Origin of the sequence: Streptomyces sp. NPDC050549 (assembly GCF_040655035.1) — a bacterium.
Classification (GTDB): Bacteria; Actinomycetota; Actinomycetes; order Streptomycetales; family Streptomycetaceae; genus Streptomyces.
In genome coordinates this window covers 173,015-285,531 of the sequence record NZ_JBFAJD010000005.1, presented here as the reverse complement: position 1 = coordinate 285,531, position 112,517 = coordinate 173,015, and the positions used below count along the sequence as shown (strand labels likewise).

General features: G+C 70.0%; 104 protein-coding genes and 5 tRNA genes (2 of these 109 running past the window's edge). 73 read left to right on the top strand and 36 right to left on the bottom strand.

Annotation, left to right across the window (positions count from 1 at the left end):
* The 4 genes from AB0I51_RS11005 to serA form a co-directional block, all read left to right on the top strand.
* Positions 1-1,132 carry the 3' portion of an acetolactate synthase large subunit gene (locus AB0I51_RS11005; RefSeq protein WP_362973568.1) on the top strand. It extends 722 nt beyond the left edge of the window, so the window shows 1,132 of its 1,854 coding nt (coding positions 723-1,854); the start codon falls outside the window, past its left edge; its stop codon occupies positions 1,130-1,132.
* Positions 1,133-1,152: 20 nt separating this feature from the next.
* Positions 1,153-1,680, top strand: coding sequence for an acetolactate synthase small subunit (gene ilvN / locus AB0I51_RS11000; protein ID WP_200683066.1), 528 nt, complete (start codon positions 1,153-1,155; stop codon positions 1,678-1,680).
* A 111-nt stretch (positions 1,681-1,791) separates the two neighbouring features.
* The gene (gene ilvC / locus AB0I51_RS10995) at positions 1,792-2,790 is read left to right on the top strand and encodes a ketol-acid reductoisomerase (protein ID WP_362973566.1); all 999 of its coding nucleotides are present in this window, start codon (positions 1,792-1,794) and stop codon (positions 2,788-2,790) included.
* Between the two features lie 269 nt (positions 2,791-3,059).
* A complete protein-coding gene (gene serA / locus AB0I51_RS10990) occupies positions 3,060-4,649 on the top strand; it encodes a phosphoglycerate dehydrogenase (RefSeq protein ID WP_362973564.1) in 1,590 nt (529 codons plus the stop codon).
* A gap of 295 nt (positions 4,650-4,944) precedes the next feature.
* Here the strand turns inward: serA and AB0I51_RS10985 are convergent, their stop codons facing one another.
* Positions 4,945-6,507, bottom strand: coding sequence for an MFS transporter (locus tag AB0I51_RS10985; protein ID WP_362973562.1), 1,563 nt, complete (start codon positions 6,505-6,507; stop codon positions 4,945-4,947).
* Between the two features lie 97 nt (positions 6,508-6,604).
* On the opposite strand from AB0I51_RS10985, the gene AB0I51_RS10980 reads away from it, so the two are divergent.
* Complete coding sequence (locus tag AB0I51_RS10980; protein WP_362973560.1) at positions 6,605-7,180, top strand: TetR/AcrR family transcriptional regulator; 576 nt, start codon at positions 6,605-6,607, stop codon at positions 7,178-7,180.
* On the opposite strand, the gene AB0I51_RS10975 is transcribed toward AB0I51_RS10980, so the two are convergent.
* Complete coding sequence (locus AB0I51_RS10975) at positions 7,131-8,387, bottom strand: MFS transporter (protein WP_362973558.1); 1,257 nt, start codon at positions 8,385-8,387, stop codon at positions 7,131-7,133. The two genes, AB0I51_RS10980 and AB0I51_RS10975, sit on opposite strands and share 50 nt — an antisense overlap.
* A 328-nt stretch (positions 8,388-8,715) precedes the next feature.
* On the opposite strand from AB0I51_RS10975, the gene AB0I51_RS10970 reads away from it, so the two are divergent.
* Complete coding sequence (locus AB0I51_RS10970; protein ID WP_362973556.1) at positions 8,716-8,997, top strand: DUF6355 family natural product biosynthesis protein; 282 nt, start codon at positions 8,716-8,718, stop codon at positions 8,995-8,997.
* A 40-nt stretch (positions 8,998-9,037) separates the two neighbouring features.
* On the opposite strand, the gene AB0I51_RS10965 is transcribed toward AB0I51_RS10970, so the two are convergent.
* On the bottom strand, positions 9,038-10,234 hold the full coding sequence (locus tag AB0I51_RS10965; RefSeq protein ID WP_362973554.1) for a helix-turn-helix domain-containing protein: 1,197 nt from the start codon (positions 10,232-10,234) through the stop codon (positions 9,038-9,040).
* A 132-nt stretch (positions 10,235-10,366) separates the two neighbouring features.
* Here AB0I51_RS10965 and AB0I51_RS10960 point away from each other — a divergent pair, with 132 nt between their 5' ends.
* From AB0I51_RS10960 to AB0I51_RS10940, 5 genes are all read left to right on the top strand, one after another.
* Complete coding sequence (locus tag AB0I51_RS10960; protein WP_362973552.1) at positions 10,367-11,293, top strand: proline dehydrogenase family protein; 927 nt, start codon at positions 10,367-10,369, stop codon at positions 11,291-11,293.
* Between the two features lie 37 nt (positions 11,294-11,330).
* Positions 11,331-12,962, top strand: coding sequence for an L-glutamate gamma-semialdehyde dehydrogenase (pruA, locus tag AB0I51_RS10955; protein WP_362973550.1), 1,632 nt, complete (start codon positions 11,331-11,333; stop codon positions 12,960-12,962).
* A 54-nt stretch (positions 12,963-13,016) separates the two neighbouring features.
* Positions 13,017-13,865 (top strand): alpha/beta hydrolase, encoded by an 849-nt coding sequence (locus AB0I51_RS10950; RefSeq protein ID WP_362973669.1) that lies wholly within the window; start codon positions 13,017-13,019, stop codon positions 13,863-13,865.
* A gap of 100 nt (positions 13,866-13,965) precedes the next feature.
* Positions 13,966-14,505, top strand: a complete 540-nt coding sequence (locus AB0I51_RS10945; protein WP_362973548.1) for a GNAT family N-acetyltransferase — start codon at positions 13,966-13,968, stop codon at positions 14,503-14,505.
* A 267-nt stretch (positions 14,506-14,772) separates the two neighbouring features.
* Positions 14,773-14,904, top strand: a complete 132-nt coding sequence (locus tag AB0I51_RS10940) for a hypothetical protein (protein WP_019068673.1) — start codon at positions 14,773-14,775, stop codon at positions 14,902-14,904.
* Between the two features lie 64 nt (positions 14,905-14,968).
* Here the strand turns inward: AB0I51_RS10940 and AB0I51_RS10935 are convergent, their stop codons facing one another.
* On the bottom strand, positions 14,969-16,531 hold the full coding sequence (locus AB0I51_RS10935) for a metallophosphoesterase family protein (RefSeq protein ID WP_362973545.1): 1,563 nt from the start codon (positions 16,529-16,531) through the stop codon (positions 14,969-14,971).
* 142 nt (positions 16,532-16,673) lie between these two features.
* On the opposite strand from AB0I51_RS10935, the gene AB0I51_RS10930 reads away from it, so the two are divergent.
* The 13 genes from AB0I51_RS10930 (at position 16,674) to cimA (ending at position 32,573) form a co-directional block, all read left to right on the top strand.
* Positions 16,674-17,717 (top strand): 3-isopropylmalate dehydrogenase, encoded by a 1,044-nt coding sequence (locus AB0I51_RS10930; protein ID WP_043680300.1) that lies wholly within the window; start codon positions 16,674-16,676, stop codon positions 17,715-17,717.
* Between the two features lie 263 nt (positions 17,718-17,980).
* On the top strand, positions 17,981-19,069 hold the full coding sequence (locus tag AB0I51_RS10925; RefSeq protein WP_362973543.1) for a branched-chain amino acid aminotransferase: 1,089 nt from the start codon (positions 17,981-17,983) through the stop codon (positions 19,067-19,069).
* 106 nt (positions 19,070-19,175) lie between these two features.
* Positions 19,176-20,246, top strand: a complete 1,071-nt coding sequence (locus AB0I51_RS10920) for a hypothetical protein (protein ID WP_362973541.1) — start codon at positions 19,176-19,178, stop codon at positions 20,244-20,246.
* Between the two features lie 15 nt (positions 20,247-20,261).
* Positions 20,262-21,563: a lysine 2,3-aminomutase gene (locus AB0I51_RS10915; protein ID WP_362973539.1), complete on the top strand. Its 1,302-nt coding sequence runs from the start codon at positions 20,262-20,264 to the stop codon at positions 21,561-21,563.
* Between the two features lie 214 nt (positions 21,564-21,777).
* Positions 21,778-22,458, top strand: a complete 681-nt coding sequence (gene ureA, locus AB0I51_RS10910; RefSeq protein WP_362973537.1) for an urease subunit gamma — start codon at positions 21,778-21,780, stop codon at positions 22,456-22,458.
* On the top strand, positions 22,455-24,125 hold the full coding sequence (locus AB0I51_RS10905) for an urease subunit alpha (RefSeq protein WP_362973535.1): 1,671 nt from the start codon (positions 22,455-22,457) through the stop codon (positions 24,123-24,125). The genes ureA and AB0I51_RS10905 overlap by 4 nt, the downstream gene beginning before the upstream one ends.
* A 23-nt stretch (positions 24,126-24,148) precedes the next feature.
* On the top strand, positions 24,149-25,162 hold the full coding sequence (locus AB0I51_RS10900; RefSeq protein WP_362973533.1) for an agmatine deiminase family protein: 1,014 nt from the start codon (positions 24,149-24,151) through the stop codon (positions 25,160-25,162).
* 17 nt (positions 25,163-25,179) lie between these two features.
* Entirely contained in the window at positions 25,180-25,782 is a 603-nt protein-coding gene (locus tag AB0I51_RS10895) for a TetR/AcrR family transcriptional regulator (protein ID WP_362973529.1), read from the top strand.
* A gap of 120 nt (positions 25,783-25,902) precedes the next feature.
* Positions 25,903-26,955 (top strand): protein TolB, encoded by a 1,053-nt coding sequence (locus tag AB0I51_RS10890; RefSeq protein ID WP_362973527.1) that lies wholly within the window; start codon positions 25,903-25,905, stop codon positions 26,953-26,955.
* Positions 26,956-27,017: 62 nt separating this feature from the next.
* Positions 27,018-28,286, top strand: a complete 1,269-nt coding sequence (locus AB0I51_RS10885; protein WP_362973525.1) for a hypothetical protein — start codon at positions 27,018-27,020, stop codon at positions 28,284-28,286.
* Complete coding sequence (locus AB0I51_RS10880) at positions 28,286-29,359, top strand: hypothetical protein (RefSeq protein WP_362973523.1); 1,074 nt, start codon at positions 28,286-28,288, stop codon at positions 29,357-29,359. The genes AB0I51_RS10885 and AB0I51_RS10880 overlap by 1 nt, the downstream gene beginning before the upstream one ends.
* Entirely contained in the window at positions 29,356-30,666 is a 1,311-nt protein-coding gene (locus AB0I51_RS10875) for a hypothetical protein (protein WP_362973521.1), read from the top strand. The genes AB0I51_RS10880 and AB0I51_RS10875 overlap by 4 nt, the downstream gene beginning before the upstream one ends.
* Positions 30,667-30,968: 302 nt before the next feature.
* Positions 30,969-32,573 (top strand): citramalate synthase, encoded by a 1,605-nt coding sequence (gene cimA, locus AB0I51_RS10870; RefSeq protein WP_362973519.1) that lies wholly within the window; start codon positions 30,969-30,971, stop codon positions 32,571-32,573.
* A 7-nt stretch (positions 32,574-32,580) separates the two neighbouring features.
* Here cimA and AB0I51_RS10865 read toward each other — a convergent pair whose 3' ends face one another.
* On the bottom strand, positions 32,581-33,075 hold the full coding sequence (locus AB0I51_RS10865; protein ID WP_362973517.1) for a hypothetical protein: 495 nt from the start codon (positions 33,073-33,075) through the stop codon (positions 32,581-32,583).
* 7 nt (positions 33,076-33,082) lie between these two features.
* Positions 33,083-34,957, bottom strand: a complete 1,875-nt coding sequence (locus tag AB0I51_RS10860) for a ricin-type beta-trefoil lectin domain protein (protein ID WP_362973515.1) — start codon at positions 34,955-34,957, stop codon at positions 33,083-33,085.
* 133 nt (positions 34,958-35,090) lie between these two features.
* Between AB0I51_RS10860 and AB0I51_RS10855 the strand changes: the two genes are divergently transcribed.
* Together AB0I51_RS10855 and AB0I51_RS10850 are read left to right on the top strand one after the other, a co-directional pair.
* Positions 35,091-38,102, top strand: coding sequence for a glycoside hydrolase family 3 N-terminal domain-containing protein (locus AB0I51_RS10855; RefSeq protein ID WP_362973513.1), 3,012 nt, complete (start codon positions 35,091-35,093; stop codon positions 38,100-38,102).
* Between the two features lie 106 nt (positions 38,103-38,208).
* Positions 38,209-39,558, top strand: coding sequence for a hypothetical protein (locus AB0I51_RS10850; RefSeq protein WP_362973511.1), 1,350 nt, complete (start codon positions 38,209-38,211; stop codon positions 39,556-39,558).
* On the opposite strand, the gene AB0I51_RS10845 is transcribed toward AB0I51_RS10850, so the two are convergent.
* Positions 39,555-39,980: a MarR family transcriptional regulator gene (locus AB0I51_RS10845; protein ID WP_362973509.1), complete on the bottom strand. Its 426-nt coding sequence runs from the start codon at positions 39,978-39,980 to the stop codon at positions 39,555-39,557. The two genes, AB0I51_RS10850 and AB0I51_RS10845, sit on opposite strands and share 4 nt — an antisense overlap.
* Positions 39,981-40,042: 62 nt before the next feature.
* Here AB0I51_RS10845 and AB0I51_RS10840 point away from each other — a divergent pair, with 62 nt between their 5' ends.
* The gene (locus AB0I51_RS10840) at positions 40,043-41,110 is read left to right on the top strand and encodes an FUSC family protein (protein ID WP_362973507.1); all 1,068 of its coding nucleotides are present in this window, start codon (positions 40,043-40,045) and stop codon (positions 41,108-41,110) included.
* Here AB0I51_RS10840 and AB0I51_RS10835 read toward each other — a convergent pair.
* Positions 41,074-41,733: a response regulator transcription factor gene (locus AB0I51_RS10835; RefSeq protein ID WP_362973505.1), complete on the bottom strand. Its 660-nt coding sequence runs from the start codon at positions 41,731-41,733 to the stop codon at positions 41,074-41,076. The genes AB0I51_RS10840 and AB0I51_RS10835 overlap by 37 nt on opposite strands.
* Complete coding sequence (locus AB0I51_RS10830; RefSeq protein ID WP_362973667.1) at positions 41,730-42,878, bottom strand: sensor histidine kinase; 1,149 nt, start codon at positions 42,876-42,878, stop codon at positions 41,730-41,732. Before AB0I51_RS10830 ends, AB0I51_RS10835 begins: the two co-directional genes overlap by 4 nt.
* A gap of 135 nt (positions 42,879-43,013) precedes the next feature.
* Between AB0I51_RS10830 and AB0I51_RS10825 the strand changes: the two genes are divergently transcribed.
* The 3 genes from AB0I51_RS10825 to AB0I51_RS10815 are packed head-to-tail and all read left to right on the top strand — an operon-like array spanning position 43,014 to position 46,236.
* On the top strand, positions 43,014-43,958 hold the full coding sequence (locus AB0I51_RS10825) for an ATP-binding cassette domain-containing protein (protein ID WP_362973503.1): 945 nt from the start codon (positions 43,014-43,016) through the stop codon (positions 43,956-43,958).
* The gene (locus AB0I51_RS10820) at positions 43,955-45,493 is read left to right on the top strand and encodes a hypothetical protein (protein ID WP_362973501.1); all 1,539 of its coding nucleotides are present in this window, start codon (positions 43,955-43,957) and stop codon (positions 45,491-45,493) included. The genes AB0I51_RS10825 and AB0I51_RS10820 overlap by 4 nt, the downstream gene beginning before the upstream one ends.
* Positions 45,490-46,236 (top strand): ABC transporter permease subunit, encoded by a 747-nt coding sequence (locus tag AB0I51_RS10815; RefSeq protein WP_362973499.1) that lies wholly within the window; start codon positions 45,490-45,492, stop codon positions 46,234-46,236. Before AB0I51_RS10820 ends, AB0I51_RS10815 begins: the two co-directional genes overlap by 4 nt.
* On the opposite strand, the gene AB0I51_RS10810 is transcribed toward AB0I51_RS10815, so the two are convergent.
* The gene (locus AB0I51_RS10810) at positions 46,217-46,432 is read right to left on the bottom strand and encodes a DUF397 domain-containing protein (protein ID WP_362973497.1); all 216 of its coding nucleotides are present in this window, start codon (positions 46,430-46,432) and stop codon (positions 46,217-46,219) included. The two genes, AB0I51_RS10815 and AB0I51_RS10810, sit on opposite strands and share 20 nt — an antisense overlap.
* A complete protein-coding gene (locus tag AB0I51_RS10805) occupies positions 46,432-47,250 on the bottom strand; it encodes a helix-turn-helix transcriptional regulator (protein WP_362973495.1) in 819 nt (272 codons plus the stop codon). Before AB0I51_RS10805 ends, AB0I51_RS10810 begins: the two co-directional genes overlap by 1 nt.
* 112 nt (positions 47,251-47,362) lie before the next feature.
* Between AB0I51_RS10805 and AB0I51_RS10800 the strand changes: the two genes are divergently transcribed.
* Positions 47,363-47,776, top strand: a complete 414-nt coding sequence (locus tag AB0I51_RS10800) for an ATP-binding protein (protein WP_362973493.1) — start codon at positions 47,363-47,365, stop codon at positions 47,774-47,776.
* Here the strand turns inward: AB0I51_RS10800 and AB0I51_RS10795 are convergent.
* A complete protein-coding gene (locus AB0I51_RS10795; RefSeq protein ID WP_362973665.1) occupies positions 47,769-48,215 on the bottom strand; it encodes a DUF1772 domain-containing protein in 447 nt (148 codons plus the stop codon). The two genes, AB0I51_RS10800 and AB0I51_RS10795, sit on opposite strands and share 8 nt — an antisense overlap.
* A 91-nt stretch (positions 48,216-48,306) precedes the next feature.
* On the opposite strand from AB0I51_RS10795, the gene AB0I51_RS10790 reads away from it, so the two are divergent.
* On the top strand, positions 48,307-48,885 hold the full coding sequence (locus AB0I51_RS10790) for a TetR/AcrR family transcriptional regulator (protein ID WP_362973491.1): 579 nt from the start codon (positions 48,307-48,309) through the stop codon (positions 48,883-48,885).
* Positions 48,886-49,012: 127 nt separating this feature from the next.
* A complete protein-coding gene (locus tag AB0I51_RS10785; RefSeq protein WP_362973489.1) occupies positions 49,013-50,191 on the top strand; it encodes a hypothetical protein in 1,179 nt (392 codons plus the stop codon).
* Positions 50,192-50,215: 24 nt separating this feature from the next.
* On the opposite strand, the gene AB0I51_RS10780 is transcribed toward AB0I51_RS10785, so the two are convergent.
* Entirely contained in the window at positions 50,216-51,397 is a 1,182-nt protein-coding gene (locus AB0I51_RS10780) for an MFS transporter (RefSeq protein ID WP_362973487.1), read from the bottom strand.
* 54 nt (positions 51,398-51,451) lie between these two features.
* Here AB0I51_RS10780 and AB0I51_RS10775 point away from each other — a divergent pair, with 54 nt between their 5' ends.
* A complete protein-coding gene (locus AB0I51_RS10775) occupies positions 51,452-52,198 on the top strand; it encodes a helix-turn-helix transcriptional regulator (RefSeq protein WP_362973485.1) in 747 nt (248 codons plus the stop codon).
* Entirely contained in the window at positions 52,191-53,261 is a 1,071-nt protein-coding gene (locus AB0I51_RS10770) for a crosslink repair DNA glycosylase YcaQ family protein (RefSeq protein ID WP_362973483.1), read from the top strand. The genes AB0I51_RS10775 and AB0I51_RS10770 overlap by 8 nt, the downstream gene beginning before the upstream one ends.
* On the opposite strand, the gene AB0I51_RS10765 is transcribed toward AB0I51_RS10770, so the two are convergent.
* On the bottom strand, positions 53,248-53,856 hold the full coding sequence (locus tag AB0I51_RS10765) for a YceI family protein (RefSeq protein ID WP_362973481.1): 609 nt from the start codon (positions 53,854-53,856) through the stop codon (positions 53,248-53,250). The two genes, AB0I51_RS10770 and AB0I51_RS10765, sit on opposite strands and share 14 nt — an antisense overlap.
* A 402-nt stretch (positions 53,857-54,258) precedes the next feature.
* On the opposite strand from AB0I51_RS10765, the gene AB0I51_RS10760 reads away from it, so the two are divergent.
* The 3 genes from AB0I51_RS10760 (at position 54,259) to AB0I51_RS10750 (ending at position 56,715) form a co-directional block, all read left to right on the top strand.
* Positions 54,259-55,842, top strand: coding sequence for an acyl-CoA carboxylase subunit beta (locus tag AB0I51_RS10760; protein WP_043259487.1), 1,584 nt, complete (start codon positions 54,259-54,261; stop codon positions 55,840-55,842).
* A gap of 57 nt (positions 55,843-55,899) precedes the next feature.
* A complete protein-coding gene (locus tag AB0I51_RS10755; protein WP_019068709.1) occupies positions 55,900-56,088 on the top strand; it encodes an acyl-CoA carboxylase subunit epsilon in 189 nt (62 codons plus the stop codon).
* Positions 56,089-56,187: 99 nt separating this feature from the next.
* Positions 56,188-56,715 (top strand): hypothetical protein, encoded by a 528-nt coding sequence (locus AB0I51_RS10750; RefSeq protein ID WP_362973478.1) that lies wholly within the window; start codon positions 56,188-56,190, stop codon positions 56,713-56,715.
* Positions 56,716-56,771: 56 nt separating this feature from the next.
* On the opposite strand, the gene AB0I51_RS10745 is transcribed toward AB0I51_RS10750, so the two are convergent.
* The 8 genes from AB0I51_RS10745 to AB0I51_RS10710 form a co-directional block, all read right to left on the bottom strand.
* Positions 56,772-57,353, bottom strand: a complete 582-nt coding sequence (locus AB0I51_RS10745) for an ATP/GTP-binding protein (protein WP_009314218.1) — start codon at positions 57,351-57,353, stop codon at positions 56,772-56,774.
* Entirely contained in the window at positions 57,334-57,906 is a 573-nt protein-coding gene (locus AB0I51_RS10740; RefSeq protein ID WP_026178547.1) for a DUF742 domain-containing protein, read from the bottom strand. The genes AB0I51_RS10745 and AB0I51_RS10740 overlap by 20 nt, the downstream gene beginning before the upstream one ends.
* A 94-nt stretch (positions 57,907-58,000) precedes the next feature.
* The gene (locus AB0I51_RS10735; RefSeq protein WP_005479603.1) at positions 58,001-58,414 is read right to left on the bottom strand and encodes a roadblock/LC7 domain-containing protein; all 414 of its coding nucleotides are present in this window, start codon (positions 58,412-58,414) and stop codon (positions 58,001-58,003) included.
* Positions 58,415-58,424: 10 nt separating this feature from the next.
* Positions 58,425-61,745, bottom strand: a complete 3,321-nt coding sequence (locus AB0I51_RS10730) for a nitrate- and nitrite sensing domain-containing protein (RefSeq protein WP_362973475.1) — start codon at positions 61,743-61,745, stop codon at positions 58,425-58,427.
* 401 nt (positions 61,746-62,146) lie between these two features.
* Positions 62,147-62,722 (bottom strand): ATP/GTP-binding protein, encoded by a 576-nt coding sequence (locus AB0I51_RS10725; protein ID WP_006375318.1) that lies wholly within the window; start codon positions 62,720-62,722, stop codon positions 62,147-62,149.
* Entirely contained in the window at positions 62,703-63,101 is a 399-nt protein-coding gene (locus AB0I51_RS10720) for a DUF742 domain-containing protein (RefSeq protein ID WP_019058642.1), read from the bottom strand. Before AB0I51_RS10720 ends, AB0I51_RS10725 begins: the two co-directional genes overlap by 20 nt.
* A gap of 111 nt (positions 63,102-63,212) precedes the next feature.
* Complete coding sequence (locus AB0I51_RS10715; protein WP_030851929.1) at positions 63,213-63,626, bottom strand: roadblock/LC7 domain-containing protein; 414 nt, start codon at positions 63,624-63,626, stop codon at positions 63,213-63,215.
* Positions 63,627-63,635: 9 nt separating this feature from the next.
* Positions 63,636-67,535 carry a nitrate- and nitrite sensing domain-containing protein gene (locus AB0I51_RS10710; protein WP_362973473.1) on the bottom strand — a complete coding sequence of 1,300 codons (3,900 nt, stop codon included), beginning with the start codon at positions 67,533-67,535 and terminating at the stop codon, positions 63,636-63,638.
* A gap of 570 nt (positions 67,536-68,105) precedes the next feature.
* Between AB0I51_RS10710 and AB0I51_RS10705 the strand changes: the two genes are divergently transcribed.
* The 10 genes from AB0I51_RS10705 (at position 68,106) to AB0I51_RS10660 (ending at position 72,557) form a co-directional block, all read left to right on the top strand.
* Complete coding sequence (locus AB0I51_RS10705) at positions 68,106-68,291, top strand: hypothetical protein (RefSeq protein ID WP_019068714.1); 186 nt, start codon at positions 68,106-68,108, stop codon at positions 68,289-68,291.
* Between the two features lie 80 nt (positions 68,292-68,371).
* Positions 68,372-69,148 (top strand): fumarylacetoacetate hydrolase family protein, encoded by a 777-nt coding sequence (locus AB0I51_RS10700; RefSeq protein ID WP_019068715.1) that lies wholly within the window; start codon positions 68,372-68,374, stop codon positions 69,146-69,148.
* Positions 69,141-70,625, top strand: a complete 1,485-nt coding sequence (gltX, locus tag AB0I51_RS10695; protein WP_362973470.1) for a glutamate--tRNA ligase — start codon at positions 69,141-69,143, stop codon at positions 70,623-70,625. The genes AB0I51_RS10700 and gltX overlap by 8 nt, the downstream gene beginning before the upstream one ends.
* A gap of 146 nt (positions 70,626-70,771) precedes the next feature.
* Positions 70,772-71,170, top strand: a complete 399-nt coding sequence (locus AB0I51_RS10690) for a hypothetical protein (protein ID WP_362973468.1) — start codon at positions 70,772-70,774, stop codon at positions 71,168-71,170.
* 71 nt (positions 71,171-71,241) lie between these two features.
* Positions 71,242-71,973: an HAD family hydrolase gene (locus AB0I51_RS10685; RefSeq protein ID WP_362973466.1), complete on the top strand. Its 732-nt coding sequence runs from the start codon at positions 71,242-71,244 to the stop codon at positions 71,971-71,973.
* Positions 71,974-72,064: 91 nt separating this feature from the next.
* Positions 72,065-72,136, top strand: a tRNA-Gln gene (locus tag AB0I51_RS10680).
* A gap of 21 nt (positions 72,137-72,157) precedes the next feature.
* Positions 72,158-72,230 (top strand) — tRNA-Glu (locus tag AB0I51_RS10675).
* A 61-nt stretch (positions 72,231-72,291) separates the two neighbouring features.
* Positions 72,292-72,364 (top strand) — tRNA-Glu (locus AB0I51_RS10670).
* Between the two features lie 20 nt (positions 72,365-72,384).
* Positions 72,385-72,456, top strand: a tRNA-Gln gene (locus AB0I51_RS10665).
* 28 nt (positions 72,457-72,484) lie between these two features.
* A tRNA-Glu gene (locus AB0I51_RS10660) sits at positions 72,485-72,557 on the top strand.
* 50 nt (positions 72,558-72,607) lie between these two features.
* On the opposite strand, the gene AB0I51_RS10655 is transcribed toward AB0I51_RS10660, so the two are convergent.
* A complete protein-coding gene (locus AB0I51_RS10655; protein ID WP_362973464.1) occupies positions 72,608-73,252 on the bottom strand; it encodes a MerR family transcriptional regulator in 645 nt (214 codons plus the stop codon).
* Positions 73,253-73,331: 79 nt separating this feature from the next.
* Between AB0I51_RS10655 and AB0I51_RS10650 the strand changes: the two genes are divergently transcribed.
* The gene (locus AB0I51_RS10650; protein ID WP_362973462.1) at positions 73,332-73,844 is read left to right on the top strand and encodes a DUF4188 domain-containing protein; all 513 of its coding nucleotides are present in this window, start codon (positions 73,332-73,334) and stop codon (positions 73,842-73,844) included.
* A 64-nt stretch (positions 73,845-73,908) separates the two neighbouring features.
* Here the strand turns inward: AB0I51_RS10650 and ndgR are convergent, their stop codons facing one another.
* Positions 73,909-74,625: an IclR family transcriptional regulator NdgR gene (ndgR, locus tag AB0I51_RS10645; RefSeq protein WP_019068721.1), complete on the bottom strand. Its 717-nt coding sequence runs from the start codon at positions 74,623-74,625 to the stop codon at positions 73,909-73,911.
* A 190-nt stretch (positions 74,626-74,815) separates the two neighbouring features.
* Here ndgR and leuC point away from each other — a divergent pair, with 190 nt between their 5' ends.
* The 4 genes from leuC to AB0I51_RS10625 all read left to right on the top strand — a co-directional run bounded on the left by leuC (position 74,816) and on the right by AB0I51_RS10625 (position 78,121).
* Positions 74,816-76,240: a 3-isopropylmalate dehydratase large subunit gene (gene leuC / locus AB0I51_RS10640; RefSeq protein ID WP_362973460.1), complete on the top strand. Its 1,425-nt coding sequence runs from the start codon at positions 74,816-74,818 to the stop codon at positions 76,238-76,240.
* A 5-nt stretch (positions 76,241-76,245) separates the two neighbouring features.
* The gene (leuD, locus tag AB0I51_RS10635; RefSeq protein ID WP_362973458.1) at positions 76,246-76,839 is read left to right on the top strand and encodes a 3-isopropylmalate dehydratase small subunit; all 594 of its coding nucleotides are present in this window, start codon (positions 76,246-76,248) and stop codon (positions 76,837-76,839) included.
* 263 nt (positions 76,840-77,102) lie between these two features.
* A complete protein-coding gene (locus tag AB0I51_RS10630; protein WP_362973456.1) occupies positions 77,103-77,333 on the top strand; it encodes a hypothetical protein in 231 nt (76 codons plus the stop codon).
* A gap of 137 nt (positions 77,334-77,470) precedes the next feature.
* Positions 77,471-78,121 (top strand): HU family DNA-binding protein, encoded by a 651-nt coding sequence (locus AB0I51_RS10625; RefSeq protein WP_362973454.1) that lies wholly within the window; start codon positions 77,471-77,473, stop codon positions 78,119-78,121.
* A gap of 87 nt (positions 78,122-78,208) precedes the next feature.
* On the opposite strand, the gene AB0I51_RS10620 is transcribed toward AB0I51_RS10625, so the two are convergent.
* The gene (locus AB0I51_RS10620; protein WP_362973452.1) at positions 78,209-78,412 is read right to left on the bottom strand and encodes a hypothetical protein; all 204 of its coding nucleotides are present in this window, start codon (positions 78,410-78,412) and stop codon (positions 78,209-78,211) included.
* A 9-nt stretch (positions 78,413-78,421) separates the two neighbouring features.
* Positions 78,422-79,081 carry a 2-phospho-L-lactate guanylyltransferase gene (cofC, locus tag AB0I51_RS10615; protein ID WP_362973450.1) on the bottom strand — a complete coding sequence of 220 codons (660 nt, stop codon included), beginning with the start codon at positions 79,079-79,081 and terminating at the stop codon, positions 78,422-78,424.
* Between the two features lie 144 nt (positions 79,082-79,225).
* Between cofC and AB0I51_RS10610 the strand changes: the two genes are divergently transcribed.
* From AB0I51_RS10610 to AB0I51_RS10600, 3 genes are all read left to right on the top strand, one after another.
* On the top strand, positions 79,226-80,035 hold the full coding sequence (locus AB0I51_RS10610) for a lysophospholipid acyltransferase family protein (RefSeq protein WP_362973448.1): 810 nt from the start codon (positions 79,226-79,228) through the stop codon (positions 80,033-80,035).
* Positions 80,032-81,042 carry an NAD(P)H-dependent glycerol-3-phosphate dehydrogenase gene (locus AB0I51_RS10605; protein WP_362973446.1) on the top strand — a complete coding sequence of 337 codons (1,011 nt, stop codon included), beginning with the start codon at positions 80,032-80,034 and terminating at the stop codon, positions 81,040-81,042. Before AB0I51_RS10610 ends, AB0I51_RS10605 begins: the two co-directional genes overlap by 4 nt.
* Before the next feature lie 183 nt (positions 81,043-81,225).
* Complete coding sequence (locus AB0I51_RS10600) at positions 81,226-82,383, top strand: D-alanine--D-alanine ligase family protein (protein WP_362973444.1); 1,158 nt, start codon at positions 81,226-81,228, stop codon at positions 82,381-82,383.
* Positions 82,384-82,402: 19 nt separating this feature from the next.
* Here AB0I51_RS10600 and AB0I51_RS10595 read toward each other — a convergent pair whose 3' ends face one another.
* Together AB0I51_RS10595 and AB0I51_RS10590 are read right to left on the bottom strand one after the other, a co-directional pair.
* Positions 82,403-82,894, bottom strand: a complete 492-nt coding sequence (locus tag AB0I51_RS10595; RefSeq protein WP_362973442.1) for a DUF3515 domain-containing protein — start codon at positions 82,892-82,894, stop codon at positions 82,403-82,405.
* Between the two features lie 20 nt (positions 82,895-82,914).
* On the bottom strand, positions 82,915-83,148 hold the full coding sequence (locus AB0I51_RS10590; protein ID WP_003997603.1) for an Lrp/AsnC ligand binding domain-containing protein: 234 nt from the start codon (positions 83,146-83,148) through the stop codon (positions 82,915-82,917).
* A gap of 203 nt (positions 83,149-83,351) precedes the next feature.
* Here AB0I51_RS10590 and AB0I51_RS10585 point away from each other — a divergent pair, with 203 nt between their 5' ends.
* Both AB0I51_RS10585 and thiD read left to right on the top strand, forming a co-directional pair.
* Complete coding sequence (locus AB0I51_RS10585; RefSeq protein WP_019068733.1) at positions 83,352-84,317, top strand: thiamine-phosphate kinase; 966 nt, start codon at positions 83,352-83,354, stop codon at positions 84,315-84,317.
* Positions 84,314-85,099, top strand: a complete 786-nt coding sequence (gene thiD, locus AB0I51_RS10580) for a bifunctional hydroxymethylpyrimidine kinase/phosphomethylpyrimidine kinase (RefSeq protein WP_362973440.1) — start codon at positions 84,314-84,316, stop codon at positions 85,097-85,099. The genes AB0I51_RS10585 and thiD overlap by 4 nt, the downstream gene beginning before the upstream one ends.
* 90 nt (positions 85,100-85,189) lie before the next feature.
* Here the strand turns inward: thiD and rpmB are convergent, their stop codons facing one another.
* Entirely contained in the window at positions 85,190-85,375 is a 186-nt protein-coding gene (gene rpmB / locus AB0I51_RS10575; RefSeq protein WP_356404139.1) for a 50S ribosomal protein L28, read from the bottom strand.
* Between the two features lie 257 nt (positions 85,376-85,632).
* Here rpmB and AB0I51_RS10570 point away from each other — a divergent pair, with 257 nt between their 5' ends.
* Entirely contained in the window at positions 85,633-87,339 is a 1,707-nt protein-coding gene (locus tag AB0I51_RS10570; protein WP_362973663.1) for a DAK2 domain-containing protein, read from the top strand.
* Positions 87,340-87,341: 2 nt separating this feature from the next.
* Here AB0I51_RS10570 and AB0I51_RS10565 read toward each other — a convergent pair whose 3' ends face one another.
* Positions 87,342-90,293 (bottom strand): tetratricopeptide repeat protein, encoded by a 2,952-nt coding sequence (locus AB0I51_RS10565; protein ID WP_362973437.1) that lies wholly within the window; start codon positions 90,291-90,293, stop codon positions 87,342-87,344.
* Positions 90,293-92,119: an HSP90 family protein gene (locus AB0I51_RS10560; RefSeq protein ID WP_362973435.1), complete on the bottom strand. Its 1,827-nt coding sequence runs from the start codon at positions 92,117-92,119 to the stop codon at positions 90,293-90,295. Before AB0I51_RS10560 ends, AB0I51_RS10565 begins: the two co-directional genes overlap by 1 nt.
* Before the next feature lie 168 nt (positions 92,120-92,287).
* Here AB0I51_RS10560 and recG point away from each other — a divergent pair, with 168 nt between their 5' ends.
* The 8 genes from recG (at position 92,288) to mutM (ending at position 99,656) form a co-directional block, all read left to right on the top strand.
* Positions 92,288-94,507, top strand: a complete 2,220-nt coding sequence (gene recG / locus AB0I51_RS10555) for an ATP-dependent DNA helicase RecG (RefSeq protein ID WP_362973433.1) — start codon at positions 92,288-92,290, stop codon at positions 94,505-94,507.
* A 106-nt stretch (positions 94,508-94,613) separates the two neighbouring features.
* A complete protein-coding gene (rsmD, locus tag AB0I51_RS10550) occupies positions 94,614-95,201 on the top strand; it encodes a 16S rRNA (guanine(966)-N(2))-methyltransferase RsmD (protein WP_362973431.1) in 588 nt (195 codons plus the stop codon).
* A gap of 26 nt (positions 95,202-95,227) precedes the next feature.
* On the top strand, positions 95,228-95,707 hold the full coding sequence (gene coaD, locus AB0I51_RS10545; RefSeq protein ID WP_362973429.1) for a pantetheine-phosphate adenylyltransferase: 480 nt from the start codon (positions 95,228-95,230) through the stop codon (positions 95,705-95,707).
* A gap of 99 nt (positions 95,708-95,806) precedes the next feature.
* Positions 95,807-96,886 (top strand): ATP synthase F0 subunit B, encoded by a 1,080-nt coding sequence (locus tag AB0I51_RS10540; protein ID WP_362973427.1) that lies wholly within the window; start codon positions 95,807-95,809, stop codon positions 96,884-96,886.
* A gap of 133 nt (positions 96,887-97,019) precedes the next feature.
* Positions 97,020-97,682 carry a YceD family protein gene (locus tag AB0I51_RS10535; RefSeq protein WP_362973661.1) on the top strand — a complete coding sequence of 221 codons (663 nt, stop codon included), beginning with the start codon at positions 97,020-97,022 and terminating at the stop codon, positions 97,680-97,682.
* Positions 97,683-97,684: 2 nt separating this feature from the next.
* On the top strand, positions 97,685-97,858 hold the full coding sequence (gene rpmF / locus AB0I51_RS10530) for a 50S ribosomal protein L32 (RefSeq protein ID WP_015657589.1): 174 nt from the start codon (positions 97,685-97,687) through the stop codon (positions 97,856-97,858).
* A 7-nt stretch (positions 97,859-97,865) separates the two neighbouring features.
* Complete coding sequence (gene rnc, locus AB0I51_RS10525) at positions 97,866-98,723, top strand: ribonuclease III (protein WP_362973425.1); 858 nt, start codon at positions 97,866-97,868, stop codon at positions 98,721-98,723.
* Between the two features lie 78 nt (positions 98,724-98,801).
* On the top strand, positions 98,802-99,656 hold the full coding sequence (gene mutM, locus AB0I51_RS10520) for a bifunctional DNA-formamidopyrimidine glycosylase/DNA-(apurinic or apyrimidinic site) lyase (RefSeq protein ID WP_362973423.1): 855 nt from the start codon (positions 98,802-98,804) through the stop codon (positions 99,654-99,656).
* A 19-nt stretch (positions 99,657-99,675) separates the two neighbouring features.
* Here the strand turns inward: mutM and AB0I51_RS10515 are convergent, their stop codons facing one another.
* Entirely contained in the window at positions 99,676-100,077 is a 402-nt protein-coding gene (locus tag AB0I51_RS10515; protein WP_362973421.1) for a helix-turn-helix domain-containing protein, read from the bottom strand.
* Between the two features lie 81 nt (positions 100,078-100,158).
* A complete protein-coding gene (locus tag AB0I51_RS10510) occupies positions 100,159-101,400 on the bottom strand; it encodes a CAP domain-containing protein (RefSeq protein ID WP_362973419.1) in 1,242 nt (413 codons plus the stop codon).
* Between the two features lie 155 nt (positions 101,401-101,555).
* Here AB0I51_RS10510 and AB0I51_RS10505 point away from each other — a divergent pair, with 155 nt between their 5' ends.
* From AB0I51_RS10505 to AB0I51_RS10490, 4 genes are all read left to right on the top strand, one after another.
* The gene (locus tag AB0I51_RS10505; protein ID WP_026178551.1) at positions 101,556-101,837 is read left to right on the top strand and encodes an acylphosphatase; all 282 of its coding nucleotides are present in this window, start codon (positions 101,556-101,558) and stop codon (positions 101,835-101,837) included.
* 392 nt (positions 101,838-102,229) lie between these two features.
* On the top strand, positions 102,230-102,430 hold the full coding sequence (locus AB0I51_RS10500; RefSeq protein ID WP_019068749.1) for a hypothetical protein: 201 nt from the start codon (positions 102,230-102,232) through the stop codon (positions 102,428-102,430).
* A 216-nt stretch (positions 102,431-102,646) separates the two neighbouring features.
* Positions 102,647-106,252, top strand: coding sequence for a chromosome segregation protein SMC (gene smc / locus AB0I51_RS10495; protein ID WP_362973416.1), 3,606 nt, complete (start codon positions 102,647-102,649; stop codon positions 106,250-106,252).
* Between the two features lie 207 nt (positions 106,253-106,459).
* Positions 106,460-107,881 (top strand): sugar porter family MFS transporter, encoded by a 1,422-nt coding sequence (locus AB0I51_RS10490; protein ID WP_362973414.1) that lies wholly within the window; start codon positions 106,460-106,462, stop codon positions 107,879-107,881.
* A 67-nt stretch (positions 107,882-107,948) separates the two neighbouring features.
* On the opposite strand, the gene AB0I51_RS10485 is transcribed toward AB0I51_RS10490, so the two are convergent.
* On the bottom strand, positions 107,949-108,308 hold the full coding sequence (locus tag AB0I51_RS10485) for a hypothetical protein (protein WP_362973412.1): 360 nt from the start codon (positions 108,306-108,308) through the stop codon (positions 107,949-107,951).
* A gap of 63 nt (positions 108,309-108,371) precedes the next feature.
* Positions 108,372-109,343 carry an LLM class flavin-dependent oxidoreductase gene (locus tag AB0I51_RS10480; RefSeq protein ID WP_362973410.1) on the bottom strand — a complete coding sequence of 324 codons (972 nt, stop codon included), beginning with the start codon at positions 109,341-109,343 and terminating at the stop codon, positions 108,372-108,374.
* Between the two features lie 161 nt (positions 109,344-109,504).
* On the opposite strand from AB0I51_RS10480, the gene ftsY reads away from it, so the two are divergent.
* Positions 109,505-110,692: a signal recognition particle-docking protein FtsY gene (ftsY, locus tag AB0I51_RS10475; RefSeq protein WP_362973408.1), complete on the top strand. Its 1,188-nt coding sequence runs from the start codon at positions 109,505-109,507 to the stop codon at positions 110,690-110,692.
* A gap of 160 nt (positions 110,693-110,852) precedes the next feature.
* Here ftsY and AB0I51_RS10470 read toward each other — a convergent pair whose 3' ends face one another.
* On the bottom strand, positions 110,853-111,518 hold the full coding sequence (locus AB0I51_RS10470) for a bifunctional DNA primase/polymerase (RefSeq protein ID WP_362973406.1): 666 nt from the start codon (positions 111,516-111,518) through the stop codon (positions 110,853-110,855).
* A gap of 446 nt (positions 111,519-111,964) precedes the next feature.
* On the opposite strand from AB0I51_RS10470, the gene AB0I51_RS10465 reads away from it, so the two are divergent.
* Positions 111,965-112,517, top strand: the 5' portion of a protein-coding gene (locus AB0I51_RS10465; RefSeq protein ID WP_362973404.1) for a hypothetical protein. It continues 932 nt past the right edge of the window; only the first 553 of its 1,485 coding nucleotides appear in the window; its start codon is at positions 111,965-111,967; the stop codon falls past the right edge of the window.

Below are 112,517 nucleotides of genomic sequence, written 5' to 3'. Positions count from 1 at the left end.
GGCGCACGCCACCGCCGAGCTGAAGGTCCTCGCGGAACTCACCGGAGCGCCCGTCGTCACCACCCTGATGGCGCGCGGCGCATTCCCCGACAGTCACGAGCTGCACGTGGGAATGCCGGGCATGCACGGTTCGGTCACCGCCGTCACCGCGCTGCAGAAGAGCGACCTGATCGTCGCCCTCGGAGCCCGCTTCGACGACCGCGTCACCGGCAAGCTGGACAGCTTCGCGCCGTACGCCAAGATCGTCCACGCCGACATCGACCCCGCGGAGATCGGCAAGAACCGCGCCGCCGACGTGCCGATCGTCGGGGACGCCCGCGAGGTCATCGCCGACCTGGTCCAGGCCGTCCAGAAGGAGCACAGCGAGGGTCACACCGGCGACTACACCGCCTGGTGGAAGGACCTCAACCGCTGGCGCGAGACCTACCCCCTCGGCTACGACCAGCCCGAGGACGGCTCGCTCTCCCCGCAACAGGTCATCGAGCGGATCGGCCGGCTCGCCCCGGAGAACACGATCTTCGCCGCGGGCGTCGGCCAGCACCAGATGTGGGCCTCGCAGTTCATCAAGTACGAGAAGCCCGCGACCTGGCTCAACTCCGGCGGCGCCGGGACGATGGGCTACGCGGTCCCGGCCGCGATGGGCGCCAAGGCCGGGGCTCCCGAGCAGACGGTCTGGGCGATCGACGGCGACGGCTGCTTCCAGATGACCAACCAGGAACTCACCACCTGCGCCCTGAACAACATCCCGATCAAGGTCGCCATCATCAACAACGGCGCCCTCGGCATGGTCCGCCAGTGGCAGACCCTGTTCTACAACCAGCGCTACTCCAACACCGTGCTGCACAGCGGCCCGGAGGCGGACGGCAAGCAGCCGAGCGCGGGCACCCGCATCCCCGACTTCGTCAAGCTGTCGGAGGCGATGGGCTGTTACGCGATCCGCTGCGAGTCCCCCGACGACCTCGACAAGGTCATCGAGGAGGCGAACTCGATCAACGACCGCCCCGTCGTGATCGACTTCATCGTCCACGAGGACGCCATGGTGTGGCCGATGGTCGCCGCCGGCACCTCCAACGACGAGGTCATGTTCGCCCGGGACGTCCGCCCCGACTTCGGCGACAACGAAGACGACTGAGCGAGAGAGACAACAGAGAAATGTCCAAGCACACGCTCTCCGTCCTGGTCGAGAACAAGCCTGGTGTCCTCGCCCGGATCACCGCCCTGTTCTCCCGGCGCGGCTTCAACATCGACTCCCTCGCCGTCGGCGTCACCGAGCACCCCGACATCTCGCGCATCACGATCGTGGTGAACGTGATCGAGGCACTCCCGCTCGAACAGGTCACCAAACAGCTCAACAAGCTCGTCAACGTGCTGAAGATCGTCGAACTGGAGCCGGGTTCCGCCGTTCAGCGCGAACTCGTTCTGGTGAAGGTGCGCGCCGACAACGAGACGCGCTCCCAGATCGTCGAGATCGTCCAGCTCTTCCGCGCCAAGACCGTCGACGTCTCCCCGGAGGCCGTCACCGTCGAGGCCACCGGCTCCAGCGACAAGCTGACCGCCATGCTCAAGATGCTGGAGCCGTACGGCATCAAGGAGCTGGTCCAGTCCGGCACGATCGCCATCGGCCGCGGCGCCCGCTCCATCACCGACCGCTCGCTGCGCGCGCTCGACCGCTCCGCGTAGCCCCGTGTGCGGGCGGCCCCGGCCGCCCGCATTCCGAGACCCCCGAACTTCGATTCCCGCCGCCGTCATACGGTGGGACGCAACACCTGCACACCAAGGAGAGAACCCAAAGTGGCCGAGCTGTTCTACGACGCCGACGCCGACCTGTCCATCATCCAGGGCCGCAAGGTCGCGGTCATCGGCTACGGCAGCCAGGGCCACGCCCACGCGCTGTCGCTCCGTGACTCCGGCGTCGACGTGCGCGTCGGTCTGCACGAGGGCTCCAAGTCCAAGGCGAAGGCCGAGGAGCAGGGCCTGCGCGTGGTGACGCCGTCCGAGGCAGCCGCCGAGGCCGACGTCATCATGATCCTCGTGCCCGACCCGATCCAGGCCCAGGTCTACGAGGAGTCCATCAAGGACAACCTCAAGGACGGCGACGCGCTGTTCTTCGGCCACGGCCTCAACATCCGCTTCGACTTCATCAAGCCGCCGGCCAACGTCGACGTCTGCATGGTCGCCCCCAAGGGCCCGGGGCACCTGGTCCGCCGCCAGTACGAGGAGGGCCGCGGCGTTCCGTGTATCGCGGCCGTCGAGCAGGACGCCAGCGGCAACGCCTTCGCGCTCGCCCTGTCGTACGCGAAGGGCATCGGCGGCACCCGCGCCGGCGTCATCAAGACGACCTTCACCGAGGAGACCGAGACCGACCTGTTCGGTGAGCAGGCCGTCCTCTGCGGTGGTACGGCCGCGCTGGTCAAGGCCGGTTTCGAGACGCTGACCGAGGCCGGCTACCAGCCCGAGATCGCGTACTTCGAGTGCCTGCACGAGCTGAAGCTCATCGTCGACCTCATGTACGAGGGCGGCCTGGAGAAGATGCGCTGGTCGATCTCCGAGACCGCCGAGTGGGGCGACTACGTCACCGGCCCGCGGATCATCACGGACGAGACCAAGGCCACGATGAAGCAGGTCCTCGCCGAGATCCAGGACGGCACCTTCGCGCGTGAGTGGATGGCCGAGTACCACGGCGGCCTGAAGAAGTACAACGAGTACAAGCAGAAGGACGCCGAGTCCCTGCTGGAGACCACCGGCAAGCAGCTCCGCAAGCTGATGAGCTGGGTCGACGAAGAGGCGTAAGTCCTGAGGCCGAGGGGCCGGAGTGAGCACTCCGGCCCCTTTGTCCAACCCGTCCAGCCTCGGACGGGTGATCCTTCCGCAGAGGCGTAAGACGAGTGTCGGCGCGCCACTACACTGCCGTACTACATACGCGTCAGGCCCACAGCGTCGTGCGTCTCCGCGGCAAAGCGACACCGAGGAATGTCAGGCACACCCCGGCGCCGCTTCCCCTCCACCGCCTGCGGCCGTCGGGACGGCCGTCCGCACGCAATGGACTTGTGAGGACTCACGTGAGCTCGAAACCTGTCGTACTCATCGCTGAAGAGCTGTCGCCCGCGACGGTGGACGCCCTCGGCCCGGACTTCGAGATCCGCCACTGCAACGGCGCCGACCGGGGCGAGTTGCTCCCCGCGATCGCCGACGTGGACGCGATCCTGATCCGCTCGGCCACCAAGGTCGACGCCGAGGCGGTCGCCGCCGCACGGAAGCTGAAGGTCGTCGCACGAGCCGGCGTCGGCCTGGACAACGTGGACGTCTCCGCCGCCACCAAGGCCGGCGTGATGGTCGTCAACGCCCCCACCTCGAACATCGTCACCGCCGCCGAACTGGCCTGCGGTCTGCTGCTGGCGACCGCACGCCACATCCCGCAGGCCAACGCCGCGCTGAAGAACGGCGAGTGGAAGCGCAGCAAGTACACGGGCGTCGAGCTGGCCGAGAAGACCCTGGGCGTCGTGGGCCTGGGACGTATCGGCGCCCTCGTGGCGCAGCGCATGTCCGCGTTCGGGATGAAGGTCGTCGCCTACGACCCCTACATCCAGCCCGCGCGGGCCGCCCAGATGGGCGTCAAGATCCTGTCGCTCGACGAGCTGCTCGAAGTCTCCGACTTCATCACCGTGCACCTGCCCAAGACCCCGGAGACGGTCGGTCTGATCGGCGACGAGGCGCTGCGCAAGGTCAAGCCGACCGTCCGCATCGTCAACGCCGCGCGCGGCGGGATCGTCGACGAGGCGGCGCTGTACTCGGCGCTCAAGGAGGGCCGCGTCGCCGGCGCCGGCCTCGACGTGTACGCGAAGGAGCCCTGCACGGACTCCCCGCTCTTCGAGTTCGACCAGGTCGTCTCCACCCCGCACCTCGGCGCCTCCACGGACGAGGCGCAGGAGAAGGCCGGTGTCTCGGTCGCCAAGTCGGTGCGCCTCGCGCTCGCCGGCGAACTCGTCCCCGACGCGGTCAACGTCCAGGGCGGAGTCATCGCCGAGGACGTCAAGCCCGGCCTCCCGCTCGCCGAGAAGCTCGGCCGCATCTTCACCGCGCTGGCGGGCGAGGTCGCGGTCCGCCTCGACGTCGAGGTCTACGGCGAGATCACCCAGCACGACGTCAAGGTGCTCGAACTCTCCGCGCTCAAGGGCGTGTTCGAGGACGTCGTCGACGAGACCGTGTCGTACGTCAACGCCCCGCTGTTCGCGCAGGAGCGCGGCGTCGAGGTCCGCCTGACGACCAGCTCCGAGTCCGCCGACCACCGCAACGTCGTCACCGTGCGCGGCACGCTGAGCAGCGGCGAGGAGGTCGCGGTCTCCGGCACGCTGGCCGGCCCCAAGAACCTCCAGAAGATCGTCGCGGTCGGCGACTACGACGTCGACCTCGCGCTCGCCGACCACATGGTGGTGCTGCGGTACGAGGACCGTCCCGGTGTCGTCGGCACGGTCGGTCGTATCTTCGGTGAGTCCGGGATCAACATCGCCGGTATGCAGGTCTCGCGGTCGGTCGCGGGCGGCGAGGCGCTGGCCGTGCTGACCGTCGACGACACGGTGGCGGTGAATGTGCTGGCCGAGGTGGCGGAGGAGATCGGCGCGACGTCGGCTCGTTCGGTGAACCTCGTCTGATCCTGGTCGGAGGCTGAGGTGGTGCTGGGGGCTCCGCCCCCAGACCCCCGACCGGCCCTGAAGGGGCCTCGTCCTCAAACGCCGGACGGGCTGGGATTCGGCGGCCGGCGTTGAAGGCGCCAGGCGGGCTGGGATCTGGCGGCCTGGGTTGAAAAGCGCCAGGTGGGCTGGATGTTGGCGCCCTGTTGAGAAGGCGCCGGACGGACTGAGTCGTGCCGGTCGCGTTTGTATGTGAACGCCGGGCGGGTTGAGGAGGGAATCCTCAACCCGCCCGGCGTTCCTGTGTGTCGGGTCCTCACGCCTGCGCTTCCTGCGGCTCCGCCGCCACCCGCTCAGGCGCCTGCACCCGCAGCCCCCGCAGGGTCCGCGCCGCCGCGACCGCCGCGCCCAGCAGCAGTACCGCACCCGCGATCGCCGCGCCGTGCATGCCGTCGGTGAAGGCCTGCCGTGCGGTCGCCGTCAGGGCATCTCCCGTGTGCCCCGGCAGTCGGCGGGCGACGGCGAGGGCGCCGCCGAGGGTCTCGTGGGCCGGGGCGGGGGCCGAGGCCGGGATGCCGTGGCGGTAGACGGCCGTACCGATGGAGCCGAGGACCGCCATGCCCAGCGCGCCGCCGAACTCCGCGCCCGTCTCCATCAGCGAGGACGCGACGCCCGCCTTCTCCACCGGGGCGCTGCCCATCGCGAGGTCCATGATCTGGGACATCACCATGACGATCCCGGAGGCGAGGACACCGGCGGCGGCCAGGGCGAACCAGCGGGAGTCGGTGCCGGTGAGGGCCAGCATGCCGTAGCCGCAGGCGGCGATCGCGAACCCGGAGGCGACGACGTAGGCGCGGTCGACTCCCTTCTGCACAAGGGCTGTTGCCAGCGGCGCCGCCGCACCGATCGGTACCGAGGGGAGCAGTGCCCACAGGGCCGCCTCCATCGCGCTCTTGCCGAGCACCGACTGCAGGTACTGCGTGGTGAAGAAGGCCGAGCCCATCATGCCGAACGCGGAGACCAGGTTGAGGACGACGGAGGGGGCGAAGCCGCGGCCCCGGAAGAGTGCGGGGTCGATCATCGGGGACGCCGCCGTGCGCTGGCGGTGGACGAACAGGGTCGCGAAGAGCAGGCCCACGGTGACCGAGACGACGTACTCGACGTGCCAGCCCTCGGACGGGATCTCCTTGAGGCCGTAGATCACGGGCAGTACGGCGGCCAGGGACAGCGGGACGCTCGGCCAGTCGAAGCGGCCGGGGGACGGGTTCCTCGACTCGGGGAGCAGGAACGGGCCGATGAGCAGGAGCAGGGCCATCGCGGGGAGGTTGATCAGGAAGACCGAGCCCCACCAGAAGTACTGGACCAGCACCCCGCTCAGCACCGAGCCGAGCGCGATACCGGCGGTCATCACGCCGGACCACAGACCGATCGCCTTCGCGCGCTGTCCGGGGTCGGTGAACATCGTGCGCAGCAGCGCCATGGTCGAGGGCATCAGGGTGGCGCCGCCGATGCCGAGGACCGCGCGGGCGGCGATCAGGGTCTCCGCGCTGTTCGCGTAGGCGGCGATGAGGGAGGCGGTGCCGAAGGCCGCCGCGCCGATCAGGAGGAGCCGGCGGCGGCCGATGCGGTCGCCGATCGAGCCCATCGTCATCAGCAGGCCGGCCAGAACGAAGGCGTAGATGTCGAAGATCCACAGCTGCTGGGTGCCGCTGGGCTCCAGGTCCGCACTGATCGCCGGGATGGCGAAGTAGAGGACGGAGACGTCCATCGAGACGAGGAGCAGCGGGAGCATCAGGACGCCGAGGGCGGTCCATTCGCGGCGCCCGGCACGGGAGTTGGGGGTGCTCGCGGGGTTCGTCGAGCTCGTCGAGTTCGTCATGAGGGTGAATGTACGCGCGTATTAAACGCTTGTCTAGAACGTTTGTGTAAGTCGCGTGTATGGGACGACCGTATGGATCGGCGCTAGGGTGGTGGGTATGGGACACCGTGAGGATCTGCTCGAAGGCGCGAAGCGCTGTCTGCTGGCGAAGGGGTTCGCGCGCACCACGGCGCGCGACATCGTGAAGGAGTCGGGGACGAACCTCGCGTCCATCGGCTACCACTACGGCTCGAAGGACGCGCTGCTCGCGCAGGCGTACGTCTCACTGGTGGACGACATGTCCTTCGAGTGGGGGGATGGGCTCGAAGGGGCGCCGGGCTCGCTGGAGCGGTTCAGGGAAGTGTGGTCGAACGTCGTCGCCTCCCTCCGCCAGCCCGGCTCGATGTGGCGGCTCAGCGGGGAGATCATGGCGATGGGCGACCAACTGCCGGAGGCCCGCGACCAGTTGGCGCTCGCGCAGCGCGAGGGCGGCCGGGGGCTGGTCTCGATGCTCATGGGGGTGCCGGAGGGGGAGGTGTCTGACGAGACCGCCGACACGCTCGGCTCGTTCTACCTGGTCCTGATGTCCGGGCTCATCATGCAGTGGACCTTCGACCCGAAGACCGCGCCGGACGCGGACCGGCTCACCGAGGGGCTCCGTCAGTTGCTGGAGGGTGCGCGGCAGACGCCGTGACCCGCAGGTCCCGCACCGCCGGTGCCAGCGCCGTCAGCATCAGCAGCGCGGTCAGTGCGAAGGCCCACGGATAGCCGGTCAGGCCGGCCGTGATGCCGAAGCCGGCCGCGCCGACGCCCATGCCGCCGTCGTAGGCCAGGTTCCACAGCGCGCTGACCGTGCCGTACGAGACGGCGGAAGCGCGGGCGTACATCAGGGTCAGCGTGGCGTTCTGGGTGATGCCGAAGCCCGCGCCGAACAGGGCGGTCCCCGCGATGACGGCGACCGGGTTCGCGGTCGGGGCGATGACCAGGACGCCCGCCGCCGACAGGAGCAGCCCGGGCAGCACGAGCCGGCCGTTGCCGCCCCGGTCGCCGTGGCGGCCCGCCAGCCAGCGGGTCACGGTGGAGACCGCGGTCTGCACGAACAGGGCCGCCGCGACGACTCCGGCGGACGCGGAGGGCACGGCCAGCGGCAGGAACGTGACGACGATCCCGGCGGCGGTGGCGGTGGCCGCGAACACCAGAACCGGTCGTAGCAGAGCGCCGGTTCGCAGCCCTCCTACGACACCCATCGGCTCATCGGGGTCCGCCTTGCTCGCCCGGTCCGGCAGGCCGGTGACGAAGGGGATCGCGGCCAGTGCCGCGAGGCCCCCGGCGGCGGCGACCGGCCCGAATCCCAGGTGTCCGGCCAGCCACAGGCCCAGCGGCAGCGCGACCAGCGACGGTACACCGGACACCAGGCCCACCAACGCGAGCCCCTCGCCCCGGCGTTGGTCCGGGATCAGCGACGCGGTCAGGGCGCCGCCCGCGACGATCGTCAGCGCGAAGCCGAGTCCGCGGACGAAGCAGACCGCGACGACCCAGGCGGTGTTGCCCGAGACGGTCAGCACCAGGGCCGGGGCACCGAGCAGCAACAGCCCTGCCATCAGGGTGAGTCGGTATCCGAAACGGTTCACGAGCCGGGGCGTGACCAGTTCGCCGAGCACCGTCGCGAGCATCAACGAACCGGTCGCGAGCCCTGCCGCGCCCCCGCCGCCGCGCTCGGCGGCATACGCCGGTACGACCGAGAGCAGCAGGAAGAAACTGAGGCTGGCGCCGACCACGCTGACGAAGCGGAGGACCAGGGGGCGGGTCATGAGCGGGGGGCGACTGCCCGAAGTGACCTCGGAGGAAGGGCAGTCGGGCGTTGCGGGGGTCGGGGAGCCGGAGGTCTGGCCGGTCGTCATGGCTTCGACACTAGGATCCGGCCGGGGCGCGGGGCAGGTCCAATTCCGGGCCACTGGACCGGCCCCGGTCGCTCGGGGCCGCGCGGCGACACGGGTGCCGTCGGCGATCTGCGCGGCGGTCGTGCCGTATCCGCTCGTCGTGGAGACGGCACCGCTCCTCGGGTGGGTGTCACTCGATCGGTGCAGCGACAAATCGATTCCCCGGGTGAACGGCCCCGCCTTCGATCAACCGCACCGGCCGACGCGGCGATCGTGGGGCCGGTACCAGACCGTCCGAACGCCCAACCGGTCGCCGACCAAGGAGTTTCCTTTGCGAGTTCGTCGTGTCATGACCAGCGCCCTCGGTGCCGCAGCCCTCGTGCTCACCTCTCTCGGCACCGTGGCCGCCGCCCCCGCGTCCGCCACCCCCGCGTCCGCCACCATCTGCGGCTTCTTCAAGACCAGTACCGACGCCTACTACCGCCACTGCACCAGGGACGGCTCGCATGTCGTCATCAAGGTGAAGGTCGCCCTGGCCCGCGACCACGAGCTGTGCGTCCGGCCCGGCACGACCTGGCTGGGCTCCGCCCGGAAGATCCAGGGCGCCTACTACGTCGGACGGACCTGCTGACGCGTCACGGCGCGTCGCCCAGTAGCGCCCCCCAACGGCCTTACAGCCGCGCCCCTTTCAGCACCATGTGCAGCAACAGCCGGTCCTCCCCGTCGTCCAGGTCAAGACCCGTCAGCTGTTCCACCCGTGACAGGCGGTAGTAGAGCGTCTGGCGGTGGATGCCCAACTCGGCTGCCGTGCGCCCCGCTTGGCCCGCTCGGTCGAGGTACACCTCGGCGGTGCGGGCCAGTTCGTGGTGGGCGGGGGAGAGGAGGGGGCCGACCGCCGGGTCGTGGGCGGAGTCCGGGGGGAGGCTGGTCAGGAGGCGGTACGGGCCGATGCGGGACCAGTCGGCGACGGGGGCGAAACGGGGTTCCGCGAGGGCGGTGCGGGCCGCTGCCGCTGCCTCCTGCCAGGCGGTGGCGAGGTCGGTGAGGCCGACGCGGGGCCGGGCGACGCCCGCCGCACGGCGGGCGCCGGGCGGGCCGTCCTTCAGCAGACGGGTCGCCGCCGCCTCCGCCGAACTTCCCGCGTCCGTCGACCGCAGCCGTACCAGCACCGCCAGGCACTGCTGCTCCGCCGACCCCCACGGAACCGTGCACAGCGCCGTCGCGTGCGGCACCGTACGGGCCGAGGGGGCGTCGTCCGGGTCGGCTGACGGCCAGGGGGCGACGCACACCAGCGTGTACGGCCCGTCGCCGCGCGGGCCGAGGGCCGTGCGCAGGGCCGCCACCGCCATGTCGCCCTGCCAGCCGCGCCCGGCGGTCAGCACCGCCCGCAGCTCCCGGCTGAGATCCGCCCCGTGCTGCGCCTCGTCCGCGAGCAGCGCGCCGATCCGGGACGTCACCTCCATGGCCGCGTCCAGCTGCGGGGCGGTGGGCCCGGGATCGTCGGCCAGGAGCCAGACGTAGCCGAGGACGACGCCCCGATGGCGTACCGGGAGGCAGATGCGGCCCCGGTAGACCCCGGCCTCCGGAGTCGGCGGGATGCGGACCGGGCCGGTCGCCCGGGTGATGCCGAAGCCCTCGAACCAGGTGCGGATCGCCGCCGTGGAGCGCCGGGTCAGGATCGAGCGGGTGCGGACGGGGTCCAGGGCGGTCGGGTCCAGGTCGCCCTCACCGTCGTAGGCCCCGAAGGCGATCAGCTCGAAGTCGCGGTTCTCCAGGGTCGCCGGGGCGCCGAGCAACTCGGAGATCTCGTCGACGAGCTCCTGGTAGTCGCCTCTGGAATCGGATGTCACCCGGGCATTCTCGCGCATTCCCCCGTCGGCTTCATACATCTGTCTGAGATCTGCGGCACGGATGCGTGACAGCTGTCGATGGTCGACGATCGGAGACAACCCTAGGTTTCACGGTGGTTCCCCGTATGTCCGACCGCTTGGAGGTACCCCGTGCTGGGTCCCGTGATTCTCGCCGCCTCGCGCAGCGAACAGATGCGTCGGCTGATCTCGGCGGCCCCGGTGACCAAGCAGGTCGTGGACCGCTTCATCCCCGGCGAGACCGTCGACGAGATCGTGCCGATCATCCAGGACCTGACCGCCAGGGGCCTGGAGCTGACCATGGACGTCGTCGGCGAGGACATCACCACCCCCGAGCAGGCCGCCGCCGCCCGCGACGCCTACCTCCTGCTCGTCGACCGGCTCGAGGAACTGGAACTGGGTACCCGGGCCGAGATGTCGATCAAGCTCTCCATGTTCGGGCAGGCGCTGGACGGCGGTCACGAACTGGCCCTCGCCAACGTCCGGCCCGTCGTCGAGGCCGCCGCCGCCATCGGAACCACCGTCACGCTCGACGCCGAGGACCACACCACCCTCGACTCGATGTTCGCGATCCACGAGGAGCTGCGGAAGGACTTCCCGCAGACCGGCTGCGTCATCCAGGCCTACCTCTTCCGCACCGAGTCCGACGCCCGCCGCCTCGCCGGGGCCGGCAGCCGCGTCCGGCTCGTGAAGGGCGCCTACAAGGAGCCCGCCGAGGTCGCCCACCAGCAGAAACACGAGATCGACAAGGCGTACGTCCGGATTCTGCGGATCCTGATGGAAGGTTCCGGCTACCCGATGATCGGGTCCCACGACCCGCGCCTCATCTCCATCGCGCAGGAACTGGCCCGGCGCGCCGGGCGCAAGCCCGACGAGTACGAGTTCCAGATGCTGTACGGCATCAGGAGCGACGAGCACCTGCGCCTCGCCGCCGAGGGCCACCGCATGCGCGTCTACACCGCCTACGGCACCGACTGGTACGGGTACTTCATGCGCCGCCTGGCGGAGAAGCCGGCCAACCTCCTCTTCTTCGCCCGATCCACCCTCACCAAGGGCTGACCGAACACCCGCTCACGTACAAGGAGTTACGGATCTCATGGACGCTGTGACCCAGGTCCCCACCCCCGTCAACGAGCCGGTGCACGGCTACGCGCCCGGCTCTCCCGAGCGCGCCCGTCTGGAGGTCAAGCTCAAGGAGCTGGCCGAGAACCCGATCGACCTGCCGATGACCATCGGCGGCGAGAAGCGGATGGGCGGCGGCGAGCGCGTCGACGTCGTCCAGCCGCACAACCACAAGGCGCGGCTGGGCACTTACGCCAACGCGACCCAGGGCGACGCCCAGGACGCGATCGACGCGGCCCTCGCCGCCGCGCCCGCCTGGCGCGCGATGTCCTTCGACGACCGTGCCGCGATCATCCTGCGCGCCGCCGAACTGCTCTCCGGCCCCTGGCGCGAGACCCTCGCGGCCTCCACCATGCTCGGCCAGTCCAAGACCGCCCAGCAGGCCGAGATCGACTGTCCCTGCGAACTGGTCGACTTCTGGCGCTTCAACGTCAAGTACGCCCGCGACCTGCTCGCCGAGCAGCCCCCGGCCAACTCCCCGGGCGTCTGGAACCGCCTCGACCACCGCCCGCTCGAAGGCTTCGTCTACGCGATCACGCCCTTCAACTTCACCGCGATCGCGGGCAACCTGCCGACGGCGCCCGCGCTGATGGGCAACGTCGTGGTCTGGAAGCCGTCGCCGACTCAGACCCACTCCGCCGTGCTCCTCATGCAGTTGCTGGAGGAGGCGGGGCTCCCCAAGGGCGTCATCAACCTTGTCACCGGTGACGGCATCGAGGTGTCCAAGGTGGCCCTTGAGCACCGCGACCTCGCGGCCATCCACTTCACCGGGTCCACCAAGACCTTCCAGTACCTGTGGAAGACGGTCGGCACCAACATCGAGAAGTACCGCTCCTACCCGCGCCTGGTCGGCGAGACCGGCGGCAAGGACTTCGTCGTCGCCCACCCGAGCGCCGACCGCGCGGTGTTGAAGACCGCGCTGACCCGCGGTGCCTTCGAGTACCAGGGCCAGAAGTGCTCCGCGACCTCCCGGGCGTACATCCCGGCGTCGATCTGGAACTCCGGTTTCAAGGAGGAATTCGCCGCCGAGGTCGACTACTTGACGATGGGTGACGTCACCGACCTGTCGAACTTCATCGGCGCGGTCATCGACGAGCGCGCCTTCGCCAAGAACAAGGCGGCCATCGACCGCGCCAAGGCGGACCCCAACTGCACGATCGTCGCGGGCGGTTCGTACGACGACTCGGTCGGCTGGTTCGTCCGCCCGACCGTCGTCGAGTGCACCGACCCGGCCAACGAGGTGTTCACCACCGAGTACTTCGGCCCGTTCCTCGCCGTGCACGTCTACGAGGACGAGAACTACGACGAGATGCTGACCCAGATGGAGTCGGTGTCCGACTACGCCCTCACCGGCTCGGTCATCTCCAACGACCGTGCGGCGGCGGCCCACACGATGGAGAAGCTGCGCTACGCGGCCGGCAACTTCTACATCAACGACAAGTCCACCGGCGCCGTCGTCGGCCAGCAGCCCTTCGGCGGCGGCCGCTCCTCCGGCACCAACGACAAGGCCGGCGCCCCGCAGAACCTGATGCGCTGGACCCTGACCCGCGCCATCAAGGAGACCCTGGTCGCGCCGACCGACTACACCTACCCACACATGGGCTGACCGCCGCACAGAGTGCCCGCAGCGGGCAGACTCCCCGTCATGACCCCAACCCGTATGCAGGACACGGTGGTTACGGCGGACGACGGAGTGCGGCTGTGGGCCTCCCGGTCCGGCCGTGGCACCCCCGGCACCCCACCCCTGGTGCTGTGCCACGGCGGACCCGGACTGTGGGACATGTCCGAGGACGTGGCCGGGATGTTCGACTCCCGTACCGCGGTGGTCCGTTGGGACCAGCGCGGCTGCGGCCGGTCCGAGCCGTGCGCGGGCCCGTGGACCACCGAACGGTTCGTGGCCGATCTCGACGCCGTACGACGGCACTTCGCGCTGGAACGGCCGGTGCTGCTCGGCCACTCCTGGGGCGCCTCACTCGCCCTGAGCCATGCCCTCGCCCACCCGGACCGGGTCGCCGCCCTCATCTACGTGAGCGGCACCGGCATCGGACCGGACGCCGACTGGCACGGCGCCTTCGAGGAGAACATCCTCGCCCGGCTCGGCGAGGACCCCGGGCGGCTCGCCCGCTGGCGGGAGTTGCCCGACGGCAGCCGCGAACGGGCCGTGCTCCAGTGGTCCGCCGAGTTCGAGGACCGGGAGCGGGCCGTCGAGCACGCGGCGCGGATGGCCGACCCCTGGTTCCCCATCAACTTCCCCTGCAACAAGGCCCTGAACGCCGAGGAGAGACAGACCGCCGGCACCCCCGCCCGCTACGCCGCCTGCGAGGCCCTCGACCTCCCCGTGCTCATCGTCGACGGGGAGCGGGACATCCGCCCCCGGTCGGCCGTCGACTCGCTGGAGCGGGCGCTGCCCCGGGTGCGTCGGGTGACCTTGGCGGGCGCCGGGCACCTGCCGTGGGTCGAGGACCCGGACGGGTTCCGCGCAGCAGTGCTGGCGGCGATGCGGTCATGACAGCCATGGCGTCGTCATGACAGCCATGGCGTCAACGTGGTCATGACAGCGATGCGCCGATGACGGCACGCCACGAGCCCGTGTCTCCGATACTGACCCCGTGACCATCCGTATGCGCATCGCTCACACGGCCGACCTCACGCCGGCCGACCTCCGCGCCGCCCGCGCCCTGCTGGACGCCGCCTTCGCCGGTGACCTCACCGACCAGGACTTCGAGCACGGCCTCGGCGGCCTCCACGCCCTGCTCGCCGACGAGGAGGGGCTCGTCGCGCACGGTTCGGTCGTGATGCGCCGGGTGCGGTATCAGGGACGCTGGCTGCGGGTCGGATACGTCGAGGGGGTCGGCGTACGGCCCGACGCCCGGCGCCGGGGGCACGGCGGCCGGATCATGGCCGAGCTGGAGCGGATCGTCGACCACGCCTACGACGTCGGCCTGCTCGGCGCCAGCGACGACGGCGCCCGCCTCTACACCGCGCGCGGCTGGCGGCTGTGGGGCGGCAAGATCTCCGCCCTCGGCCCGGACGGCATCGTCCATCTGCCCGAGGAGGAGGACAGCACCTACGTCCGCCCCGCGCTCGCCGGACCCCTCGACCTGGAGGCCGATCTCCTCTTTGACTGGCGTGACGGGGACGTGCTCTGACGCCTCGCCGCGTTTTGTGAAACCGCAGGTCAGCACCACGTGACTCGTTTCACCGTCTCAGATAGTAGGAAGTCCGAGTAATTGTGGAGACAGATGCGCGGTCCTGTCCTAGCTTTGTAGGAGCCGAACGTCTCGCTAGACCAAGCGAATGGCGGCCGTGAGCCGGACAGCATGCAGGCAACCCCTGTGGTCCGTGGCTCCCCGCCTCTTCCGGCGTCTCGTAACCCCCTTCAGTACTCCAGGAATCATCGAAGGAGTCGGTTCCCCATGGCCGAGACGACCGTCCGCCGCCGCGTCCGCCACGTGACCCGCACCAGCGAGTCCGAGCGCAAGAACGCCGCCGCCGCTCTCCAGCGCGCCCTCGACCGCAGGGACAACGGCGGCGAGACCGGCCACTGAGCCACCTGACCGTCGACAGTCACCAATTGCCGGGAGCCGCGCCCGCACGGGGTGCGGCGCGGTCTCACCGACCGCGCCGCACCTCGAAGTGGTCGATGCGCCTGCCGTTCTGGTCCAGCGCCGACACCCTGAGCCTCGGCGTGCTGCCGCTCTCCGCCTCCACCGAGAGGAGGGAGAAGCCCCGGTAGCGCACCCGCGACCACTCCACCGTCTCCGCCTTCGTGTGCCGGCCCTTCACCCACTGCATCGTGTCGACCGTCCCGTGCCGGGTGACGTGCCCCTCGTAGCTCTCCTTGACGCCCGCCGGGAACCCGTACAGATCCCGGCCGCCGCCGCCCGCCGTGACGTAGACGATCCCGTCCTTCGTCGGATCGGTGGACGCGCCGATCGGAACCGCCCTGCCGACCGCGCCCTTCCTGATGGCGTCGGTCCGCTCGTACACGTGGTTGTGCCCGTTGATCACCAGGTCCACCTGGTGCTTCGCGAACAGCGGCAGCCACTCCGCCCGTACCCCGCCGTCCGAGGCGTGCGTGGAGGTCGAGTAGGCGCAGTGGTGGAAGAAGACCACGACGAAGTCGATCCCCTTGGCCGCGCGCAGTTCGCGCAGTCTGCGGTCCAGCCACTTCGTCTGCTTTCCGCCTGTGTAGCCGAGGTTGGCGGTGATCTCGTACGACACGTCGTTCGCGTCGAGCGCCACGACGCCGACGTTGCCGTAGACGAAGGAGTACACGCCCGGCGCGTGCGGCGGGTCGAAGCCGTTGTCCGGGAGGGACCAGCGGGCGAGCTGGCCGCCGTAGCCGTCGGGGGAGTACCAGGCTTCCATGTCGTGGTTGCCGGTCGTCACCATCCACGGGACGGACCGGGAGACGCCCTCGTTCTGCTTGAGGAACAGGTCCCAGTACGTCGGGTCGTAGCCGTCGCTCGTCCTGCCCTGGCCGTTGGTGTCGGCGTAGCAGATGTCACCGGCGTGCAGGTGGAACGCGGGGTTCTCGCGCAGGACCACCTGGTCGTTGGCGGCTGCCGCGTTGCTCACGCCCTGGTCGCCGAAGGCTGTGAACACGAACTTCTCCGGGCTCGCCGGCGCGGTACGGAACGAGCCGATCGTCGAGCGGTGGGCCTGGGCGGCCGGGTCGAAGCCCTCGTGGCCGACGCCGTAGTAGTACGTCGTGCCGGGGCGGAGGTCGTCCAGGGCCGCGTGGACGTAGTACTGCTCGACGGCGGGGCGGACGCCGGTCAGGCCGGGGGTGTGCAGGGCGCGCATCTCGGCGGTGATCCGGTGGGTGAGGTCGTCGGGCCTGGAACCCACCCGTACGTACGGCTTCCTGACCGCGAAGGGCACCTGCCAGGAGATCCGCATCTCCGTCTTCGGGTCGGTGCCGAAGGCGAGATGGCGGCCGAAGGGGGTGACGACGGCGCCAGGCACCTTCGACGTGGCGGGGGTGGGTGTCGCCGACTTGCTGTCGGTGGCGCTCCTTCCCGCGCACCCCGTCAGCAGCCCGCCCGCCACCGCGCCCGCCGTCACCAGCGTGCGGCGCCGGGACAGCTTGGTGCGCAGGTACTCGTACTGCTCGGCCATGCTCATCCGGGCCGCGAGGTGCTCCGGGATGCCGACGTCAGGTGTCTCCATGTCGATGAAGCTCCCCCAGGAGTCCGACGGGCGCCATGCGTAAGGATGAACGTACATCGAACGGCCGACGCCGGCGGCCGAGGCGCGTCCGCATCATGGACACCCGGTGTCATCCCATGGGACGCGGAGTACGGTGTCGGGCATGTCTCGCAGCATCGATCTCGCAGTGATCCCCGGTGACGGCATCGGTCAGGAAGTCGTGGCCGAAGGTCTCAAGGTCCTCTCCGCCGTCCTTCCGCAGGACGTGAAGCTGGAGACCAAGGAGTTCGACTTCGGCGCCCGCCGCTACCACGCGACCGGTGAGACCCTCACCGACGCCGACCTGGCCGCGCTGAAGCCGCACGACGCGATCCTGCTGGGTGCGATCGGTGACCCGAGCGTTCCGTCCGGGGTCCTTGAGCGCGGCTTCCTGCTGAAGCTCCGCTTCGCCTTCGACCACCACGTCAACCTGCGGCCGAGCAAGCTGCTCCCGGGAGTGGCGACCCCGCTCGCCGGTGAGCCGGAGATCGACTTCGTCGTGGTCCGTGAGGGCACCGAGGGCCCGTACACCGGCAACGGCGGCACCATCCGCAAGGGCACCGAGCACGAGGTCGCCACCGAGGTCTCCGTCAACACGGCCTTCGGTGTCGAGCGCGTGGTCCGGGACGCCTTCGCCCGCGCCCAGGCCCGTCCGCGCAAGAAGCTCACGCTGGTCCACAAGAACAACGTGCTGACCTTCGCGGGCCACCTGTGGACGAACGTCTTCAACAAGGTCGCGGCCGAGTTCCCCGAGGTCACCACCGACTACATCCACGTCGACGCGGCGACGATCTACCTCGTCACCGACCCGGCCCGCTTCGACGTGATCGTCACCGACAACCTCTTCGGTGACATCATCACCGACCTCGCCGCGGCCGTCTCCGGCGGCATCGGCGTCGCCGCGAGCGGGAACATCAACCCGTCCGGCGAGTTCCCCTCGATGTTCGAGCCCGTGCACGGCTCGGCCCCGGACATCGCGGGCCAGGGCAAGGCCGACCCCACCGCCACGGTCCTGTCCGTCGCCCTCCTGCTGCGCCACCTCGGCTACGAGTCCGAGGCCGTCCGCATCGAGGACGCCGTCTCCGCCGACCTCGCGGACCGCACCGGCAAGCCCGCCCGCAGCACCACCGAGATCGGCGACGCGCTCGCCGTACGAGTAGCCGGCTGACCCGCCGCCTCACTCGAAATCTCTCGCAGTATTTCGAAGCCGCCGGGTCGCGACCGCACCCGGCGGCTTTTCTTACGTCCCCGCCGGGTGCCACCATCATCCCTGGGTCGCATTCACGCCGTTTTCGTCCACGGTCCACCACGCGCGATAATCGAACGCGGAGCCGCGGAGTGAGGCAATGCTCGGACGTCCTAACACTGGCCACTGGCAGTCGAGGGCGTGAGCGCGGCCCGTCACACACAACCGGTGAAGGACAACCACTCATGACGACGCCCACGATCGAGCTCAAGCCCTCGGCCTCGCCACTTTCCGCCGCCGAGCGCGACGCGATTCTGGCGAACCCCGGGTTCGGCCGCCACTTCACCGACCACATGGTGACGATCAAGTGGACCGAGGGCCGCGGCTGGCACGACGGCGAGCTCGTGCCGTACGGCCCGCTCTCCCTCGACCCCGCGAACATGACCCTGCACTACGCGCAGGAGATCTTCGAGGGCCTCAAGGCCTACCGCCAGGCCGACGGCTCGGTGGCCACCTTCCGCCCCGAGAAGAACGCCCGCCGTTTCCAGACCTCCGCCCGCCGCCTCGGCATGCCCGAGCTGCCGGCCGAGACGTTCATCGAGGCCTGTGACGTGCTGGTCCAGCAGGACCGCGACTGGGTCCCGGCGCACGGCGGCGAGGAGTCCCTTTACCTGCGCCCGTTCATGATCGCGACCGAGGTCGGCCTGGGCGTGAAGCCCGCCAACGAGTACCTCTTCCTGGTCATCGCCTCCCCGGCCGGCGCCTACTTCCCCGGCGGCGTGAAGCCCGTCTCCATCTGGGTCTCCGAGGACCACGTCCGCGCCGTCCCCGGCGGCATGGGCGACGCCAAGACCGGCGGCAACTACGCCGCGTCCCTCCTCGCCCAGGCCGAGGCCGCCGAGCAGGGCTGCGCCCAGGTCTGCTACCTCGACGCGGTCGAGCGCAAGTGGGTCGAGGAACTCGGCGGCATGAACCTGTACTTCGTGTACGGCAACAGGATCGTCACCCCCACCCTGACCGGCTCCATTCTGGAGGGCGTCACCCGCGACTCCCTCCTCACCCTCGCCCGCGACCTCGGCTACGAGCCCGAAGAGGGCCGTATCTCCATCGACCAGTGGCAGCGCGACTCGGAGAACGGCACGCTGACCGAGGTCTTCGCCTGCGGCACGGCCGCGGTCATCACCCCGGTCGGCACGGTCAAGCGCACCGGCGCCGAGTGGCGGCAGTCCGGCGGCGAGCCCGGCGAGGTGACTCTGCGGCTGCGCGGCGCCCTCCTGGACATCCAGCGCGGCGACACCGTGGACAAGCACGGCTGGATGCACCCCCTGGGCTGAGCCGGGCTCCCGGTCGACGGCCGGAAGCCGGTTCGACGCGTATCGCCTCCCCCGTGCGGGTATCCACTGATTCCGCAGGAGACGGGAACACGGGGGAGGGGACGCGGTGAGTGGTGGGCCGATACCGCGACTGCGCTGGCTGCTGCGCGCGTTACGCACTCCGCGCCGCCCGCAGAGCCTCACCGTGCTGGTGCTGCTCGCCGCTTCCGCCGGGCTGCTGCTCTGGCGGGCCGACACGATGGCCAACTACAGCGAGAACCTCGCCCTCAACCTGGGCACCGACCTGGTCGGCGTGGTCATCACCGTCTTCGTGATCGGCCCGCTGATCTCCCGGGCTCAGGAGGGCCGGGTCCGCGAACACACCCGGCTCGACTACGAGTGGTTCGCCGCGCAGGTGTACGGCTCCACGTCCAACGTGAAGGTCCTCGACACCTTCTCCAACCTCTTCGGCCCGCAGTTCTCCGAGCGCCTCTACCGCGGTGTCCGCTCGGCCACCGCGCACGGCGCCCGGGTGCAGATCCTGCTCCTGGACCCCGACTCCCTCGCCGTGATCCTGCGCGGGCGTGAACTCGGCGAGCAGAGCGCCGACATCCGCCGCGACATCATGCGCAACCTGCGCACCCTGGACCGGTTCGCCGAGCGGCTCGACGAGCACTCCCGGAGTCTGCTGGAGGTACGGCTGTGCTCGACCTCCCCCGGAGTGACCCTCTACCGCTGGGACGAGCGCTGTCTCGTCTCTTTCCTCACCGTCGGCCGACTCTCGGGCGAGGGCGTTCAGTTGGAGGTCGCCGTCCGCTCCCCGCTCGGCACCTTCGTCGAGCAGCGCTTCGACGAGCTGTGGCAGCAGGGCAAACCGATGGACCGTTTCACCCATCTGCCGGTCACCCTGGTCGACGCGGCCGACGGACGGCGGGAGTTCAGCTGCCGCTTCGTCTACGTCGGCGACCGCCTGTACGTCGAGGCCCCCGACCTCGTCACCTACCTGGCGCGCCGCCGCCTCGACCAACTCTCCGCCCACAGCGGGGCCCTGGGCCCGGGCGAGGCGCACGAGGTCATCGTCGTGGACGACCGCAGCGAGCTGCACGGGCGGCTCATCCACCACTTCACGGAGAAGTACGATGCGCAGGCGGCGGCCTTCGTGGAACTACGGCCGCCTACGGTCCTGGTCACGGAATAGAGGGCCCCGGCACACATGAGCTCAGCGCACCACCCCCGCTTTCGCGCCTTCACGCCCCGTGACCTGGACGGACTGCTGAAACGCGTGTCCCTGACGGCTGCCGAACGGCTCGCCCTGCGGGCCGTCTCCACGGTGCTGCCCTTCCGCACGAACAGCCACGTCGTCGACGAGCTGATCGACTGGGCGGCGGTGCCCGACGACCCGATCTTCCGGCTGACGTTCCCGCAGGCCGGGATGTTGCCCGAACCCGATCTCAAGCAGATGGCCGACCTCCTCTCCCAGGAGGCACCGAAGGCCGAAGTCCTGCGCGCGGCCCACGAGATCAGGATGCGGCTCAACCCGCACCCCTCGGGCCAGCTCGACGCCAACGTGCCCGTGCACGAGGGCGAGCGCCTGGAAGGCCTCCAGCACAAGTACCCCGAAACCGTGCTGGTCTTCCCGCGCCAGGGTCAGACCTGCCACGCCTACTGCACGTACTGCTTCCGCTGGCCCCAGTTCGTCGGCGAGTCCGAACTCCGCATCGCCACCGACGACATCGCGACCACGTCCGCCTACCTCCGCGCCCACCCCGAGGTCACCAGCACGCTGATCACCGGCGGCGACCCCCTGGTCATGAGCACGGAGGTCCTTCGCCGCTACGTCGACCCCCTCCTCGAGATCGACACGATCCGCTCGATCCGCATCGGCACCAAGTCCCTCGCGTTCTGGCCGTACCGCTTCACGACCGAGCGCGACGCCGACGACCTGCTGCGCCTCTTCGAGAAGGTGGTGGCAAGCGGCCGTCACCTCGCCCTGATGGCCCACTTCACCCACCCCCAGGAACTGCGCCCGCCGGTCGTACGGGAGGCGATGCGCCGGGTGCGGGGCACGGGCGCCGTGATCCGCTGCCAGGGCCCGCTGGTGGCCGGCATCAACGACAACGCCGAGGCCTGGGCCGAACTGTGGGACGAGACGACCACGCTCGGCGCGGTGCCGTACTACCAGTTCGTCGAGCGCGACACCGGCCCCCAGGGCTACTTCGGCGTCCCGCTGGCCCGCGGCCACCAGATCTTCCGCGACGCCTACGCCCGTGTCTCCGGCCTCGCCCGCACGGTCCGCGGCCCGGTCATGTCCGCGATGCCGGGCAAGGTCGGCGTCGACGGCGTCGCGGAGGTCGCCGGGGAGAAGGTCTTCGTCCTCCACCTGATCCAGGCCCGCGACCCGTCCCTGGTCGACCGCCCGTTCTTCGCGGCCTACGACGAGACCGCGACATGGTTCACGGACCTGAAGCCGGCGTTCGGGGCGAGTGAGTTCCTGCCGGGGCTGGAGGTGGGGTGAACGGGCGCCGCATCCTCACGACCGTCGGCCGCGGTGGCCGGTCCTTCTCTGGCCTTGGCCTTCTTGGAACCGGATGTCGGCGCGAGCGAACCCCTGCCGGGGCTGGGGCATCTAGAGCACCGCACAAGCTGACATCGAACCACTTCAAACGGACTTGTTTCCCTTTTTCGCGACCCGCGTTTAGAGTGCTGCTCTAAACGAAGGGACGACCCCTATGCGGCTCACTCCCACCGAACGCGACCGCCTGCTGCTCTTCGGTGCCGCCGAGCTGGCCCGCGCCCGCAAGGCGCGCGGCCTGCGGCTCAATGTGCCGGAGGCGACCGCGCTGATCGCGGACACCGTGTGCGAGGCCGCCCGGGACGGTCTCGGGCTCGCTCTCGCGATCGAGCGTGCCCGGTCCGTATTGGGGCCCGACGACGTCCTGCCGGGTGTCGCGGACGTCGTCACCGAGGTCCATGTCGAGGCCGTCTTCGACGACGGTTCCCGGCTGGCGGTCGTCTCCGACCCCATCGGCGGCGGACTCGGCGGCGAGGCCCCGGGCGCGCTCCTCCCCGGACCCGCGCACGCCGATCCCGAGGCCGTCGTCCGGCTCACCGTCACCAACACCGCGACCGTCCCCGTCTCCGTGACCTCCCACTTCCACTTCTTCGAGGCCAACCCGCGCCTCGACTTCCCGCGCGCCGAGGCCTACGGCATGCGGCTCGCCGTACCCGCAGGGTCGTCCGTCCGTTTCGGCCCGGGAGAGAGCGCCGAGGTCGGTCTGCTGCCGATCGGCGGCTCGCGGATCGCCATCGGCTTCGCCGGTCTCGTCGACGGGCCGCTGGACGCGCCGGGCGCGAGGGAAGAGGCGCTGCGCCGGGCAACTGCCTGCGGTTATCTGGGAGTTGAGCTGTGAACCCGTACGAGTACGCCGCCACCCACGGCCCCCGCGCCGGCGACCGTGTCCGTCTCGGCGACTCGGGTCTGACCGTCCGCGTGGAGTCCGACTCGCAGCGCTACGGCGACGAGTTCCTCGCCGGCTTCGGCAAGACGGCCCGCGACGGACTCCATCTCAAGGCCGCCGCGGTGCGGGAGACGTGCGATGTCGTGGTCAGCAATGTCGTCGTGATCGACGCGGTGCAGGGTGTCCGGAAAGTGTCCATCGGGATCAGGGAAGGGCGCATCTGCTCCATCGGGCGGGCCGGGAACCCCGACACCCTCGACGGGGTCGACGTCGTCGTCGGCACCGGTACCTCGATCGTCTCCGGCGAGGGGCTCATCGCCACCGCCGGTGCCGTCGACACGCATGTCCATCTGCTGTCGCCGCGCATCATGGAGGCCTCCCTCGCCTCCGGGGTCACCACGATCATCGGGCAGGAGTTCGGCCCGGTGTGGGGCGTCGGCGTCAACTCGCCCTGGGCGCTGCGCCACGCCTTCAACGCCTTCGACGCCTGGCCGGTCAACATCGGCTTCCTGGGCCGGGGTTCGTCGTCCTCGGACGCCCCGCTGATCGAGGCGCTGGCCGAAGGCGGGGCCAGCGGCTTCAAGGTGCACGAGGACATGGGTGCCCACACCCGCGCGCTGGACACGGCGTTGCGGGTCGCCGAGGAGCACGATGTCCAAGTCGCCCTGCACAGCGACGGGTTGAACGAGTGCCTGTCCGTCGAGGACACCCTGCGCGTGCTGGAGGGCCGGACGATCCACGCCTTCCACATCGAGGGCTGCGGCGGCGGACACGTCCCGAACGTGTTGAAGATGGCGGGAGTTCCGAACGTCATCGGCTCCTCCACCAACCCCACCCTCCCCTTCGGCCGGGACGCGGTCGCCGAGCACTACGGCATGATCGTCTCCGTCCACGACCTGAAGACCGACCTGCCCGGCGACGCCGCGATGGCCCGCGACCGGATCCGCGCCGGGACGATGGGTGCCGAGGACGTGCTGCACGACCTGGGCGCGATCGGCATCACCTCGTCCGACGCGCAGGGCATGGGGCGGGCGGGTGAGACGGTCCGCCGTACGTTCGCGATGGCCGGGAAGATGAAGGCCGAACTCGGCGCCCCGGAGGACCACGACAACGAACGCGTCCTGCGCTACATCGCCAAGCTGACCATCAACCCCGCGATCGCGCACGGACTTTCGCACGAGGTCGGTTCCATCGAGGTCGGCAAGCTCGCCGACCTCGTGCTGTGGCGGCCCGAGTACTTCGGTGCGAAACCGCAGCTCGTGCTGAAGTCCGGATTCCCGGCGTACGGAGTCGTCGGCGACCCGAACGCGGCGACCGACACCTGCGAACCCCTGGTCCTGGGACCGCAGTTCGGCGCGCACGGCAGCACGCCCGCCGACATCTCCGTGGCCTTCGTCGCGCAGGCGGCCCTGGACCAGGGCGGGGACTCCATGCCAACTCGCCGTCGCCGGGTGGCCGTTCGTGGCACGCGCGGCATCGGCCCCGCCGACCTGCGCCTCAACTCCCGTACCGGAGCGGTCGACGTCGACCAGCGCACCGGCCTGGTCACCCTCGACGGCGAGCCGATCCGCTCGGAGCCCGCCGACTCGGTCTCCCTCAACCGCCTCTACTTCCTCTAGAACACTAGGACCTGGGACTTCTGATGAGCTTCCGTATGCCGCCCGAGTGGGCCCCGCACGAGCGCACCTGGATGGCCTGGCCAGGACCCAACCCCACCTTCACGACCGACGAGGAGTTGACGGAGGCCCGCGCCGCCTGGGCGTCCGTGGCCCGGGCCGTGCGCCGCTTCGAACCGGTGACGATGGTGCACGGGCCGGGCCAGGGCGGGTCGGCGCGCGAACTGCTCGGCCCGGACGTCGATCTGGTCGAGCGCGACCTCGACGACGCCTGGATGCGGGACATCGGCCCCACCTTCGTCACGGACGGCCGTGAACTGGCCGCCGTGGACTGGACGTTCAACGGCTGGGGCGCCCAGGACTGGGCCCGCTGGGAGCACGACTCCAAGATCGCCCGCCAGGTCGCGGACCTCGCCGGGGTGCCGGCCCTGAGCAGCACCCTCGTCAACGAGGGCGGCGCGATCCACGTCGACGGCGAGGGCACGGTCCTGCTCACCGAGACGGTCCAGCTCGGCGAAGGCCGCAACCCCGGCTGGACCCGGGAGCAGGTCGAGGCGGAGATCCACGCCAGGCTCGGCACCACCAAGGCCATCTGGCTCCCGCACGGCCTCACCGGCGACTACGGCGTCTACGGCACCCAGGGCCACGTCGACATCGTCGCGGCCTTCGCCCGGCCCGGCACCGTACTGGTCCACAGCCAGCGCGACCCGGCCCACCCGGACCACGCCCGCTCCCAGGAGTACCTCGCTCTGCTGCGCGCCGAGACCGATGCGAAGGGCCGCCCCCTGGAGGTCGTGGAGATCCCCGCACCGACCGTGCTGGAGGCCGACGGGCACTGGGTCGACTACTCCTACATCAACCACTACCTCTGCAACGGCGGAGTCGTGCTCTGCGCCTTCGACGACCCGCACGACGAGATCGCGGCCGGTATCTTCCGGGGCCTCTTCCCCGAGCGGACGGTCACGCCGGTGGACGCCCGTACGATCTTCGCGGGCGGTGGCGGCATCCACTGCATCACGCAACAGCAGCCGAGGATCTAGCAGAGCCGGAGGATCAGATGGCCGGTGGGCGCAGACAGGCCCCGCCCCGCGAGGACGTGCTCGCCGCCGCCATGGAGATGATCGCCGAACGCGGTCTGGAGCAGCTCACCATGGCGGCGCTCGGCCGCGAGGTCGGCATGAGCAGCGGCCATCTCCTCTACTACTTCCACTCCAAGGACGAACTGCTCCTCCAGACCCTGGAGTGGAGCGAGGGCAGACTCGGCGCCGAACGCGGACGCCTGCTCACCCGCACGGCGGCAACGGTCCGGGAACGCCTCGACGCGTACGTCGACCTGTACGTCCCCGACGGCCACCACGACCCGCACTGGACGCTCTGGCTGGAGGTCTGGAACCGCTCGCAGAACGCCGACGACGAGGCTCGCGACCGGCAGGCCGCCATCGAGGGCGTCTGGCACCGCGACCTCGTCGCCCTGATCGCGGAGGGCGTCTCGCGCGGCGAGTTCCGCCCCGTGGACCCCGACCGCTTCGCCGCCCGCCTCCGCGCCCTCCTCGACGGCTTCTCCATCCACGTCGCGATCGGCCTGCGCGGCACGGACCGCACGCAAGTTCTCGGCCACGTAAGGGAGTTCGTGGAGGAAGGGCTTCTCGCGGACGCGTGAGGGGGCGCCCGGGTTGTACGCAGACGAGCGCATTGACCCGGGGTGCCCGGTGCGCTTGCATCCTTGTGAGTCCCCGGTGCGGGACCGGGGGAAAGCAAGGTTTCGGGGGGAACCATGTTCATGTCCACACGCACCTCAAGCATCTCCTCGGGGGCCGGGCTGCTCCTCGTGTTCGCCGTGGGCGTCGTCCCGGCCGCCGCGGCACCGCACGCGCCCCGCCTGCAACGGATCAGTACCGCCGCCGACGGCACCCAGGCCGACGGGGCCTCCGGCGGCGCGTCGATCACTCCGAATGGCCGCTTCGTCGCCTTCCGTTCCTCGGCGACCGACCTCGTCCCCGATCCGGGCCACGGCCCGGACAGCCAGGCGTACGTCCGTGACCTGCGCACCGGCACGGTCGGCAGAGTGGCGGCCCTCGGCACCCCGGTGCTCAGCACCGACGGCCGCTGGGCCGCCTCCACCGACTGGGGCACACACGACATCGATGTCTTCCTGACCGACCGCACGACCGGTACGCGTACCCGGATCGACGGCGCCGCGCTCAGGGACAGCGCGTACGACCCGACGATCAGCGCGGACGGCCGGTATGTGGCCTACCAGTACGTCACCCACCCGCAGTTCCCGACCCGCATCGACGTCTACGACCGGATCACGGGCACCCACGAGACCGTCAGCGCCGGCCCGCAGGACGACGGGAGCCGGGACATGTCCCACCCGTCGATCAGCGGCGACGGCCGGCTCGTCGCCTACCAGGACGACGGCACCGGTGACGTGTGGGTCGCCGACCGCAGGAGCGGCGGGCAGACCGAGGCCGACGACGGCACCCGCTCCACTCTCGTCCAGCTCAGCGCCGACGGCCGCACGCTGGCGATGAATTCCGCGGACGGCGCGTATGTGCGGGACCTGCGCACCGGCCGGGTGCGACACCTCCCCGGCGTCCAGGCCCGGGCGGTCAGCCCCGACGGGCGCCAACTCCTGTACGCCGACGGGCAGTCGGCCCTGCACCTGCGCGACCTGCGCACCGGAGCCGACCACACCGTCGCCGACGCCACGGCCGCCGCGAGCGCGGGAGCGGGTGCGGTGAGTGACAGGGGAGTCGTCTTCTCGTCGGCCGCGTCCGACCTGGTGCCCGACGACACGAACGCGGTGGCGGACGTCTTCGTGCGCCGCTGACCGAGCCGATGCACAACATCAATTGTTCGCAAGGGACTTGCAGGAAACTCAGGGGGATCTCCATGCACATCGCACGACGTACGGTCCTGGGCGCCGCCATGGTGGCCGCGCTCACGGGTGCGGCGCTGCCGGCAGCCGCGCAGTCGTCACCGCATACCTCACGGATCAGCGGCGGCACCGGTGGACGTGAGGCGGACGGCGCCTCCGCCGCACCTGCGATCAGCGCGAACGGCCGCTATGTGGCGTTCACTTCGGCCGCGACCAACCTCGTCCCCGGCGACCGGAACGGCGTCGCCGACCTGTTCGTCCGCGACCTGCGTACGGGGCGTACCCAGCGCGTGGCCGAGGGCCCGGCGAGCGATCCCGCGCTGAGCGCGGACGGCCGGTACGTCGTCTTCGCCACCGAGGCCGCACTCACCAAGGGGGACCACAACGATGCGGCCGACATCTATCTCCGTGATCTGAGGACCCACCGCACCGAGCGCATCAGCACCGGCCACGCGGCGAGCCCGCCCCTGTTCGAGCTCAACTACCTGCCCACCATCAGCGGGAACGGCCGCTACGTCGCCTACAGCACCGCGTCTCCGGACGCCGCGCCCGGTGACACCAACGGGCGGGACGACGTGATCGTCCACGACCGCAGGACCGGCCGGAACGAACTGGTCCAGTTCACCACCGACGGTACCCAGGGCGACAGCGACTCGTTCCAGGCCTCGTTGAGCGCCGACGGCCGCTGTGTGGCCTTCGTGACGGCCGCCCAACTGGATCCGGCGCACGACTGGACCCACGCCACGAACGTGTATGTGCGTGACCGGGCCAAGGGCACCACCGAGCAGGTCAGCATCCCCACCCGCTTCGTCTACAAGAACAGCTCATGGGGACCGTCGATGAGCGCGAACGCCCGCTTGGTCGCCTTCTCCTCCAACGTCGCCAACCTCGTCCCCGACGACACGAACAAGACCACCGACGTGTTCCTGTTCGACCGGAAGGCGCGGACGACCGTCAGGCTGAGCACCGCGGCCGACGGCACCCAGGCCGACGGCGCGAGCCAGGGCGTGAGCCTGAGCGCGGACGGCCGCTACGCGGCGTTCGGTTCGGCGGCCACGAATCTCGTCCCGGGCGACACGAACGGCGTCGCCGACATCTTCGTCAAGGACCTCCGTACCGGAGCGATCCGCCTGGTGACCGATGCCGCCGACGGCGCCTCCGACACCGTCGCCCTCGACGCGCACGGCCGGACCGCCGTGTTCTCGTCCACGGCCACGAATCTCGTCCCGCGCGACACGAACGGCGTCGCCGACATCTTCGTACGGCACCTGGGGGCCAAGTGATGAGGCGGCTGCTTCCCGGTGCCGCCCTGGTCGGCGCCCTCACCCTGACGGTGACCCCGGCGCACGCAGCGCCACGCCTGATCGTGCGCGTGAGCACCGGCGCCCACGGCGCCCAACTGGCGACGGCATCACGCGGCGGGACCGTCAGCGCCGACGGACGCTACGCGGTCTACGGAACGCTCGGCCCCGCGGACGGCTGCTCGGCCGACTTCTCCACCTGCGTCTTCGTCACCGATCTGCGCTCCGGCGCCCGGCAGCAGATTCCGGGCACCGGCACGGAGACGTCGGGCATGACGATCAGTGCCGACGGGCGTCGCGTCGGCTATACGACGGGCACGTACCACTTCTTCAAGGCGAACGTGTACGACCGCGCGACCGGCGGACTCCAGCAGCTCTGGCCGGCGAACCCGCCGACGGACACGTCGTACGAGCGCAGCGACCTCGTCGGATTCAGTGCCGACGGCCGCCAGGTGTCGTACACCATCGGCAACCGCAACGGGAGCAATGGCGTACGACACCTCCTGGTCCGCGATCTGTCCACCGGCACCGAGGAGTTGATCGACCCGGTGGACCACCCGGGCAATGTCACCGGGGGACAACTCAGCGCGGACGGCCGGTTCGTGGCGTACGGAATCCAGGCCGGGTCCGACAGCGCCCTTTACGTCAAGGACCGCCGCACGGGCGCGACGACCCGCGTCGACACGGGTGCCCCGGCGGGACTCGTCCAGCTCTCCGCGGACGGGCACCGGGTGCTCTTCAACGCCCTTTCCGACGGGGGGACTTGGCAGGCCCGCGTCCGTGACCTGCGCACCGGACAGGTCCGGCCGCTCGGCGCCGCCACCGCCGAGGCCGCCGACGCCTCCCTCCGGTACGTCGTGCTCGCCGAGGACACCGGGCTGGTCCTGCTCGACTCCCGGACGGGCGCGCGGACCACGGTGGCCCCGCCCGGCTCCACCGTCGTACCGGGCTCCGTCACCCGCCACGGCCGTGCCGTCGTCTTCGCCTCCACGGCCGACGACCTCGTCCGGGACGACACCAACGGGGTCTCGGACGTGTTCGTCCATCGCCAGTGACCGACCGACCGGCATCACAGGGGGCACAGATCGTACACATCAGCAATACACGCACCCGCACACGCGCCACGCTGGCCACCGCCCTTGTCACCGCCGCGGTGACCCTGGCGGGAACGCCGGCGAGCGCCGCAGCCGAGGTTCCGTACACCGAGCGCGCCAGCGTCGCTCCGGACGACGTTCAGCTGAACGACGCGTCGTTCGGGGCTGCCGCGACGGACAGGGGTGTCGTGTTCACCTCGAACGCGGCCGTGCACAGCGGGGACACCAACGGGCAGTCCGACGTGTACTACCGGGACCCGTCCGGGACGCATGAGGTCAGTTACGACGCGCTGCCCGGTGACCTCATGGGCGACGGCCCCTCCTACGAGCCGTCGGGCTGTGCCAACGGCCGGTTCATCGCCTTCGTCTCACAGGCGGCCAACCTGACGACGACCCCGCGAGAGGACCACGAACCGCTGATCCATCTGCGCAACCGGAGCGTCGGCAAGATCAGCGTGCTCCCGCGCAGCTACCAGGGCGTGCCGTTCACCTCGATGGGGCAGCCGGCGATCAGCTTCGACTGCCAGTGGGTGGCGTTCGTGGCGACGCTGCCGTCCACACCCGAGCACGTCGAGCAGTCGCGCGTCTACCGCTACCGCGTCTACGACGGCTCGATCGCGCCGGTCAGCCAGGTGTCCGAAGACGGCTCGCGCGCCGCCGGCCGGCCCTCGATCAGCGCCGACGGCCGTCACATCGCCTACCAGTACGCGATCCCGCACCCGGGAGGACCCGCCAACGACAGCGACATCTACGTCCGCGACATGGAGACCGGAGCCCTGGAGAAGGCGTCCGTGGCGCGCACCGGAGGACCGGCGAACCGCGAGTCCACCGGACCGTCGATCAGCGCCGACGGCCGAGTGGTGGCCTTCGACTCCTACGCCTCGAATCTCGTGCACGGGGACACCAACGGCAGTGCGAACGTATTCGTCCGCGACCTCGACAAGGGCCGCACGCGACTGGTCAAGGGGACGGGCCGAGGCGTCTTCACTCACGGGGCCTCGCTCAGCGCGGACGGGCTCCGGGTCGCCTACGAGTCCGGGACCCTGGCCGATCCGGAGGCGCCGCGCCAGGTCTGGCTCGCGGACCTGACGGACGGCTCGGCACAGCTGGTCAGCGCGAACGCGCAGGGCGCCCCGGGCGACGGGTCGTCGACGAGCCCGTCCGTCCAGCCCGACGGACTGGCGGTCTCCTTCACGTCGTACGCCGACGACCTGGTGCCCGACGACACCAACGGCACCCTCGACGTGTTCGTACGTCACCTCAAGTGATCGACCGCATCCTGAGACGCACATGAGCGAGGCACGGGGGCTGTGCCAGACTGCCTCCGTGTTCTCGTTCGCCACGATTATTGGCAGCAGGCGCGCCGGTCCGCAGTGACCGCCTCGTACGACCAGGTACGGGCGATCACCGTCGTCTCTCGACCCGCGCGCAGACCTCTCGCACCCGCGAGGGGTTTTTCGCTTTTCTGGCCCACCTTCAGCCGGGAAAGCAGTGCGAGGGACCATTGAGGGACGGTGGAGCCGGTCATTCCGGTACAGACCGAGATTCAGATCCTCAGGAGCCAGACACCATGACGGAAACCAGCGCACTCGACGATGCGTTCCACGTCTTCGACACGACCCTGCGTGACGGCGCGCAGCGGGAGGGCATCAACCTCACCGTCGCGGACAAGCTGGCCATCGCCCGGCACCTGGACGACTTCGGCGTTGGCTTCATCGAGGGCGGCTGGCCGGGCGCCAACCCGCGGGACACCGAGTTCTTCGCCCGTGCCCGGCAGGAGATCGACTTCAAGCACGCGCAGCTCGTCGCGTTCGGCGCCACCCGCCGCGCCGGCGCCAAGGCGGCCGAGGACCCGCAGGTCAAGGCGCTCCTGGACTCCGGCGCCGATGTCATCACCCTCGTCGCCAAGTCCCACGACCGGCATGTCGAGCTGGCCCTGCGCACCACCCTCGACGAGAACCTGGAGATGGTCCGCGACACCGTCTCCCACCTGGTCGCGCAGGGCCGCCGTGTCTTCGTCGACTGCGAGCACTTCTTCGACGGTTACCGCGCCAACCCCGAGTACGCGAAGGCCGTCGTCCGTGCGGCGTCCGAGGCCGGCGCGTCCGTCGTGATCCTCTGCGACACCAACGGCGGGATGCTCCCGGCGCAGGTCCAGGCGGTCGTCGCCACCGTCCTCGCCGACACCGGCGCCAGGCTCGGCATCCACACCCAGGACGACACCGGCTGCGCGGTTGCCAACACCCTCGCCGCCGTCGACGCGGGCGCGACCCACGTCCAGTGCACGGCGAACGGCTACGGCGAGCGCGTCGGCAACGCCAACCTGTTCCCGGTGGTCGCCGCGCTGGAGCTGAAGTACGGCAAGAAGGTCCTGCCCGACGGCAAGCTGCGTGAGATGACCCGCATCTCCCACGCGATCGCCGAGGTCGTGAACCTCACGCCGTCCACGCACCAGCCCTACGTCGGCGTATCGGCCTTCGCGCACAAGGCCGGCCTGCACGCCTCCGCGATCAAGGTCGACCCCGACCTGTACCAGCACATCGACCCCGAGCAGGTCGGCAACACCATGCGGATGCTGGTCTCCGACATGGCCGGCCGCGCCTCCATCGAGCTCAAGGGCAAGGAACTCGGCGTCGACATCAGCGGTGACCGCGAACTGGTCGGCCGGGTCGTGGACCGCGTCAAGGAGCGCGAACTCAAGGGCTACACCTACGAAGCGGCCGACGCGTCCTTCGAACTCCTGCTGCGCGCCGAGACGGAGGGCAAGGCCCGCTCCTACTTCCAGGTCGAGTCCTGGCGCGCGATCGTCGAGGACCGCCCCGACGGAAGCCACGCCAACGAGGCCACGGTCAAGCTGTACGCCAAGGGCGAGCGCATCGTCGCCACCGCCGAGGGCAACGGCCCGGTCAACGCGCTGGACCGTGCCCTGCGCGTGGCCCTGGAGAAGATCTACCCCCAGCTCGCCAAGCTCGACCTCGTCGACTACAAGGTCCGCATCCTGGAAGGCGTCCACGGCACGTCCTCCACGACCCGCGTCCTGATCTCCACGTCCGACGGCTCGGGCGAGTGGTCGACGGTGGGCGTCGCGGAGAACGTCATCGCCGCGTCCTGGCAGGCCCTGGAGGACGCGTACACCTACGGCCTCCTCCGCGCGGGCGTCGAGCCCGCCAAGTAGGCCGTCCTCAGCAGGAGTCCTCGGCGAGTTTCTCGAACTCGCCGAGGCTCATGGCCTTGTCGTCGGCCCAGACCCGGCCGGGTTTCAGGGCGGTGATCTGCTCGGTGGAGAACTCCACGACCCCGTTGTACGAGTCGCCCGTGATGTAGTGCCCGAAGGTCAGCGAGTAGTGGTGCTTCGGCAGGAGCCGCTGCTCGCCCCGGTGCCGTGCCTTCCAGGCGGCCGGCGGCGAGAACAGCGGGAACTCGGCGTCTCCGCTCAGCTTCTCCTTCCGCACGTCCCACCCCGCGGTGACCGGTCCCTCGTCGATCCCCCTGGCCCACCCGTCGAGCGACGGAGACCGGTAACTGTCGTCCCCGCACGGCCGGATCAGCGCCTGCGGCACCCCGTCCGCCCCGAGCCGCACCCCGGCCAGCGGCAGATCGACGGCCGTGCACCCGCCCAACAACAACGCACCGGCGGCCGTGCCCAGCACGGCCGCCGTCCCCCGAGTACGTCTCATGACTCCCCTACTGCAGATGCCACTTCTGGTTCGCGGCCCCCGAGCACGTCCAGATCTGCGCCCGCGCCCCGTTCGCCGACGAGTTGTCCGTGACGTCGAGGCACTTGTTGGCCGCCGTATTCACGACATCACCGGTGGAGGAGTTGTACGACCACTGTTGCGCGGCGGTTCCGTTGCAGTCGTACAACTGCACCTTGGCCCCGTCGGCGGTGGAAGCCGACGTCACGTCGAGGCACTTGCCGAGGGCGCGCACCGTGCCGTCGGTCCCCACGGTCCACTGCTGGGCGGTCGAGCCGTTGCAGTCGTAGAGCTGGACGGCCGTGCCGTTGGCGGTCGAACCCCCGGCCACGTCGAGGCACTTGCTCGCGAGTCCGACGAACGCCCCGGTCCGGCTGCCGCCGCCGGACTGCGTCCCCGTCCAGGTGAACGTGGCGGAGGTCTTGCCGGGGAGGGAGTAAGTCGCGTGCTGGCCGCCCCAGTTGATGGTGACGGTCTTCGCGGTGGACGCGTCGTTGTATGCGATCAGCGCCTTCGAACCGTCCGGGTTGCGCCACGCCACGTTCGGCACGCTGGTGGACGCCGTGGAAGCGATCCGCTGCGCTCCCGGCCGTACGAACTTCGTCAGCTGGCCCATCGTGTAGTACTCGACGGTGTAGTCGACGGTTCCGCTCGCGCCGTCCCCGTTGTGCACGGTGATGAGGCCCGTGCAGGTGCCGCAACCGCCGTTGTGCGGGCCCATGTTCTGGTCCACCGCCAGGGACCACTTGGTCACCGACTTCGCCCAGTTGCGGGTGTAGTCGATGATGTTGTTCATGTCCTCGCGCTGCTGGTTGGCGATCCAGGTGCCGCCGGAGTGCTCGGTGCCGAAGGCGTCCAGCGTCGGGTACTGGTTGTGGACGGTGGTCTGCTTGGTGACGCCGCTGATGTCGCTGTAGCCGTGCCAGGCGATGCCGCCGAAGTTGGGGTTGGAGCGGACGGCCGCGTCGTCGACCGTCGCCGCCGCGTACGAGTCGTACACGTCCCAGTTCCAGTCGTGCGCCAGGACCTTCGTCGTCAGGCCGGACGCGTTGAGCTTGGGCAGCAGCTCGCTCTTCGTGAAGTAGGCGAGCCCGGACGCGTTCCAGCTCATCGAAGGGTAGCCGGAACAGCACGTCGGCTCGTTCTGGACGGTCACGTACGACACCGGAACGCCCTGGTCCTTGTACGCCTGGAGGTACTTGACGAAGTAGTTGGCGTAGGCCCCGTAGTCCTCGGACTTCAGCCAGCCGCCGTTGAGCGAGCCGCTGTCCTTCATCCACGCGGGCGCCGTCCATGGCGAGGCCATGACAGTCAGAGAGGGGTTCAGTGAGAGCGCCTGCTTGGTCAGCGGCACCACGTCCGCCAGGTCGTGCGCGATCGAGAAGGAGGTGAGGTTCGGGTCGGTCTGGCCGGAGGCCACGTCGTCGTACGTGTACCCGTACCGCGCCAGGTCCGAGGCGCCCATCGGATTGCGCAGGAACGACAGGCCGATGCCGTCCGTCGGCGAGAACAACTTGGTCATCGTCGTGTTCCGGGTCGCCGCCGACAGCGCGCCGCTGCTGTTCATCAGCCAGGCCGCGGTGTCCGTGAAGGACGCGCCGCCGCCGGTGAAGGTCTGGTAGCGGGTGTTCTCGTCGACGGTGATGTTCTCGCCGCTGCCGCCCGTCCCGGAGGAGAAGGCGAACGGAGTCTGGGCCTGGAGGCCGCGGGTCACATGGCGTCCGGCGGCGTCGTCGGTGGTGGTGAGCCAGGCCGTGACCTGTTCACCGGCCGCGTGTGCGGGGGGTACGGCCGCGCTGAAGCCGGCCACGGAGAGCAGTCCGGCGAGCAGTAGCCGGGCCGTGCGGGGGGTTCTCCTGGACATGGATGCGTTAGCCCTTCCTGACGAGACGTCTTGACGGGTCCTCGGGCCGTTAGTTAACTCACGACGTGATCTAAGTCATGAGTGAACTGTGCGAACCAGAGTGAACCAGAGCCCCAGAGCCGAGGGAAGGTCCATGCCAAGAACCGCCCTGCTCGTTTCCACCGCCCTGTGCGCCGCGCTGCTGTCACCGGCCGCCGTGTCCCAGGCGGCAGTCGCCGCCGACCCAGCCCCCACCCCCGTCGACCGCTTCGAGGGCGAGGTGCCCTTCGCGAGCCAGCCCGCCGAGGGCATCTTCACCTGGGGCGGCGACAGCGACGACCCGCCCCAGCTGGCCCTGACCGCGAGACCCGACGCCCCCGAGGGCGACAAGGTACTCACCGGCACGTACGACATCAGCGGCTACGGCGGCCTCACCCACGACTTCGCCGCGACCGAGCCCGCCCACGACTGGTCCGCCCACCAGGGCATCCGTTTCTGGTGGGACGGCCAGAACACGGGCAAGTCGACCAACTTCGAGATCAAGGACGGCGGCGCCAACGGCGAGGCCTCCGAGCTGTGGACGACGTCCTTCACGGACGACTTCACCGGCTGGAAGCAGATCGAGATCCCGTTCACGAACTTCGTGTACCGCACGGACTACCAGCCCGTCGGCGGCATCGACCATGTCCTCGGACTGACGCAGATGTGGGGCTACGCGGTCACGCTCCCCGTCGGCATCAAGGGCCAATTCGCCATGGACGACGTCGAGTTGTACGGCAAGGCCGACCAGTCGCTGCGCACGAACGTCACCACCGACTCGGCCGTCTACCCGGTCGAGGAGGGCGGTACGGCCACGGTCGAGGTCACCGTCGCCACCACCGGCTCCGCGCCGGTCGACGACCCGGTGACCGTCGCCTACACGTCCGACGGCGGCACCGCCACCTCCGGCAAGGACTACACCCCGGTCTCCGGCACCCTCACCTTCCCTGCGGGCACCGCGTCCGGCACCACCCAGACCGTCAAGGTCCGCACGCTGAAGGACAGGTCCGCCGAGAACGCCGAGACGATCCCGCTGAAGCTCACGGTCACCGGCGCCAAGGCCCCGGCCGAGACGCCCCAGGTGGTCATCGACGCGCACGGACTGCCGTACCTGGACAGCAAGTTGCCGATCAAGAAGCGCGTCGCCGACCTGGTGAAGCGCATGTCGCCGGAGGAGAAGGCCGGGCAGATGACCCAGGCCGAGCGCGGCGGCATCGGGACCGGCGCCGACATCGCCACCTACGACCTCGGCTCACTGCTCTCCGGCGGCGGCTCGACCCCGACGCCCAACACGGCGGCCGCCTGGGCGAAGATGATCGACTCGTTCCAACTCCGGGCGCAGGCAACGCGGTTCCAGATCCCGCTGATCTACGGCGTGGACGCCGTCCACGGCCACAACAACCTGGCCGGCGCCACGATCATGCCGCACAACATCGGCATCGGCGCCACCCGCGACCCCCAACTCGCCCAGAAGACCGGCGCGGTGACGGCCAGTGAGGTCCGCTCGACCGGTGTCCCGTGGGACTTCGCGCCCTGCCTCTGCGTCACCCGTGACGAACGCTGGGGCCGTTCCTACGAGTCCTTCGGCGAGGACCCGGCGCTCGTCCAGTCCATGGAGACGATGATCCAGGGACTCCAAGGCGCCGCGAACGGCAGGCAGTTGAAGGACGACGACAAGGTCCTCGCCACCGCCAAGCACTTCGTCGGCGACGGCGGTACGGCCTACGGCTCCTCCACCACCGGCACCTACACCATCGACCAGGGCGTCACCACCGTCACCCGGCAGCAGCTGGAGGCCATCCACCTGGCGCCGTACCAGACGGCCGTCGACCGGGGCATCGGCACGGTCATGCCGTCGTACTCCTCGCTCGACATCGTCGGCGACGGCCTCGGCCCGGTGAAGATGCACGCCCGCGCCGACATGATCAACGGCGTCCTCAAGAACCGGATGGGCTTCGACGGCTTCGTCATCAGCGACTGGAACGCCATCGACCAGCTCCCCGGCGACTACGCGGCGCACGTCGACACGGCGGTCAACGCGGGCGTCGACATGATGATGGTCCCGTACAGCTACAGGGACTTCAGCTCGACGCTGATCGCCGAGGTGAAGGCGGGCCACGTCACCGAGAAGCGGATCGACGACGCCGTGTCCCGCATTCTCACGCAGAAGTTCAAGCTCGGCCTCTTCGAGAAGCCGTACGCCGACACGAGCAACGCGGCGCAGATCGGCTCGACTTCGCACCGTGCGGTGGCACGGCAGGCGGCGGCCGAGTCGCAGGTGCTGCTGAAGAACGCGGGTGGCGTGCTCCCGCTGAAGAAGTCGCAGAGGGTCTACGTCGCCGGTTCCAACGCCGACGACCTCGGCAACCAGACCGGCGGCTGGACCATCACCTGGCAGGGCTCGTCCGGCACCAACACGACCGGCACGACGATCCTCCAGGGCATGAAGAACGCCGGCGGTGACGTCACGTACTCCAAGGACGCCTCCGCCCCGACCGGCGGTTACGACGTCGGTGTGGTCGTGGTCGGCGAGACCCCGTACGCCGAGGGCGTGGGCGATGTCGGCAACGGCAACGACCTGACGCTTACCCCCGCCGACCAGGCAGCCGTGGACAAGGTGTGCGCGGCGATGAAGTGCGCGGTGCTGATCGTCTCCGGGCGCCCGCAGCTGATCGGCGACCGGCTTCCGAAGATCGACGCTCTGGTCGCCTCCTGGCTGCCGGGCACCGAGGGCGACGGCGTGGCCGACGTCCTCTACGGCAAGCGCTCCTTCACCGGTCAACTCCCGGTCACCTGGCCGAAGTCGGAGGCCCAGCTGCCGATCAACGTCGGCGACACGTCGTACGATCCGCAGTTCCCGTACGGCTGGGGTCTGACGACCGTGTCGAAGGCGCCCACGGGTGGCGCGTCCACTCTGAAGGCGCTGGAGGCCGCCGCGGCGAAGACCCGGTCGGCGGAGAAGGGCAGGGCACTGGTCACCGAGGCGCGGCTGCTCGTCCAGCAGAAGATCGGCCAGAACATCACGGCGGCGGTCTCGAAGCCGTTCGCGGACGCGGACCATCTGCTGCTGACCGGGAAGTACGCGGCGGCCGTGAAGAAGCTGGAGGAGGCGTACAAGGTGGCGTGAGCGCGCTGCTGGAAGGGGGCGGGGGCTGTCGGCCGGCTGCGGCATGGTCGTGGCTGGGCGCGCAGTTCCCCGCGCCCCTGCGGGGCGCGTCCGCTAGCGTCGAATCATGAAGGTCGTCGCTTGGAGCCGAAGCCTCCCGGGGCTGCTCGTGGCCCTGCTGCTCGCCGCGCTGACCATGGCGTCCCCGGCCGCCGCGGACACCGGCGTCTCGACGATCGGCCAGGCTCTGCGCAAGGGGCCCGTCTACGTCGACCCGGGGACGTCCTCCTTGCCGTCCGCCGACGCGGACGCGCTCGCGCAGCGGATCAAGAAGGCCGACAAGCCGGTCTTCGTCGTGGTCCTCCCCGCCGACTACCCGACGGCGAACCTCTTCCCGAACCTGCGCACCGCCACCGGCATCACCGGCCTCTACGCGATCCGCCTCGGCGACCGCTTCGACGCCCGCGCGGACTCCTCGGTCCTGTCGAACGCGGCTGTGAAGAACCTGGTCGCCAGCGTGCAGGGCGAGGACGCGAAGACCCAGCTCGACGACTTCACCGACCGGGCGCTCGCCAACATGGGCGGCTCGGCACCCGCGTCCTGGGGCGGCTCCTCCAGCGACAACGGAGTCTCCGGTACGGCGCTGATCGTCGCGGGAGGCGTCCTGGTGGCCGGTGGCGCGGGGGCGTACACCCTCGTCCGGCGCTCCCGCCGGCGCAGGCTGGAGGAGCAGCGGGCCGCGCTGGACAAGCTGCGGGTCGTGGTCGACGAGGACATCACCGCGTTCGGCGAGGAACTGGACCGCCTCGACTTCCACCCGGCCGAACCGCGCGCCGACGACGCGATGCGCGCCGACTACGAGCGCGCCCTCGACGCCTACGAGCAGGCGAAGACGTACATGGCGGCGGCCACGAAACCCGAGGACGTGCGGGCCGTCACCCAGGCCCTGGAGGACGGCCGCTTCTCGCTCGCCCAGCTCGCCGCCCGCCGTGAGGGCCGCCCGCTGCCCGAGCGCCGGGCCCCCTGCTTCTTCGACCCGCGCCACGGCCCCTCGGTCGCCGACGCCACCTGGACGCCGTCCGGCGGCGCACCCCGCGAGGTCCCGGTCTGCGCGGCCGACCGGGCCCGGCTCGCCGACGGCCAGGACCCGATGATCCGCGAGGTCGACACGGACTACGGCCGCCGCCCGTACTGGGACGCGGGCCCGGCCTACGGCCCCTGGGCGGGCGGCTACTTCGGCGGCGGCCTCCTCCCCGGCCTGCTCGTCGGCACGCTGCTGGGCAGCATGATGGCCACCCCGTCCTATGCCTCCGACTACGGCACCGGTTACGGCGACTTCGGCAGCGGCGGCTACGACGGCGGCGACGTGTCCGGTGCGAACTTCGACCCCGGTGACTTCGGCGGCGGCTTCGGGGGAGGGGACTTCGGAGGGGGCGGCGACGGGGGAGGCGGCGGGGACTTCGGCGGGGGTTTCTAGGCCTCCAGGGCCGCCAGCCGCTCCATGACCGCCCCCGCCAACTCCAACACCCCTCGCTCCGTCGCGCTCAACGAGGCCAGCGCCCCCGCCAGCCACACATCCCGCTCGGCCATGTCCCGATCGAGCGCCTGCCGCCCCGCCGCCGTCAGTGTGAGTACGGACCGCCGCCGATCCACCGCGCTCGGCTCACGCGCGATCAACCCCTCCGCCTCCAGTTCGGCGAAGGTCCGCGTGAGCGACTGGGGTCGCTGCCGCTCGGCCACCGCGACCTCGCCGGGCGTCGCCGAACCGTTCCGGTGCAGATGCCCGAGCACGATCAGCTGGTTCGGGGTGAGCCCGCCGTCGCCGCGTTCCTGTCGCAGCCGCCGGTTCAGCCGTACGACGCCACGACGGATCCGGGCGGCCTCGGAGAGATGATCCATGACGCATATCGTACGCACTAACTTACTATTCACCGTGCATACGGCCAGCTACTGTAGTGACAGTGACCGCCAAACTGATACGCAATGCGTACGAAGCGGCTCTGACGATGACCGCCGCGCTGCTCTGCTGGGGCGTCGCCCTCTGGCTGGAGGGTGTCGCGGGACTGCACACCGACGTGCTGGTCCTCGCGGTCGCCCTGTCCCTGACCATGTCCTCCACCCAACGCACCGCCGACACCCGCCGCCGGCTCACCGCGCTCGTCCTGCTGCCGATCACGGCCGGCGCCTCGATCTTCCTCGGCCGGCTGATCGCCTCCCACTACGCGCTCGGCGCCGCCGTCTACACGGCGGGCATGGCACTCGCCATCTGGATCCGCCGCTACGGCCCCGCCGCCACGAAGGCCGGCACGCTGCTGGCCCTCCCACTGGTCGCGCTCCTCGTCGTACCGGGTCCGGCGCTGCCGCCCAAGGCGCAGAGCGGGCTGGTCACTTGGGGCTGGTCCGCGCTGATCGGGGCGCTGGTGTGCGGCGGGGTGTGGCTGGTGCAGGGGCTGGGGGACCGGTTCGGCCCACGGCCCTGGCGCGCCGAACCCGATCCCGGACAACCGCCGCGCCGCTCCCGTCTCCACCCCCGCCCCAGCACCCGCATGGCCCTCCAGATGGCGGCCGGTATCGCCGCCGCCTTCGTCGTGGGGCGGCTGTTCTTCGACAACCACTGGCCGTGGGTGGTGCTCACCGCGTACGTCGCCGCGAGCGGCAACCGCGGCCGAACGGACGTACTGCGCAAGGGAATCGAGCGGCTGGCAGGGGCCACGGTCGGCACGCTGCTGGCGGCGGGCGTCGCGCTGATCGGCGTCACCGGCGACACCTCCGTGGCGCTGATGTTCGCCGTCCTCGCGGTCGCGTTGTGGCTGCGTCCCCTCAACTACGCCTTCTGGGCCGCCGGAATGACCTGCGCCCTGTCCCTCCTCCTCGGCTACTTCGGCCAGGACGCCCTGCACCTGCTGCCCACCCGGCTCGAAGGCATCGCGGTCGGCGCGGTGCTGTCGGTGGCGTCCGCGTGGTGGCTGCTGCCGGTGGCGCGCGCCCGTCGTCAGCCCGTTCTCGGCACGACCAGCCCCGTCTCGTAGGCCATCACGACGGCTTGCGTACGGTCCCGCAGCCCCAGTTTGGACAGGATGCGGCTGACATGGGTCTTCACGGTCTCCTCGCCGACGTGCAGGCGGACGGCGAGCTCCGGGTTGGACAGGCCTTCCGCGAGCAGTCGCAGAACGTCGGTCTCGCGTGGGGTGAGGGCGTCAAGTGCGGTCCGAACGAGGGCGGTTCGGGGGCGCTGGCGCGCGAACTCGGAGATGAGCCGGCGGGTGATCGCGGGCGCGAGCAGTGCCTCGCCGGCCGCCACGACCCGTACCGCGTCGAAGAGCCGCTCAGCCGTCACGTCCTTGAGCAGGAACCCGCTCGCCCCCGCCGTCAGGGCGTCGTAGACGTGCTCGTCGAGGTCGAAGGTCGTGAGTACGAGTACGCGTGGGGCGTCCGGGCCCTGGAGCCGTGCGGTGGCCTCGATGCCGTCCATGACCGGCATCCGTACGTCCATCAGGACCACGTCGGGCAGGTGCTCCCGGCAGACGCGTACCGCCTCGGCGCCGTCGGGGGCCGTGCCGACGACGGTGAAGTCGGCCTGGGTGGCGAGGAGTCCGGCGTACCCGACCCGGACGATCTCGTGGTCGTCGGCGACGACGATGCGGATGGTCATGCCGGTGCCTCCTCCGGCTCGACGGGCAGGCGCGCCTCGACCAGGAAACCGCCGCCGGGAGCGTGCCCGGTGCGCAGCGTGCCCCCCACCGTCGCGGCACGCTCGCGCATGCCCAGCAGACCGTGGCCGGAGACATCGGCCGCCGGCCCGGGCCCGTTGTCGCGCACGCGCACCGCCAAGTCCTCGTCCCCATAACGGAGTTCCACGTCCACGGCGGCACCCGGTGCGTGTCGGCGGGCGTTGGTCAGGGCCTCCTGCACGATCCGGTACGCGGTGACCTCGATGCCGGGGTCGAGGGAGGAGACGGGCCCGCTGACGATGAGCCGGGTGCGGGAGCCGGCCGCGTCCCGTGACTCGTCGACGAGTTCCATGAGCTGGCGGAGACCGGGCTGGGGCCGCCGCTGGACCCCCGTGTCCGCGTCTTCCCGCAGCACGCCCAGCAGCCGCCGCATCTCGGTCAGCGCGGTGCGCGCGGTGTCACCGATGGCGAGCAGCCGGGTGGCGCCCTCGGCCGGGAGGCCCGGGGTGGTGAGGCGGGCGGTCTCAGCCTGGACGGCGATCATCGAGATGTGATGCGCGACGACATCGTGCAACTCCCGTGCGATGCGCGCCCGTTCACCACGGGCAGCGTGTTCGAGGAGCGTGTCCGCGAAGGCCTGTTCGGTCACGCTGTGGGCCAGGGCCGTGCTGCGTACGTGGTGGGCGATGCCGGTGGCCGCGGCGGCGGAGGCGAGGGTCGCGACGAGGACGGCGACGACCCTGGTCAGTTCCTCCCGGCTGCCGAGGGCGATCACGACGTACGGCAGGACGAACAGCCCGCCGAGCCGGGTGGCGCCGGATCGCCCCAGTACGTACACGCACACCAGTTGGGCCACGACCCCGCCGACGGTGAGCTGCCCGAAGGGCACGAGCGACAGCACACAGGAGGCGCTGATCGCGACGGCGGCGCAGCTCCGGGCGAGCCGTCCGGTGCCGAGGACGAAGGCGAGAGGGAGGGTGGAGGAGAGGGTGAGCAGCAGCAGCGTGGCGAAACCACCGGCCGGGCCGGTGCTGCGGACGAGGACTTCGGAGACGGCGAGCGCGGCGAGGACGACCGCCACGATCACGGCGCGTGTACCGGAGTCGGCGGTCCGCCAGCGGAACAGCACCGCCCGTACGCCCCCACTCTTCTCACCCACCCGGTCATTGTGCCGACCTCCCCTCCCCGTCGGCGTCCCCCTCGTGAGGGACCTCCCCGGCGTGACGACGTGTGGTGCTCCCCGCCCCTAGCCTCCCTCACCATGAGCGACGCAACCATCGAAGTCCGCGACTTACGGAAGCGGTTCGGCCGGACCCTCGCGGTCGACGGCCTCTCCTTCACGGTCGAGCCCGGCACGGTGACCGGCTTCGTCGGTCCCAACGGCGCGGGCAAGTCCACCACCATGCGTTCCCTCCTCGGCCTGGACACCCCCGACGAGGGCCAGGCACTGATCGGCGGCCGCCCCTACCACGCCCTGCGCACCCCGCTGTTGGAGGTCGGCGCGCTCCTGGACGCCGCCGCCCTGCACCCCAGCCGGCGGGGCCGCGACCATCTCCGCTGGCTGGCCCACTCCCACGGCCTGCCGATGCGGCGGGTGGACGAGGTCCTCGAACAGGTCGGCATGGAGCAGGCGTCCCGGAGAAGGGCGGGCGGCTACTCCCTCGGTATGCGCCAACGCCTCGGCATAGCCGCCGCGTTGCTCGGCGACCCCCCGGTCCTCCTCCTCGACGAACCGGTCAACGGCCTGGACCCCGAGGGCATCCAGTGGATCCGCACCCTGCTCCGTCACCTGGCCACGGAGGGCCGGGCGATCCTGGTCTCCAGCCACCTGATGAGCGAACTCGAGGACACCGCCGACCACTTGGTGGTCATCGGCCGGGGCCGTCTGATCGCCGACACCGCGGTGGCCGATCTCCTCGCGGCGGCCTCCGGCGACCGGGTGCGCCTGCGCACGAGCAGCCGTGCGGAGGCGATGGAGCTCCTCGCCAGGGAGGGCGGCACGGTGGCCGTCACCGACCGCGACACGATCACGGTCACCGGCCTCCCCGCCGAACGGATCGTGGAACTGCTCGCCGCCTCCCGGGTCCCCTTCGCCGAAGTGGGCGCGCATCGCGCGACGTTGGAGGAGGCGTACATGGAACTGACCAGGGAGGCGGTCGAGTTCACGTCGACGGCCACGGACGGGGACGAGGTGACGTCCCGATGACGACGACACCCACGAGGACGGTCCCCCCGTACCGCTCGGCCCTGCACCCGGCCCGCGCCGGCTTCGGCCGCCTGCTGCGCGCGGAGTGGACGAAGTTCTGGACGGTCAGGGCCTGGCTGCTGGTGCTGGCGATCGGCGCGGTGGTCACGGTCGTGGTCTGCCAGTTGGGCGCGAGCGGTTCCAGCGTCAGCGGTGGGCCGCCGATCGTCCTCGGCCCGGGCGGCGAGGTCGTCAACGACTCCTTCCGCTTCACCCACCGCGCACTGACCGGCGACGGCACGGTCACGGCGCGGGTCACCGGCCTGAAGGACGCCTCCGGCAAGGGGCTCGGACCCTGGGCGAAGGCCGGGATCATCGTAAAGTCGAGCCTGAAGCCGGGCTCGCCGTACGCGGCGGTGATGGCGACCCCCGGCCACGGCGTCCGCATGCAGTGGAACTTCACGCACGACAAGGCGGGCCCGAGCAGCGACCCGGCCGAGGCCCCGCAGTGGCTCCGCCTGCAAAGGCTGGGCGGGAAACTGACCGGCTATGCGTCGGTGGACGGCCGGAAATGGACCCGGCTCGGGGCGGTACGACTCGACGGGTTGCCCCGGACTGTCCAGGTGGGGCTGTTCCTGGCGGCCCCCGTCAACGAAGTCGTCCACCGCTCCTTCGGCGGCACGAGCGAGGTGGCCGGCAGCGGCCAGGCCACCGGCACCTTCGACCACCTGACCCTCCGGGGCAGTTCGACGGACAGCGGCTGGTCGGCCACGGACGTCGGCGCCCCCGACCCCGACGCCCCGCTCGGGAACAGCCTGCCGGGCGCTTCGACGGTGTCCCCGACCGGCACCTACACCCTCACCGGCCAGGGAGACATCGCCCCCGACGAGAACAGCCCCGACATGGTCCAGATGAGCTTCCAGGGAGTTTTCGTCGGACTCATCTTCATGGTCGCCCTGGGCACGCTCTTCGTGACGACCGAATACAAACGGGGCCTGATCCGTACGACGTTCACGGCGACGCCGTCCCGAACGAAGGTGCTCGCGGCGAAGGCGACGGTGATCGGGCTGATCACCTTCTCGACGGGCCTGCTGTCCACGGCCATCGGGTTCACCGTGGCCCAGAAGACCCTGCGCTCGAACGGCTTCAAGCCACCCGAGTTCCCCGACCTCTCCCTGCTGGAGAACCCGGCGTCGAGGGCGGTCGTGGGCAGCGCGGTACTGCTCTCCCTGGTGGCGGTCCTGGCCCTGTCCCTGGGAGTGGTCCTGCGCAGCAGCGCCGGCACGATCGCCACGGTGGTGGTCCTCGTGATCCTCCCGCAGATCCTGTCCTTCGCCCTCCCGCTCCCCGTCGCACAGTGGCTGCTGCGGGCGACACCGGCGGCGGCCTTCGCCATCCAGCAGGGCCTCACCTACTACCCCCAGGTCCAGCACAACTGCCTCCCGGAGAGCGGCTGTTACCCCCTCACCCCCTACCACGGCCTGGCAGTCCTCGCGGCCTACGCGGCTGCGGCGTTCCTGCTGGCGGTCTGGACGCTACGGAGGCGGGACGCGTGAGGTCACTGCACGCCGAATGGACCAAACTCCGCACACTGCCCAGCACTTGGTGGCTCCTGGCGGCAACGGTCGCCCTCACGGCGGCGGTCGGGGCGGCGGCGGTCTCGTCGCTCACCACCCGGGTGTGCCCGACACCGGCCGCCTGCCACGAGGACACGGTCAAACTGGCCCTCACCGGAGTCCAGTTGAGCCAGTCGGTCTGCCTGGTCCTCGGCGCGCTGTCGATAGGCGCGGAGTACGCCACAGGCACGATCCGCACGACGCTCACGGCGATGCCGGGGAGATGGCGGGTCCTGGCGTCGAAGGCGGCGGCACTGTCACTGCTGACGGCGTCGGCGGGAGCCCTGGCGGTCCTGGCCGCCCTGGGCCTGGCCCACCTGATCCTCCCGCCCCCGACGAACACCGCGACGCTCCGGGCGGCGGCCGGCTCGATCCTCATCCTCGTCCTGGTGACGATCCTGGGCCTGTCCCTGGCGACCCTGCTCCGCGACACGGGAGGCGCGATCACACTGGGCCTGGGCGTCCTCTACGTCGTCCCGCTCCTGTCCCACCTCGTCAGCTCCCCGACCTGGCAACACCGTTTCCAGCGCTGGGCCCCGATGCCGGCGGGGCTGTCCATCCAGGCGACAACGAACCTGGACAGGTTGGCGATCGCTCCGTGGCCGGGCCTTGGGGTACTGGCGGCCTACGCGGTGGGCCTGTTGGGGATCGGGGGAGTGTGGTTCAGGCTCCGGGACGCGTGACCTTGTCGAGGAAGCTGGTCCAAGTCCTGGGAGAGACGGTGAGGATGGGACCGGCGGGCACCTTGGAGTCACGAACGTGAATGGCGGAGGGGCGCGCGGCGACTTCAAGGCAGTTGCCGCCTTCGCTGCCGCTGTAGCTGGACTTGAACCACGCCAGCTCGTCCGGTCGGTTCTGCTGCCGTGCTGCGGTGTTCATCAGTCTCCTAGCAGTCCGTTCAAAAGGCGCGCACTCTCGGCGGGAGTGAGAGCCTGAGACCGCAGCATTCCATACTTGTGGTGATAGTCGCTGACCTCGTCGGGATCATCGACGAGGAAGCTGGCTCGCTGTACCTCCAGCCAGACCAGGCGATCGTGCTCAGGCGTTTCCAGCAGCACCATGGGACCGTCGAGACAGGCGTGCGGAGTCCGATCCATCGGCATGATCTGCAAGCTCATGTTCACCGGCTCGGTGAAGTCCAGCAGTTGCTGAATCTGCGTCCGCATGACCTCCGCGCTGCCGACCTGCCTCCGCAGGACGCTCTCCTCGATGATGAAGTGCCCGACCGGCGGCCGTTCGCGCTGCCAGATCAACTGCCGGTGCATCCGGTTGTCCACCCACTGCTCGGCGGTCTCGTCCCCGAGCGCCGGATACCGGTACTCGAAGACGGCGCGGCAGTAGTCCCTGGTCTGAAGGAGACCCGGAATCACCAGGCTCTCGTACGACAGGATGCTGAGCGCCTCCTGCTCGTTGTCGACTAGCCCCTGCGCGAACTGCGGCATCCGCTCCCGCACCGGCAACTTGTCCACCAGCGCGAACAACGCCTCACCCGTACCGAGCAGTTCATCGAACTCCACCGCCCGATAGTCCTGCAAGGCCAGCCGCCCCTGCTCGATCGACCTGATCGTGTCGACGTGCAGGTTCGCGATCTCGGCGAACCGCTCCTGAGTGAGCCCCGCCTTCCTCCGGAAATGGGCGACGAGCCCCCCCACCGCTTCCCAAGTGCCGACCTTCTTGGGCCTCTTCGCCGATTGCATGCGTGTCCCTTTCCCCCGCGCACACCCGAAGACGTCGTAGTGAGGTCGTAGCAATGAGAACTACGACCTCACTCACTGACCCACGATAGTGACTCCCTGTGACAGTGGTCCCGTGAATGAACAACTCCAACAAGGCCACACCCGCGAGGCGTTCTACCGCCGGGACCGCAGATCGGTCGCCCTGGCCCGCGACTTCACCCGGGATGCGCTCACGTCCTGGTCGGTCACGGACCGGATGGACGACGCGCTGCTCTGCGTAAGCGAGTTGGCGACCAACGCGATCCTGCACGGCGTACCGCCGGGCCGGGGCTTCGCCGTCCATCTGTTGCTGCACGCCGACGGAGTCCTCCGTGTCGAGGTCCACGACAGCGGCACCACCGAACTCCGCAAGGTCCGTACGCCGTACCGGCAACTGGACGCGGAGGAGGGGCGGGGCCTGATGCTGGTCGCCGCACTTTCGGACAAGTGGGGGGTGGGGGAACGGTCGCCGGGCACAGTGGTGTGGTGCGAGTTCGCGCTCAGGTGAGGGCCGCGGCCAGCAGAGCGAACGCGGCGATGATCACGGCGACGCGGACGTAGTGGTAACGGTCCCAGCGGTTCAGCTGCTCCTTCCAGTCGTCGGGCCGGTTCTCGGGGGTCCACGTCTTGCCCCGGTTGTTGATCGGGACGAGCAGCAGGATCGACATGATCACGCTCACGATCAGCAGCCCGGCGGCGGTGACGACGAGGCCGGCGCCGTCGTGGTGCCATCCGGCCACGGCCCAGACCGCGCTCAGGACGAGCGAGCCGATGTACCAGAACGGCATCACCGCGCCGAGCATCCGGCCCCCGTGGGCGCGGCCGAGCTGGCCGCTGTCCTCGGGAAGGGCGTTGAAGATCCGGTTCATGACGAAGGCGACGGAGAACTCCACCCCCACCATCACGCCGACGACCACGGTGGTGAAGACCTCAAGTGCGGTGAGCATCATGACCCTCTCTGTTTTCTAGCATTGCTAGACAATGCGGCAACGCTAGTCCTACTGCCGCTCGAATGTCTAGCGGTGCTAGGATCGAATCATGTCGGTACAGGAACGCAAGGAGCGCGAACGGGCGGGCCGTGAGCGCCTCATCTTGGCGACGGCCCGCGAACTCGCCGAACAGCAGGGGTGGGACGCGGTCACCACCCGCCGGCTCGCGGAGCGCATCGAGTACAGCCAGCCCGTCCTCTACAGTCACTTCCGCGGCAAGCGCGAGATCATCGGCGCCGTAGCCCTCCAGGGCGCCGCCGAGTTGGCCGTAGAGCTGCGGACCGCGGCCTCCGCCGCGGACGGCCCGCACGCCCGGGCCACCGCCCTCGCCCGCGCCTACCTCGACTTCGCCGAGCGCAACCCGGCGGTGTACGACGCCATGTTCCAGCTCGACGGCGGCCTGGCGTTCGCGCGGGAGGACACCCCGGAGCCGATGAAGGAGGCGTTCGCCGCCCTGCTGGAAAACCTCGACGCGGTCGCCGGAGAGGGAGTCCAACCGGGCCTGTTCACCGAGGTGTTCTGGGCGTCCCTGCACGGCCTGGCCACCCTGACCCGAGCGGGCCGCCTGCCCCCGGCCGACGCCGAACGAAGGACCCGGCTACTGGTGGACCGGCTCGCCGTGGTCTGACGCCGCACGTCCGTAGCCCGTGCTTCTACCAGACCGGAAGGCGTGCGGGCGCGGAAGAACGAAACGACGCCGGGCACGCCGGTCGCGTGCCCATGCTGCTCCCAGCGTCGAGAGCGGGGGAGGAAAGGTGCAGGCGTTTCTGGCGGGGGCCGTACTTCTGGTGGGGCTGAGCGCGACACTGATCAGTGGCGTGCAGATGCCGCGGCTGAGGTCCAAGCGGCTGTTTCCCGAGTTCCTGGGCGGGGCGCCGTTCGCGGTGGGGTTCGGCTCGTGGGTGATGTGGGTGCTGATGTTCACGGCGCTCCGGGTCGGCTTCACCGGCACCAGGAACACCTGGATCTGCGTGGGGCTGCTCGCGCTGTGCGTGCTGGTGGCCCGTCCGATGGTCCGGATGGTGGCGCCCGCGCGGCTCAAGGGGAGCCGCCTGCTGGTCGCGGCGCGCGCGGTGGGCCTCTGCTCTGTCGTGACGGGCGTCATGGCGTTCCTGGCCACGGGGATCGGCAATCAGGCCATGGCCGGGCTGGCCGTGGTCTACGCGACGACCGCCGCCGTACTGGGTCTGCTGCGCACGGTGGACCACGGCTACTTCCCGCTGGTCATGTTGTGGTCGGCACTGCAGAAGGCGCTCCTGGCCGTCGTGACCGGGTACTGGATCGACCACACCGGCTCCACCCTCGCCCCCGACCCGGACCACGCCACCGCCGGAGCACTGCTGCTCGCCGTCCTGTGGTGGTCGACGGTGGGAGTGTCCGCCGGGTGCGCGGTGGCCGCGGCCGTCCGCCTGGTCCCCTGGCTGAGGACCGGACCGCCGGCCGATCCCGCACCTCCCGGAGTGAAGTCCTGGCCCCCGGCCGTGGGCGATGTCTGGACGGCCGAACTCACCCACGACGACAACAACTACAAGGAGCGTCCGGTGCTCGTGCTGGAGCACACCCCGGGCTTCGTCCGCGTGCTCGGTGTCACCAGCGTCGACAAGTCCGACCGGAAGCGCGGATATCTGAAGCTCCGCCTGTCCGAGTGGGAGGGCGTGCTGAAGAAGGACGGCTGGCTGAACCTGGAGATCGCGCACATCCCGTACTGCGACTTCCTCTGGCGGCACGGGGAGTGCCCGGACCGGGTGTGGAACCTGCTGTGCACGAAGGCCGATGTGCGGGAGCGGCCGGCGAAGGCGGGACCGGCTCCCGGGTTCACGTTTCACCACCGGCTGCGGTCGGCGATGAACGGGCACGTCGGCCGTGACGCGCGCAAGGTCCGCGCCGACGCCGGCAGCCGGGTGCGCCAGCCGTGGGCGCGGGAACGGGTCTGACCCGACGACGCGGCGGCGGTGGGCTCACGCAGTCGCGCCGGTCGTCTCCGAGTTCGTCAACACCCGTCGCGGGGGCGTCGGTTCGGGCAGCCCCCGGAACAGCAGCCAGCTCAACACCGGCAGCACGATCAGCGGGGTCAGCGCCGTCCGCAGGGACGTCGCGTCGGCGATGGTGCCGATCAGCGGAGTGACCATGCCGCCGATGCTCACGGTCAGCCCGAGCGTGATCCCGCCGGCCGTGCCGACGCGGGTGGGCAAGTAGTCCTGGCCGAGGGTGACATGCAGGGAGAAGGGGACGCAGAGGGCGAGCGAGGCCAGTGCCACGAAGACGTAGAACGCCGGGCCGGGGACGAACACCGTGCCCGCGACGGCCGGGACCGTCAGCACGTACGACCGGCGGGCGACCGTCACCCGGTCCCAGCGGCCCGCGAGACTGCCGCCCACCACGGAGCCCAGGGCGCCACCGGCGTAGAGGACGAACAGCGCCACGGTCCCGGCCGCCGTACCGCCGCCCATGCGCTGCTGGGCGTAGAGCGAGACGAACGTGCTCAGACCGATGAACTCCACGGACCGCAGTACCACGGACAGCGAGAGCCGCACGAACGACGCCTTGTCGTCGGCGCCCACCGCGACCGTGCCGTCGACGGCACCACTCGCCGGCCGTCCCGGCGCCCGCAGCACCGGCAGGCACAGCACGCTGCCGGCGAGGGCGGGGAGCACGAGCAGCGGTGACAGACGCAGGCCGCCCGTGGCGACGACACCGCCGACCATGAGCGGCGCGGCGGCGAAACCGAGGTTCCCGCCGACCGAGAACCAGCCCATCGCGCTGTGGCTGCCCCCGCTGACGAGCCGGGCGACACGGGCGGACTCGGGGTGGTAGGCGGCGACCCCGACACCGGACACGGCCACGGACAGCAGGGTGAGCGCGTAGGAGCCGGTCAGGCCGCTCAGCGCGATGCCGAGCCCGCCGAGGACCGTGCTCAGCGGCAGGATCCACGTCATCGCCCAGCGGTCGGTGAGGAGACCGAACACCGGCTGTGCCACCGAGGAGAGCAGGGACGCGGCGAGCACGATGCCCGAGACCGCGGCATAGCTGTAGGCGCGCTCGGCGACGAAGAACGGGATGAGCGCGGCGACCGCGCCCTGGTAGATGTCCACACAGGCATGGCCGACAGCGAGCAGCGTGATCGCTTTGTTCCTTGACATATCGCCATGTTCATTGCCTGGCAGGCTGTCGCGCTTCCGATAAACTGCCAGGCAATGACAGAAATCCGCCATGAGTCGGTGGCACCGACCCGCACCCAGTGGCTGGCCCCCGGCGCCGCCATCGACGCCCACCGCCACGACGACCACCAGATCGTCTACGCGGGGCGGGGCGTGCTGGCCGTGACGACCGGCGCGGGGTCGTGGATCGCGCCGGGCACCCGCGCCATCTGGGTACCGGCCGGCACCGTGCACGCCCACCAGGCCCACGGCGAACTCGAACTACGGCTGCTCGGCCTGCCCGCGAGCGACAACCCGCTGGGGCTGGACCAACCGACGGTCCTCGAAGTCGGGCCGCTGCTACGGGAGTTGATCCTCGCGTACACCCACTCTCCGGACGACGGCAGTCCCGAACGCGCGCGCCTCCGCGCCGTGCTGCTCGACCAGTTGAAGGCCTCACCCCAGCAGCCCCTTCACCTGCCCACCCCAACTGCCCCTCTCCTGACGGCAGTCTGCGAGATCCTCGGCGCCCACCCGGCCGACGACCGCACCCTGGCCGCCCTCGGCAGACAGGTCGGCGTGAGCGACCGTACGCTCTCCCGGCTCTTCAAGTCCGACCTCGGTATGACCTTCCCGCAGTGGCGCACCCAACTCCGCCTGTACCACGCTCTGGTGCTGTTGGCCGAGGACACCCCGGTCACGGCTGTCGCCCATCAGTGCGGCTGGTCGTCCGCGAGTGCCTTCGTCGACGTCTTCCGCCGCACCTTCGGACACACCCCGGGAGCACATCAGCGCCATGCATGAACTGACCCGTACCGAAGCCCGCCGTATCGCCGTCCAGGCGCAACTCCTCGACGCCCACCGCCCCACCGAACTCCACGCCGTCGTACGCCGGTTGACCCTGCTCCAGATCGACCCCACGGCCGCGGTCGCACCCAACGCCGACCTGGTCGCCTGGAGCCGCCTCGGCTCGTCGTACGCACGGGAGGACCTCACCGCCGCGCTCGCGAACCGCACCCTCCTCGAACTCCGCGCGATGATCCGCCCGAGCGAGGACCTGGCGCTCTACCGCGCCGACATGGCCGTATGGGAGAAGGAAACGAAGCACTACCGGGAGTGGGTCGCGGCCAACGACGCGTGCAGGCGCGACATCCTCGACCGGTTGGGCAGCCAAGGTCCGCTCACCTCAAGGGAGTTGCCCGACACCTGCGCGGTGCCGTGGCAGTCGTCCGGCTGGACGCACAACCGCAACGTCAGCCAGCTCCTGGAGCTGATGGTGCTGAGGGGTGAGGTCGCGATCGCGGGCAGGGCGGGACGCGAACGACTCTGGGACCTGGCGTCCCGCGTCTACCCGGACGAACCCGCCGTCCCCGTCGCGGAAGCCCGCCGTCTCCGGAACGAACGGCGGCTACGCGCACTCGGTATCGCCCGCGCCACCGGCACCGCGCTCCCGGTCGAACCAGCCGTCGTCGGCGAGGCCGGCGAACCGGCCGTCGTGGAAGGGGTGAAGGGGGAGTGGCGGGTCGATCCGGCGTACCTGGAGCGGCCGTTCACCGGCCGCGCCGCACTGCTCTCACCGTTCGACCGACTCGTCCACGACCGGCAGCGCACCACCGAACTCTTCGGCTACGACTACCAGTTGGAGATGTACAAGCCGGCCGCGAAGCGCCGCTGGGGCTACTTCGCGCTGCCGATTCTCTACGGCGATCAGCTCGTCGGGAAGCTCGACGCGACGGCTGACCGCAAGGCGGGCGTGCTCCTGGTGAACGCCGTCCATCAGGACGTGGAGTTCAGCAGGAGCATCGCCGATGCCGTGGAGGCCGAGATCGATGATCTGGCCGCGTGGCTCGACCTCAGGCGCTCTTGATCGCCGAGATGTCGAAGTTCAGCTTGATCTTGTCGGAGACGAGGACGCCACCGGTCTCCAGGGCCGCGTTCCAGGTGAGGCCCCACTCGGAGCGCAGGATCTCGGCCTTGCCCTCGAAGCCGACGCGCTCGTTGCCGAACGGGTCCTTCGCGGCGCCGTTGAACTCCAGGTCGATGGAGAGCGGCCGGGTGGTGCCGAGGATCTCCAGGTCACCGGTGATGCGGTAGTCGTCGCCGCCGAGGGCCTCCGCGGAGGTGGAGCGGAAGGTCATCGTGGGGAACTCCTCCGTCTTGAAGAAGTCCGCGCTCTTGAGGTGACCGTCACGGTCGGGGGAGCCCGTGTCGATGCTCTCCATCTTGACGTCCAGGGAGGCGGTGGACTTGGCGGGGTCCGAACCGTCCAGGTGCAGCGTGCCGGTGAAGTCGAGGAACTTGCCCTTGACGTTGGTGACCATGGCGTGGCGGGCGACGAAACCGAGCGTGGTGTGCGACGGGTCGATGGTGTAGTCGCCGGTCAGCGCGGCCAGGTCGGGGTTGACGGCGCCGGGCGCCGAGGTGGTGTCGGTGTCGTCGCTCTTGCGGCCGAAGATGCCCATGACGTGCTCCTCAGGGGGACGGGAGTTGTGCGGGAGTGAAGCTGTTGAATCTTCAACGATGCCAACACGAAGGACCGTAGACCTATTCCATTCAATTTTCAACATCATCCGCAGGGTGTTGCGCCAACTACTACGAGTACGCTCTCGCGGCGGGCTCGGCAACGCGGGAATCGGGCCCGGGTTTCCCTCCGGGAATCACTCCGGCGATGGCATCCTCCCGAGGTGAATGTGAGGTGGCTCTCAGCTGTCGCCTTTGTGTGACTCCTACAACGGGCACGCCCCCTGAGCAGTCGGAACGGCTGCATGCCGATGAGGTTCTGTTCGGTGGTACCAGGAAAACGGGCCGGAGACTGTGCAGAGTCGACGGCGCACAACCCTTGGTGTGCTTCGTAGGGTCGGTACATGACCGTTTTGGATGAGGCGCCGGGTGAGCCGACGGACGCGCGCGGGCGAGTGGCCGAACTGCACGAGATCCGTGCCCTGGCACTGGCCGGCCCGAGCGAGAAGGCGACCGAGGCGCAGCACGCCAAGGGGAAGCTGACCGGCCGGGAGCGCATCGACCTGCTCCTCGACCCCGGGTCCTTCCGCGAGGTCGAGCAGCTCCGCAGGCACCGCGCCGTCGGCTTCGGCCTGGAGGCCAAGAAGCCCTACACCGACGGTGTCATCACCGGCTGGGGCACGGTCGAGGGCCGTACGGTCTTCGTCTACGCGCACGACTTCCGGATCTTCGGCGGCGCGCTGGGCGAGGCCCACGCCACGAAGATCCACAAGATCATGGACATGGCCATCGCGGCCGGAGCACCTCTCGTGTCCTTGAACGACGGTGCGGGCGCTCGCATCCAGGAGGGCGTCAGCGCGCTCGCCGGCTACGGCGGCATCTTCCAGCGCAACACCAAGGCGAGCGGGGTGATCCCGCAGATCTCGGTGATGCTCGGCCCGTGCGCCGGCGGCGCGGCCTACAGCCCCGCCCTCACGGACTTCGTCTTCATGGTCCGCGAGACCTCGCAGATGTTCATCACCGGCCCGGACGTCGTCAAGGCGGTCACCGGCGAGGAGATCACCCAGAACGGCCTCGGCGGCGCCGACGTGCACGCCGAGACGAGCGGCGTCTGCCACTTTGCCTACGACGACGAGGAGACCTGCCTCGCCGAGGTGCGCTACCTCCTGTCGATGCTCCCGCAGAACAACCGCGAGAACCCGCCCCGCGCGGAGTCCTCCGACGCCGCCGACCGCCGCTCGGACATCCTGCTCGACCTGGTCCCGGCCGACGGCAACCGGCCGTACGACATGGCCAAGGTCATCGAGGAGATCGTCGACGACGGCGACTACCTGGAGATCCACGAACGCTGGGCCCGCAACATCATCTGCGCGCTGGCCCGCCTCGACGGACAGGTCGTCGGCATCGTCGCCAACCAGCCGCAGACCCTGGCGGGCGTCCTGGACATCGAGGCGAGCGAAAAAGCTGCGCGCTTTGTCCAGATGTGTGACGCTTTTAACATTCCGATCGTTACGTTTCTGGACGTCCCGGGATTCCTTCCCGGCGTCGACCAGGAACACGGCGGAATCATCAGGCACGGAGCGAAGCTGCTCTACGCGTACTGCAACGCCACCGTCCCGAGGATTTCGCTCATCCTGCGCAAGGCGTACGGAGGTGCCTACATCGTCATGGACAGCCAGTCCATCGGCGCCGACCTCACCTACGCCTGGCCCACCAACGAGATCGCCGTGATGGGCGCCGAAGGTGCCGCCAACGTCATCTTCCGCCGCCAGATCGCCGACGCCGAGGACCCCGAGGCCATGCGGACGCGCATGGTCAAGGAGTACAAGTCCGAGCTCATGCACCCGTACTACGCGGCCGAGCGCGGACTCGTCGACGACGTCATCGACCCGGCCGAGACCCGCGAGGTACTCATCCAGTCGCTCGCGATGCTGCACACCAAGCACGCGGACCTGCCCTCCCGCAAGCACGGCAACCCCCCGCAGTAACCCAGCGGACCCTCCGCGCTACCCCAGCGGAAACCTCTCTCACGGAGACTGAGACCTATGACCACGCCTGACATTCGTGTCGAGAAGGGCCACGCCGAGCCCGAGGAAGTCGCCGCCATCACGGCGATCCTGCTGGCTCGTGCGGCGGCTGCCCCCACGACTGAGACCCACCGTCCGCTTCGCAAGGCCGGCTGGCGCCGGTTGGAGCGCGAGGGTGGATTCCGGGCGCCGCACAGCTGGCACTGAGCCCCCGAAGCACGCACAGGGCCCCGACCTCCTTCACCGGGCGGCCGGGGCCTCTGCATGCCTACAGTGGGCCCTCGGACGGCGACGGAGGGGGAACTCATGGGCGTGCCGGGCGAGTTGGCGGACGAGGTTGAACTCGTCGACGCGCTGCTGAAGCCGTTGGCGGAGAGGCCGGTGGACATCACCGACCCCGACTGGCCGGTCCGTCTGCGCGACGGCCCGGACCCGCTGGACGAGGCCGGTGTCCGCGAGGAGGCCGAGGCGGCACTGCACCGGCTGCTCGTGCTCTACGAACGGGGCGACGAACCGACCCGGAGTGCCGTGCGGGCGCTGCTGGACCGGTGCGGCTCGTTCTCCTGGGCCGCGCGGGTGCCACCGGGGCGGACGCCCGAGGCCTTCCGGCAGCAGCTGTTGTACCTGTCCGCCCGGGACCAGAGCATCGACACCCGGGATGAGATGGTCACCCTGAACGGCATGTGCGAAGAGGCGCGTGCCGCGGGGGTCGACATCCGGCCCCTCCTGTTGGAAGTGGCCGAACTCTCCAGCGCCGAGGACAAGTTCGGGATGGGTTCCATCCGGGACATCCTGCGGAGAGCGGCCTGGCGTGACCCCGTAGGGCTCTGGTGAACGGAAACGGCCCCTGTGCCTCCCTCCGGAGGCACAGGGGCCGCAGCGCGTCGGTGCTACCGCAGCCGCGCCATCAACGCATGCTCCACCAGCGTGATCAGCGCCGACTTCGCGTCGGCCCGGTGCCGGGCATCCGTCGTGATGATCGGAGTGTCCGGGCCGATCTGGAGGGCCTCACGGACCTCGTCGGGGTTGTACGGCTGCTGGCCGTCGAAGCCGTTGAGGGCGATGACGAAGGGGAGGCCCGAGTTCTCGAAGTAGTCGACCGCGGGGAAGCAGTCGGCGAGACGGCGGGTGTCCACGAGCACGATCGCGCCGATCGCGCCTCGTACCAGGTCGTCCCACATGAACCAGAAGCGGTCCTGGCCGGGGGTGCCGAAGAGGTACAGGATCAGGTCCTGGTCCAGGGTGATGCGTCCGAAGTCCATGGCGACCGTGGTGGTCGTCTTGTCTCCGGTGTGGGTGAGGTCGTCGATGCCCGCGGACGCGGACGTCATCACAGCCTCGGTACGCAGCGGGTTGATCTCCGAGACGGCCCCGACGAACGTGGTCTTGCCCACGCCGAAGCCACCCGCCACCACGATCTTCGCCGAGGTAGTGGAGCGGGAAGGACCGCCGCTAGAGCTTGCGAAGTCCACTGAGCACCCTTTCGAGCAGTGTCACGTCTGGCTGGCCGCCGGCGTTCTCGTCGCCGCCGGGCTGATGAATGGCGACCAGGCCCGCCTCCGCCAAGTCGGCGACGAGGATCCTGGCCACACCGAGAGGGATCGTCAGGAGGGCCGAGATCTCGGCCACCGACTTGATCTCCCGGCAGAGGTTGCAGATCCGCTGATGCTCGGGCAACTGGCCCTGCATCTGGTGCGGCTGCGCGGTGGTGTGCACCAGCGCCTCGATGGCGAGCTGGTAGCGGGGGCGGGTCCGGCCGCCGGTCATGGCGTACGGACGCACCAGGGGATTGCTCGACGAACCCGCGGGCGCCGCCTCGGGGGAGCGTCGGTGCGGTTGCACGGGCTGGATGCGCGGCGCCGGCGGCTGGTCGTACGGTGACGGACCGGGGCCCTGCGGGTACTGAGGGTGACGCGGGGAGGGTGAGGAGGGGAAGTTGTATCGGTTCTGGGAACCGTCGCCCTGCCCCTGTCCGGGGCCGTACGACCAGTTGCCCGAAGACGAACCGCCTGGGGGTGTTGCCACTTTCTCCTCCTCCGACTGTGCCGGGCACCCATCAATGTGGAGCCGCGTCCCGAAACCTTATGGCCTCGGGACGCCAAAACGCACCGTCCGTTTGTTAGTTGAGAAGGCTCCCCTGGAGCTCTGCTCGAAGGTCAGGGGTCAGAACCGTACCGGCACGGTCCACCAGAAGGGCCATCTCGTACCCAATGAGGCCGATGTCCGCCTCGGGGTGTGCGAGAACCGCGAGGGAGGAACCGTCGGACACGGACATGATGAAGAGGAATCCCCGCTCCATCTCCACAACCGTCTGGTTCACGCTGCCGCCCTCGAAGATGCGCGAGGCGCCGGCGGTCAGTGAGGTCAGACCCGACGCGACGGCCGCCAACTGATCGGCACGGTCACGCGGGAAACCTTCGGACATCGCCAGAAGGAGTCCGTCGGCGGAGACCACCACCGTGTGCGACACACCCGGGGTGTTGTCCACGAAGTTGGTGATCAACCAGTTCAGGTTCTGCGCCGCCTGGCTCATCGGGCTCACACTAACGCTCCTGGTTGTAGGTGCTGTCAGAACCGAAGCCCTGACCGTTCGTTTCACTGCCTGCGCTACGACCCCGCTGGACCCCGCGGCGCAGGTTGCTGAGCCTGCCCCGGATGTCCTCGGGAGCGCGGGAGACCTGGGGGCCGCCCTGAGGGGTGCTCTCGGCGGTGCCCTCGACCAGGTTGGCCTTGGGCACCCGCCTCGGCAGACCGGAGGAGGTGACCCCGCCGGCCTTCGGCTTCTTCAGCGCCGAGGCCTGCTGCCACCGCTCGTCGTTCGCCGAGCGCCAGTCCACGGTCCCGGTGCTGCCGTTGGCGCTGCCGTTTCCGTTCGCGGTGCCGTTCGCCGTACCGAAGATGTTGGTCTTGCTCTCCGGGGCGGTGGCCGTCGACTCCTGGCGCGCGGACTGCGAACCGTTGGTGCCATTCGCGGCCGAACCGCGGCGCGGCAGCCCGGCGTCGGTCAGCGCGTGGACAGCCGAGGGGGCCGGTCCCGGACGGTCGAAGCCTACGTGATCCAGCTCACTCACGTCAGCGGCCTGCGAAGGTTCCGATTCCGGAGCGTACTGGTCCGGGTAGCCGTTGCGGTAACCGTCCTGCTGCGGCCAGTCATCCTGATAGGACGGCTCTTCGAAGCCCGGATAGGTCTCCGGGGCCGCGGCGTGCGCCGACGCGTGCTCCTCCTGCACCGGCTCCGCATACCCGGGCTCCGGGTAACCGCCGTTGGACGGGAAGGAGTCGGCGAAGGTGTCGTTCTGCGTCCCGTTGCCGTTCGGCGCGAAGTACTGCTCGTCGTACGCGGGCTGGAGCGGCTCGTCGTACGACGTCTGCTGCTGCTCCTCGTACGTCGGCTGCCCGTTGTACGCCGTCGGCTGCTCCTGGTACGCCTGCTGCCCGTTCTCGGCGTACGGCTGCTGCTGGGGCTCCTCGAACTCGGCGAACTCCTGGTAGGTGCCCGGCTCCAGGGCCTCCTGGCCCGGCTTCTGGGACTCCAGGGCCGCCCGGCGCTCCTCGCGCATCAGCGAACGGCCCACCGGGTCGAGCTCGCGGATGTCGTCCGGCACCTCGGGGTAGCGGGTGTCGTCGAAGCCGAGCTCGGCGGCCGTGCGGATCGGGGTCTGGTTGAAGTCCTCGCCCTGGTACTGCGGCTGCTCCGGCATGATCTGCGAGACGGTGAACTCGTCGCGCTGGAGCTGCTGTTCGCCGCCGCCACCGTGGGTGATCGCGTCGGGCAGCATGACCAGCGAGGTGGTGCCGGCCTGCTCGCCCGAGGGGCGGAGCTGGACGCGGATGCCGTGCCGGTCGGACAGCCGGCCGACCACGAACAGGCCCATGCGCTGGGAGATCGCGACGTCCACGGTCGGCGGGTTGGCCAGCTTGTGGTTGATGTCCGCGAAGTCCTCGGCGGTGAGGCCGATGCCCTTGTCGTGGATCTCGATCATGACGCGGCCGTCGGGGAGACGGGTCGCGGTGACGCGGACCTTGGTCTGCGGCGAGGAGAACGTGGTGGCGTTCTCCAGGAGCTCGGCCAGCAGGTGCACGAGGTCGGTCACGGCGCGGCCGTGGATCTCGGCCTCCGGAACGCCGGAGAGCTCGATGCGCTCGTACTGCTCCACCTCGGAGGAGGCGGCACGGAGCACGTCGACGAGCGGGACCGGCTGGTCCCAGCGGCGGCCGGGCTCCTCGCCGGCGAGAACGAGGAGGTTCTCGCCGTTGCGGCGCATACGGGTCGCGAGGTGGTCCAGGCGGAAGAGGTTCTCCAGCTGGTCCGGGTCGGCCTCGTTGTTCTCCAGGTCGGTGATCAGGGTCAGCTGGCCCTCGATCAGGGACTGGTTGCGGCGCGAGAGGTTGGTGAAGATCGCGTTGATGTTGCCGCGCAGGAGGGCCTGCTCGGCGGCCAGTCGCACGGCTTCCCGGTGGACCTGGTCGAAGGCTCTGGCGACTTCGCCGATCTCGTCCGTGGTGGTGATGGGGATCGGCTGGACGCGGGTGTCGACGCGGCCGGGGTCGGTGCGCGAGAGCTGGTCGACCAGCATCGGCAGGCGCTGCTCGGCGATGCCGAAGGCCGCGTTGCGCAGCTGGCGCATCGAGCGGCTCATCTGGCGGGCGACCGCGCCGGCGAGGATGAAGGCGAGGAGCAGGGCGACGACGACGGCGGCGCCGGTGATGATGGCGTCACGCTTGGCGTTGTTGGCGATGTCGGAGGCCTCGCTCACCGCGATGTCGGCCTTGTCCTCCTCGATCTTGCGGTACGCCTCGTACTTGAGGGTGGTGCCCGCCCACCAGTTCTGCGCGGTGATGCCCTGCGCCGCGAGGGCGGTGCGCGCCGAGGTGTCGGTGGTCTGCAGCTGCGACATGGCCGTGACGATCTTGACCGGGTCGCTGGGCGGCGGCACGTACGTCTTGTTGGCGGCCTTCGCCTGCGCGACGGCCTGCTTGACCATGGCCGCGCCGTCGGTCTGGACCTTCGCCAGCGCCGTGTTCAGCTTCGCGATGTCCGCGTCGGTACCACCGGCCTGGTACTCCTGGATGGCGATGCCCTCCAGGTAGGCGTACGAGGTGAGGGCGGTGCGCTGGGTGGCCAGGCTGTTCGCGTCCGGGCCGGGGTTCACCAGCAGGTGCGTGCCGATGGAGCGCTCCAGGGAGAGAGCGCCCTTGGCCAGTGCGATGGCGTAGACCGAGCGGCCGTAGCTGGTGATGTTGCCGGTGCCGAGGCCGAGTTCGTTGGAGAACTCCAGGAGCGGGTGCTCCAGGTTGACGTAGCTCTCCTCGGTCTGCACGCCCTTCATCTTGGAGGTGTAGGCGACGTTCCGGATCGACTGCAGCTGCGGCTCCACCTTGCGGAAGCGGCTGAGGCGCCGCTCCAGGCCCGGCTGGTCCGGCATGTTCTGCGCGGCCTTGTCGAAGACGTCGGCGGCGTCGTCGGTGGCCTTGCGGGCCGCCACAACCGTCGCGTCCTTCTGACCCTTGCCCTCCAGCAGCGGAGCGGCGGTCACGTCACGCTCGTTGGTGATCGCGTTGCTGTAGGTCAGTGCGGCCTGCACCACGCGGGCGGTCTTCTCCGCGTCCTCGGCGTTCTGCCAGGTGTCGATCGAGTTCTTCACCTGGAAGCCGCCCATGATGAGGCCGACGCCCACGGGTATGAGCAGGATCGCGTTCAGCCGGGTCGGCACCCGCCAGTTGCGGGGCGAGAAACGGCCCCCGCTGGGAGGGGGTGGTGCCGAAGGCTCCGAGCCTGGCACAGGGGCGGGCGCCGCTCCGCGCGGCGGCGGGGTGAAGTTGCCCCGGGCCGACGGCTCGGGACCGTTCTTGCTTCGCCTCACTCGACCAACAACCTTCCGGCGGTCGGCACCTATCCTCGTGCCGCAGTGTCTCAGGCCCGTCAACGAGCTCTGACTATCAGTACGTCGTTGACTATTGGGCAGTTCAGGCATTCCAGCACGTCAGCCTGCGCGATTCCAAACAGTCGGAACGGCGGATTCCACGTGATGTAAGCCCCACATAAAACGGTCATAAAGAGCGAGCCCCGCCAAAAGACGGGGCTTTGTTAGCGCAGTGGCACCGGATGACCGCGACGCGTTGCGATACCACCCGATTCCTCTGCCGAAACGTTATGAACACCGGGGCCGACCGTGTCAAAGGCCACAGCCGGCTCCGGGGTGTCTACGACAACTGCCGTACGGCGCTGCCGACTTGAGAACTGCATGTCGAGGCCCGCCAACAGCTACCGGAGCCGGGCCATCAGTGCGTGCTCGACCAGCGTGATCAGCGCACTCTTGGCGTCCGAGCGGTGCCGGGCGTCCGTCGTGATGATCGGCGCGTCCGGCCCGATCTGGAGGGCCTCGCGCACCTCCTCCGGGTTGTACGGCTGGTGGCCGTCGAAACCGTTGAGGGCTATGACGAAGGGCAGCCCGCTGTTCTCGAAGTAGTCGACCGCCGGGAAGCAGTCGGCGAGACGGCGGGTGTCCACCAGCACGACGGCGCCGATCGCGCCTCGTACCAGGTCGTCCCACATGAACCAGAAACGGTCCTGACCCGGCGTACCGAAGAGGTACAGGATCAGGTCCTGGTCCAGGGTGATACGGCCGAAGTCCATGGCCACCGTGGTGGTGGTCTTGTCCCCGGTGTGGGTGAGGTCGTCGATGCCCGCCGAAGCGGACGTCATGACGGCCTCCGTGCGCAGCGGGTTGATCTCGGAGACGGCACCCACGAACGTGGTCTTGCCGACGCCGAAGCCACCCGCCACCACGATCTTCGCGGAGGTGGTCGCCCGCCCTCCGTCAGAGCTTGCGAAGTCCACTGAGCACCCTTTCGAGCAGCGTCACGTCCGGAGCGCCGCCGTTGTTCTCGTCGCCGCCCGGCTGGTGGATGGCCACCAGTCCGGCCTCGGCGAGGTCCGCGACGAGGATCCGCGCCACACCGAGGGGCATGGCGAGGAGTGCCGACACCTCCGCGACCGACTTGACCTCACGGCACAGGTGGCAGATGCGCTGGTGCTCAGGGAGCAGTCCCATCAGCGCTGCCGGGTCGGCCGTGGTGCTGATCAGTGCCTCGATGGCGAGCTGATAGCGCGGCCGGGTCCGGCCGCCGGTCATCGCGTACGGACGTACCAGCGGCTGGTCGCCCTCGTCCCCGTACGGCTCGGCGTACGGATCATGAGAGGCGGTGGGCGGGGTCATGAATCCTCCGGGCGGGACAGCAAGTCGGTCGGGCTAGCCGTCTGACAGGGCCGGTGGGGGGATTGTGGCGGCCGGACGGTGATTTGGTGAGACGAGTGGTGCCGGGGCCGGTCAGTGAAGCAGACTGCCCTGGAGTTCGGCGCGCAGGTCCGGCGTGAGAACCGCCCCTGCACGGTCGACGAGCAGTGCCATCTCGTAGCCGACGAGGCCGATGTCGCACTCGGGGTGCGCGAGCACTGCCAGGGACGAGCCGTCCGAGACGGACATGAGGAAGAGAAACCCTCGCTCCATCTCCACGACTGTCTGTGCCACTTCGCCGCCCTCGAAGATCCGGGAGGCCCCGGCCGTCAGCGAGGTCAACCCGGATGCCACGGCCGCGAGCTGGTCGGCGCGGTCGCGCGGGAAGCCTTCCGACATGGCCAGAAGGAGTCCGTCGGCGGATACGACGACGGTGTGGGACACACCGGGGGTGTTGTCCACGAAGTTGGTTATCAACCAGTTGAGGTTCTGTGCCGCCTGGCTCATCTGGCTCAACTAACGCTCCTGCTGGTGAGTGGGGCTGGGGAAGCTGCCGGTCTGGCCGGTACCCGTACCGGCCTGGCGGCCCTGTGCGATGCCCCGACGGAGATTGGTCAGCCGGCCGCGTACGTCATCAGGCGCACGCGAGACCTGCGGACCGGTTTGGTGCTGTTGCTGCTGAGCCGTGCCCGGGACGAGGTTCGCCCTGGGCACCCGGCGCGGCAGGCCGGAGGTGGTGACGCCGCCCGCGGCCGGTTGCCGTACGCGCTCTGCCTGCCGAACGAGATCGTCGTTCGGCGAGCTGCGCCAGGCACCGCCCGTGGGACGCTGAGGGGGTGTGGCCGGAGCCTGCGATGCCTGCGGCTGCGGGGCGGGCGCGGAGCCGTTGCTCTGGCTCTGCGCTTCCGCCTGCTGGCCGTGGAACCAGTTGGTCTCCAGCGTGTCGTACAGCGGCGTCCTGCCGTCACCGGGACCCGTGGCAGGCGGCAACGCCTCGGGCTCCTGGCGGGTGGGACGCTGCGGGGCGGGCGGACGCGCGGCGCCGAAGTCGGCGCCGTTGCGGTTCCCGTTGACCTGCGGACGGTCGAACTGCCCGGTGTTCCCGGGGTTCTGACGGCCCGGCAGATTGTGCTGACCGGTGGACCCGTTGTCAAAACCGGGAGTCGCGAACTGGCCGGTGGAGCTGCCGTCGTAGGCCTGTGGGACGGCGAACTGTCCCGTGTTGGCCGGGTTCGACGGGTTGTTGGCCGGGCTGTTCGGAGAGCCGAAGACGTCCGAGCGGACGAACTGGCCGCCGTTCTGCTGCGAGTTGGAACCGGGACGCGGGGTGTCGAAGTCCTGCCTCGGGAACTGGCCGTTGGCCGGTGCTCCGTTGGCGCCCGGACGCGGCAACTGGCCCGTGTTCTGGGACCCGTTGAGGTTCGGCCGGGGGAAGGACCCCGTGTCCTGCGGTCCGCCCGCACCGGGGCGCGGGAAGGAGCCGGTGTCCTGCGGTCCGCTGGTGCCCGGGCGCGGGAACTGCCTGCTGTCCTGCGCGTCGAGGCGGGGGATCGCCGGCATCTCCTGCGTGCCGGGGCCCTGACGGTCGTCGATGCGCGGCATCCGGGAGGTCTGCTCGGCGTCCCGCTCGTCGTGACCGCGCGGGGTGTCGAGGTTGCCGCGGCCCAGCGGGGGCTGCGCGTTCTCGTCGCTCCAGCTGGGGCGCTGGTTGTTGCCGCCCGGCAGCTCGGCCCGCGCACCACCGCGCGGGGGGAGCTGCGGCTGACGCCCGCGGCGCCGGCCTCCGCCACGGGGCGGCTCGGGCTCGTTGTTCGCACGCTGCGGGGGAACCGCGCCGTTCTGCTGCTGCGGAGGAGTTGCGCCGAAGGCGTCCTGACGTCCGTCGCCGAAGCCCTGCGGGGTACCCGTACCGGTGGCCTGCAGCCCCTGCGGGGCACCGGGCGCCTGGCCGAAGAGACCGGCACCGGAGCCTGCGGCCGGACGGCCCTGCGGCGCCGAGGGACCCTGCGGTCCACGCGCGCCGCCGGGAGCACCCGGACCACCGGGACCACCCGGACGTCCACCGCCCGCACCGGGCAGCGCGGCCCGTGGGCCCTGACCGGAACCGACCTGGCCGCGCGGAGCGGCACCGGCACCGAGCAGTCCGCCGTTCCCCGGCGCACCCGCGCCGAGGGCGGAGCCGCCCTGACCGTTGCCCCGGCGGGCCGCACCGGCACCGGCCGCGGCGGCGGCCGCGCCGGCAGAGGCCTGGCCGGGAGCGGGCTTCTTGCCGCCCTGGGCGACATCGACGGGGAGCATGACCAGCGCGGTCGTACCACCGGAGTCGGAGGGGCGCAGCTGGATGCGGATGCCGTGACGCTGGGACAGCCGGCCGACCACGAACAGACCCATGCGGCGGGAGACCGAGACGTCCACGGTGGGCGGCGAGGCGAGCCGCTCGTTGATCGCCGCGAGGTCCTCGGGGGAGAGGCCGATACCGGTGTCGTGGATCTCGATCAGGACGCGGCCGTCGGGCAGCGCGTGACCGGTGACCTTGACCTTGGTCTGCGGCGAGGAGAACGAGGTCGCGTTCTCCAGCAGCTCTGCGAGCAGGTGCACGAGGTCGTTGACCACGCGGCCGGCCACTTCGGTGGTCGGCACGGAGGACAGCTCGATGCGCTCGTACTGCTCCACCTCGGAGGCGGCGGCGCGGAGCACGTCGACCAGCGGGACCGGGCGGGTCCAGCGGCGGCCGGGCTCTTCACCGGCGAGAACGAGAAGGTTCTCACCGTTACGGCGCATGCGGGTCGCGAGGTGGTCGAGCTTGAAGAGGGAGGACAGCTGGTCCGGGTCGGCCTCGCGGGACTCCAGTTCGGAGATGAGCGAGAGCTGACGCTGGATGAGGCCCTGGGAGCGGCGCGAGAGGTTGGTGAACATCGCGTTGACGTTGCCCCGCAGGAGGGCCTGCTCGGCGGCGAGGCGGACTGCCTCGCGGTGCACGTCGTCGAAGGCCGCGGCCACCTGGCCGATCTCGTCCCGGGAGTGCACACCGACCGACTCCACGGACGTGTCGACGTCCTGCGGGTCGGACTCGGAGAGCTGCTTGACCAGCTCGGGCAGCCGGTCCTGGGCGACCTTGTTGGCGGTCTCCTGGAGCCGGCGCAGCGAGCGGATCATGGAGCGGGCGATGACGAAGGCGCCGACGAGGGAGACGCCGAGCACGAGCAGGATCAGCGCACCGGAGATGATCGCCTCGCGCTCGGAGGCGGAGCGCAGCTCGCGGGCCTTCTGCTCCATGTCCTCGAGGAGCGTGTGCTCGATCTTCTTCATCTGCTCGATCTTGGTCGAGCTGTCGTCCACCCAGTCCTTGTAGGACCGCTTGTCCAGCGAGGCCAGGCCGTTCGTGTTGGCGAGGGCGCGCTCCGCGTACTTGTCCGCGGCGTCGATCGTGGCGTTGCCGTCCTCGATCGGCTGGATGAGGTCCTCGGCACCCTGGTCGCCGTAGATGTTGCGGAAGATCGCCAGGTCCGACTTCTCGCTCTCCAACGCGGAGTCGGCGTACAGCCGGTCGTTGTCGGAGAGCTTGCCGGTCGTCGTGTTGTTGTCGGGCAGGGCCGCCGCGATGACGGCGCGCTGCACGGATGCGAACTCCTTGGCCGAGGAGAAGGCGGCCAGGGCGCGCGTGCGCTGGATCATCTCCGGGTTGCTGGTCGCCTCGGCCATGTCCTGGGAGAGGTCGAGCAGCTGGGTGATCAGACGGTGGTAGGCGTCGACCGTCTGCGTCGAGTTGCCCTTCGACTGGTACGCCGTCTTGCGGATCTTGTCGAGGTTGTCCAACTCGGTGGCGAGACCGACCACGGTCTCGCGGACGCCCTGCAGGTTTCCGTTCCTGCTGGCGCTGTCCACCTCTTCCGAGGAGTTGATGAAGTTGTCGCGGGCGCGGTCGGTCTTCTCCTCGTAGCCCTTGACCTCGTAGTCGGTGGCCTTGCCGCCGTGCGACAGGGGACCGGCCGACTGGTCGCGCTCCTCCTGGAGCGCGGTGGCCAGCTCGGTGGCCTGCTTGGTCATGTCCGTCAGCAGCTTCATGTTGTCGAGCTGCTGGATGTCGGTCATGGAGTCGCTGATGCGCAGGGCGCCCAGCGAGGTGGCCGCGACCACGGGGAGCGCGAGCAGCGACACAAGGCGCGTCGAAATGCGCCAGTTGCGCAGTGCGACGCGTGAGCCGGGTCCTGGCGTACCGCTCGGCGGCTTCACCGGGGGCGCGGGGGTCGGGGCTGCGGACACACCGGGGCGCCCGGGGCCCCCGCCGTCGCCTGACGGTGCCGGGCCCGGGTTCTGGGCGTGCTGGGGCGAGGAGCTGCCGGTGTTGGGGCCAGCCCCGCCATGCGGCTCCGGCTCCGCCGGAGCACTGCCATCCCTCTTGAAACGTCCCTGCACTAGCGTCGCAACCTCTGGACCAGGCGTCCCCCGCGCGAACGGAAGGACGGTGTCGGCGTCTTGGGGAGCGCCCTGAACGCGCACCCCATGTGTGGTCGTGAGTGACCGGCGCTGCTCCCCCTTCCGCCGCCCTCGGCGCTGCGTTGCGCCCCCTGCGCGCCGGGCTGATTCTGCGGCGGTCCGTGGAATTCCAGCACAGTGCCGGATCTCCAACAAGGCCCGTAGGCCAGGCTGTGACCTGTGTGACACCCCGTGAGGACAGTGTCACGAGACGTAGAAAGCTATTCACTCCAAAGTGGGCAAATCCCCACCATCCCGCCGGGTATGGGATGTGCCCAAGTCGCCATGATCAGGAGCGGAATGGCAGCTTCAGGGGGGCAATGTCCGTTTCGTTGAGGTGAGTTGGCAGTCCGAATTGGTCGGTATGCCTACAGGGTGGTGAGCAAACTCACACGCGGATCATGGGCTCTTCGCGCGTTCGGCCGGGAATTGGATGTTTAGCCTGACGCTTTACACGAGGGCACAATCTGTCAACCACCCACCCAGGACAGACGAGGGTCGAGTACAACAGTGAAGACGACGATGATGTTCCGCAACATTGCCAACCCGCGACGCACGACGCTGGCGCACCTGTCGGACGCCGACGCGCTGCAGACGCCGGAGCAGCAGGAACACTCGCTCGACCTGCCGGCCCAGACCGCCAACCCGCGCCGCACGATCCTCACCGAGATCCCGGTCGGCGCCGCCGCGGAGTAATTGCGCGAAGAGGGCACCCCGCACCGCGTTAGCCTGGAGCGTCAGACTCCAGCCAGCTCAGTGAGGGGCGCCAGGATCCCGTGCGCATCGCCAGATTCTCCATCGACGGGAACGTCGCCTTCGGCGCGGTCGAGGGCGACAAGCCGGACGAACTCGTCCTCGACATCATCAAGGGCATCCCGTTCGCGGACTTCGAACTCTCCGGTACGAAGGTCCCGCTGAGCAAGGTCCGGCTGCTGCCGCCGGTGCTCCCGAACAAGGTCGTCGCCTACGGCCGAAACTACGCCGAGCACGCCCGGGAACTGGGCAACGAGGTGCCGGACGCCCCCTTCGCCTTCTTCAAGCCGTCCACCTCGGTGATCGGTTCCGGTGACGACATCCAGTACCCCTCCTTCACCGAGGACCTCCACCACGAGGCCGAACTGGCCGTGGTCATCGGCCGGATGTGCCGCGAGGTCCCGCGCGAGCGCGTCAAGGACGTCATCCTCGGCTACACCTGCGCCAACGACATCACAGCGCGCGACGTCCAGAAGCGCGAGAAGCAGTGGGCCCGTGCCAAGGGTTTCGACACCTCCTGCCCGCTCGGCCCCTGGGTGGAGACGGACCTCGACCCGAGCGACCTCACCATCCAGCTCACGGTCAACGGCCAGCAGCGACAGCTCGGCCGCACCAGCGAGATGATCCACTCGATCGAGGACCTGATCGTCAACATCACCGAGGCCATGACGCTGCTCCCCGGCGACGTGATCCTCACGGGCACCCCGGCAGGCGTCGGACCGCTCACCGTCGGCGACGAGGTCGCCGTCACCATCGAAGGCATCGGCACTCTCACCAACAAGGTTGTCAAGCGTGGCTAGCGCATCCGCCCCAGCAGTCCGTGTCCGTTTCTGTCCCTCGCCGACCGGCAACCCGCACGTGGGCCTGGTCCGCACCGCCCTGTTCAACTGGGCCTTCGCCAAGCACAACCAGGGCACGCTGGTCTTCCGTATCGAGGACACCGACGCGGCCCGCGACTCCGAGGAGTCCTACGGCCAACTCCTCGACGCGATGCGCTGGCTGGGCTTCGACTGGGACGAGGGCCCCGAGATCGGCGGCCCCCACGCGCCCTACCGGCAGTCCCAGCGCATGGACATCTACAAGGACGTCGCGAAGAGGCTCCAGGACGCAGGCCACGCCTACCACTGCTACTGCTCCACCGAGGAGCTGGACGCCCGCCGCGACGCCGCCCGCGCCGCCGGCAGGCCGTCCGGCTACGACGGCCACTGCCGCGACCTCACTGCCGAGCAGGTCGGAGCCTACAAGGCCGAGGGCCGCACGCCGATCGTCCGCTTCCGGATGCCCGACGAGACGATCACCTTCACCGACCTGGTCCGCGGCGAGCTGACGTTCACCCCGGAGAACGTCCCGGACTACGGGATCGTACGAGCCAACGGCGCCCCGCTGTACACGCTCGTCAACCCGGTCGACGACGCTCTGATGGAGATCACCCACGTCCTGCGCGGCGAGGACCTGCTCTCCTCGACGCCCCGTCAGATCGCCCTGTACAAGGCGCTGATCGACCTGGGCATCGCGAAGCAGATCCCCTCCTTCGGGCACCTGCCGTACGTGATGGGCGAGGGCAACAAGAAGCTCTCCAAGCGCGACCCCGAGTCCTCGCTCAACCTCTACCGCGAGCGCGGCTTCCTGCCCGAGGGACTGCTCAACTACCTTTCCCTGCTGGGCTGGTCGCTCGCGGCCGACCGGGACGTCTTCACGATGGACGAGATGGTCGCGGCCTTCGACATCGCGGACGTGAACCCGAACCCGGCCCGCTTCGACCTGAAGAAGTGCGAGGCGATCAACGCCGACCACATCCGGCTGCTCGACGTGAAGGACTTCACCGAGCGCTGCGCCCCGTGGCTGAAGGCCCCGTTCGCCCCCTGGGCGCCGGAGGACTTCGACGAGGCCAAGTGGCAGGCGGTCGCACCGCACGCGCAGACCCGCCTCAAGGTCCTCTCCGAGATCACGGACAACGTCGACTTCCTCTTCCTGGCCGAGCCGGTGGAGGACGAGGCGTCCTGGGCGAAGGCCATGAAGGAGGGCTCCGACGCGCTCCTCCGCACGGCCCGTGAGCGGCTGGAGTCGGCCGACTGGACCTCGCCCGAGTCCCTCAAGGAAGCCGTCCTGGCCGCAGGCGAGACCCACGGCCTCAAGCTCGGCAAGGCCCAGGCCCCGGTCCGCGTCGCCGTCACCGGCCGCACGATCGGCCTGCCGCTCTTCGAGTCCCTGGAGATCCTGGGCAAGGAGAAGACCCTCTCCAGGATCGACGCGGCCCTGGCGAGACTGACGGCCTGACCGAAGGGCACGACAGGGGCGGTATCCGGTGATCCGGCTACCGCCCCTCTTCGTCAAATCATCGTAGTGAAATGTTCACGCCATGATTAAGATCCTCCCAATCCGGCGGCACGGGGAAGCCGGTGTGTGCACGGGGAGGGGTCTGCATGCTCAAGAGGATTCTCACGGTCGTCGTGGCCGCCGTCGGCCTGGCGGTCGCCGCGACGGCGCCCGCGGCGGCCGTCGACAGCGGGTCCAGCAAGAACGCCTGCGGAGTGGTGTATTTCTACCCGGACGGCGACACCTTCAAGTTCCTGGACACCTGCTCCGACGGCCACGGTGTCCTCCTCTACTGGACGACGCCGACCACCGGGCAGCCGCACACGACCGACTCCGCCCAGTCCAAGGCGTACACCGGCGGCTACACCGGCTGGGACCTGGACAACGCCTATGTCTACGACAAGGACTTCACCGAGGGCGCCTGCTTCTACTACCGCGTCGGCCTCACCGAGAGCGGCGGTTACATCATCGGGTCCTACGGTTCCTGGACCCTGTCCTGCGCCTGACCGTTCGACCGTTGGCGACGTGGGGCCCCGGAGCGCTGACGCGCTCCGGGGCCCCACGTTATCGTCGGATCATGAGTATTCGGGCCGTGGTCTGGGACGTCGACGACACCCTGTTCGACTACACCGGTGCGGACCGCGCCGCCCTGTCCGCGCACCTGGCGGCCGAGGGACTGCTCGACGGGCACGCGAGCGTGGTGGACGCGCTGGAGCGCTGGCGGGTGGCCACCGAGGTCCACTGGGCGCGATTCGCGGCCGGCGAGGTCTCGTTCGAGGGTCAGCGGCTGGACCGGGTCCGGCACTTCCTGGACCAGGAACTGACCGACACCGAGGCCGACGACTGGTTCCGGCGCTACAAGACCCACTACGAGATCGCCTGGGCCCTCTTCCCGGACGTCCTGCCCGTCCTCGACACCCTCGCGGCCAGCCACCGGCACGCCGTCCTCTCCAACTCCAGCATCACCGTCCAGGACCGCAAACTGCGCGCCCTCGGGGTGCACGACCGCTTCGAGGTCATCCTGTGCGCGGCCGAACTGGGCGTCTCCAAGCCCGAGGCCGGCGCCTTCCTGGCGGCCTGCGAGGCGCTGGAACTGCCGCCGCACGAGGTGGCGTATGTCGGAGATCACCCGGAGATCGACTGGCGGGGTGCCGCGGACGCCGGTCTGCTCTCCGTCTGGATCGACCGCCACGGCGGGCACGCCTCGGTGGAGGCCCTGGCGGGGCGGCACCGGATCGGCTCCCTCGCCGAACTCCCCGCTCTGCTCGGCGCGGATACCCGTTTTGGAGCCCCGTCCACCTTCGGGTAATGTTCTTCCTGCGCCGCCGGAGAGCGGGCCGAAAGGCCGGGAACCGGAGGCGCAGACTAGAACGAGATCCCCGCAAGGGCTTGCGTTCCAGTGGCCTATGGTGTAATTGGCAGCACGACTGATTCTGGTTCAGTTAGTCTAGGTTCGAGTCCTGGTAGGCCAGCTCGCAGAGCTCATCTGCAACGCCCCCGTTGTGTAGCGGCCTAGCACGCTGCCCTCTCACGGCAGTAGCGCCGGTTCGAATCCGGTCGGGGGTACAGATCCTTCCCAGGAAGGTGGCCGGGTCGCACCCGCCGCCTCTCATGCAGGATCGCTAGGGCCCCCGTTGTGTAGCGGCCTAGCACGCTGCCCTCTCACGGCAGTAGCGCCGGTTCGAATCCGGTCGGGGGTACGCTTTTGCTTGACCCATATTGGTCTATGGTGTAATTGGCAACACTACGGTTTCTGGTACCGTCATTCTAGGTTCGAGTCCTGGTAGACCAGCTCTGATCTGCGGAAACGCAGAATCTAGGCCCCCGTTGTGTAGCGGCCTAGCACGCCGCCCTCTCAAGGCGGTAGCGCCGGTTCGAATCCGGTCGGGGGTACGTACGTTGAAGGCCTTCCACTTCGGTGGAGGGCCTTTCTCGCGTTCCGCTCACTCGAAGCCGTACCGGCGCGCCGACTCCTCCTCCTGCGCCAGCCGGTGCAACGCCTGGAGCACCGGCTCGACGAAGATCGCGCCCGCGACCGCCGTCTCCACCTTCTCGGCCTCCGAGGGATACGTCTCCACGAAGTCCAGGTCGAGGACGGCCGCCTCATGCATCAACTTGGCGTAGTTCACGACGAGTTCGGGAGGCCAGTCGTACCCGAGCCGGCGAAGTGCGGCCACCGCCACCACCAGTGAGCGGTAGGACGGCGAAATGGTCACCAGGGCCTGGGAGTTGGACCAGCCCAGCGTCTGCAGGAGCTTGTCCACCTCGCGGTGCGCGGCCTGGACGTACTCGTCCTCCGCGTCCGGTTCGGGCACCTGCGGCAAGGCCCAAAGTGCCGCGCCCAGCCGGATCGTACGGCCGAGGGAGTCGTCGTCGACATGGCCGAGCACCTCGCGGACCGTGGCCACCGGGAGCCGGCCGACCTGGATCATCGCGCGCACCAGCCGCAGTCGGCGCAGATGCTCCTCGTCGTACTCGGCGGTGGTCGCGTTGACCTGGCGGCCGGGGCTCAACAGGCCTTCGCGCAGGTAGTACTTGATCGTCGCGATGGACACACCGCTGCGCTCGCTCAACTCGGCCAGCCGCATGTCTTGCGTCCTTCCTCGGGTACCGGCACTATCCAAGCACGGGTCATCGGATAGTGCCGGTACCCAACTAGGGGGCGTCATGTTCGCGAAGGCTGTCAACGGCCGTACCACCGCTGCCGCCGAGGGCGAGGTGGTGGTGCTGCTCATCGGCATGCGTATCAACCGCTTCTGGGCCGTGCACCACTGGGTGCCGGTGTTGCTCGCGATGCCGCGCATGCTGCGGGAGTTGGGGAGGGACCGCAGCCGCGGACTGCTCGGGCACGTGCTGCTGACGGCGTCCCCGCGGACGTACTACGTCGTCCAGTACTGGGAGTCCAAGGAGAAGCTCTACAAGTACGCGAGTTCGCCCGACATGCTCCATCACAAGGCGTGGGCGATCATCAACCGCAAGGAGAAGGCGGGGAAGGTGCGCGGGCACGTCGGGCTGTGGCACGAGAGCTATGTGGTGCCCGAGGGCTCGTACGAGGCGATCTACGCCGACATGCCGGCCTTCGGACTCGCGGCGGCGCACGGACAGGTGCCGGTGGAGCGGCGGGGGCGGCGGGCGAAGGACCGGTTCGCGTATCGGTCGGGGAGCGTGACGTCCGAGTAGGTCCGGACATGACGGAGGGCCTGCCGCGGCGTTGAGGCAGGCCCTTCTGAGATGTTCCGGGGGATCAGCCGGTGCGGCGCAGGGCCTCGGAGAGGCGGGCGGCGGCGTCGATGACCGCCTGGGCGTGCATACGGCCCGGGTGGCGCGTCAGGCGCTCGATGGGGCCGGAGACGGACACTGCGGCCACCACGCGGTTCGAGGGGCCGCGCACGGGCGCGGAGACGGACGCGACGCCCGGCTCGCGCTCGCCGATGGACTGGGCCCAGCCGCGGCGCCGTACGCCCGAGAGGGCCGTGGCCGTGAAGCGGGCGCCCTGGAGGCCGCGGTGCAGGCGCTCCGGCTCCTCCCAGGCCATCAGGATCTGGGCCGAGGAACCGGCTTTCATGGTGAGGGTCGAGCCGACCGGGACCGTGTCGCGCAGGCCCGAGAGGCGCTCGGCCGCGGCGACGCAGATGCGCATGTCGCCCTGGCGGCGGTAGAGCTGCGCGCTCTCGCCCGTGATGTCCCGCAGGTGCGTGAGCACCGGGCCCGCCGTGGCGAGCAGCCGGTCCTCGCCGGCGGCCGCGGCCAGCTCGGCGAGCCGGGGGCCGAGAATGAAACGGCCCTGCATGTCGCGCGCCACCATGCGGTGGTGTTCCAAGGCCACGGCCAGCCGGTGTGCCGTGGGTCGTGCCAGCCCGGTCGCCGCGACCAGACCCGCGAGGGTGGCCGGACCGGACTCCAGGGCGCCCAGGACAAGGGCTGCCTTGTCCAGGACGCCGACGCCGCTACTGTTGTCCATGAAACGATACTCGCGTCTCACTCTGTGAAACGCAAGTTCCTTTTTTCGTGAGACGCGCAACTCTTGTAGACACAGCGGCCCGCGTACCAAACGGGCCAGGCGGCGGCTGCCCGTGAACCAGGGGTGCGAGCGCCGTCTCCTCAAGATCTCTAGTTGGGCCGGCGCTGTTTCGCCGGCCGGAGGGAAAGCGATGGGTAGGACACTCGCGGAGAAGGTCTGGGACGACCATGTCGTCCGGCGCGCCGAGGGCGAGCCCGACCTCCTCTTCATCGATCTGCACCTGCTGCACGAGGTGACCAGCCCGCAGGCCTTCGACGGTCTCCGCCAGGCCGGGCGTCCCGTGCGGCGCCTCGACCTCACCATCGCCACCGAGGATCACAACACCCCGACCCTCGACATCGACAAGCCCATCGCGGACCCGGTCTCCCGGGCCCAGCTGGAGACACTGCGCAAGAACTGCGCCGACTTCGGCGTGCGCCTGCACTCCCTGGGCGATGTGGAGCAGGGTGTCGTCCACGTCGTGGGACCGCAGCTGGGTCTGACCCAGCCCGGTACGACGGTCGTGTGCGGTGACTCCCACACCTCCACCCACGGTGCCTTCGGCGCGCTGGCGTTCGGTATCGGCACCTCCCAGGTGGAGCACGTGCTGGCGACCCAGACGCTGCCGCTGGCCCGCCCGAAGACCATGGCCATCACCGTCGACGGCGAACTGCCCGACGGCGTCACCGCCAAGGACCTGATCCTCGCCATCATCGCGAAGATCGGTACCGGCGGCGGCCAGGGCTACATCCTCGAATACCGCGGCTCCGCCATCGAGAAGCTCTCGATGGAGGCCCGCATGACCATCTGCAACATGTCGATCGAGGCCGGCGCCCGCGCGGGCATGATCGCCCCCGACGAGACCACCTTCCAGTACATCAAGGGCCGCGCCCACGCCCCCGAGGGCGAGGACTGGGACGCCGCCGTCGCGTACTGGAAGACCCTGAAGACCGACGACGACGCCGAATTCGACGCCGAGGTCGTCATCGACGGTCCCTCGCTGGCGCCGTTCGTCACCTGGGGCACCAACCCCGGTCAGGGCGCGCCGCTTTCGGCGTCCGTCCCCGACCCGGCTTCGTACGAAGACGCTTCGGAGCGCCTCGCCGCCGAAAAGGCCCTGGAATACATGGGGTTGGAGGCCGGCCAGCCGCTGCGCGACATCAAGGTGGACACCGTCTTCGTAGGTTCGTGCACCAACGGACGTATCGAGGACCTGCGTGCCGCCGCCGCGATCGTCGAGGGCCGCAAAGTCGCCGACGGCGTACGGATGCTGGTCGTCCCGGGCTCCGCGCGCGTAGGTCTCCAGGCCGTCTCCGAGGGCCTGGACATCGTCTTCAAGGAGGCCGGCGCCGAATGGCGGCACGCGGGCTGCTCGATGTGTCTGGGCATGAACCCGGACCAACTGGCGCCCGGTGAGCGCTCCGCGTCCACCTCCAACCGCAACTTCGAAGGCAGGCAGGGCAAGGGCGGCCGTACGCACCTGGTCTCGCCGCAGGTCGCCGCCGCGACCGCCGTGCTGGGCCATCTGGCCTCGCCCGCCGATCTGTCCGACGCCCCTGTGCCCGCTGGAGTCTGAGAGTCATGGAAGCATTCACCACGCACACCGGCCGGGCCGTCCCGCTGCGCCGCAGCAACGTGGACACCGACCAGATCATCCCCGCCCACTGGCTCAAGAAGGTGACCAGGGACGGCTTCGAGGACGGGCTCTTCGAGGCCTGGCGCAAGGACGAGAACTTCATCCTCAATCGTCCCGAGCGCAAGGGCGCGACGGTCCTGGTGGCAGGCCCCGACTTCGGCACCGGCTCCTCCCGCGAGCACGCCGTGTGGGCGCTGCAGAACTACGGCTTCAAGGCCGTCATCTCCTCCCGCTTCGCCGACATCTTCCGCGGAAACTCGCTGAAGAACGGCCTGCTCACGGTCGTTCTGGAGCAGAAGACCGTGGACGCGCTGCAGGAACTCACCGAGAAGGACCCCCAGGCCGAGATCACGGTCGACCTGGAGGCCCGCGAGGTGCGCGCCGAAGGCATCACCGCCGCCTTCGAACTCGACGAGAACGCCCGCTGGCGCCTGCTGAACGGACTGGACGACATCTCCATCACCCTCCAGAACGAGGGCGACATCTCCGCGTACGAGGCCAAGCGCCCCTCGTACAAGCCGCGGACGGTCCAGGTCTGACCCCAACCCCCGCACCAGGTCGAGATCCGGCCACCGCGACACCCTCTGTACCCCCGATCGCCACGATTGGGGGTACAGCCATGTCTGCACCCGAACGGCCCCGCGCGCCTCCAACGCTTCTGCCAACTTCCCATGTTAGACAGGGTGTTGACTGGGTAGGCGCAGCTTTGAGCCAAGGCTGCCGCCGGGCTCCGTCAGGCCGTTCGAGGCGCCAGTTGCGACCCCCGCAGGCGACAACTCGCCCCAGATGGCACAATCTGTGCATGGAACGCGACGGCCAACTCGAGCTCTATGCGGCAGTCGCGGACCAACTCAAGGAAGCGCACACAAGAGTGCGCGCACTGCAAGTCCCGGAGGGCGTACGGATGGCGCTGGCCCGGAAGCTGCTGGTCATTACGGCCGCGGCCAAGCACGATCTCGCCGACGCGACAAGGCGACTGGACCGGTTCACGGCAGACCTCGACGCGGGTCGATTCCCCGAAGAGGAACGCTGAACAAGTCCAGGACAGTCGAGTTCGTTGCGGCGCACGGGTGATTAGCCCGTTTCGTGTTTGATTTGCGGTATATATCTGCCTAACGTGCGGAAAAGCCTGAACACTTTCGTTCCGGCAATGTCTCCGAAGGGGAAGACGTGAACAAGGCGCAGCTCGTAGAAGCGATTGCCGACAAGGTCGGTGGCCGTCAGCAGGCCGCCGAGGCGGTCGACGCGGTACTGGACGCCATCGTCCGTGCCGTCGTCAGTGGGGACCGGGTCTCGGTCACCGGTTTCGGTTCGTTCGAGAAGGTCGACCGTCCGGCCCGTTACGCCCGCAACCCCCAGACGGGCGAGCGGGTTCGGGTCAAGAAGACCTCCGTTCCGCGCTTCCGCGCGGGCCAGGGCTTCAAGGACCTGGTGAGCGGCTCGAAGAAGCTCCCGCGCGGTGGCGAGGTCGCCGTCAAGAAGGCGCCCAAGGGCAGCCTGAGCGGCACCGCTTCGGCGACGGTCAAGAAGGCCGCGGCCAAGAAGACCACCGCCAAGAGGGCGACGGCCACCGCGAAGAAGACCGTGGCGAAGAAGACGGCGGCCAAGACGGCCACCGCCAAGAAGACCACGGCCAAGAAGACGACCGCCAAGAAGACCACGGCGACCGCCAAGAAGACGGCGGCCAAGAAGGCCACCGGCACCGCCAAGAAGGCTGCGGCCAAGAAGGCCCCGGCCAAGAAGGCCACCGCCAAGAAGGCGCCCGCCAAGAAGTCGACGGCGCGCAAGACCACCGCCAAGAAGGCCACCGCCACCCGCTAGTCGGCGGAACGCACGGCACTCACGCGCCGGGCCGGACTCCCGTTGGGAGTCCGGCCCGCGGCGTGTTCACGGCCCGTGCACGGGCGTTCAGAAGGTTTGCAGCGTCACCAGTGTGACCCTGGGCCGGTCCTTCGGCCCCTCGGTCTCGATCCGCACCCGCTGTCCCGGCCGCAGCAGCCGCAGCCCGCCCGCGTCGAACGCGGCGGCGTCAAAGGGCACCGGGGTGCCGTCGTCGAGCAGCACACTGCCGGTACGGGTATCGGCGTCGTAGGTGTAAGCGGTCGCCTGCATGGCCGCAGCCTACTGCCCGCCCGCGGCCCCCGGCCGACCCGGAATCAGCAGCCCCGCAGCCGCTGCCGCCGTGCGCGGCCCCACGCCCAGGGCCAGCGCCGCCCGCAGGTCCTCGCCGGTGTCCACGTCCTGCCGTACGGAATCCACCGCGTCCAGGGAGAGTTCGGCCGCACCTGAGGCGCGATGACGGGCGCGGGAATCGGTGCCGAATGCCGGGCGCAATTCGCGGCCCTCTCGCGCCGTGAGCAAGGTGGTGCCGATTGCGGCGGCGTCCGGGAGAAAAGCGCGCGGGAATTCCGCCGCCGCGTCCAGGACCCGGGCCAATTCCGTCGGGCGCAGGGCCGGCAGATCGGCGTTCAGGGCCGCCACCGCGCTTTCGGGGCGGGAAACCCGCACGACCGTCGCCGCGTGCCGCAGCGCGGCGTTCAGACCGTCTCCCGGCTCGTCCGCGACGATACGGGCGCCCAGCGCGGCCAGTTCGCGGCCGGCCAGGGCGTCGCCCGTGACGACCGCCACATCGCGGACCGCCGGGCAGGCCAGCACGGCCGCCACGGTGTCCTGCGCGAAGGCGAGGGCGAGTCCCGGCCGCAGCCCGTCGCCGGCCGCGTCCGAGAGCCTGGTCTTGGCTCGCGCCAGAGACTTCAGGGGTATGACCAAGGTCCACTGCACGCGGGTTCCGTCCCTCTCTTGTCGCGGCCATTGTCACCCGGGCCCCCTGGCGTTGTCGGTGGCGGGGCGTACGGTGTTCTCGACAGACCGACGGCCTGGGGCGACACTTGTGCGGCCCCCCGGGCCCAAGAGGAAGGTGTTCGCGTGCCCCGCCGCAGAATCGGGTTCTGGTACCGCTTCGCAGCGGTCCTCTGCAAACCGCCGCTGGTGGTTCTGATCAAGCGGGACTGGCGTGGAATGGAGCACATTCCGGCCGAGGGTGGATTTATCACCGCGGTGAACCACAATTCGCACGTAGATCCCCTTGCGTACGCTCACTTTCAGTACAACACCGGCCGCGTTCCGCGATTCCTCGCGAAGAGCGGGCTTTTCAAGAAGGGATTCGTCGGCGCCGCGATGCGCGGCACCGGACAGATCCCCGTCTATCGCGAGACCACGGACGCGCTGAGCGCCTTCCGCGCCGCGATCGAAGCCGTGGAGCGCGGTGAATGCGTCGCGTTCTATCCCGAGGGCACCATCACCCGCGACCCCGACCAGTGGCCCATGACCGGCAAGACCGGTGCCGCGCGCGTGGCCCTCCAGACCAGGTGCCCGGTGATTCCCGTCGCGCAGTGGGGCGCCAACGAACTGCTGCCGCCGTACGCCAGGAAGCTGCACGTCTTCCCGCGCAAGACCAGCCATGTGCTCGCGGGCCCGCCGGTGGACCTCACGCGCTTCTACGGCAAGGAGATGAGCCCGGACCTCCTCAAGGAGGCGACCGGGGTCATCATGGCCGACATCACACGCCTGTTGGAGCAGATCCGCGGCGCCAAGGCACCCGAGACGCCCTACGATCCGCGCCGCGAGCGGATCGAGCAGCGGCGCCGGACGGCCGCGGAGACCGAGCAGTTGGAGTCCAGGGCCGAGTCGGCGACCGAGCCGAAGGTCGAGCAGGAAGAGGGGCAGGGCACGTGAGCAAGCCGGTCAAGGCGGCTGTTTTCAGCGCCGGTTCGTGGGGCACGGCTTTCGGCATGGTGCTCGCCGACGCGGGGTGCGAGGTCACCCTGTGGGGGCGCCGCGCGGAGGTCGTGGACGCCATCAACTCCGGCCGCACGAACCCCGACTACTTCCCCGGTGTCGAACTCCCGGAGAACCTGCGGGCCACCACCGACCCCGCCGAGGCCGCCGCCGACGCCGACTTCACCGTCCTGTCGGTCCCTTCGCAGACGCTGCGCGCCAACTTGGCCGACTGGGCACCCCTGTTGGCGCCCGACACGGTCCTGGTCTCGCTCATGAAGGGCGTCGAGCTCGGCTCCGTCATGCGGATGAGCGAGGTCATCGAGGACGTCGCCAAGGTGAGCCGGGACCGTATCGCCGTGGTCTCCGGACCCAACCTCGCGCGCGAGATCGCCTCCCGGATGCCGGCCGCCGCGGTGGTCGCCTGCACCGACGAGGCCGTGGCCCGCCGGCTCCAAGCCGCCTGCCACACCCCGTACTTCAGGCCGTACACCATCACCGACGTCGTGGGCTGCGAACTCGGCGGCGCGGTGAAGAACGTGATCGGGCTCGCCGTCGGCATCGCGGACGGCATGGGACTCGGGGACAACGCCAAGGGCTCGCTCATCACCCGCGGGCTCGTCGAGACGACCCGGCTCGGTATCGCGATGGGCGCCGACCCGCTCACCTTCTCCGGACTCGCCGGCCTCGGCGACCTGGTGGCGACCTGCTCCTCACCGCTGTCCCGCAACCACACCTTCGGCACCAACCTCGGCAAGGGCATGACCCTCCAGGAGACCATCGCGGTCACCAAGCAGACCGCGGAGGGCGTCAAGTCCTGTGAGTCCGTGCTCGACTTGGCCCGCAGGCACGGCGTCGACATGCCCATCACGGAGACGGTGTTCGAGATCGTGCACGAGGGGAAGTCGCCCGTGGTCGCGGTCAAGGAGCTGATGTCGCGGAGCGCCAAGCCCGAGCGACGCTGAGCGCTCCGCCGGGGGAGCCGCGGTGGGTCGTCGGTCGGCTGCGGCGCCGTCGTGGCTGGTCGCGCTCACGCGGCGGTAGGCGCATATCGATACAGCCCCGCGCCCCTTCGGGGGGCTGCGCGAACCGCCCGTCGTCAACCGACGCTGTATCACAGCAGTACCACCGGGTACGCTCATCGCGATATGAGCACCGAGAACCTCTCCCAGAGCCCTGAGCAGCCGCCTCGCAAGCCGCGTGTGGCCGTCGTGTTCGGCGGTCGCAGCTCCGAACACGGGATCTCCGTGGTCACCGCCGGCGCCGTCCTCGCGGCCATCGACCGGACCAAGTACGACGTCCTGCCGATCGGCATCACCCGCGAAGGCCGCTGGGCCCTCACCGCCGACGCACCGGAGCGCATGGCGATCACCGACCGCCGTACCCCGGACGTCGAGGAGCTCGCCGAGTCGAGCGAGGGCGGAGTGGTGCTCCCGCTCGACCCCGGAAACCGCGAAGTCGTCATCAGCGAACCGGGATCCGTGCCCAAGGCCCTCGGCGAGGTCGACGTCGTCTTTCCCGTCCTGCACGGCCCCTACGGCGAGGACGGCACCCTCCAGGGACTCCTGGAGCTGTCCGGTGTGCCGTACGTGGGCGCGGGTGTGCTCGCCTCGGCCGTCGGCCAGGACAAGGAGTACATGAAGCGGGTGTTCACCTCGTTCGGCCTCAAGGTCGGCCCCTACGTGGTGATCCGGCCGCGCGAGTGGCAGCGGGACGAGTCCGCCGCCCGCAAGAAGATCGTCGACTTCGCCGGTGAGCACGGCTGGCCGCTGTTCGTGAAGCCCGCGCGCGCGGGTTCGTCGATCGGCATCACCAAGGTCGACGACCTGTCCGGACTCGACGAGGCGATCGAGGAGGCGCAGCGGCACGACCCGAAGATCCTCGTGGAGGCCGCGCTGCGCGGGCGCGAGATCGAGTGCGGGGTCCTGGAGTTCGAGGACGGGCCGCGGGCCAGTGTGCCGGCCGAGATCCCGCCGCCCCAGGAGCACGCGTACTACGACTTCGAGGCGAAGTACATCGACTCGACCCCCGGCATCGTGCCCGCCCCGCTGACGCCCGAGGAGACCGCCGAGGTGCAGAAGCTCGCGGTGGACGCCTTCGACGCGGCCTCCTGCGAGGGGCTGGTGCGGGCGGACTTCTTCCTCACCGAGGACGGCGAGTTCGTCATCAACGAGATCAACACGATGCCCGGTTTCACGCCGATCTCGATGTACCCGCAGATGTGGCAGGCCAGCGGCGTCTCCTACGGGGAGCTGGTGGACCGTCTGGTGCAGGCGGCGCTGCGCCGGTCCACCGGACTGCGCTGAACGGGCCGGTCCGGTCGATCTAGTCGGCGATCCCCGCGGGGATCGCCTTCTTCACGGACTTCGCCAGGTCGACCAGGGGCGCCAGACCGTCTCCGGTGCGGTCCTTCGGGATGGTCACCTCGGCGTATGCCTTGCGCAGCGTCGTGGTGAACCGGAACGAGCCGTCGTCCTGCTTCTGCAGCAGCCAGCCGACGCCGTTCACCTCCACGCCGTCGGCCTCCGGGTCGTTCATCTTCGCGGGTCTGACGACACCGCAGCGCAGTATGATCGCCGGGTTCCCCCAGCCCGCGGTCAGCGCGGACGCGGGCTCGGGATCCCGGCGGCCCTGGCCGTCGACCTTCGACGGCAGCACCTTGTCCAGATTCCGGCACAGCCCGGTGACCTTCGCGCCCGGTGAGGGAACCGCCGCCGACGCGCTGTCGTCTGCTGAGGAGCAGCTCGCGAGGGTGATCAGCGGGGCGAGCACGGACAGCCCGATGACAGAACGGCGCCGGTGACGGAGAGAGTTCACCGGCCAAGGGTAGACGGGGGCTACAGATGCACCACCGGGCAGGTCAGGGTGCGGGTGATGCCGTCCACTTGCTGGACCTTGGCGACCACCATGCGGCCGAGATCGTCGACCGTGTCGGCCTGGGCGCGCACGATCACGTCGTACGGTCCTGTCACGTCCTCGGCCTGGATCACTCCGGGAATCTTGCTGATCGTCTCGGCGACGGTCGACGCTTTGCCGACCTCCGTCTGGATCAGGATGTACGCCTGTACCACGGAACCTCCAGGGCGGCCACGAGGATCATGTGGGGAAAAGGAACGCCACGGTATCGCGTCGCCGCTCACCACGGGGAGACCCGCGGAGGCTCTGGCCCCCGTGCCGGGGCGCAGGCACGACTGAAGTTGACGGTCACCTCGACCGTACCGAGCACACCGACGGCTCGCGACCGGGCGCTGCCGTCACGAGAAGAGGACGAACGATGAAGGGCACCGTCGGTGAGTTGGGGGAGTTCGGGCTCATCAGGGAGCTCACTTCCCGGCTCACCACCACCCCCTCGGTCCGGGTCGGCCCCGGCGACGACGCCGCGGTCGTCGCCGCGCCCGACCGCAGGGTCGTGGCGAGCACCGACATCCTGCTGGAGGGGCGGCACTTCCGCCGCGACTGGTCCACCGCCTACGACGTCGGACGCAAGGCCGCCGCGCAGAACCTCGCGGACATCGCCGCGATGGGCGCCGTACCGACCGCGCTGCTCCTCGGTCTGGTCGTGCCGGCCGAACTCCCGGTCACCTGGCCCATGGAGCTGATGGACGGTCTGCGCGACGAGTGCCAGGTCGCGGGCGCCTCGGTGGTCGGCGGAGATGTCGTAAGGGGCGACACGATCATGGTGTCGATCACCGCGCTCGGTGATCTGCGCGGCCGGGAGCCGGTCACCCGGGCCGGTGCGCAGCCCGGTGACGTGGTCGCGGTGACCGGCTGGCTGGGCTGGTCCGCGGCCGGGTACGCGGTGCTGTCGCGGGGCTTCCGCTCGCCGCGCGCGTTCGTGGAGGCGCACCGGCGCCCCGAGCCGCCGTATCACGCGGGTCCGGCGGCGGCCGGGCTCGGCGCGACCTCGATGTGCGACGTCAGCGACGGGCTGATCGCCGACCTCGGGCACATCGCCGAGTCGAGCAAGGTCCGGATCGACATCCGTTCGGGCGCGATCGACATCCCGACCCAGATGCACGACATCGGGCAGGCCGTCGGCGTCGACCCCATCCAGTGGGTGCTGACCGGGGGAGAGGACCACGCGATCGTGGCGACCTTCGCACCGGACGTGAAGCTGCCGGCCCGCTGGAAGGTGATCGGCGAGGTCCTCAATCCGTCGGCGCTGCCCCAGGTGACGGTCGACGGGGCGCCGTGGACCAGCAAGGGCGGCTGGGACCACTTCGGGGACATCGAGTCGTGAAGCCCGGCGTCCTCACGGTGGCCGGCTCCGACTCCGGTGGAGGGGCGGGAATCCAGGCCGACTTGAAGACGATGCTGGCGCTCGGCGTGCACGGCATGAGCGTCGTCACCGCGGTCACCGCGCAGAACTCCCTAGGTGTGCAAGGAGCTTGGGAACTCCCGGCGGAGGCGGTGCGCGCCCAGTACCGCAGCGTCGTCGACGACATCGGCGTACAGGCCGTGAAGACCGGCATGCTGGCGTCGGCCGAACTCGTCGAGACGGTCGCGGAGTTGCTCGCGGGGACGGACGCCCCGGCGGTCGTCGACCCGGTCGGCATCTCGAAGCACGGGGACTCGCTGCTGGCGGACTCCGCGCTGGACGCCTTACGCACGAAGCTGCTGCCGGTGGCGGCGGTGGCGACGCCGAACCTCGACGAGGTGGCGCAGCTCACCGGCGTCCGGGTCGAGACGGAGGAGCAGTTGCGGGAGGCCGCGGCAGCCGTGCTGGCGTACGGACCGCGGTGGGTCCTCATCAAGGGCGGGCATCTGCCCGGTGATGCCGTGGATCTGCTCTCCGACGGCACCGAGGAGCACTGGCTGCGCGCGCCCCGGTACGACAACCGGCACACCCACGGCACGGGCTGTACGCTCGCCTCGGCGATCGCCGCGCACCTCGCGATGGGGCGGTCGGTGCCGGAGGCGGTGACGGCGGCGAAGGAGTACGTCACCGGGGCGATCGCGGCGGGGTTCGCGCTGGGCGGCGGGATCGGGCCGGTGGATCACGGGTGGAGATTCAGCGACTGAACCGGCCCGGGGTACGGCAAAAAGCCGGCCCACACGAGGTGGACCGGCTCGATGCAGCGAACCAGCAGTGGCCGCGCGCTTAGCGGTGCGTCAGCGCGCGACCTTGCCGGCCTTGATGCACGAGGTGCAAGCGTTCACGCGCTTCGGCGTCCCGCCGACCACGGTACGAACGCGCTGGATGTTCGGGTTCCAGCGACGCGGCGTACGGCGGTGCGAGTGCGAGATGTTGTTGCCGAAGCCCGGCCCCTTGCCGCAGACGTCGCAGTTGGCAGCCACGGGTCACTCCAAAGACTTCAGATGCACAGATGCACTTACGGATGATCCCGGCATGCCGGGATCAGGATCTAGGATCTGATGTGGCACTGCCAGGGGGGATGGCCCGATCGGGATCGGGCAACCGGAGCAGCATACAACGACTGCGCCGGTTCAACGAAACTACCATGCCTGGTCGAGGGCCTGCTCCGGCCCTCCTCGGGCCCGGCCCCCTCCGGGGTCTACGCTGCGTGCCAGTCCAGCAGCTCAAGGAGGCGCAGGTGCCGCAGGTGCCGCAGACATTCTTCGATGCTCTCGCGGTGCGTACCTGGTGCGGTCTCGCGCTGCGCGCGCTGGGGCGTGCGCGTGAGGAGATCGACGCCATCAACGTGTATCCCGTGGCCGACGGGGACACCGGCACCAACCTCTACCTGACCATGGAGTCCGCCGTCACGGCAGTCGAGGCGGTGTTCGCCGGACACGGCACCCTGACCGAGCAGAAGCCGCCGCTGGCCGACGCCGTCCGGGCGATGGCCCACGGGGCGCTCATAGGGGCGCGCGGCAACTCCGGGACGATCCTCGCGCAGCTGATGCGCGGTATGTCCCAGGTGCTCGCCGCCGACAGTGAGACGGCTCACACGGACGGGGAGGGACTGCGGCTCGCGCTGCGGCACGCGGCCGACTCCGCCCGGCAGGCCGTGGCCCATCCGGTCGAGGGCACGGTCCTCACCGTCGCCTCGGCCGCGGCCGACGCGGCCGGCGACACCGAGGGCGACTGCGGGACGGTGGCCCGGGCCGCCTACGACGGGGCGTGCGCGGCGCTGGCCGCGACTCCGGGACAGCTGGCGGTCCTGGAGCGCGCGGGAGTGGTCGACGCGGGCGGACGGGGGCTGGTGGCGGTGCTGGCCGCGCTGGTGGAGACGTTCACCCGGGAGGCGCCGGTCTACGGGGGGCACGCACGCGTGACCGTCGAAGTCGTGCACGCACGCGTGGAGGCCGTTTCGGCTTCCGGCACTGTCGACGTCACCCTCTGCGAGGACGACCCGTCGGCACCCCAGGAGGGCGGGCCCGCCTACGAGGTGATCTACCTCCTGGAGGCCGACGACAGTGCCGTGACCCGGCTGCGGGACCGGCTCGACGCGCTCGGCGACTCGCTCGTCGTGGTCGGCGGCGACGGTCTGTGGAACGTCCATGTGCACGTCGACGACGCGGGCGCCGCAGTGGAGGCGGGCGTCGAGGCCGGGCGGCCGTACCGCATCCGGATCACCCACTTCGGGCTCGGCGACGTCCACACCACCGGCGCCGAACGGCCGCCCCGGGAACGCGCCCAGCGGGCCGTCGTCGCCGTCGTCCCGGGCGAGGGCCTGGCGGGGCTCTACGGCGAGGCCGGCGCGACCACCGTGCTCGCGCGCCCCGGGGAACCGCCCGCCAGCGGGGAGCTGGTCGCGGCCGTGCGGCGGGCACACGCGCGTGAGGTCGTGCTGCTGCCCAACGACGCGGATCTGCGGCACACGGCGGCGGCAGCGGCCGAGCAGGCCCGTGCCGAGGGCATCCGGGTCGCGCTGATCCCGACGCGCTCCGCGGTCCAGGGGATCGCCGCGCTCGCCGTGCACGAGCCCGAGCGCCGCTTCGACGAGGACGTCGTCTCGATGACCTCGGCGGCCGGCGCGACCCGCTACGCCGAGGTCGCCGTCGCCGAACGCCAGTCCTGGACCATGGCCGGCATCTGCCAGGCCGGGGACGTCCTGGGCCTCGTCGACGGCGATGTGGCGGTGATCGGCGCCGACGTCATGGCCACCGCCCTGGCCGTCCTCGACCGCATGCTCGCGGCCGGCGGCGAACTCGTCACCCTCGTCCTGGGCGACGACGCCCCCGAGAGCGTCGCCGACATCCTGGAGGCCCACGTCCGCGAGACGTACCTCGCGGTCGACACAGTCGTGTACCGGGGCGGCAGGCAGGGCGCCCTGCTGCTCATCGGCGTCGAGTAGGGCTACTTCTCCGTCTGCTCCTCCATCAGCTGGAGCAGCTGCTCCGCCTCCGCGCGACGGGCCCGTACCGTCTCGTCGCCGTCGTCGGCACCCTCGTAGGCCTTCAGCACGCCACGCGCGCGTGCCGCCGCGTCGCCGGGACGGCTGAGGTCCGCCTCCAGCCAGCCCGCGGCGAGTTCGGCGGCGGTGCGGGTGTGCACGGCGCCGTCCCCGAGGGCGGCGAAGACGGCGACGGCCTCCGCGGTCTGCGTCAGGGCGTCCTCGAACGCGCCCTGGATCGCGGTGTCCTCGGCCTCCTCGGCGACCGAACGGGCCAGCAGCTCGCCGAACTGGCGGTGCGTGTGGCCGAGTTCACCGGTGAGCCGCTGCCGCGCCTCCTCGTCGTCCGTCACCAGCAGGGCCGCCTCGCACTCCTGGATCGCGGCCGCCATCAGCTCCCGGGCTTCGTCCAGGCCCCGGTCCGCCGGGTCCGCGCGCAACGCCAGCCAGGCCCGGGCACGCAGCGAACGCACGAGCCCGTGCACGTTCCCCAGGGACCGCCACAGGTCGCCCGCGCGCGTGTACGCCTGGTCCGCCTCGGCGTGCAGCCCCGCGTTGCCCAGGGACTCGGCGGCGAGATGGGCGAGCGTCGCGTGGTCGTGCTGCTCGGGCCAGTGCCGGGCGATCTCGGCCGCCTGCAACCGCCGTTCGGCCGCCGCGCGGTGCTCGCCCAGCTCGCTCAGACAGTCCCCGAGCCACCATTTCGTCTGCACGACCGCGCCGTCGCCGTGCGTCTCGGCGCTCAGGTCGGGCAGCGCCGACTCCAGCACCTCAGCGGCCTCGGCCCACCGGCCCTGACGCAGCAGGAAGCCGCCCAGCTGGTGCCGTGCCCAGGCGCCCAGCGTCGGGCCCTCGCCCGCCTCGTCGGACCAGTGCGCGGCCTCCAGTGCGTGCTCCGCCGCCTCCTGGGGCCGGCCCCGGCCGCCGAGCACCTCGGCGAGCTGGAGGTGCAGCTGCGCCCGCCCGGGTGCCTCCAGGTACGGCCCACCGTGCTCCAGGGCGGCCCGCAACGCCCGCTCCGCCTCCGCGATGTCCCCGAGGTGATGGGCGAGCCCGGCCGACCGGGCCTCGTACTCCACCGCGAACCACGGCAGCCCCGCGTCCACGAAAGCCGCCGAGGCCTTCGCGAACAGCCGTACGGCCGTCTCCAGGTCCCCGGTCCGCACCGAGAGTTCGGCCAGCATCGCCTGCCCCTCGGCGCCCCGGGCGGCCAGCCGGACATCGGCCTCGCCACCCGGGAGGGGCAGCCCGTCGACCAGGGCCAGCACCTCCCGGACGGCGGCCTCGGCGGCGGCCAGGACCTCGCCGTCGGGGGAGTCGCCCGAGGGGTCCTCGTGCACGGCCCGCATCAGGACGCGTGCCCGGCTCATCAGCACGCCCGCCGTCTGCCGTACGCCCGTGGCGCCCTCGGCGTACAGGGCGAGCACCCCGTCGTACGGCTCGGCGATCGCCGCGAGGGCCTTGTCGACCTCGCCGGTGAGAGCGCGTACGTACGCTCCACGCGCGCGTGCCGCCAACGCCTCCCCGGGGTCGCCCGCCTCGGCGTACAGCTCGGCGGCGCGCTCGAAGAGGGCGATGCCGTCGGGGCCTTGGTCCATCGCCTGGTGGTCGGCGATCTCGGCGCGGTCGAGAGCGGCCAGCTCGACGCCCTCGGCGGCCCGGGCGACGGCCAACCAGGCCTCCACGGCGTGCGGTTGCAGGGTGTCCGAGAGTCGCCGCGCCTCCGCGAGCAGTGCGGAGAGGTCCTTCTCCGGGGCCGGTTCGGGGGCGGGAACGGTCACCGGTGCGGTGGCCGGCCGGCCCGCCGAACGCACTCCCAGGGGCAGCCGCTCCACCAGGGGACGCTGACCCATGCGCGCACGTGCCCGGTCGCCGACATGGGTCGTGCCGTTGCGTTCGTCGAAGCGGGCGGCCAGCGCGAGGGTCTCCACGCGCGCGTGGGCGGCGAGTTCACGTGCCGTCCAGGCGCGGCCGGCCGGTCCCGGCACCTGCTGGTCGCCCAGTCCCAGCTCCGTCAGCCGGTCCATCAGCAGCGTCACCGCGGACAGGAACTCCAGCCCGCTGCGCGGGTTCCCGGAGTCCGTGAAGTACGCCGGACGCTCCGCCAGCAGCTCCAGACCGCGCGCCTCGTTGCCGCTCAGCGCGCAGAACTCCACATGGTCCGCGTACGCGCCCCGCATGCTCTCCATGGGCCGTACGAGCCGGAAACCCCGCAGGTGATGGGCGCGCGCCTCCTCGGGCCGCCCCAGGCGCAGCAGGGGGGCCAGGGAGGACGCGAGGACGGTGTGCGGTTCGTGGGCGCAGGTGAACTCGCCCTCCAGGACCGGACCCCACAGGTCGAGGGCCTCGGCGTCCCGCCCCCGCTCCACCTGCCACTCGCCCTGGCTGTGCAGCTCGCACGCGTGGCAGTCGGCCATGGTGTCCCGGTCGGCGGCCAGCCACGCGGCGTAGGCACGCTCGGCCCGTGCCACATCCCCGATGTGCGAGGCGACGCTGAACTCGGCGCTGCGGACGGCCCGTTCGGAGTGCCCGGCCAGCCGGTAGCGGTGTTCCATCTCGGCGAGCCACTTCTCGATCGACGCGAGCGGGATGTGCGGCTGGCCGAGCATCCCGGACGACATCCACTTGAAGACCCAGTGCAGCGAGTGGATCTCGTACTCGTCGAAGTCCTCCGGGCGTTCGTCCCACATGCGCAGCAGGCGCGCGAAGGGGACGAACATCTTGTCCTTCTCGGAGCTGTAGTTGTAGACCTTCAGCTGGTGCCCGAGCGCCTCGATCACCGCGAGCGGGATGTCCAGCTTCTCGGCCTCGGCGAGCAGTTGCTCCGCGCGCGCGTTGCGGGCCGGTCCCTCCGGCTCCTCGGAGTTCTCGGCCATCGCCCGGCGCAGCGCGTCGAAGTCCGTGATCCCTGTCATCAGTGGTCGCCCTCCCCGTGTGTGGCCCACTCCAGGAGGCCGATGAACGCCCGGTTCAGCAGTGCCGAGTCGGCGGGGCGCAGGGGTCGCTGCGCCATCAGGAGCGCCTGCCCGTAGAGCGACTCCGTGGCCGTCCCGATCAGGTCCCGGTCCCTGAGTGAACTGATGCGCCGGATCAGCGGGTTGAGATGGTTCAGCACGAGGCGCGCGCGGGGGGCGCTGCCCCGCAGCGAGCCCAGGATGCCCGCCCACAGGTCGTCGGCCTGCTCCTCGGCCTCCGCGCGGGCCTGCTCGTGCCGCGCCGACCGGTCGTCCAGGTGCAGCGCTGGCACCGACAGCGGATGGAAGGCCCGCAGTACGACATCGCAGCCCAGGGGGTCCAGCTTGGCCCGCGCGGCGGACAGGAAGTCCGCCAGCGCCAGCTCCTCGGCCGGGTCGACCGAGTCCAGGTGCGCGGTCACGGTGTCCGAGTCCAGCTCGGCGACCACCGTCCCCGGGCGCACCGACGGCAGCGCCTCGACCAGTTCGCCGTCGTACGTGTAGCCGCCGTTGATCACCCCGATGCCCTGCGCGGACGCGATCGGGGCGACCTGCCGGTACTCCTCCACGGTCCGCGTGAAGTGCACCACCGGGTGGCGCTGCGCGAACTCCTCCAGGGAGACCCGTCCGTCGGTCGTCTCGAAGGGCAGCCACGGCAGCATCGTGCGCAGCATCTCCGGGTCGTGCCGTGCCAGGGACTTCACCCCCAGGTGGTGCACCGACAGGAACGCGGCCAGCCGCTCCGGATCGCCCGCGGCGAGCCCGGTCAGCCAGGAGCGAATCCTTTCCCCCAGCGCCTCCCGCACGGCGGCCAGCGTCTCGTCCTCGTACAGCGACTCGCGCGAGGCCGTGGGCCGCAGACTGTCCGTGTCCAGCACACAGCGCACGAAGAACGCCCAGTCGGGCAGCAGCTGTTCGGCCCGCTCGGTCAGCAGCATGCCCTTGAGATGCACCCGGTGCGTGGCACGCTGCGCCGGGCTCACCGCCGACGGCAGCACATAGGCGACCCCGCGGATCCCGGCGAGCGGCACGGACAGCTCGATCGAGTCCAGCGGCGTGAACCCGAACAGCTCGTGACAGTGCCGGGCCAGCGCCACCCGCCGGGCGCCGGGACTCGGATACGGCCGGTCCCAGGGCGCCGGCAGATCGGTGATCGCCTCACCGTCCACCCGCACGTCGTACGGCAGCAGCGCCCCGAAGTCCCGCGCCAGAGCGAGGACCCGCTCCTTGGTGAGCCACTCGGCGGCCCCGGCGCGCGCCACCAGGTGGACGGTGGTGCCCGGTTCGGGACGCTCGGTGTCGGGCAGGGTCCGCACGGTGTACGACCCGTCGTCCGCCGCCGTCCACTCCACGGGCGGCGCCTCCGGCGTACGGGCGCTGCGGCTGACGACCCGGATCCGCTCGGCGACCACGAAACAGGCGAGCAGCCCGATGCCGAACTGCCCGAGGAACTCCGAGCGGACCTCCTGGAGTCCGTCGGCGCGCTTGGAGCTACGGCCGATGGTCGCGAGGAGGTTGTGCACGTCCGCCTCGGTGAGCCCGACACCGGAGTCCTCGACGCGCAGGGTGCCGCCCTCGGCGTACAGCCGCACCAGGGCGGGGGCGTCGGGCTGCTCGGCCCGGCGCGCGGTGATCGCGTCCACGGCGTTCTGCAGCAGCTCGCGCAGATAGACCTTGGGGCTTGAGTAGAGGTGATGGGAGAGCAGGTCCACCAGACCGCGCAGGTCGACCTGGAACGTGTGAGGTGACTGGGATGCCTGTGATGACTGTGAGGTCTGGGAGTCCATCGTCGCAGCGCCGAGGTGGGGGGAGGTGCGAACGGCGCGAGGGTCGGGCGGTCCCTGTGAGGCGGTGACCGCGGGGGATGGCCGGAGCGCGTCATCCTAGGCCCGAACGACCCGCCTGACCAGGGGTTTCGGGAGACGTATACGGCATTGTCAGTGGCGTGGTGTGCAATGGATCTCGTGCCCGCACTGGAAGAACCACTGGAACAGCCATTGAAAACAGTGCTCGGCCCCGCCACCGCGAAGGTGATGGCCGAGCATCTCGGCCTGCACACCGTGGGCGACCTCCTGCACCACTACCCGCGCAGATACGAGGAGCGCGGCCAGCTCACGCACCTCGCCGAGCTGCCGATGGACGAGCACGTCACCGTGGTCGCCCAGGTCGCCGACGCCCGGCTGCACACCTTCGCGTCCAGCAAAGCCCCCCGGGGCAAGGGCCAGCGACTCGAAGTCACGATCACGGACGGCAGCGGCCGGCTCCAACTCGTCTTCTTCGGCTCGGGAGTTCACAAGCCCCACAAGGAACTGCTGCCGGGCACCCGCGCGATGTTCGCCGGCAAGGTCTCCGTCTTCAACCGCCGTCTGCAACTCGCCCACCCGGCATACGAGTTGCTGAAGGGCGACGCCGAGGAGACGGTCGAGACCTGGGCGGGCACCCTGATCCCCATCTATCCCGCCACCGCCAAACTGGAGTCCTGGAAGATCGGCAAGGCGCTCCAGACAGCCCTGCCCAGCGCCCAGGAGGCCGTCGACCCGCTCCCGGACTCCCTCCGCGAGGGCCGCGGCCTGGTCCCCCTCCCGGAAGCCCTCCTCAAGATCCACCGCCCCCACACCAAGGCGGACATCGCCGCCGCCCGCGACCGCCTCAAGTGGGACGAGGCCTTCGTCCTCCAGGTCGCCCTGGCCCGCCGCCGCCACACCGACGCCCAACTCCCGGCAGTGGCCCGCAAACCGTCCCCCGACGGCCTCCTCACCGCCTTCGACGACCGCCTCCCCTTCACTCTCACGGACGGCCAGCTGAAGGTGTCCAGGGAGATCTTCGACGACCTGGCGACCGAGCATCCGATGCATCGACTGCTGCAGGGGGAGGTCGGATCCGGGAAGACAATGGTGGCCCTCCGAGCCATGCTCGCCGTCGTCGACGCCGGCGGTCAGGCCGCGATGCTCGCGCCCACCGAAGTGCTCGCGCAGCAGCATCACCGTTCCATCACCGAGATGATGGGCGAGCTGGCCGAGGGCGGGATGCTGGGCGGGGCCGAGCGGGCCACGAAGGTCACCCTCCTCACCGGGTCCATGGGGACGGCCGCCCGCCGCCAGGCACTTCTGGACCTCGTCACCGGCGAGGCCGGGATCGTGATCGGCACGCACGCGTTGATCGAGGACAAGGTGCAGTTCCACGACCTCGGCCTGGTCGTCGTCGACGAACAGCACCGCTTCGGCGTCGAGCAGCGCGACGCCCTGCGCGGCAAGGGCAAACAGCCTCCGCACCTCCTCGTCATGACCGCCACGCCCATTCCGCGCACGGTCGCCATGACGGTCTTCGGCGACCTGGAGACCTCGGTCCTGGACCAGCTCCCGGCCGGCCGCTCGCCCATCGCCAGCCATGTCGTCCCCGCCGCCGACAAACCCCACTTCCTGGCCCGCGCCTGGGAGCGGGTGCGCGAGGAAGTGGGCAACGGCCATCAGGCCTACGTCGTCTGCCCACGCATCGGCGACGAGGAGGACGACCCCAAGAAGGCCGGCAAGAAGAAGTCCGCCGAGGACGAGGCCGAGAAGCGCCCACCGCTCGCCGTCCTCGACGTGGCAGCCCAGCTCGCCAAGGGCCCCCTCCAGGGCCTCGGGATCGAGGTGCTGCACGGCCGTATGCACCCCGACGACAAGGACGCCGTGATGCGCCGCTTCGCCGCCGGGGACACCGACGTCCTGGTCGCCACCACGGTCATCGAGGTCGGCGTCAACGTGCCCAACGCCACGGCGATGGTGATCATGGACGCGGACCGCTTCGGTGTCTCCCAGCTCCACCAGCTGCGGGGCCGAGTCGGCCGTGGTTCCGCCCCCGGTCTCTGTCTCCTGGTCAGCGAGATGCCCGAGGCCAGCCCCGCCCGCCAGCGCCTCAACTCCGTCGCCTCGACCCTCGACGGTTTCGAGCTCTCCCGCATCGACCTGGAGCAGCGGAGGGAGGGCGACGTACTGGGACAGGCGCAGTCCGGCGCCCGTACGTCTCTGCGGGTGCTGTCCGTCATCGAGGACGAGGAGGTCATCGCGGAGGCGAGGGAGGAGGCGACGGCGGTGGTCGCGGCCGATCCCGAGTTGGAGCGTCTCCCCGGCCTGCGTGTAGCACTGGACGCGTTGCTGGACGAGGAGAGGGAGCAGTACTTGGAAAAGGGCTGAGGGGGATGAATCCAGGGGCGCGGGGCTGTACTCCATATGCGGCTACCGCCGCGTGGGCGCGACCAGCCACACTGAACCTGCACTGACCCACGAACAAGGACCAAAGATGACCCGCGTGATCGCCGGCGAAGCCGGCGGACGTCGACTCGCCGTGCCGCCGGGCACCGGCACCCGCCCCACCTCCGACCGCGCACGCGAAGGCCTCTTCTCCACCTGGCAGTCCCTTCTCGGCGCCCCCCTGAGCGGCGAACGGGTCCTGGACCTCTACGCGGGCTCAGGCGCCGTAGGCCTGGAAGCCCTGTCGCGCGGCGCGAGCCACACCCTCCTCGTCGAGGCCGACGCCAAGGCCGCCCGGGTCATCAGGGAGAACGTCAAGAACGTCGGTCTCCCCGGCGCCGAGGTCAGGGCGGGCAAGGCCGAACAGGTCGTCCGGACGTCGGCGCCGGCGGAGCCGTACGACATCGTCTTCCTCGATCCGCCATATGTTGTCGCAGATCACGATCTTCGGGAGATTCTCCTCACACTCCGGTCGGGGGGCTGGCTCGCGCCGGACGCTCTCGTCACCGTGGAGCGCAGCACCAGGGGCGGTGAATTCGGGTGGCCGGACGGTTTTGAGGGGATCCGGGCCCGTCGTTACGGCGAGGGGACCTTTTGGTACGGTCGCGCCGCCTCTACGTGCGAAGACGCACGATGACCGGACCGGAGAGCGAGGGAAATCAAGTGCGCCGCGCTGTTTGTCCGGGGTCCTTCGACCCCATCACCAATGGACACCTCGACATCATCGCCCGTGCCTCCCGGCTGTACGACGTCGTGCACGTCGTCGTGATGATCAACCAGTCGAAGAAGGGCCTGTTCACCGTCGACGAGCGGATCGAACTGATCCGCGAGGTCACCACCGAGTTCGGCAACGTCCAGGTCGAGGCCTACCACGGCCTGCTCGTCGACTACTGCAAGCAGCGCGACATCCCCGCCATCGTCAAGGGCCTGCGCGCGGTCAGCGACTTCGACTACGAGTTGCAGATGGCCCAGATGAACAACGGACTCTCGGGCGTCGAAACCCTGTTCATCCCGACCAGCCCCACCTACAGCTTCCTGTCGTCCTCGCTGGTCAAGGAGGTCGCGACCTGGGGCGGCGACATCTCCCACCTGGTGCCGCCGGTGGTCCTGGACGCGCTCAAGGGCCGTATCGGCAAGGCCTGAGGGACTGACTGTGCGTCACCCGGTGTCGGGCGGGACGGGAGTGGTCGTACAGTCGACCCGTCCGTCTCCAACACGTCGGTAGAGAGTGGCGAGCACACGGTGGACGTGCAGAAGAAGCTCGACGAGATCGTCGCCTCGGTCTCCAGCGCCCGGTCCATGCCCATGTCGGCTTCCTGCGTGGTCAACCGCGCCGAGCTGCTCGCCATGCTCGAAGAGGTGCGCGCGGCACTGCCCGACTCGCTGGCCGAGGCACAGGAGCTGATCGGCGGCCGGCACGAGATGGTCGAGCAGGCCCGCCAGGAGGCCGAGCGGATCATCCAGGCCGCGCACGCCGAGCGCGGTTCGCTGATCTCCGACACCGAGGTCGCCCGCCGCTCGCAGAACGAGGCGGACCGCATCCTCGCCGAGGCCCGCCAGGAGGCCGAGGAGGTCCGCGCGGAGGCCGACGACTACGTCGACTCCAAGCTCGCCAACTTCGAGGTCGTCCTCACCAAGACCCTCGGGTCGGTGGGGCGAGGCCGCGAGAAGCTGCTCGGTACCGGGCCCGGCATCGACGACCAGGGCTACGAGGACGAGGACGCCCCCGAGCGCAGCCACGACCCGGAGACCCTGCGCCGCGACGCCGACGCGTACGTGGACGTCAAGCTCGGCGCCTTCGAGGCGGTCCTCGCCAAGACCCTGGAGGCCGTGGGCAAGGGCCGGCAGAAGCTGCACGGCCGGATCGCCAGCGACGACCTCGGCGCCCTCGCCTTCGACGACGACGGCAACCAGGTCCAGCACACCAGCGACGCCGACTACCTGGCCGACCTCGCGACCGTCACGGACACCCCGGTCTCGAACACCCCGGTCCAGCCCGAGCAGCAGGACTACGCCCCGCAGGCGGCCTACGACTACCAGCAGACCGGCCAGCAGCAGGACCAGTACGGCTACCAGCAGCAGTACGCCCAGCCCCAGCAGCAGGACCTCTACGGCTACCAGCAGGCCGACCCGTACGCCTACCAGGGCTACGACACCGGCCAGCAGCCCGTGTACGACCCGAACCAGATGCAGCAGGCCCAGCTCGACCCGCAAGCACAGCAGGCTCAGCAGGGTTACGCGCTCGACGAGACCAGTCTCTTCGACACCGGGATGATCAGCGCGGAGCAGCTGCGGGCGTACGAGCAGGGCCGGGGCCTGTAAGGGACCACCGGATTGGGCCGTGAGCGAAAGGTCCAGTATCCTGGCTCTTCGGTCGCGTGTACGTCCGCGATCAACGCTGCCCGGAAGCACCGAAGGGCAGCGCTCCTTGAGCTCAGCAGACCGAAAGACAGGAATGGCTCTGAACGCCCGCCTCGACCACCGCAACCCTCTCGTGTTCGACACTCACGAGCTGGGGCGGCGTCCTGGTGCGCTGCAGCGCCTGACCCGTTCGATCGACGCTCCCAAGGATCTCGGGATCCAGGGAGTCATCGGAGTGCCGGAAGGCGCCCCGGTGAAGCTCGACCTCCGCCTTGAGTCGGTCATGGAAGGGGTGCTTGTCACAGGCACCGCCCGTGCACAGGCCAAGGGGGAGTGCGTAAGGTGTCTGGAGCCGCTTGAGCTGTCGCTCGAAGCGGAATTCCAGGAGATGTTCTCGTACCCTGACGCCGACGACCGTGGCCGTGTGAAAGCGGAACCGGTCGGCGACGCCGAGGAATCCGCAGAAAACGAGGACAGGCTCTTCATCGAGGACGGCCTGTTCGACCTCGAACCCGTGCTGCGCGATGCGGTGGTGCTCGCACTGCCGATGCAGCCGGTGTGCCAGGACGACTGTCCGGGCCTGTGCTCCGAGTGCGGAGCGCGGCTCGCGGACGACCCGGACCACCACCATGACGCCGTCGACATCCGTTGGGCGGCACTGCAGGGACTCGCCGGTTCACTCGAAGACGGCGAGAAGGACGAGATCAGTGGCGAGGCGCCCCGACCGGCGCGCGCCAACGAGAAGCAGGAGAAGTAGCCGTGGCTGTTCCGAAGCGGAAGATGTCGCGCAGCAACACGCGCCACCGCCGGTCGCAGTGGAAGGCTGCGGTCACCCCTCTGGTTGCGTGCGAGCGCTGCCACGAGCCCAAGCAGCAGCACATCGCGTGCCCGTCTTGCGGCACGTACAACAAGCGCCAGGTCCTCGAGGTCTGAGCGGCTGGTGAGAGGCTCCATGTCTGACGTCAAGGCGGACTCAGTCGCCAAGAAACAGGCGGACACGGCCTCGTCCCACACGCTGTTGGAAGGGCGGCTCGGGTATCACCTCGAGTCCGCCCTTCTGGTGCGTGCGCTGACCCACCGTTCGTACGCGTACGAGAACGGCGGTCTGCCGACGAACGAGCGGCTGGAGTTCCTCGGGGACTCCGTGCTCGGCCTCGTCGTCACGGACACGCTGTATACCACCCACCCCGACCTGCCCGAAGGCCAACTGGCCAAGCTGCGGGCCGCGGTGGTCAACTCTCGTGCGCTGGCGGAGGTCGGTCGCGGTCTGGAACTCGGCTCCTTCATCCGGCTCGGCCGGGGCGAAGAGGGCACGGGTGGCCGGGACAAGGCGTCCATCCTCGCCGACACCCTTGAAGCGGTGATCGGCGCGGTCTATCTCGACCAGGGCCTCGACGCGGCCTCCGAACTGGTGCACCGCCTGTTCGACCCGCTGATCGAGAAGTCCTCGAACCTCGGCGCCGGCCTGGACTGGAAGACCAGTCTCCAGGAGCTCACCGCGACCGAGGGGCTCGGTGTCCCCGAGTACCTGGTCACGGAGACCGGCCCCGATCACGAGAAGACCTTCACTGCTGCCGCCCGCGTCGGAGGCGTCTCGTACGGCACCGGCACCGGCCGCAGCAAGAAGGAGGCGGAGCAGCAGGCCGCCGAGTCCGCCTGGCGGTCCATCCGGGCCGACGCGGACGAGCGCGCCAAGAAGGCGAAGGAGACGGCCGAACAACAGGCCGCCGAAACCGCCGCCGAGGCCGCGGAGCAGCCTGCCGAGGAGAACGCCGACCAGTCGTCGGCCTCCGCCTGACCGAACAGTGCGACCCGAGCGCCCGTCCCCGAGTGGGGCGGGCGCTCGGCTCATTCACCCGTCACCACAGGGGATGCCATGCCCGAGTTGCCCGAGGTCGAGGTCGTCCGGCGGGGTCTGGAGCGCTGGGTCGCCCAGCGCACCGTCGCCGACGCCGAGGTGCTGCATCCGCGTGCGGTACGACGCCATGTCGCCGGCGCCGACGACTTCGCGCACCGGCTCAAGGGGCATCGCATCGGCACGCCCAGCCGGCGCGGCAAGTATCTGTGGCTGCCGTTGGAGGACACCCACCAGGCGGTGCTGGCCCACCTCGGGATGAGCGGTCAACTCCTCGTCCAGCAGCACGAGTTCCCCGACGAGAAGCACCTGCGCATCCGGGTCCGGTTCGCCGACACCCTCGGTACCGAACTCCGCTTCGTCGACCAACGCACCTTCGGCGGGCTGTCGTTGCACGACACCACCCCGGACGGGCTGCCGGACGTCATCGCGCACATCGCTCGTGACCCCCTGGACCCCTTGTTCGACGACGAGTTGTTCCACCAGTCCCTGCGCCGCAAGCGCACGACCATCAAACGGGCCCTGCTCGACCAGTCGTTGATCAGCGGTGTCGGCAACATCTATGCGGACGAGGCCCTTTGGCGGGCCCGAGTCCACTACGAACGCCCGACCGCGACCTTCACCCGCCCGCGCACCGCCGAACTCCTGGGCCACGCACGGGATGTGATGAACGCGGCCCTCTCCGTGGGCGGCACCAGTTTCGACAGCCTGTACGTCAACGTGAACGGGGAGTCGGGCTACTTCGACCGCTCGCTCGACGCGTACGGCCGCGAGGGCCTGCCGTGCCGGCGCTGCGGTACGCCGATGAGGCGGCAGGCGTGGATGAACCGGTCGAGCTACTTCTGCCCGAAGTGCCAGCGGCCGCCGCGCGGTTGACGTCTCGCACGGTCTGCGTCTACAGACCGCCGCGCGTTTCGTCGTAGTGCGTGCGGGCCGCGAGGACGTCGCCCATGCGGGACTCCACGAAGTCGACGAGTCCCATCAGGCGTTCGGCGACGCCGTGTCCGAGCGGGGTCAGTTCGTAGTCCACGCGGGGCGGGTTCGTCGGCTGGGCCTCGCGGTGCACCAGGCCGTCGCGCTCCAGCGCGTGCAGGGTCTGCGAGAGCATCTTCTCGCTCACGCCGTCGACCCGCCGTCGCAGCTCGTTGAAGCGCAGCGAGCCCTCGTGCAGCGCGCACAGGGTGAGTCCGCCCCAGCGGCCCGTGACGTGCTCCAGGGTGGCCCGGGAGGGGCAGGCCTTGGCGAACACGCTGTACGGAAAGTTCTGCTCCTCCGTACGCTCCTGGGTGGTGTCCATTTCTTCAGCGTACGCGAACGCAGCGCTAACCAGAAGGGAGCACTAACCGTTGGTTAGCGCTCCCTGTTCCGGCCGGTCGGACTAGTACCCGAAGTCCTGCGTCCACCACGGGCCACCGGTACCGAAGTGCACACCGACGCCCAGGGTCTTGAAGTCGCAGTTCAGGATGTTGGCCTTGTGGCCGGGGCTGTTCATCCAGGCGTCCATGACCGCGGCGGCGTCCGCCTGGCCGCGGGCGATGTTCTCGCCGCCGAGGTTGGTGATGCCGAGCTTCTCCGCCCGGTCCCACGGGGTGGCCCCGCTGGGGTCGGTGTGGTCGAAGAAGTCCTGGTCGGCCATCTGCTGGCTGAAGTTCTCGGCCAGTGTGGTCAGCGAGCTGTTGGCGGCCACCGGGGTGCAGCCGGCGATCGCCCGCTGCTCGTTGACGAGCTTGAGCACCTCGGCCTCGGCGGCGGCCGCCGCGGAGACGGCCACCGGAGTGTCGGCGGACTGCGTCGGCGCCGGGGTGGGCTTCGCCGAGGGAGTCGAGGTCGTCGGCTCCTCGGTCGGGGTGGCCGCCGGCTTCTTCGCCGGGGCCTTGGTGGCGGGAGCCGTGGCGGACTTGGTCGGAGCCGCCGACGGGGAGGCCGGGCGGTTCGCGTCACGGCTCGTGGACGAGCCGGAGTCGCGGGACTCCGCGCTGCCGGAGGTGCCGCCCTGCTCGGTCGCCGAGTTGGACGGCGAGCCCGCGGCCTGCACCTTGTCGCTGTTGCCGCCGCCGAGCTTGTAGTTGTCCAGCCCCGGCACGGCACCCGCGGCGACCGCGACCGTGCCGATGGCGACGGCGGCGGAGACCCCGAGCAGGCCCGTCTTGACCGGCGTCACGCTCTTGCGCTTACGACGGCGTCCACGGCCCGGGCGTGAGCCGTCACCCCGGGAGGAGACGCCCGCCGCCTCGGGGAAGACCACGGCGTAGTCCTCCTCGCTGGCGAAGAGGTAGGCCTCGCTCTTCAGCCGGGTGTCGGCCTTCAGACGGGACTCGGCCCGCAGCCGGGCCTCGGACTTCGGAGGCACCTCGTGGTGCGCCTGAGGCTGGTGACTCGTGTGAGCCTGGTGGCTCGGGTGGAACTCGGCGGGCCCCTCCGGGTGCAGATAGGGCGCCATGCCGATGGTGGAGCCGTCCGCCGGGTTCCAGTCGAAGCGGTCGTTCCGGTCGGAGCGGTCGTTCCAGTCGTACGAATCGTGCGGGTCGTAGCCGCTCGTGTATGAGCCGTGCGTCTCCGTGACCCCCGTGGCGCGGCTCGTGGCGGCGCGGCCGGCGGCGGAGCGTCGGTGGCGTCCCATGTCCTTGCCTTTCGTCCTTGCGGTCAACTCGTCCGTGCGGTGACCCAGCTCACTCGATCGAGTGAGTTTCATATGAGATTCATTGGGGCGGACGGTACCGCATGGCGGGTGGGGAGCAAGTGTCCGGAGAGACATTGGCCGGTTAGGTTGCAGCCATGAGCGAGGATGTGCGGTTGGTCGCCTGGGTGCGAGGGCGTGTGCAAGGTGTGGGTTTTCGGTGGTTTACCCGTGCCAAAGCTCTGGAGATCGGGGGCCTGAGTGGTTTTGCTCTCAATTTGGGCGACGGACGCGTGCAAGTGGTTGCGGAGGGATCGCGCGAGGGCTGCGAAGGACTCCTCGACTGGCTCCGGGGTCACGACACGCCCGGGCGCGTGGATGGCGTCACCGAGATCTGGGACACACCTCGGGGTGGCTACGACGGCTTCGCGATCCGCTGAGCACATTCTCCGAAAAGGTGTAAAGGGGCCCCGGTAGAAGCGGAGGGACATGCCACCGGCACCTGTCCACGGCGGAAACGGCCTGGTGGTTGCCAAGAACGGCTAGCTCTGGCAGGCTCCGCACCTAAGGATGATCGCCATCCCCGTGAGGCCCCGCAGGAGTCGCAGCGCCGCCCGGTCAGGGCCGCGTACCCCCGGGTTGCCCGCCAATACGGGGCGTGATCGTGTTGACCGTCAAACATTTTGGTGAGACGCTGAAAACCCCGCGCACCTTAGCTGTTTGGCATGGAAGAACAGCAGAGCAACCCTCGAGTGTGTCAAGCATCGCGGGTGCGATTCCCTCACGACCCACACCGCTTCGGTCGGTCACTCAGTGTGGAGGACCATCCATCATGGCAAAGGCGCTTCTCGGTTACGTCGGCGGCTCTGACCCGCGACTCCTCGCCGAGATGCGACGGCTCCAGCAGCGCGTCCAGGACCTGGAATCCGAACTCGTACGGATCCAGGAAGAGAACGACGCGCTGACGGCTGCCGCAACTCACGATTCGCTTCTCGAGCTCGACGCACGCCAGGCGGAGCCCGCGCTCACCTGATCACTGCACCGCATCATGACAAGCAGTGGTTGGGCGGCCTGCATCAACCGCTAAGTTGTCAGAGTTTGCAAGGGACGCTTCGGCGTCCCTTCTTTCTTTCCCCCGCAAGCCTCCACCCTCTTTAACGTTTGGTGTGCCCTGCACGTTCAAGGGCGAAACCGCGGGGAACCGGACGTTCATGGAGAGAGCGAGCAGCGGAAGGTAGAGTCCAGCGGCGTGCACCTCAAGGCCCTGACCCTGCGGGGGTTCAAGTCGTTCGCCTCGGCGACCACGCTCCGGTTCGAGCCGGGGATCACGTGCGTCGTCGGTCCGAACGGCTCGGGCAAGTCCAATGTGGTGGACGCGCTCAGCTGGGTCATGGGCGAACAGGGCGCCAAGTCGCTGCGCGGCGGCAAGATGGAGGACGTCATCTTCGCCGGCACCACCGGCCGCCCCCCGCTGGGCCGCGCCGAGGTGTCCCTGACCATCGACAACTCCGACGGGGCGCTGCCCATCGAGTACGCCGAGGTCACCATCACGCGGATCATGTTCCGCAACGGCGGCAGCGAGTACCAGATCAACGGCGACACCTGCCGCCTCCTCGACATCCAGGAACTCCTCTCCGACTCCGGCATCGGCCGCGAGATGCACGTCATCGTCGGCCAGGGCCAGCTCGACTCCGTGCTGCACGCCGACCCCATGGGCCGCCGCGCCTTCATCGAGGAGGCGGCGGGCGTCCTCAAGCACCGCAAGCGCAAGGAGAAGGCGCTGCGGAAACTGGACGCGATGCAGGCCAACCTCGCGCGCGTGCAGGACCTCACGGACGAACTCCGCAGACAGCTCAAGCCCCTTGGCCGCCAGGCGGCGGTCGCCCGCCGGGCCGCCGTCATCCAGGCCGACCTGCGCGACGCCCGCCTGCGCCTGCTCGCCGACGATCTCGTACGGCTGCGCCAGGCGCTGAACACCGAGATCGCCGACGAGGCCGCGCTCAAGGAACGCAAGGAAGCCGCCGAACTGGAGTTGCGCAAGGCCCTCCAGCGCGAAGGGCTCCTGGAGGACGAGGTACGCCAGCTCATCCCGCGCCTCCAGCGCGCCCAGCAGACCTGGTACGAGCTGTCCCAGCTGGCCGAGCGGGTACGCGGCACGATCTCGCTGGCCGACGCCCGCGTGAAGAGCGCGACCTCGGCGCCCCCCGAAGAACGGCGCGGCCGTGACCCCGAGGACATGGAGCGCGAGGCCGCCCGGATCCGGGAGCAGGAGGCCGAGCTCGAAGCGGCTCTGGAGGCGGCCGAACACGCTCTGGAGGACACGGTCGCCCACCGCTCCGAACTGGAGCGTGAACTCGCCGCCGAGGAAAGGCGGCTGAAGGACGTCGCCCGGTCCATCGCCGACCGCCGCGAGGGCCTCGCCCGGCTCAACGGCCAGGTCAACGCGGCCCGTTCGCGCGCCGCCTCCGCCCAGGCCGAGATCGACCGCCTCACCTCCGCCCGCGACGAGGCCCAGGAGCGTGCGGTCACCGCACAGCAGGAGTACGAGACTCTCCAGGCCGAGGTCGACGGCCTCGACGCGGGCGACGAGGAACTCTCCGAGCAGCACAAGGCGGCCCGGGCCGCACTGTCGGAGGCGGAAGCCGCCCAGTCCGCCGCCCGCGAGGCGGCGACCACGGCGGAACGCCAGCGCGCCGCCACCCAGGCCCGCCGCGACGCACTGGCACTGGGCCTGCGCCGCAAGGACGGCACGGGCATACTGCTCGGCGCCCAGGACCGCCTCACCGGAATCCTCGGCCCGGCGGCGGAACTGCTGACGGTGACCCCGGGCCACGAGGTCGCCCTGGCAGCAGCCTTCGGCGCGGCGGCGGACGCGATCGCGGTGACGACCCCGTCGTCGGCGGCCGACGCAATCCGCCTGCTGCGCAAGCAGGATGGAGGCAGGGCAGCTCTGCTACTGGCAGGAGACCCGGCCCCTTCAACACCGTCCACTGACGCCCCCCATAGGGGCGCGGGGAACTGCGCGACCAGCCACGACGAGCCCGCAGACGCTCAACGACCCTTCGCGGCAGGCCTCGTCCGCGCCCCCGCCGACCTCATGCCCGCCATCCGCCGCCTCCTCCACAACATCGTCGTAGTGGACACCCTCGAAGCCGCGGAACAACTCGTATACACGCACCCCGAGTTGACCGCGGTAACCGCCGAAGGCGACCTCCTCGGCGCCCACTTCGCCCACGGCGGCTCCGCAGGCGCCCCCAGCCTTCTCGAAGTCCAGGCCTCCGTGGACGAAGCCGCCGCCGAGCTGGAAGAACTGGCCGTCCGCTGCGAGGAGTTGACCGGCGCCCGGCAGGCCGCGGCCGAGCGCCGCAAGGAATGTGCCGCGCTGGTCGAGGAGTTGGGGGAGCGGCGCCGGGCGGCAGAGCGCGAGAAGTCGGCTGTGGCACAGCAGTTGGGACGGCTCGCAGGGCAGGCACGCGGGGCCGCGGGTGAGGCGGAACGATCCGCCGCTGCCGCCGCACGGGCGCAGGAGGCGCTCGACAAGGCCGTGGAAGAGGCTGAAGTGCTGGCCGAACGGCTGGTTGTGGCCGAGGAGATGCCGGTCGAGGAGGAGCCCGATACCTCCGTGCGGGACCGGCTTGCCGCTGACGGGGCCAATGCCCGGCAGACCGAGATGGAGGCGCGGCTTCAGGTCCGTACGCACGAGGAGCGGGTCAAGGGGCTTGCCGGGCGGGCCGATTCCCTCGACCGCGCGGCCCGCGCGGAGCGGGAGGCACGTGCGCGGGCGGAGCAGCGGCTCGCGCGGTTGCGGCACGAGGCCGCTGTGGCGGAGGCCGTCGCCTTCGGGGCTCGGCAACTCCTCGCGCATGTCGAGGTGTCCCTCGGCCGTGCCGACGAGGAACGGACCGCCGCCGATGCCGCCAAGGCGCGGCGGGAGCAGGAGCTGACCGCCGCCCGCAACCAGGGGCGCGACCTCAAGGGCGAGCTCGACAAGCTGACCGACTCGGTGCACCGCGGTGAGGTGCTCGGTGCCGAGAAGCGGATGCGGATCGAGCAGCTGGAGACCAAGGCGCTGGAGGAGTTGGGGGTGGAGCCGGCGGGGCTGATCGAGGAGTACGGGCCGCATCAGCTCGTGCCGCCCTCGCTCGCCGCCGAGGGCGAGGTGCTGCCCGAGGACCCGGAGGACCCGCGCAACCAGCCCCGTACTTTCCACCGCGCGGAGCAGGAGAAGCGGCTCAAGTCGGCCGAGCGGGCGTACCAGCAGCTGGGAAAGGTCAACCCCCTCGCGCTGGAGGAGTTCGCGGCGCTGGAGGAGCGGCACAAGTTCCTCAGCGAGCAGTTGGAGGACCTGAAGAAGACCCGCGCCGACCTGCTTCAAGTGGTTAAGGAGGTCGACGAGCGCGTCGAGCAGGTCTTCACCGAGGCGTACCGGGACACGGCCATTCAGTTCGAGGGTGTCTTCAGCAGACTGTTTCCGGGCGGCGAGGGCAGGTTGATCCTGACCGATCCCGACAACATGCTGACCACGGGGGTGGATGTGGAGGCCCGCCCGCCCGGCAAGAAGGTCAAGCGGCTCTCCCTGCTCTCCGGCGGGGAGCGGTCCCTCACGGCCGTAGCGCTCCTGGTGTCGATCTTCAAGGCGCGGCCCAGTCCGTTCTATGTGATGGACGAGGTCGAGGCGGCGCTCGACGACACCAACCTGCAGCGGCTGATCCGGATCATGCAGGAGCTGCAGGAGGCCTCGCAGCTGATCGTGATCACCCACCAGAAGCGCACGATGGAGGTCGCCGACGCGTTGTACGGCGTCTCCATGCAGGGCGACGGGGTGTCGAAGGTCATCTCTCAGCGCCTCCGCTAGACCTTCATCGATCGTTCAAGTCTTGAACGTATTGCTGCCCCTGTGGGGTTCAGTTTCACACGGGACCCCCTATTGACTTCGAAACTTGAAGACATAGTCTCTTCAGCGTTGCTTTTACCTTCAGGTGGTGGGCAGCGGCAAGCTGTGCGCCACTGGAAGGGTCGCCCCCCACCCCGGCAGCGACGCCGGTGGCCTCAGGAGTCATACGTGACCAGCACTGCGCAGACATCACAGTCGGGAGCCGGGTCGGCTCATCCCGAACATCTCGGGCACGTCATCTTCATCGCGGCGGCGGCCGCGATGGGCGGCTTCCTCTTCGGCTACGACAGTTCCGTGATCAACGGTGCCGTGGAGGCGATCCGGGACCGTTACGACGTGGGCTCCACGCTCCTGGCGCAGGTCATCGCGATCGCCCTGATCGGCTGTGCCATCGGCGCGGCGACCGCCGGCCGGATGGCGGACCGCATCGGCCGTATCCGCTGTATGCAGATCTCCGCCGTGCTGTTCACCATCTCCGCCGTCGGTTCGGCGCTGCCCTTCGCGCTCTGGGACCTCGCCTTCTGGCGGATCATCGGCGGCTTCGCCATCGGCATGGCCTCCGTCATCGGCCCCGCCTACATCGCCGAGGTCTCCCCGCCCGCCTACCGTGGCCGGCTCGGCTCCTTCCAGCAGGCCGCGATCGTCATCGGCATCGCGATCTCGCAGCTGGTCAACTGGGGTCTGCTGAACGCCGCCGACGGTGACCAGCGCGGCAAGCTCATGGGCCTGGAAGCCTGGCAGGTCATGCTCGGCGTCATGGTGGTCCCGGCCGTCCTCTACGGCCTGCTCTCCTTCGCGATCCCCGAGTCCCCGCGCTTCCTGATCTCCGCGGGCAAGCCGGCCCGCGCCCACGACGTGCTCCGTGAGGTCGAGGGCGACGACATCGACCTGGACGCCCGCATCGCCGAGATCGAGCAGGCGATGAAGAGCGAGCACAAGTCGACCTTCAAGGACCTGCTCGGTGGTGGCGGCTTCTTCTTCAGGCCGATCGTCTGGGTCGGCATCGGCCTCTCGGCCTTCCAGCAGCTCGTCGGCATCAACGTCGCGTTCTACTACTCCTCGACGCTGTGGCAGTCGGTCGGTGTCGACCCGACGCAGTCGTTCTTCTACTCCTTCACGACGTCGATCATCAACATCATCGGCACCGTGATCGCCATGATCTTCGTGGACCGCGTCGGCCGCAGGCCGCTGGCCCTCATCGGCTCGGTCGGCATGGCCGTCGGTCTCGCGCTGGAGGCCTGGGCCTTCTCCTACGACCTCGTCGACGGCAAGCTGCCCGCCGCGCAGGGCTGGACCGCGCTGATCGCGGCCCACGTGTTCGTCCTCTTCTTCGCCCTGTCCTGGGGTGTCGTGGTCTGGGTCTTCCTCGGCGAGATGTTCCCGAACCGGATCCGCGCCGCCGCCCTCGGTGTCGCCGCCTCCGCACAGTGGATCGCCAACTGGGCCATCACCGCGAGCTTCCCGTCGCTGGCCGACTGGAACCTCTCCGCGACCTATGTGATCTACACGGTCTTCGCCGCGCTCTCCATCCCGTTCGTCCTGAAGTTCGTCAAGGAGACGAAGGGCAAGAAGCTGGAGGACATGGGCTGACCGGCCCTCCCACAAGCTCGGGGAGACGGGCTCCATCCCCCGCCGCCCGTCTCCCCGAAACCCTGTTTCACCAGATGAGGACGCCGCCGCCGATCTTCCGGGCGCGCAGGGCGGCCGACTCGATGTTGTCCAGGCGGCTCCCGACCAGGTCGGGAGCCTCTCCCACGGCCGCGGCGACGGCTTCGAGATGCTCCCGCAGCAGCGTGACCTCGCGCAGGAAATCCGGTACGTCCGAGGCCTCGACGTACAGGTCGCTGGAGGCCAGCACAGGTAGATACGTGGCACCGAGCGACCGTACGGCCGGCGAACCCCACACGGTCTCGCGCCAGTTCTCGAAGCCTGCCGAGTCGTTGCATCCCTCCGGAACGTCGAGCACGTTCCACTGGCCGTCCGCGTCACGCAGGAACACATCCACTGCCAAGGTCATGACCGCAGTGGACCACCGGTGGACCTGCGGGTCCACCGGTTACGGGTAAGAGTCACTCCGTGCTCACTCCCCGAGCACCGGCAGCACCCGCTCCGCGAACAGCCGCAGGCTCCGCCAACCCTCGTCGACCGGCATCCCGCCCGCCAGCGGATGCAGTACGAGATTGTCGAGGCCCAGCGCCACGCACTGGTCCGGCGTGAGGATCCGGTACACGCCCTCCGCGCGCAGTTCGGCCACGGTGGTGGCCCCCGACTTCACCGCCGAGCGGATCTCCCCGGACTGCCAGGAGGCGTAGGTCCGCGCCTCGTGCAGGAAGTGCGCGCCGTACTCGGCCCAGGCCCGGTCCGGGTCCTCGGCGATGTGCAGCAGCGGGGTCTCCGGGCCCGGCATCATCGTCCAGCCCTCGGTGCCGTACTCGACGAGCCGGTCCTTGTAGTACGCCTCCAGGTCCGGCAGATGCGCGCTGGGGAAGAAGGGCAGACCCAGCCGGGCGGCCCGGCGTGCGGCGGCCTTGGAGGAGCCGCCGACCAGCAGCAGGGGGTGCGGGTCGGAGAACGGGCGAGGGGTGACCCGTACGGTACGGCCCCGGTACTCGAACTCCTCGCCGGACCACGCCTTCAGGACCGTCTCCAGCAACTCGTCCTGGAGCCTGCCGCGTTGCTTCCACTCCACGTCGAACTGGGCGTATTCCTCAGGGCGGTAGCCGATCCCGGCGACGGTCACCAGCCTGCCGCCGCTCAACAGGTCGAGTACGGCGATGTCTTCGGCCAGCCGGAGCGGATCGTGCAGCGGGCCGATGACCGCGGAGACGGTCACCGCGATGTGCCGGGTCGCGCCGAAGACCGCGCCCGCGAAGGCGAAGGGTGAGGGCAGCCAGTTGTTGGCGACGCCGTGGTGCTCCTCCGTCTGCACGGTGGTGATCCCGTGCTCGTCGGCGTACGCGGCCATCTCCAGGGCGGCCCGGTAGCGGGCGCTCAGCGAGGCGGGGGTGGCGCCGGGTTCGACGAGGTTGAAGCGGACGACCGAGACGGGCATGGGGGTCCCCCTTACGTGTGTGGTGGGGGACGTTAGCTGACGGTATGTCAGATGGCCATGGGCATGACCGCGGCGGTTCGGGGCCGGACGGCGACGGCGGCGACCCGGCCGCGCGCCCGCGCTGGGCCCCGGCGAGGCCCATGGCTGATACTGGGTGGGTTATGGAAACCGTCATCCTTGCTGTAGTCATCGCCGTGGTCGTGCTCGGTGCGCTCGGCGGGCTCGTCGTCGGCAGCCGGCGCAAGAAGCCGCTGCCCCCGCCGCCCACCTCCGTGCCCGACATCACCGCCCCGCCGGCCGAGCCGCACATCGGCGACGAGGCCGAGACGCCGCGCGACGAAGCGCGCCGGACCATAGAGGAGGTCGATCTTCCGGACGGCTCGGCCCCGGTCGCCGTCGAGGAACCCCCCGTACTGGAGGTCCCCGAGCCGACCGCCGGACGCCTCGTCCGGCTGCGCGCCCGGCTCTCCCGCTCGCAGAACGCGCTCGGCCAGGGGCTGCTCACGCTCCTGTCCCGCGAGCACCTCGACGAGGACACCTGGGAGGAGATCGAGGACACCCTCCTCACCGCCGACGTCGGCGTCGCGCCCACCCAGGAACTGGTCGACGCGCTCCGTGAGCGGGTGAAGGTGCTCGGCACCCGGACCCCGCAGGAGTTGCGCAGCCTGCTGCGCGAGGAACTGCTCAAGCTGGTCGGCACGGATGTCGACCGGGCCGTCAAGACCGAGCCCGAGGGCCGCAAGCCCGGCATTGTGATGGTCGTCGGGGTCAACGGCACCGGCAAGACCACCACCACCGGCAAGCTCGCCCGCGTGCTCGTGGCCGACGGACGGACCGTCGTGCTCGGCGCCGCCGACACCTTCCGGGCCGCCGCCGCGGATCAGCTCCAGACCTGGGGTGAGCGGGTCGGGGCGCACACCGTGCGCGGGCCCGAGGCCGGGGACCCCGCCTCCGTCGCGTTCGACGCGGTGAAGGAGGGCAAGGAGATGGGGGTCGACGTGGTCCTCATCGACACGGCCGGGCGGCTGCACACGAAGACCGGGCTCATGGACGAGCTCGGCAAGGTGAAGCGGGTCGTCGAGAAGCACGCGCCGCTCGACGAGGTGCTGCTCGTGCTGGACGCGACCACCGGGCAGAACGGGCTGGTGCAGGCGCGGGTCTTCGCCGAGGTCGTGGACATCACCGGGATCGTGCTGACCAAGCTGGACGGTACGGCGAAGGGGGGCATCGTGGTTGCCGTGCAGCGGGAGCTGGGGGTGCCGGTGAAGCTGATCGGGCTCGGTGAGGGTGCGGACGATCTGGCGCCCTTTGAGCCGGAGGCGTTTGTTGATGCCCTTATCGGGGACTGATGCCCCACGCTCCGCTGGTTGGGCGGTTGTTTGGCCGCCGGCCGGTGGGGGCTGGTCGCGCAGTTCCCCGCCCCCCTATGGAGCGCGCTGTAGTCGGCCCCTCCCAAAAAGTGCCCGGCCCCATCTCATCCTTGGGGGCGGGCACTTCGTCGTTCTGCGGCTACGCCCGCGACCTGTGTGCCACGTACGCCAGCGTGCCCAGGAGCAGGCGGGCCGCCGGTGGCCTCGTCGCCGAGTCCAGTGCGGGGGAGCGGAGCCAGCGGACCGGGCCCAGGCCGCCCCGGTCGGAGGGCGGTGCGGTGATGTGGGTGCCGGGGCCCAGGCCGCGCAGGTCGAGTGAGGTGGGGTCGTCCCAGCCCATGCGGTAGAGCAGGGAGGGGAGTTCGGCGGCCGCACCGGGGGCGACGAAGAAGTGGGCGCGGTGATCGGGGGTTGCCGCGACCGGACCGAGCGGGAGGCCCATCCGCTCCAGGCGGGCGAGCGCGCGTCGGCCTGCGGGCTCGGCCACCTCGATGACGTCGAATGCTCGGCCCACCGGCAGCATCACCGACGCGCCCGGCAACTCGGCCCAGGCCTCGGTGACTTCGTCGAGGGTCGCGCCGGCCCGCACCTCGGGCGCGAAGGCCAGCGGATGCGCGCCCGGCGCGGTGCACTTGGTGTCGCCGCAGGAGCACGCGCCGCCCGCGGCCCGCGCGCCCGCGACCACGTCCCAGCCCCACAGCCCGGTGAACTCGGCCACGGCCGTGCACTCCGAGGTGCGGCCGCGGCGGCGCGTGCCGGACCGGATGTCGCGGATACCCCGGCTGCTGCCGATCGTGAAGCCCATGCCCCCTCCAACGGGTCCAACGCACCGGTGGTTACGAGACGGATGCGGATCGTCACTCTGCGTCCACGCCTACCCGGTGCGGCTGGGTCCAGGCGGCGCCCAGGAGCATCCCGGGTGGTGTGCTGAGCGGCACGCGCCCCTGCATGCACCGCTACGCCCACCTCCGGCCGTCCTATGTCAAGTGAATCGTGCGCGGGCAACCGTAGGTTCATTCGAAGGGGTGGCGAATGGTGGCGTTTCCGGGATCGCCGTGGCTGGACGGGTGATCGTAGGATTACTTTGTGTGCACAAGCCCTCGGGGCACATGCACTCGTGGGTATGCCGGAGGCAACTCGTCATCTCGTTCGAAGGGTGACAAGTGCGGGACGGGAAGCCGTATTTACCGGCATTCTGATAGGGCTTGGCGCACAGCGGCGACAAGTGGTTCCAGGGATGGGGGCGTTCCAGTGGGCGGCAACGGCGGAAGCGGGACGACCGCGGCCAGTACGGACAAGCGCCCCAATGAGCTGCTCGGCTCGTGGTTCGTGCGCAGCGGCTGGTCCAAGGGTGAGTTCGCGCGTCAAGTCAACCGGAGGGCCCGGCAGTTGGGGGCCAACCACATCTCCACGGACACCTCCCGCGTGCGCCGCTGGCTGGACGGCGAGAACCCCCGCGAGCCGATCCCGAGGATCCTCTCGGAGCTGTTCTCCGAGCGCTTCGGCTGTGTCGTCTCGGTCGAGGACCTGGGCCTGCGCGCCGCCCGCCAGGCACCCTCCGTGTCCGGCGTCGACCTGCCCTGGACGGCCCCGCAGACGGTGGCCCTGCTCAGCGAGTTCTCGCGCAGCGACCTCATGCTGGCGCGGCGCGGCTTCCTCGGAACCTCGCTGGTCCTGTCCGCGGGGCCGTCCCTCATCGAGCCCATGCAGCGCTGGCTGGTCCCCGGCCCCTCGGCCCTCCCGCCGGAGCTCGAGCCGACGGGTCCCTCCCGGCACGTGGGACGGCTCTCCCAGCCGGAGCTGG

What these genes read in the sequence shown, in the direction of transcription:
- recG (WP_362973433.1), top strand. Translation starts at nt 92,288, where the DNA reads ATGGATCTCGTGCCCGCACTGGAAGAACCACTGGAACAGCCATTGAAA.
- AB0I51_RS10855 (WP_362973513.1), top strand. Translation starts at nt 35,091, where the DNA reads ATGCCAAGAACCGCCCTGCTCGTTTCCACCGCCCTGTGCGCCGCGCTG.
- AB0I51_RS10600 (WP_362973444.1), top strand. Translation starts at nt 81,226, where the DNA reads ATGAGCACCGAGAACCTCTCCCAGAGCCCTGAGCAGCCGCCTCGCAAG.
- AB0I51_RS10755 (WP_019068709.1), top strand. Translation starts at nt 55,900, where the DNA reads ATGACCACGCCTGACATTCGTGTCGAGAAGGGCCACGCCGAGCCCGAG.
- AB0I51_RS10825 (WP_362973503.1), top strand. Translation starts at nt 43,014, where the DNA reads ATGAGCGACGCAACCATCGAAGTCCGCGACTTACGGAAGCGGTTCGGC.
- AB0I51_RS10845 (WP_362973509.1), bottom strand. Translation starts at nt 39,980, where the DNA reads ATGGATCATCTCTCCGAGGCCGCCCGGATCCGTCGTGGCGTCGTACGG.
- AB0I51_RS10765 (WP_362973481.1), bottom strand. Translation starts at nt 53,856, where the DNA reads ATGGGCATCTTCGGCCGCAAGAGCGACGACACCGACACCACCTCGGCG.
- AB0I51_RS10515 (WP_362973421.1), bottom strand. Translation starts at nt 100,077, where the DNA reads ATGGACACCACCCAGGAGCGTACGGAGGAGCAGAACTTTCCGTACAGC.
- AB0I51_RS10925 (WP_362973543.1), top strand. Translation starts at nt 17,981, where the DNA reads ATGACGACGCCCACGATCGAGCTCAAGCCCTCGGCCTCGCCACTTTCC.
- AB0I51_RS10560 (WP_362973435.1), bottom strand. Translation starts at nt 92,119, where the DNA reads ATGGACTCCCAGACCTCACAGTCATCACAGGCATCCCAGTCACCTCAC.
- AB0I51_RS10655 (WP_362973464.1), bottom strand. Translation starts at nt 73,252, where the DNA reads ATGCGGCTGGCCGAGTTGAGCGAGCGCAGCGGTGTGTCCATCGCGACG.
- AB0I51_RS10630 (WP_362973456.1), top strand. Translation starts at nt 77,103, where the DNA reads ATGGAACGCGACGGCCAACTCGAGCTCTATGCGGCAGTCGCGGACCAA.
- AB0I51_RS10865 (WP_362973517.1), bottom strand. Translation starts at nt 33,075, where the DNA reads ATGAGACGTACTCGGGGGACGGCGGCCGTGCTGGGCACGGCCGCCGGT.
- AB0I51_RS10795 (WP_362973665.1), bottom strand. Translation starts at nt 48,215, where the DNA reads ATGCTCACCGCACTTGAGGTCTTCACCACCGTGGTCGTCGGCGTGATG.
- AB0I51_RS10720 (WP_019058642.1), bottom strand. Translation starts at nt 63,101, where the DNA reads ATGACCCCGCCCACCGCCTCTCATGATCCGTACGCCGAGCCGTACGGG.
- AB0I51_RS10850 (WP_362973511.1), top strand. Translation starts at nt 38,209, where the DNA reads ATGAAGGTCGTCGCTTGGAGCCGAAGCCTCCCGGGGCTGCTCGTGGCC.
- AB0I51_RS10975 (WP_362973558.1), bottom strand. Translation starts at nt 8,387, where the DNA reads ATGACGACCGGCCAGACCTCCGGCTCCCCGACCCCCGCAACGCCCGAC.
- AB0I51_RS10535 (WP_362973661.1), top strand. Translation starts at nt 97,020, where the DNA reads ATGGCTCTGAACGCCCGCCTCGACCACCGCAACCCTCTCGTGTTCGAC.
- AB0I51_RS10890 (WP_362973527.1), top strand. Translation starts at nt 25,903, where the DNA reads ATGTCCACACGCACCTCAAGCATCTCCTCGGGGGCCGGGCTGCTCCTC.
- AB0I51_RS10565 (WP_362973437.1), bottom strand. Translation starts at nt 90,293, where the DNA reads ATGACAGGGATCACGGACTTCGACGCGCTGCGCCGGGCGATGGCCGAG.
- AB0I51_RS10965 (WP_362973554.1), bottom strand. Translation starts at nt 10,234, where the DNA reads ATGCGCGAGAATGCCCGGGTGACATCCGATTCCAGAGGCGACTACCAG.
- ureA (WP_362973537.1), top strand. Translation starts at nt 21,778, where the DNA reads ATGCGGCTCACTCCCACCGAACGCGACCGCCTGCTGCTCTTCGGTGCC.
- AB0I51_RS10685 (WP_362973466.1), top strand. Translation starts at nt 71,242, where the DNA reads ATGAGTATTCGGGCCGTGGTCTGGGACGTCGACGACACCCTGTTCGAC.
- AB0I51_RS10735 (WP_005479603.1), bottom strand. Translation starts at nt 58,414, where the DNA reads ATGAGCCAGGCGGCGCAGAACCTGAACTGGTTGATCACCAACTTCGTG.
- AB0I51_RS10480 (WP_362973410.1), bottom strand. Translation starts at nt 109,343, where the DNA reads ATGCCCGTCTCGGTCGTCCGCTTCAACCTCGTCGAACCCGGCGCCACC.
- AB0I51_RS10620 (WP_362973452.1), bottom strand. Translation starts at nt 78,412, where the DNA reads ATGCAGGCGACCGCTTACACCTACGACGCCGATACCCGTACCGGCAGT.
- AB0I51_RS10790 (WP_362973491.1), top strand. Translation starts at nt 48,307, where the DNA reads ATGTCGGTACAGGAACGCAAGGAGCGCGAACGGGCGGGCCGTGAGCGC.
- AB0I51_RS10950 (WP_362973669.1), top strand. Translation starts at nt 13,017, where the DNA reads ATGCAGGACACGGTGGTTACGGCGGACGACGGAGTGCGGCTGTGGGCC.
- cimA (WP_362973519.1), top strand. Translation starts at nt 30,969, where the DNA reads ATGACGGAAACCAGCGCACTCGACGATGCGTTCCACGTCTTCGACACG.
- AB0I51_RS10470 (WP_362973406.1), bottom strand. Translation starts at nt 111,518, where the DNA reads ATGGGCTTCACGATCGGCAGCAGCCGGGGTATCCGCGACATCCGGTCC.
- AB0I51_RS10510 (WP_362973419.1), bottom strand. Translation starts at nt 101,400, where the DNA reads ATGGGACGCCACCGACGCTCCGCCGCCGGCCGCGCCGCCACGAGCCGC.
- leuC (WP_362973460.1), top strand. Translation starts at nt 74,816, where the DNA reads ATGGGTAGGACACTCGCGGAGAAGGTCTGGGACGACCATGTCGTCCGG.
- AB0I51_RS10985 (WP_362973562.1), bottom strand. Translation starts at nt 6,507, where the DNA reads ATGACGAACTCGACGAGCTCGACGAACCCCGCGAGCACCCCCAACTCC.
- ftsY (WP_362973408.1), top strand. Translation starts at nt 109,505, where the DNA reads ATGGAAACCGTCATCCTTGCTGTAGTCATCGCCGTGGTCGTGCTCGGT.
- AB0I51_RS10915 (WP_362973539.1), top strand. Translation starts at nt 20,262, where the DNA reads ATGAGCTCAGCGCACCACCCCCGCTTTCGCGCCTTCACGCCCCGTGAC.
- AB0I51_RS10880 (WP_362973523.1), top strand. Translation starts at nt 28,286, where the DNA reads ATGAGGCGGCTGCTTCCCGGTGCCGCCCTGGTCGGCGCCCTCACCCTG.
- AB0I51_RS10805 (WP_362973495.1), bottom strand. Translation starts at nt 47,250, where the DNA reads ATGCAATCGGCGAAGAGGCCCAAGAAGGTCGGCACTTGGGAAGCGGTG.
- AB0I51_RS10970 (WP_362973556.1), top strand. Translation starts at nt 8,716, where the DNA reads ATGACCAGCGCCCTCGGTGCCGCAGCCCTCGTGCTCACCTCTCTCGGC.
- AB0I51_RS10885 (WP_362973525.1), top strand. Translation starts at nt 27,018, where the DNA reads ATGCACATCGCACGACGTACGGTCCTGGGCGCCGCCATGGTGGCCGCG.
- AB0I51_RS10690 (WP_362973468.1), top strand. Translation starts at nt 70,772, where the DNA reads ATGCTCAAGAGGATTCTCACGGTCGTCGTGGCCGCCGTCGGCCTGGCG.
- pruA (WP_362973550.1), top strand. Translation starts at nt 11,331, where the DNA reads ATGGACGCTGTGACCCAGGTCCCCACCCCCGTCAACGAGCCGGTGCAC.
- AB0I51_RS10940 (WP_019068673.1), top strand. Translation starts at nt 14,773, where the DNA reads ATGGCCGAGACGACCGTCCGCCGCCGCGTCCGCCACGTGACCCGCACC.
- AB0I51_RS10770 (WP_362973483.1), top strand. Translation starts at nt 52,191, where the DNA reads ATGCATGAACTGACCCGTACCGAAGCCCGCCGTATCGCCGTCCAGGCG.
- AB0I51_RS10980 (WP_362973560.1), top strand. Translation starts at nt 6,605, where the DNA reads ATGGGACACCGTGAGGATCTGCTCGAAGGCGCGAAGCGCTGTCTGCTG.
- leuD (WP_362973458.1), top strand. Translation starts at nt 76,246, where the DNA reads ATGGAAGCATTCACCACGCACACCGGCCGGGCCGTCCCGCTGCGCCGC.
- AB0I51_RS10750 (WP_362973478.1), top strand. Translation starts at nt 56,188, where the DNA reads ATGGGCGTGCCGGGCGAGTTGGCGGACGAGGTTGAACTCGTCGACGCG.
- AB0I51_RS10835 (WP_362973505.1), bottom strand. Translation starts at nt 41,733, where the DNA reads ATGACCATCCGCATCGTCGTCGCCGACGACCACGAGATCGTCCGGGTC.
- AB0I51_RS10820 (WP_362973501.1), top strand. Translation starts at nt 43,955, where the DNA reads ATGACGACGACACCCACGAGGACGGTCCCCCCGTACCGCTCGGCCCTG.
- AB0I51_RS10485 (WP_362973412.1), bottom strand. Translation starts at nt 108,308, where the DNA reads ATGACCTTGGCAGTGGATGTGTTCCTGCGTGACGCGGACGGCCAGTGG.
- mutM (WP_362973423.1), top strand. Translation starts at nt 98,802, where the DNA reads ATGCCCGAGTTGCCCGAGGTCGAGGTCGTCCGGCGGGGTCTGGAGCGC.
- rsmD (WP_362973431.1), top strand. Translation starts at nt 94,614, where the DNA reads ATGACCCGCGTGATCGCCGGCGAAGCCGGCGGACGTCGACTCGCCGTG.
- AB0I51_RS10895 (WP_362973529.1), top strand. Translation starts at nt 25,180, where the DNA reads ATGGCCGGTGGGCGCAGACAGGCCCCGCCCCGCGAGGACGTGCTCGCC.
- AB0I51_RS10780 (WP_362973487.1), bottom strand. Translation starts at nt 51,397, where the DNA reads ATGTCAAGGAACAAAGCGATCACGCTGCTCGCTGTCGGCCATGCCTGT.
- AB0I51_RS10585 (WP_019068733.1), top strand. Translation starts at nt 83,352, where the DNA reads ATGAAGGGCACCGTCGGTGAGTTGGGGGAGTTCGGGCTCATCAGGGAG.
- ilvN (WP_200683066.1), top strand. Translation starts at nt 1,153, where the DNA reads ATGTCCAAGCACACGCTCTCCGTCCTGGTCGAGAACAAGCCTGGTGTC.
- AB0I51_RS10810 (WP_362973497.1), bottom strand. Translation starts at nt 46,432, where the DNA reads ATGAACACCGCAGCACGGCAGCAGAACCGACCGGACGAGCTGGCGTGG.
- AB0I51_RS10760 (WP_043259487.1), top strand. Translation starts at nt 54,259, where the DNA reads ATGACCGTTTTGGATGAGGCGCCGGGTGAGCCGACGGACGCGCGCGGG.
- AB0I51_RS10775 (WP_362973485.1), top strand. Translation starts at nt 51,452, where the DNA reads ATGACAGAAATCCGCCATGAGTCGGTGGCACCGACCCGCACCCAGTGG.
- AB0I51_RS10935 (WP_362973545.1), bottom strand. Translation starts at nt 16,531, where the DNA reads ATGGAGACACCTGACGTCGGCATCCCGGAGCACCTCGCGGCCCGGATG.
- AB0I51_RS10715 (WP_030851929.1), bottom strand. Translation starts at nt 63,626, where the DNA reads ATGAGCCAGGCGGCACAGAACCTCAACTGGTTGATAACCAACTTCGTG.
- AB0I51_RS10900 (WP_362973533.1), top strand. Translation starts at nt 24,149, where the DNA reads ATGAGCTTCCGTATGCCGCCCGAGTGGGCCCCGCACGAGCGCACCTGG.
- AB0I51_RS10505 (WP_026178551.1), top strand. Translation starts at nt 101,556, where the DNA reads ATGAGCGAGGATGTGCGGTTGGTCGCCTGGGTGCGAGGGCGTGTGCAA.
- AB0I51_RS10930 (WP_043680300.1), top strand. Translation starts at nt 16,674, where the DNA reads ATGTCTCGCAGCATCGATCTCGCAGTGATCCCCGGTGACGGCATCGGT.
- AB0I51_RS10650 (WP_362973462.1), top strand. Translation starts at nt 73,332, where the DNA reads ATGTTCGCGAAGGCTGTCAACGGCCGTACCACCGCTGCCGCCGAGGGC.
- AB0I51_RS10500 (WP_019068749.1), top strand. Translation starts at nt 102,230, where the DNA reads ATGGCAAAGGCGCTTCTCGGTTACGTCGGCGGCTCTGACCCGCGACTC.
- AB0I51_RS10860 (WP_362973515.1), bottom strand. Translation starts at nt 34,957, where the DNA reads ATGTCCAGGAGAACCCCCCGCACGGCCCGGCTACTGCTCGCCGGACTG.
- ndgR (WP_019068721.1), bottom strand. Translation starts at nt 74,625, where the DNA reads ATGGACAACAGTAGCGGCGTCGGCGTCCTGGACAAGGCAGCCCTTGTC.